Below are 115,343 nucleotides of genomic sequence, written 5' to 3'. Positions count from 1 at the left end.
AGCGAAAAGAGAAAGGAAATACAGAAATGTCAAGATTATTAAAAGAATTGATTGGGAGAACGCCAGTCATCGTTGGACAATTATTTGGAACAGATAACTGGGAAGTTGTGGATGTTGATGAGGAATGGGTCAAGCTACGACGTGTAGATAAAAAGGGAAAAGAAAAATTCAAACTACAACGCATTGAGGATATCCAAACGATTCAATTTGACGGAAAGTAGGTGTGTGACATGCAACTAAAAAATCGTCTAAAAGAGCTTCGGGCTCGCGATGGCCTTAATCAAACCGACCTGGCCAAGCTAGCTGGCGTGTCCAGGCAAACCATCAGTTTGCTAGAACGGGATGAGTACACGCCATCCATCGTCATTGCCCTGAAGATTGCTCAGATATTCCATGAGCCAGTCGAGTCAGTCTTTCGCTTGGAGGAGGATGAGTGATGAACAAGTATAAAGTGATTTATTATCTATGTATAGTTGTGTTTATCGTTAATCTTTTGGCCATGATTGGAACCCTATTTGGTTGGGTTACTATCGTTGAAAGTAAATATCTCTTCTGGATAAATTTAGTGCTACTATTAGTCTTTAGATGGGTAGAGAGAAAGATAAAATTCAAAGAGCTCGTAAAAGGAGAGAAATGATGTTGAGATATAAACTGTTCTATTATGTAGCACTTGTAGCTCTATTGGTCGGCGTGTTTCTAATTATTGGGACAGACTTAGGCTGGTTTAATCTGTATCAAAGTGAGCAATCCTTTTGGATTTACTTTGGCCTCATCCCAGTAGTTGAATGGATTGAAAAGAAATTAAAAAATGTAGAAGTTGTAAGAGGAGAAGAATCATGAAAGAATTTTTGGCAGGTTTTCAAGTAGATACTGAGAACAAAGTACTTGCAGGTGTCTGTGCAGGTTTAGGAAACTATTTTAACATCCAAACCAACATCGTTCGTTTGGTGACGCTCTTCTTGTTTCTCTCTTCGACGGAGATTGGGATTATAACAGTGGCTCTCTATGCTTATCTAGCAGGTTGGCTAGGTAAAGAACCATTAGGAGATGGAGCGAAAAAAGCAAGAAACCAAGCTATTCTCTTATTTGTTGTTTGTTTGCTTTTGGTGTCGCTTGGAGCAGAAGGTTTGACAGCTATTTTTGAATCAGGTAAAGCCTTTGGTCAGTGGTTGGCTGGATTGGTTTAGAAAGAGGTTAAAATATGGAAAAGAATCACATAATTTTTGCACTGAAACTTTTTATTACAGGGGCTTTATTAGGAATACTTGCCGGAGCTCTTGGAGTTAAACCTTTAGGTATTAGTCAAGAGCAAGTAATCCCTGTCTTGTTCTCAATCTTTTTTGGTCTAGGGCTGATTACGGCAATCCTAACCTTTTATTTTATTAGAAAAAGTCATAAGGCTTATCAGAGCTATCAACGAGAAGAAGAGGACGAAGAAAATGAGCAAGACTATATTGCTATGTATCGTTTCTTGGATTATGGTACGGTAGCTTGGAATGTTTCCCAAATTAGTATGCTATTCTGTATGCTTTTAGACTTAGGAAGATTTGGCATATCAGCAACATCCTTACTTTTGATAGTTGTAAGTATTTGGTCGGGTGTTTACTGCCTAAAAATCACTAGCAAGATTCGTAACTATAAACTTTCTGTTATGGCCACACCCAAGGAAGTTTTGGAATACCTCGATACTTATGATGAGGGAGAAAAACAGGCTGAGATGGAAGAAGCTTACTTGATCTTGTTCAAGGTCAATCAGCTCATCATACCAGGTATCTATATTGTTTTAGTAGTTCTATCTATGGTATTAGGACAAGTACAGTTGGTTGCTCTGCTGGTGGCAGTTGTCATCCATTTGTACACGAATGTTGCACAGTTGCGAAAAACAAAACGTTATTTCAAATAGGAGAATCTTATGAAAACACTTCAAAATATCGGTTGGTATAGTCTTACTTTCTTATCATTTATTATGGTCTATAGTTTTATTCAGGGCGTAGGCTTAGAAGCCATGAAAATGGGTGCGCCTGAATATGTTGCTGTCCCAATTTATGTCTTATTAGCAGGAATTTTCACCTTCGTTACCTACAAGTGGTATAAGACAGGAACCGTTACGATTGAAAAAACAGGCCTTAACAAATACATCTGGTTGCCTGCCTTGGTATGGGCCCTTGTCATTGTTGCCCAATTCTTTTTGCCAAATGATCCATCAGTCAATCAACAGACGGCAGAACAATTGACTCATAATCAACCTCTCTTCGCTTTCTTCGTGATAGTTGTCTTTGCGCCCCTGACAGAAGAGTTAACCTTTAGAGGTATGCTAGCTCGTTATGTCTTCCCTCAACAGGATAACATCAAGCAGACAGCTCTCTTTCTACTAGTAACAAGCATCATCTTTGCCCTCGTTCATTTCCCTGGAACTCCACAACAATTCCTAGTGTATGGTTCCCTCGGTTTGAGCTTGGGGTTGGCTTATATCAGCAAGGGTGGACTGGCTTACAGCATTGCTTTACATGCTTTAAATAATTTAATCGGATTTTTAATGATTCTCATGCTATAATAGACTCAGGAGGAAGTCATGAAACGAGTGATATTATTAGCAGTGATTCAGGCAGTTGTTCTCTTCTTTATCATTGGAGCGCTTGCCTATGCTTTTAAAGGGGATTTCTTTTATAACAATCTAGCAGTTATCTTTGCTCCTATCGCAGGAGTGATACGATTTGCGACAGCCTATGCAACGGAGATTGTTCTCCCTAAAAAGGCTGCAGAGATTGCTGAAAAGCGAAAAAAATAAAGAAATACCAAGTAAAATAAGATCCAGCGAATGATTTTGCTGGATTTTTTCATTTATAAGAGGAAACTCTCAACTTTTCTGCTGATTTTCATGAAGAGCCTGCGCTTTTATGGTAAAATAGTAACAGAATAATAGAGGAGAGAAAACATGAAACGTAGTATGTATGCTGGTCGTGTTCGTGAGGAGCACATCGGACAAGAAATTACCTTGAAAGGATGGGTTGCCCGTCGTCGTGACCTTGGTGGTTTGATCTTTATTGACCTTCGTGACCGTGAAGGAATCATGCAGTTGGTTATCAACCCAGAAAAAGTATCTGCAGAGGTGATGGCAACAGCTGAAAGCCTTCGTAGTGAATTTGTCATCGAGGTGACTGGTCAAGTTGCTGCACGTGAGCAGGCCAATGATAAGTTGGCGACTGGAGCAGTTGAATTGAATGTAACAGCTCTTTCTGTACTTAACACAGCCAAAACAACACCATTTGAAATCAAGGATGGCATTGAAGCGAACGATGATACGCGTCTACGTTACCGTTATCTTGACCTTCGTCGCCCAGAAATGTTGGAAAACCTTAAACTTCGTGCCAAGGTAACTCATTCTATCCGTAACTACTTGGATGAGTTGGAATTTATCGACGTAGAAACACCCTTCCTTTCTAAGTCAACACCAGAAGGGGCGCGTGACTACTTGGTGCCATCTCGTGTCAATAAAGGGCATTTTTACGCACTTCCTCAAAGTCCGCAGATTACAAAACAGTTGTTGATGAATGCGGGATTTGACCGTTACTACCAAATCGTCAAATGTTTCCGCGATGAAGACTTGCGTGGAGACCGTCAGCCCGAGTTCACTCAGGTCGACTTGGAAACTTCATTCCTTACTGAGCAAGAAATCCAAGACATCACAGAAGGCTTGATTGCGCGCGTGATGAAGGAAACAAAAGGCATCGAAGTAACACTGCCATTCCCTCGAATGAAGTATGATGATGCTATGGCTCTTTATGGTTCTGATAAGCCTGATACTCGTTTTGAAATGTTGCTTCAAGACTTGACAGATCTTGTCAAGGGTGTAGATTTCAAAGTCTTCTCAGAAGCTCCTACCGTTAAAGCCATTGTAGTTAAAGGGGCTGCAGACAACTACTCTCGTAAAGACATCGACAAGATGACAGAAGTAGCTAAACAGTATGGTGCTAAGGGTCTTGCTTGGGTTAAAGTTGTTGATGGGGAATTGAACGGACCAGTTGCTAAATTCTTGACTGGCATTCAAGCAGACTTGACAGCAGCACTTGGTCTTGAAGATAAAGACTTGGTTCTCTTTGTGGCTGATACGCTTGAAGTTGCAAATGCAACACTTGGGGCCCTTCGTGGACGTATTGCCAAAGAGCTTGGCTTGATTGATAACGACAAATTTAACTTCCTCTGGGTAGTTGACTGGCCGATGTTTGAATGGTCTGAAGAAGAAGGACGTTATATGAGCGCCCACCATCCATTTACTCTTCCTCAAGCAGAAACTGCTCATGAGCTCGAGGGTGAATTGGCTAAGGTTCGTGCTATTGCCTACGATATCGTCTTGAACGGTTATGAACTTGGTGGTGGTAGCCTTCGTATCAACCAAAAAGAACTTCAAGAACGTATGTTCAAAGCTCTTGGTTTCTCAGCCGAAGAAGCAAATGACCAGTTTGGTTTCCTTTTGGAAGCTATGGACTATGGCTTCCCACCACACGGTGGTTTGGCTATCGGTCTTGACCGTTTTGTCATGTTGCTCGCTGGAGAAGAAAATATTCGCGAAGTCATTGCCTTTCCTAAGAACAATAAGGCAACTGACCCAATGACGCAAGCACCATCAACAGTAGCTCTTAAACAACTAGAGGAACTTAATCTACAAGTAGAACAAGATGAAACAAACGAAACTAACTAAAAAGTGGAATCATTATCTTCGCCGCTTTGCTTATCGAGTAAAGATTTTGCGTGTTTTACAAAGTATTTCTCGAGAAAAATACGATGAAAAAATCTCAGCTTCTCTGGTATATGGTTTTCTATCAGCAGTAGCCGTCAATTTCTTTTTCCAACCAGGGCACGTTTATTCAAGTGGTGCGACAGGATTGGCCCAGATTATATCTGCTCTAAGTAACCACTGGTTTGGGTTTCATTTCCCAATCTCAGTAGCATTTTATGCCATCAATATTCCTCTCATGATTTTGGCTTGGTATCAAATTGGACATAAGTTCACGATTTTTACCTTTATCACAGTATCCATGAGCTCGCTCTTTATCCAGTTTGTGCCGGTGGTGGTCTTAACAGAGGATCCAATCATCAATGCCCTTTTTGGGGGTGTTGTCATGGGACTGGGAATCGGATTTGCGCTACGCCATAACATTTCCAGCGGTGGAACAGATATTGTCAGCCTAACCATTCGTAAGAAGACAGGTCGTAACGTTGGAAGCATCTCCTTCTTGGTGAACGGGACAATCATGCTGATTGCAGGTTTGACCTTTGGCTGGAAATATGCCCTTTATTCCATGATTACTATCTTTGTCTCAAGTCGTGTGACAGATGCAGTTTTCACCAAACAAAAACGCATGCAGGCCATGATTGTTACTAGCAATCCAGATGCCGTCATTGAGAAAATCCATCATAAATTGCACCGTGGAGCGACTATGATCCATGATGCTGAAGGAACTTATAACCACGAACGTAAGGCTGTTTTGATTACGGTTATCACTCGTGCAGAGTTCAATGATTTTAAACTGATCATGAAGCAAGTTGATCCAACAGCCTTTGTTTCTGTTTCAGAAAATGTTCATATCCTAGGACGATTTGTCGAAGTCGAAAACTAATCAATTATAAAAATAGATTACAAAAAACCAACTCTAAGCAAAAGATGTTAGAGTTGGTTTTTCTTATTTTTCAATGATTTCATGTGCAATCACTTGACGATAGCAGATTTGACGATTTTCTTTGGTATCGCTGATGATTTGCAGGATGGTTTCAAATGAAGTACGTCCCAGAGAGAGGCTATTGATATCCACGTAGGCCGCTAGGTTTAATCTTGGATTAACAGAATCAAAGCTGAGTACAGGGATATTGAGATTGTGCTCGTTGAGGTAGTTACAAACACCTTCAGCTAAGAGGCTATCTGTTGTAATGATGGCATCAGTTTGAGGATCATGTTTGAAGAGACGTTTACTAAATTTATATCCCCTTTCTTCAAGAAATTCATCTGCAAAGAAGGTACGTTGACTATCAAGAGGAAGTTCGTGTTCTTGAAGGGCTTGTTCGTAACCTGTTAGACGATCCTGCGTAACGTAGAGTTTCTTGGCTCCACCGATGAAAGCGATTCGATTACATCCTTTCTTAATGAAGTATTCGGTTGCATCAAAACCAGCTTGAATATTATCGTTGTCAACAAGCGGAATAAAAGGGGACAAGGATTTTCCAAGGATGAGGAAAGGAAATTGTTCTTCTGAAACTAATTTTACCAAGGGATCATTTTCTTGGGCATACAAGAAGATAAGACCGTCTACACGCTTTCCATAGACCATCTGTGAAATTGCATTTAAGCGTTCTTTTTCATCTTTTCCAGTTGCAATCTGGATGGCATAGTGATTTTCTGAAGCAACTTGTGCAATACCACGTAGGACAGAAGGAAAGAAAGGATTTTGATAGAAGGCATCGGAGTCGTCTGGAAGAACTAAACCAATGACCTGCGTATAACTACTAACCAAGCTTCGGGCATTGAGGTTAGGATGATAATTGAGCTCTTTCATTGTCTTTCGAACTCGTTTTTTAGTCTCATCGCTAATGGTTGATTTATTTTGAATAACACGGGTTACGGTTGAGGGTGAAACCCCTGCAGCCTTGGCCACGTCTTTAATCGTAACAGGCATAATAATCTCCTACTTATGGTAGTCTGGATCACGGAAATGCGTTTTGTAAAAGATAGTGACCAGGTATAGAACAAATAAAATGTTTTGAACAGTAATTAAAGTTGCCATATTTTGGCCTAGGAGACCGAGAATCATGGCAAGTAAGGTTGGTAATCCTAAACAGTTCAAAATGAAATGATAGCACTCTTTATAGGTTTTAAATGAAAAGAGACGTGATTTTTTCGTAAAGTAGAGCAAGAGGCTAGAGCCTAGAGCAACGATGAAAAAATTAAGTCCGAAGAGGAAACTAGAACCTAACACAAGAAAGAGACTAACATAGACACGATTCTGTTGATACCAGTCTTTAGAAATGTCTTGTGTTAAGCTTTCCTTACTTTGGAAACTCTCAGTCGTGATCGCATGATAGCGAATGCTAGTCAATTCTTTTCCTTGCTTACTGATGACGAGCTGCTCAGGTTCAAAGTTAAGAAGTAATTCCTCAGGAAAGTCTGAACTAGAAGCGTCTCCGATTTGAACAGAAGCTTGCTGAGGAGTTGAACCCGTATAGCTCAACTTACCATCTACAATCTTAGCATTGGTAGCCAAATCCTGAACCACACTATCCGTCAGAGGAGCGTAGACATCATCGATGAAGGTTTCTAAAGGATAGGTTTCCTGAGAGCTGTTCTGGATGGCAATAGGCACCATAGACAAGCTAATCAAGAAAATACTGGTAAAAATCAGTTGAAACCAGTTGAGACCAAAACGTTGAGAGAGGGGCTTACGAAATCCCCATATACTATTAAAATAAGAAAATGGATATGGTAACATAAATCTCTTTCTATAGGCATTTTTCTATACGAGTATTATATAGAGAAATGTGTTTTATTTCAAGCAGGGGATACGAATCCTTGTTGAAAGTAGACTATTAATAAAATTTGTCAACTAACAATGAGGGTATTCTCAATAATCTCTTGTTTCTCACCAGACTATATAAGCATTAGTTTATACTCAATGAAAATCAAAGAGCAAACTAGGAAACTAGCCAAAGGCTGTACTTGAGTACGGCAAGGCGACGTTGACGCGGTTTGAATTTGATTTTAGAAGAGTATTAAAAATGAAAAAGGGTGGCGGGGGTATATTACCCCTTGTCGCCACCGCTTGTAAGTCCTGAAACGAAGTTCTTTTGTAAGAAGAAGAAGAGTGTACAGATTGGAAGAGCGATGAGGATAGCACCTGCTGAGAAGTAGGCAATCTTCAAGTTCTTCGCATTGTTGACGAAGGTTTGGAGACCAACGGCAACTGTAAAGTATTCTTTCTCACGAAGTAAGAAACTAGAGAGGATATAATCTCCGAAAGGTCCCATGAAGGCCCAGAGTGCTTGTACCGCAACCATTGGGCGGACGAGAGGGAGAACGATTTGCCAGAAGCGGCGGAAGTGTCCTGCACCATCCAGTTTTGCAGATTCATCGAGAGACATTGGCACGGTGTCAAAGTAACCTTTCATCAACCAAGCGTTCATAGGGATACCACCACCGACATATAGGAAGATGAGGAACCAGCTATGGTTAAGGGCATTTAACATGAGGGCCATAACGAAGAAGGCAGTCAAAGCGGCCATTGTTGGCACCATTTGGATAATCAAGAAGAAGACCAAACTTTGTTTACGAGCTAAGAAATTGTAACGGCTGTAAGCATAACCAGCAAGCACGATAATACTTGTCTGAACGACCATAGTGATCAAAGCGATGATCAAAGTATTAAGGTACCATGTCCCGTACAAGGTTTCTGTAAAGAGCCCTTTGAAGTTATCAAGACTAAAGTTGACATTGCTGTCGAGTTTAAAGGCCACAACGTTACCAGCCTTGAAGGCAGACATAATCGTGATTAAAAGAGGATAGATAATGACGATTGAAAGTCCGATCAAGTAGAGGTAAGTGAGGGTTTGAGTCAGTCTACGTTTTAGTTTGATTGAGTTATTCATCTTAGACGTCCTCCATATCAAATGCGTGTAGTTTCTTGAAGGCAATCATAGAAATAGAGATGACAATGATTGAAATAATCAAGGTAACGGCAGCTGCCATAGAGTATTGTGGAGCTGTACCTGTTGTCAAACGGTAAATCCATGAGATCAAGATATCGGTTGAACCAGCTCCACCACCGACACTACCAGGACCACCACCATTGAAGAGGTACATGATAGAGAAGTTGTTGAAGTTGAAGGTGTATTGGCTAATCAAAGTAGGTGCCGCAACTGCCAAAATCATTGGGAAAGTGATGCTGCGGAATTTTTGCCAAGCGTTTGCACCGTCGATATAAGCTGCTTCATACAAGTCGTTTGGAATAGACTGTAGGATACCGAGAGTAAGGACATAGATATAAGGGAATCCAAGCCAACCTTGCATCATAATCAAGGCAATTTTAGTCCAAGTTGGATTTGTCTTCCAAGGGATAAGAACGCCATCTAAGAAAGGAAGAACCTTAGCAAAAAGTGGCAAAACTTGAGTGTTGATAGCTCCGACACTATCGTTGAACATGTTTGAGAATGTCAAGATAGTGATGAAGGCTGGAACAGCCCAAGGTAGAAGGAAGATAACACCAAAGATACGTTTTCCTTTGATGAATGGTTGGTTAGCAATAATAGCTGTAAAGATACCGAGTACAATTTGCAAAGTAGATGCAGACAAAGCCCAGATAATAGTCCAAGAAAGAACAGAACCGAAGGCTGAACGGAAGGTACTCAAGCTCCAAATATTGGTGAAGTTAGTCAATCCAACCCAGTCCAAGAGTTTATTTGGTGGTAGATGTTGGAAATCATAGTTAGTAAAGGCAATCATCAAGGTTACAATAACTGGGAAGATGATGGCAAATGTCATGGCAACGTAAGATGGGATAATGAGCAAGTATGGGAATCCATTTTCATAGATACCTTTAATCATATCCTTAAGTGTCAATGGGACAGGAATGCCATTATTGATACGTTTTGCAATGGTATGAGCATCTTTAATATTGAGAATATAAAATGCTAGATAAACAATTACAAAAATAGAGTGAAATGCACCACGAATCAACATAAAGAGAGAGTTGTCACGGCCAGGTTTTTCACCGAGTGTGATCAAGTTGCTCAATTCAGGTGCTGCAAGTACTATAAAATAGAGGACAAAAGCTAATGTTACAGCAAGGAAGATAAAACCTTTGGCTTTTTGTTTGTTATAGATTTGCCCCAACCCAGGAATCAATGAAAGCAAGGCTGCTTTTCTTGGTTGTTGTTCCATGAGTACTCCTTTCATAAGATGTGAACGTCAAGCTGAGTTCTGTTAATATCTAAAAATCAAGGGGGATAAATTTTAAATCCCCCTTGAATCAATCAATTAGTTACCAAATTTTTGTTGGATTGTTTCTTTGATCAATGTTACAGCATCATTTGCAGCTGTTTTAGCATCTTTCTTACCGCTTACAGCGTCAAAGAGCATTGTTTTAGCTGGGTCCCAAACTGTTGACATTTGAGAGATGTTTGGCATTGGTTGAGCGTTCTTGAACTGTTTGATAACAGCAGTAGTCAACTCATCGTTTTTACCTTCAGCGTAAGTACGAGCTTCAGTGTTAGCTGGGATTTCGTTTGTTGCATCGTAGAATGCTTTTTGTTGGTCAGTTGAAACAAGGAAGTCTACGAATTTTTGAGCTCCTTCAAGGTTCTTAGTGCTTGATGGGATGATCCAAGCTTTACCACCACCAAAGGCTGCGTAGTTTTTACCGTTTGGAAGAGTTGGGATAGTTGCAACACCGTAGTTTACTTTAGCATCTTTGAATGCTTGAGCTTTCCAAGGTCCATCAATGATAGCAGCTGTTTTACCTTCTTGGAATTGAGTTTGGATCAAGTTTCCAGCACCTTCAGTATCTTGCATACCTTTAGGCCATTTGTCATACCAAGTTTTAGCGTAGTTGATACCTGCAATAGCACCATCGTTAGCAAGACCAATATCTTTAGGGTCTTTACCGTTTTGTCCAAACACGTAGGCACCATTACCAGCAAGAAGTCCATATGCGTAGTAGAAGTTAGTCCAGTCAGCTAGGAAAGCAGTAGTTTTTCCGTCTTCACCAGCGAAGGTATATTTGCTATCTTTAGCAAGTTCTTCCAAGTCAGCAAATGTCTTAGGAGCTTCTTTCACTAAGTCTTTGTTATAGTACATAACAAGTGACTCGATAACGGCTGGAGCCCCATAAACTTTACCACCAACAGTTACAAGAGATTTAGTAGTATCGTCTGTTTTAGCACCGTCACTCAAAGTAACTTCTGAAAGTTGTCCGTCAGTACCAAGGCTACCTACACGGTCGTATGGTGCCATCATGACGTCAGCAGCTTTACCTGATTGGTTATCAAGTGAAAGATTGTCAAGTCCACCTAATTGGTCCCCTGTTTTAATAGTAACTTTTACACCAGCTTCTTTTTCGTAAGCTTTGGCAGCTGATTCTGCAAAAGCTTTATATTGATCTTCAACGTAGAAAGTGATTTCTTTCGCTTCTGATGAACCAGAGTCAGCAGTTTTATCAGCAGTTTTGCTTCCACAAGCTACTAAAAGTAAGCTAGCAAGAGTAGCAGTACCAAGTACAGCTGCGCTCTTCATGAATTTAGTTGACATAGTGTATTCCTCCTAAAGAATAACAAATTTTGATTTCAAGGAAACGCAAACGTTTTCTCTTATGAACTTAGTATAGCACAAACAGAAAACGGTTGCAAGCGTTTTTTTGAAAAAAATTTAAAAAGCTTGTAACTGGTTAATCTCTAAAATTGGTTATATAATAGGAAGGAAAGGATGAAATCATATAAATTTCAATTCAAGAATAATTTAAGGGAAACGTTTGCATAGTTTGTAGATGTTTTTGTAGAGGTGAAAAAATAAGAATATAGTTTTTTAAAAAAGCTATAAAGTAAATAAATTGAAAAGTTTTTTGTTGAAACGCTTGCATTTCTTTTTGAAATGGGTTATACTTTACTTGGCGCAAACGTTTGCGCTTGTAAAAATGAAATATTTAACTACAAACACTTGAGGTGCTATTATGAAAAAACGTCAAAGTGGTGTGTTGATGCACATCTCATCACTTCCAGGGGCTTACGGAATCGGATCATTTGGTCAAAGCGCCTATGATTTCGTTGACTTCTTGGTTCGTACTAAACAACGTTACTGGCAAATCCTTCCATTAGGAACAACAAGCTACGGAGATTCTCCTTATCAATCTTTCTCAGCCTTTGCTGGAAATACTCATTTTATCGATCTTGATGTTTTGGTAGAGCAAGGCTTGTTAGAAGCAAGTGATCTTGAGGGAGTAGACTTCGGTAGCAACCCAACTGAAGTTGATTATGCTAAGATTTATTACGCACGTCGTCCGCTTCTAGAAAAAGCAGTTAAACGTTTCCTTGAAGTTGGAGATGTCAAAGATTTTGAAAAATTTGCTCAAGAAAACCAATCATGGCTTGAACTCTTTGCTGAGTATATGGCGATCAAAGAGCATTTTGACAACCTTGCTTGGACTGAATGGCCAGATGCTGATGCTCGTGCTCGCAAAGTTTCAACTCTTGAAAGCTACCGTGAACAATTGGCAGACAAACTTGTTTTCCACCGAGTAACCCAATATCTCTTCTTCCAACAATGGTTGAAATTGAAAGCATACGCTAACGAAAACCACATCGAGATTGTAGGGGATATGCCAATCTATGTTGCTGAAGATTCAAGCGATATGTGGGCAAATCCACACCTCTTTAAAACTGATGAAAACGGGAAAGCAACTTGCATTGCAGGATGCCCACCAGATGAGTTTTCTGAGACAGGTCAGCTTTGGGGGAATCCAATCTATGACTGGGAAGCAATGGATCGCGATGGTTATAAATGGTGGATTGAACGCTTGCGTGAAAGCTTTAAGATTTACGACATCGTGCGTATCGACCACTTCCGTGGATTTGAGTCTTACTGGGAAATTCCTGCGGGTTCTGAAACAGCGGCACCTGGTAAATGGGTGAAAGGACCTGATTACAAACTCTTTGCAGCTGTTAAAGAAGAACTTGGTGACTTGAACATCATCGCAGAAGACCTTGGATTCATGACTGATGAAGTCATCGAGCTTCGTGAGCGCACTGGATTCCCAGGAATGAAAGTCCTTCAATTTGCTTTCAATCCAGAACACGAAAGTATCGACAGCCCACACTTGGCACCAGCAAACTCAGTTATGTATACAGGAACACACGATAACAACACTGTTCTTGGTTGGTACCGTGATGAGATTGATGATCCAACTCGTGAGTATATGGCTCGCTACACAAACCGTAAAGAGTACGAAACAGTGGTGCATGCTATGCTTCGTACAGCTTTCGCATCAGTAAGTTTCATGACGATTGCCACTATGCAAGATTTGCTAGAGTTGGATGGTTCAGCTCGTATGAACTTCCCATCTACTCTTGGTGGAAACTGGTCATGGCGTATGACAGAGGAACAATTGACTCCTGCTGTCGAAGAAACTTTGCTTGACTTGACTACAATTTATCGCCGTATCAATGAAAATTTGGTAGAATTAAAGAAATAAGACATTATCAGGAGACACAAAAATGTTACCATTAAAAGAATTTGTACAAAATCGTTACAATAAATCTATCGCAGAATGCAGCAACGAAGAGCTTTATCTTGCTCTTCTTAACTACAGCAAACTTGCTAGTAGCCAAAAACCAGTCAACACTGGTAAGAAAAAAGTTTACTACATCTCAGCTGAGTTCTTGATTGGTAAACTCTTGTCAAACAACTTGATTAACCTTGGTCTTTATGACGAAGTTAAAAAAGAACTTGCAGCTGCAGGTAAAGAGTTGATCGAAATCGAAGAAGTAGAATTGGAACCATCACTTGGTAATGGTGGTTTGGGACGTTTGGCAGCCTGCTTTATCGACTCAATCGCTACACTTGGTTTGAATGGTGACGGTGTTGGTTTGAACTACCACTTCGGTCTTTTCCAACAAGTGCTTAAAAACAACCAACAAGAAACGATTCCTAATGCTTGGTTGACTGACCAAAACTGGTTGGTTCGCTCAAGTCGTAGCTACCAAGTACCATTTGCAGACTTTACTTTGATATCAACTCTTTACGATATTGATGTTACTGGTTATGAAACAGCAACTAAAAACCGTTTGCGTTTGTTCGACTTGGATTCAGTTGATTCTTCAATCATTCAAGATGGTATCAACTTTGATAAGACAGATATCGCTCACAACTTGACTCTTTTCCTTTACCCAGACGATAGCGATAAACAAGGTGAATTGCTCCGTATCTTCCAACAATACTTCATGGTTTCAAACGGTGCGCAATTGATCATCGATGAAGCGATCGAAAAAGGCAGCAACTTGCACGACCTTGCTGACTACGCAGTTGTACAAATCAACGATACTCACCCATCAATGGTTATCCCTGAATTGATCCGTCTTTTGACTGAACGTGGTATCGAACTTGATGAAGCAATTTCAATCGTTCGTAGCATGACTGCTTACACAAACCACACAATCCTTGCTGAAGCCCTTGAAAAATGGCCTCTTGAATTCTTGGAAGAAGTGGTTCCTCACTTGGTACCAATCATCAAGGAATTGGACCGTCGTGTTAAAGCAGAATACAAAGACCCAGCTGTTCAAATCATCGATGAGAGCGGACGTGTTCACATGGCTCACATGGATATCCACTACGGATACAGCGTAAACGGGGTTGCGGCTCTTCACACTGAAATCTTGAAGAACTCAGAGTTGAAAGCCTTCTACGACATCTACCCAGAAAAATTCAACAACAAAACAAACGGTATTACTTTCCGTCGTTGGCTCATGCATGCTAACCCAAGATTGTCTCACTACTTAGATGAGATTCTTGGAGATGGTTGGCACCATGAAGCAGATGAGCTTGAAAAACTCTTGTCTTATGAAGATAAAGTAGCTGTAAAAGAAAAATTGGAAAGCATCAAGGCTCACAACAAACGTAAATTGGCTCGTCACTTGAAAGAGCACCAAGGTGTGGAAATCAATCCAAACTCTATCTTTGACATCCAAATCAAACGTCTTCACGAGTACAAACGTCAACAAATGAACGCTTTGTATGTGATCCACAAATACTTGGACATCAAGGCTGGTAACATCCCTGCTCGTCCAATCACAGTATTCTTTGGTGGTAAAGCAGCTCCTGCCTACACTATCGCCCAAGACATCATCCACTTGATCCTTTGCTTGTCAGAAGTGATTGCAAACGACCCAGCAGTAGCTCCACACTTGCAAGTGGTTATGGTTGAAAACTACAACGTTACTGCAGCAAGCTTCTTGATCCCAGCATGTGACATCTCTGAACAAATCTCACTTGCTTCTAAAGAAGCTTCGGGTACTGGTAATATGAAATTCATGTTGAACGGAGCCTTGACTCTTGGTACTATGGACGGTGCTAACGTGGAAATCGCTGAGTTGGTTGGCGACGAAAACATCTACATCTTCGGTGAAGATTCAGAAACTGTTATCGACCTTTACGCGAAATCAGCTTACAAATCAAGCGAGTTCTACGCTCGTGAAGCTATCAAACCATTGGTTGACTTTATCGTGAGCGACGCTGTTCTTGCAGTTGGTAAGATTGAACGCTTGGAACGTCTTTACAATGAATTGATCAACAAAGACTGGTTCATGACTCTTCTTGACTTGGAAGATTACATCAAAGTGAAAGAGCAAATGCTTGCTGACTACGAAGACCGTGACGCATGGTTGGACAAAGTCATCGTTAACATTTCTAAAGCAGGATTCTTCTCATCTGACCGTACAATCGCTCAGTACAACGAAGATATCTGGCACTTGAACTAATACTCTTCGAAAATCAAATTCAAACCACGTCAACGTCGCCTTGCCGTACTCAAGTACAGCCTGCGGCTAGTTTCCTAGTTTGCTCTTTGATTTTCATTGAGTATAAGATACGAAATTTTATAGTTATTACATATCTAGCAAAAAAGCGAGTTTCAATTGAAATTCGCTTTTTTTGAATGTTGTGGATTTGAGGTTGACTGGTCTCAAAAGAAAAAATAATCTGTCAATAATTTCTAGACTTAAAAATCAGACCTAGAGGACACTAAGAAGGCTGGTTTTACTACCTTTAAGCATAAGTTTCTTCTTAGCTGTTACCTCAAATTTCTTGTATTCGTTTACAAACAGTATTATAATAGTATTATAGTAAAGAAAGAAGGTATTCTTATGTGGAAAAAATATTTTTCAAAATATAAATGGACTGATTTATTTTGGATTCTTTTTGTAATTTGGTCATGCCTTTATACGGGTAATAGTTCTTCGTTTCCACTTACTCATCAAGAAATCTCTTTTCATGGATGTTGTTATGGGGCATCACTTGCCTTATATCACTTGCTATTTATTGATAAATTTGTCATTTCAAATCGAAAATAAATGGAGAGGTCAAAGTTTTTTATACTATTCGGAAAGACAGTGAAAAATCGTGTTTCAAACCCGCATCTCAAGAAGAGGTGCGGGTTTTGTCTTATCTAAAAAATTTATTTACAGTGCTTTTCCGACCAGAATCTCTGCTTCGATGGTAATCTCTGTCAGTTGACTCCAATCAATCTTGCTTTGGTCAACGTGAAAGAGGAGGGGTGTCATGCTGAGTAAAGCTTGTCTTTGCTCTGCTGTAATGGATTTGGTCAGGGAAGCAGTCTGGATAGATTGGATGCTGAAGTGTTCTTGGAAGTGTTTTTTGATATCTTGGTTTGAATAGTCCTTCTTTGTTAGCTGGTCCTGTACCATTTGACGGATTTCCTTGAGGTGGTTTTCAGTAGGAATGACCTTGATTAAGATGCCGTCCTTTGATAAGACTCGTCGGAATTCTCCGTAGTTGGCAGGTGAGAAGATATCAAGTAGGATATCCATGCTGGCGTCTTTTATAGGAAGGCGAGCCAGGTCACCAACAAACCAGTTGACTGCCCAGTTGGTTTCACTTTTAGCAGCGATTTGGACCGAATCTTTTGAAATATCAAAGGCGTAGAAGGTCTTGTCGGGGTGCAGTTCTTGGAGTTTGCGAGAGTAGAAACCTTCGCCACAGCCGATATCCAAGACTGTTTGACTCGTTTCTAAGCTAGAAATCATGGTTGATAAGGCATCTAGAATAGCCTGATAAAATCCAGCTTCTAGGATTTGCTGACGGTTTTGAAAGTTTTCCTTGTCGTAGTTGGCGGATTGCTTGATTTGAGGGGCTAGATTGACATATCCGAATTTTGCTAGGTCAAAAGAATGGCGGTTGCTACACTTGAGACTAGACTCTACCAAGATCAGGTTTTCATGGCAGACGGGACAGGCAAAAGCGCTAGCAGAAGCAAAACGCTGGAGTTTAGGTTTAAGGTTTGTATTCATAGTTTAAGTGTATCAAAAGAGGCAAATGAAAGCAACTTTAGGAATAAGTAGATGGGAGATTCAGTAGAAATAAAACTAATTCTCCAATTTATAGAATGAAATTGATTTTATATCTAAATTGCTATATAATAATGATAAGGAGGAAATAAGTATGCTAAAAGAAGTATTAAACGTCGCAAAAGTTGCGAAAAAATCATCACTCTTTTTGGGTGGTGTCGCATTTGGTACACTTGGTTTGAAAATCTTAGCAAGTAAGGAAGCTAAAAAAGGTTATTCTAAAGCTTTGGCTAAGGCTTACAAGTTGAAAGACGGGCTAGATGCATCTGTTTCTGTTGTGAAACAACATGGAGACGATGTCTTGCAAGATGCCAAATATTTGTACGAGCAAGAGAAAAAAGAAGAGCAATTAGATAGCCTTATAGGAGAATAATATGTCTTTTAAAGTGCTACATAGAGGATACCAACATATCCGACTATCATCTTCTTTTTCACTCACCTTGGATATTCAAGACTATCTTCGTTCCTTGGCGAGAGATGAAAAGGGGATTGAGTCTATCCAGTTTTACATGGATCAACAGCACTTTACTCTACGCATAAAAGAAGGCTTTTCTGTATTAGATAATGCAGAAGCCTTTTTAAAAAGAATTGATAGAGGGAAAGTTTCTGAGTTGATGACTCTTCCCATTCGTAGAGAAGAGAGTGCTTATTCTATTGTTTCAGGTGCAGCGATTAAGCGTATAATTTTTCGTAGTTTTGTGCCGTATCCTATTCGCTATATATGGACTTGTTATCAGGCTTTGGGTTATATCAGAGAAGCCTATCAAACACTAGCGCGTAAGGAACTAACGATGGAAGTCTTGGACTGTTCGGCGATTTTATTGTCCTTGTTTATGAACCAATCCAAGACAGCTAGCAACATCATGTTTATGCTTGATTTGGGAAATCATTTAGATCAGTGGTCCTTGAAAAAAACTGCAACAGATTTAGAACAAAGCCTTCTTGCAAAAGAGAGCGATGTATTCTTAGTACAGGGCGATACGGTTGTTAGTATCAAGAGTTCCGATGTTCAAATAGGAGATGTCTTGGTCTTATCTCAAGGAAATGAAATTCTATTTGATGGACAAGTAGTTTCAGGTTTAGGTATGGTCAACGAAAGTTCCTTGACGGGAGAGAGTTTTCCAGTTGAAAAAAGAGAGTCTGATTTGGTTTGTGCAAATACAGTATTAGAAACTGGAGAGTTACGCATTCGTGTAACCGATAATCAGATGAACAGCCGGATTTTACAACTGATTGAGTTGATGAAAAAATCTGAAGAAAACAAGAAAACGAAACAACGCTATTTCATCAAGATGGCGGACAAGGTCGTCAAATATAATTTCTTGGGGGCTGGGCTGACTTACCTATTGACAGGTTCTTTTTCTAAGGCTATTTCTTTTCTATTGGTCGATTTCTCCTGCGCTTTGAAAATCTCTACTCCTGTAGCTTATTTGACAGCTATCAAGGAGGGGTTGAATCGTGAAATGGTGATTAAGGATGGGGATGTTCTGGAGAAATATCTGGAAGTTGATACCTTCTTGTTTGATAAGACGGGAACAATCACAACTAGTTATCCGATAGTTGAAAAGGTGTTACCTTTTGGGGACTATAGTGAGGAAGATATTCTCAGAATCAGTGCCTGTCTTGAGGAACACATTTATCATCCTATTGCTAATGCCATCGTCAAGCAAGCTGAGATAGAGGGAATTGAACATGAGGAAATGCATGGGAAACTCCAATATATCGCAAGCAAGGGGATCAAATCTCATATAGATGGCCAACCAGTTCTTATTGGGAATTATGTCTTGATGCAGGATGAGCAAATTCATATCAGTTCAGAACAAAATGCTTTAATTGAAGAGTACAAGAGTCACTACAATCTCTTATTCTTGGCTTATCAGAATGAATTGATTGGAATGTTCTGCATTCATACTCCTTTGAGAAAAGAAGCAAAAGCAGCCTTGGAGAAACTTAAGGCACAAGGGAAAAAATTGATTCTGGCAACAGGGGACACCTTGGTTAGAACAGAGGAATTAGTCAAAGATTTGCCCTTTGATCAGGTCTATACAGACTTGAAACCTGATGGGAAATTTGAGTTAGTAGAGGAACTGCAGAAAGCAGGTCATACTATTTTGATGGTTGGGGATGGGTTGAATGACTCAGCTGCTCTAACCCTATCAGATATCGGTGTGGTAATGAATGAGAGTGCAGATATTTCTAAGCAGATGAGTGATATCTTATTGTTAGATAATCGCTTGGATTTCTTCCAAGAGTTGGATTGGCTATCATCATCTTTGCAAACACTCATCAAGAAGAATATTCAAGATACCGTTGTCGTAAATAGTAGTTTGATTGGCTTTGGCTTGTTTAATTGGCTCAGTCCTTCAAATCTCTCTATCTTACATAATCTAACAACCTTACGTATTGTACTGCGTAGCCTGTCTATTAAGGCTAGATAGATATGGTTATCAACAACAAAAAGGAGTTACCTTTCTCGAGGTTAACTCCTTTGTTTATAGGTAAATGTTGAACAGTTTAGTAAGTCAATACAAAATATTTTTTCTTCCCACGTCGGATAACAGTGAGTTCGTTTTCTAACTTATCTGCGTCGCTCAAGACATAGTCAAGGTCTTGGATACGGTCGCCGTTGACGTAGATAGCTCCATTTTGGACATCTTCACGGGCTTGACGTTTTGAGTTAACCACACCAGATGACACGAGGAGTTCTACGATGTTGTGGTTTTCGTCTGCTTGTACTTGGTAGTTTGGCACACCACGAAGTCCTTGTTTGAGTTCTTTGACAGAAAGGTTTTTGATATTTCCGGCAAAGAGTTGCTCAGTGATGTTAAGGGCTTCTTTGTAGGCTTCTTCTCCGTGGACAAGAGTCACGACTTCACGAGCCAAGACTTTTTGAGCCAAGCGTTCGTGTGGCGCAGCTTCAAACTGTTTGCGGATGTCTTCGATCTCGTCAAGTGACAAGAAAGTAAAGATTTTCAAGAAGCGAACAGCGTCAGCGTCCATGACGTTCATCCAGAATTGGTACATTTCGTATGGAGAAGTCTTTTCAGGGTTGAGCCAAACAGCGTTTCCTTCAGATTTACCAAATTTCTTGCCAGTTGCGTCTGTGATGAGTGGAACAGTGATTACATGACCAGTCTTGTCAGCCTTACGACGAAGTAACTCTGTACCAGCAGTCATATTTCCCCATTGGTCAGAACCACCGATTTGGAGGGTAACATTGTGCTCTTGGTTGAGGACGAAGAAGTCGTAACCTTGCATGATTTGGTAGGCAAACTCAGTGTAAGAAATCCCTGTTTCGATCCGTTTTTTAACAGACTCCTTGCTCATCATGTAGTTGACAGTGAAGTATTTTCCGATATCACGGAGGAAGTCAATGAAGCTGATGCTGCCAAACCAGTCGTAGTTATTGACCATGACAGCTTTATTTTCACCATTTTCAAAGTCAAGAAAACGAGAAAGTTGTCCTTGGATAGACTTGACCCAGCCATCTACTGTGTCTTTTGTTTGGAGACTACGCTCAGCATCTTTGAAGGACGGATCTCCGATGAGACCTGTAGCACCGCCAACGAGCGCATAAGGTTTGTGACCTGCTAGCTGCAAACGACGACTTGTCAAGATTGCGACAAGGTGGCCTAGGTGAAGGCTGTCAGCAGTTGGATCGTAGCCAGTATAATAAGAAACTTGACCTTCTTCTAGGGCTTTACGCAAAGCTTCTTCATCAGTCGTTTGAAAAATCAAACCACGCTCTTTTAGCTCATCAAAAATGTGCATGTGTCTTTTCTCCTTTATAAAATATTGTTTCTACCTATTTTACCACAAACTTGGCAAATAACCTAGTAAAATCGGGAAGAAAGTTGCTGCTTGGACTTTTTTGGAAACGAGTGAAATATGGTATAATAGCACTAGCTTATACTCAATGAAAATCAAAGAGCAAACTAGGAAGCTAGCCGAAGGCTGTACTCGAGTACGGCAAGGCGAGACTGACGTGGTTTGAATTTGATTTTTGAAGAGTATTATTTTCAGAGAAATAGATAAAAACAGTTAAGAAAGGGGCTGAAAGATGTCTCATATTATTGAATTGCCAGAAGTCTTGGCCAACCAGATCGCGGCAGGAGAAGTTATCGAACGTCCTGCCAGTGTAGTTAAAGAGTTGGTTGAAAATGCTATCGACGCTGGCTCAAGCCAGATTATCGTTGAGATTGAGGAAGCTGGTCTTAAGAAAATCCAAATCACCGATAATGGTCACGGGATTGCCCACGATGAGGTGGAGTTGGCCCTGCGTCGCCATGCAACCAGTAAGATTAAGAATCAAGCGGATCTCTTTCGGATTCGGACCCTCGGTTTTCGTGGTGAAGCTCTGCCTTCTATCGCTTCTGTTAGTGTACTGACTCTTTTGACAGCAGTGGATGGAGCAAGTCACGGGACCAAGCTAGTAGCTCGTGGGGGAGAAGTGGAAGAAATCATCCCTGCGACCAGTCCTGTTGGGACCAAGGTTTTTGTGGAGGATCTCTTTTTCAACACACCAGCTCGTCTCAAGTATATGAAGAGCCAGCAGGCGGAGTTGTCTCACATCATTGATATTGTCAACCGTTTGGGGCTAGCCCATCCTGAGATTTCCTTTAGCCTGATTAGCGATGGCAAGGAGATGACACGAACAGCTGGTACGGGTCAACTGCGTCAAGCCATTGCTGGGATTTATGGTTTAGCCAGTGCCAAAAAGATGGTTGAGATTGAGAATTCTGACCTAGACTTTGAAATTTCAGGCTTTGTGTCCTTGCCGGAATTGACACGGGCTAATCGTAACTATATCAGTCTCTTTATCAATGGTCGTTATATCAAAAACTTCCTGCTCAATCGTGCCATTTTAGATGGTTACGGCAGCAAGCTTATGGTGGGGCGTTTTCCGCTAGCTGTTATTCACATCCATATCGATCCTTATCTAGCAGATGTCAATGTGCACCCGACCAAGCAAGAGGTGCGTATTTCTAAGGAAAGAGAGCTGATGGCACTGGTTTCAGAAGCTATCGCAAAGAGTCTCAAGGAACAGACCTTGATTCCAGATGCCTTGGAAAATCTTGCTAAGTCTACGGTTCGTAATCGTGAAAAAGTAGAGCAAACGACTTTGCCACTGAGAGAAAATACGCTCTACTATGAAAAAAATGAATCGACAAGACAGACACAAGCTGAGGTGGCAGACCATCAGGTGAATCTGACTGAAGAAAGACAGGATTTGAACCTCTTCGCTAAGGAAACCTTGGATCAGCTGACCAAACCAGCAAAACTGCATTTTGCAGAGAGAAAGTCTATCAGTTACGACCAACTAGATCATCCAGAGTTAGATATGGCTAGTTTGGATAAGGCTTATGACAAGCTGGAACGAGAAGAGTCTTCTAGTTTCCCAGAGTTGGAATTTTTCGGTCAGATGCACGGGACATATCTCTTTGCCCAAGGTCGAGATGGGCTTTACATCATAGACCAACACGCAGCCCAGGAGCGGGTTAAGTATGAGGAGTATCGCGAAAGTATTGGCAATGTTGACCAGAGCCAGCAGCAGCTCCTAGTGCCCTACATCTTTGAATTTCCAGCAGATGATGCCCTTCGTCTCAAGGAAAGAATGCCTCTCTTAGAAGAAGTTGGCGTCTTTCTAGCAGAGTACGGGGAGAATCAATTCATCCTTCGGGAACACCCGATTTGGATGAAAGAAGAGGAAATCGAGTCAGGGATTTATGAGATGTGTGATATGCTCCTTTTGACCAAGGAAGTTTCGATCAAGAAATACCGAGCAGAGTTGGCCATCATGATGTCCTGCAAGCGGTCTATCAAGGCCAACCATCGTATCGATGACCACTCAGCTAGACAGCTCCTCTATCAGCTCTCTCAATGTGACAACCCATATAACTGTCCGCACGGACGCCCTGTTTTGGTCCACTTTACCAAGTCAGATATGGAAAAGATGTTCCGTCGCATTCAAGAAAATCACACGAGCTTACGAGAACTAGGCAAATACTAATACTCTTCGAAAATCTCTTTAAACTGCGTCAGCCTTACCTTGTCTAACTTAAGTTATGCCTACGGTTAGCTTCCTAGTTTACTCTTTGATTTTCATTGAGTATAAATTGAAGGAAAAATTATGTACGAATATCTAAAAGGTATTATTACCAAAATTACTGCTAAATACATCGTTCTAGAAGCAAACGGCATCGGCTACATCCTACACGTAGCCAACCCTTATGCCTACTCAGGACGAGTCAATCAAGAAGCACAAATCTATGTCCATCAAGTTATTCGCGAAGACGCTCATCTACTTTACGGTTTCCGTTCAGAAGACGAGAAAAAACTCTTTCTCAGCTTGATTTCGGTGTCGGGCATTGGCCCGGTTTCTGCTCTGGCTATTATTGCGGCGGATGACAATGCAGGCCTTGTCCAAGCTATCGAAAGCAAGAATATAACCTACCTGACCAAGTTCCCTAAAATCGGGAAGAAAACAGCCCAACAGATGGTCTTGGACCTAGAAGGTAAGGTGGTTGTGGCAGGCGATGACCTCCCTGCTAAGACTGAAGTTCCATCTAGCAGTGACAACAAAGAATTGGAAGAAGCTATGGAAGCCATGTTGGCATTGGGCTACAAGGCGACCGAGCTTAAGAAGATCAAGAAATTCTTTGAAGGAACTTCAGATACTGCTGAAAACTACATCAAATCTGCCCTTAAGATGTTGGTCAAATAGGAGAAGTCTATGTCAAAACGTTGTGGCTGGGTTAAAATGAACAACCCTCTATATGTAGCCTACCATGATGAAGAGTGGGGCCAACCCCTCCATGATGATCAAGCATTGTTTGAGTTGCTCTGTATGGAGACCTATCAGGCTGGTCTTTCTTGGGAAACGGTGCTCAATAAACGTCAAGCCTTCCGTCAAGCTTTTCAGGGTTACCATCTTCAACGCGTCGCAGAGATGACGGATGAAGAGCTAGAAGTTTTGATGAATAATCCAGCAATTATCCGCAATCGTGCCAAGATTTTTGCGACGCGAGCTAATGCCCAGGCCTTTCTACAAGTTCAGGAAGAATTCGGCTCTTTTGATGCTTATCTCTGGTCTTTTGTAGAGGGGAAAACCATCGTTAATGATATCCCGGACTACAGTCAAGCACCAGCCAAAACGCCTTTGTCTGAAAAAATATCCAAGGATCTCAAAAAACGTGGCTTCAAATTTACTGGACCAGTTGCAGTTTTATCTTTTCTACAGGCTGCAGGCTTGATTGATGATCACGAGAATGATTGTGCATGGAAGGGTCTTAAATAATGTCTAACAAATATAAGAGAGTTCTGATTTTTGGGCTCCTATATACCATTCTCTTTGTGTTTGATGGCGTTAGATGGTTGGCTTCCTTGATGCCGTCTACCATTGCAAATTATCTAGTCTATGTAGTATTAGCACTATACGGCTCTTTCTTGTTCAAGGATAGATTAATCCAACAATGGAATGAGATTAGAAAAACTAAAAGAAAATTCTTCTTTGGCGTCTTAACAGGATGGATCTTTCTCATTCTGATGACTGTTGCCTTTGGATTTATATCAGAGTTGTTGAGGCAGTTTTTCGGGCTGGTCGGACAAGGTCTAAACCAGTCGAATATTCAAATTACCTTTCAAGAGCAACCACTACTGATAGCAGTTTTCGCCTGCATCATTGGACCTTTGGTGGAAGAACTCTTTTTCCGTCAGCTCTTATTGCATCACTTGCAGAAAAGTCTGCCAAGTTGGCTAAGCATTCTTCTGGTAGGACTTGTCTTTGCTCTGACTCATATGCATAATGTAAGTTTATCAGAGTGGGTCGGTGCAGTCGGATACCTAGGTGGGGGCCTTGTCTTTTCTATTATTTATGTGAAAGAAAAGGAGAATGTCTACTATCCCCTACTTGTTCACATGTTAGGCAATAGCCTATCCTTTATTATTTTAGCTATCGGTAGTATGTGATGAAAATGCTAGTAACGATACTGAAAAAAGCTGAGAAATTTTCCCAGCTTTATTTGTTATAGTCAAAGTGGATGACTTGCTCCTCTGCATCTACGTAGGCGTGAACGCCAAAGGGGACAATTGCTCTTGGAGTTGCGTGGCCGACATTCAGATTATAGACAATAGGGATATTGCTGTCAATAATATCCAATAGTGCCTCTTTATAGTCGTCATAGAAAGTTTCATCCATAGGTTTTCCGACCAAGAGTCCACTGATAACCTCGAATATACCAGTTTCCTTTAAAGTCCGCAACATCTTTTTGAAGTCTTCAGGATTAGGCTTTTCTTCGCTGGTTTCTAGCAAGAGGATTTTTCCTTTCCAGTCGGATAAGTCAGGGAAAAGTTTGTATTTTTGGCAGAGGTCTGTGCTATCTGCGTGTAGAGAGTTGTCAAAAATATCATAGAGAGACTCGAGGCAACCACCGAGGATTTCTCCCTCAAACTGAGCATTGCCTTGTAACAAGTCAAAACCAGTATTTGCATGGCTGACACGAGGTGTTCCCAAGGCTTTGGGACTGAAGTCAGTTCGTTCCTCATACCAAACATCACTAGGGCGGATTTCTGAGATTCTTCCAGTCTCAATCAATTCTTTAAAGTAGTGAAAGCTATAGGGCAACATCTCCTTGTCCAATTCACAAATGTCTGCTAGAAATGATTGGCCGTAAAAAGTCTTGATTCCTAGTTTATGCAACATGAGATGGTTCATAGTTGTATCCGAGAAGCCAAGAAAAATTTTTTGTTTGATAACCTTTTGTAGTTGGTCATTTTCAAAAAGATAAGGTAGTAAGCGATAGGTATCGTTTCCACCAATGGCGCATAGGATCATGTCGATGCTATCATCAGAAAAGGCCTGAATCAAATCCTCTGCACGAGCTTCAGGATGTTCTTTGATAAAATCTAAGCCTTTTAGCGAATGGGGCAAAAAGATAGGATTGAGTCCGAGGCCCTTGAGACGTTGAATACCCAAGTCCACTTCGTGCTTGACAAAGTCTTCACCCATAGTCCCACTAGATAAACTTATAATACCAATAGTAGAAGTCATATATTATCCTCCTAGAAATAGATTGAGCCTATTGTATCACAAAAGATGAGGGGAAACAACAAGAATTAGAATCAGAAAAAGGCTTTTAGATCGAGAAAGTAGTAAAAAAGCAACCGTTCGATGTGGTTGCTTTTTATAGTAGTTAATTTCTTATAGAGCAGTAAGGAAGGTCAGTCCGCCAAGGACAACCCCGGCTGAGTTTGGAATGATTAGAATCCAATCTTTCTTAGGCTCTTTTGTCCATCCATAAATGACCCAGATTAAGCAAGAGATTGCTGCTGATAAAGGTTGAAATGGTTGAGCTTTGTTCCCTTGTAAATTGGCAAAAATTTGGGGGATGTAGGCTATAAATACAATAATCCCAATAAAGGCACCAATTGAACCAACAATTTGATTAATTCTCTGTTTAGTCATATATATTTCTCCTTATTATTTTATTAGTATAACAGAAAAACAACTTGGATTCAAGGATAAAACCTCGGGATTCCAAGGGAAGACTTTACATTGAAGTAAATTTAGACAAAATGTCTATTTATGATTTTGACGAATCAATAAATGATTTGGAACTACAAAAAAAGTAGTCTGTCTACAAAACACACTACTTTCATTGTTTATCTTAATATCTAGCAGGTCCTGCACTTGCGCTCTTGATGTTGAAACGTTTTTTGAGGTAGAAACGTAGGGCAAGGAGAGCTCCTCCAATCACCAACAAAACAAGTGGTGGGAGACTAATGTTGATGGCTTGTGGAAGGAAGTTACTCAAGAAGAGGATGAAGACCCAAGCAAACATAGTCGCTAACATAACCAAAAGTGATTTCCAGAATGGAGGACGTTGGCTACGGTCAGTATCTGGTCCGTAGTAGCGGTAGATGAAGTGATAGAGGAGGTAGAAGGCAACTCCACCAAAGGCCCCTACACTGATAAGTGTTACCAATCCGTAAGCTACGGGTTGGTTTGAGAAGAAGCTCATCAAGGCACTAACTACTGCAAACAGTCCTGTAATGAAAAGGGCTGAATCCAACATCATCAATTTTGGATCGTCATTTTCCTTTGGATGTTCTTTCTCGTATTGCTCTTTTTCGCTGAAGCTGTGAGCCCAGTGAGTTGGTGCTCCATAGATAGAACGAGCGGTCACACCTTTTGGTTGTTCTTCAAGGATATGAGGGATGACTTCTTCAAGGATGGCCTTGATTTCAGCGTCGGTTTTTCCGTCCTTGAGAAATTGTTGGGTTGCAATGTGGATAAATTCTTGGTTTTTCTTAGTTAATTCTTTTAAATCAATCTGTGACATAATAACTCCTGTTAGAACCATTTTTTATGGATGAGGTAAAGAGTGAGGGAAACACTCATAGCAAAGGCGATGAAGACGATGAGCCAGAAAGCGTGCGGTTCTCCGTTTAAAGGAATTTCATTATCCTTAAAGTTCATTCCGTAGGCTGAGAAAATCATGGTCGGCACAGACATAACGATGGTCACGAGGGCCAAGGTTTTCATGATATTGTTCTGGTTGTTTGAAATGATAGAGGCAAAGGTCTCTGTCATAGAGTGAAGGACGTTTCCATAGATATCCGCCATCTCGATGGCCTGTTGCGTTTCAATCAAGGTATCTTCCAGTAAGTCTTCATCTTCAAGGTATTTCTTGATATTGCTAGTCGCACTGGTTAATTTTTTAATCACGCGCTCATTTGTCTTCAGAGAAGCTTTGAAGTAGACGATGGTCTTTTCCAACTCCATGAGTTCGATCAATTCTTCGTTTCGAGTAGATTTGTGAAGTTGACTCTCAATCTGCTCACTCTTACGTTCGATTGAACGGAGGGCGGTTAGGTAAATCTCCGCGTTGCGGTAGAGAATCTGGAAGATAAAGCGCGAACGCATGAAGGTATAGAAATTTCGAAGCCTACGATTGATAAAGACATCAAGAAGTGGGAGAGGCTCCAAACAAGTGGTAATAATAGCCTCTTCTGTGATGATAATCCCTAAGGGAATAGTCACATAGTAGGTCTGGTTATTTCTTTCCTCTGTGATTGGGACGTCTACGATAATCAAGGTGTACTCATCTTCGATGGTGATACGAGACATCTCTTCCGCATCAAGCGGTGCACGGAGATCAGCGATATCAATATCAAAGGCTGTGGCGATTTCCATCGATTCGCTTTGTGTAGGATTGACGAGATTGATCCAAGTGCCCGGCTGGAGCGTATCAATCTCTTTAAATTCAGTTGTAGTTGAGAGAAAGACTTGCTTCATATCTCTTATCCTTTCCTAATCTAATCCGTGTTTCAGTGATTTTTGACACCGTACTATTATACTACAAAATCGGCTTTTTTGGTAATAGAATTTCACTTTTTTTGGTATAATGGAAAGCAACAATGGACTAGAAAGAAGTAACATGCAAGATAAGATTGTCATCCATGGGGCACGCGCCCATAATTTAAAAAATATTGACGTGGAAATTCCACGAGACAAGCTAGTTGTGGTGACGGGGTTGTCGGGTTCGGGCAAGTCCAGTCTTGCCTTTGATACTCTTTATGCAGAAGGGCAACGCCGCTATGTAGAGAGTCTATCAGCCTACGCTCGTCAGTTCTTAGGGAATATGGAAAAACCAGATGTGGACTCTATCGATGGTCTTAGTCCTGCTATTTCCATTGACCAGAAGACGACCAGTAAAAATCCTCGTTCGACGGTTGGGACAACGACGGAAATCAACGACTATCTGCGTCTCCTCTATGCTCGTGTAGGAACACCATACTGTATCAATGGACATGGGGCTATCAAGGCTTCGTCTGTCGAACAGATCGTAGACAAGGTTTTGGAATTGCCAGAACGCCAGCGTCTGCAGATTTTGGCTCCTGTTATTCGTAAGAAAAAGGGGCAGCATAAGACGCTGATTGAAAAGATTCAAAAGGATGGTTACGTCCGTGTCCGTGTCGATGGAGTTGTCTACGATGTGACCGAAGTTCCTGAACTTGAAAAAAATAAACAACACAACATTGACGTGGTGGTAGACCGTATTATCATCAAGGAAGGTATCCGTAGTCGTCTCTTCGATTCCATTGAAGCAGCCCTTCGTATCGCAGAAGGTTATGTGGTTATCGATACCATGGATGACTCTGAGTTGCTCTTCTCAGAACACTACGCTTGTCCAGTATGTGGCTTTACGGTTCCAGAACTAGAACCTCGTCTCTTCTCTTTCAATGCACCGTTTGGTTCATGTAGTGAGTGTGATGGTTTGGGGATCAAGCTAGAGGTTGATACGGATCTAGTAGTGCCAGATGCTAGTAAGACCCTTTGTGAGGGAGCATTGGCACCTTGGAACCCTATCTCTTCTAACTATTATCCAAATATGCTAGAACAAGCCATGACAGCCTTCGGAGTGGACATGGATACTCCTTTTGAAGCCTTGTCAGAGGAAGATAAGAATCTCATTTTCTATGGTTCAGATGGTAAGGAATTCCATTTCCACTATGAGAATGAATTCGGCGGAGTTCGCGACATCGACATCCCTTTTGAGGGAGTTGTCAATAATATCAAACGTCGCTATCATGAAACCAATAGCGACTACACTCGCACCCAGATGCGCCTCTACATGAATGAGCTGACTTGCGGAACCTGTCACGGCTATCGTCTCAATGACCAGGCCTTGTCTGTCCGTGTGGGTGGCGAGCAAGGGCCACATATCGGAGAAATTTCAGACCTGTCTATCGCAGACCACTTGGACTTGGTGAGCCAGCTGACCTTGTCTGAAAATGAAGCGATTATTGCTCGTCCCATTCTCAAGGAAATCAAGGACCGCTTGACCTTCCTCAATAACGTGGGCCTTAACTATTTAACGTTATCCCGCTCGGCAGGAACCCTATCAGGTGGGGAGAGCCAACGTATTCGCTTGGCAACCCAGATTGGTTCCAATCTCTCAGGAGTTCTCTATATTCTTGATGAGCCGTCTATCGGTCTTCACCAGAGGGACAATGACCGTTTGATTGCCAGTCTGAAAAAAATGCGCGATTTGGGTAACACTCTCATCGTGGTAGAACATGATGAAGACACCATGCGAGAAGCCGATTATCTGATTGACGTTGGTCCTGGAGCGGGTGTCTTTGGTGGAGAAATTGTCGCGGCAGGAACACCTAAGCAGGTAGCTCGCAACAGCAAATCCATTACAGGACAGTATCTATCAGGGAAACGCTCGATTCCTGTACCATCAGAACGTCGCGTTGGAAATGGTCGCTTTATCGAAGTGACAGGTGCGCGTGAGAACAACTTGCAAAATATCACCGCTCGCTTCCCACTCGGGAAATTCATTGCGGTGACAGGGGTGTCTGGTTCAGGGAAGTCGACACTCATTAACAGTATTCTCAAAAAAGCCATTGCTCAAAAGCTCAATCGCAATTCAGACAAGCCTGGTAAGTTTAAAACCATTACAGGAATCGAGCATATCGACCGTCTGATAGATATTGATCAGAGTCCAATTGGACGAACTCCGAGGTCCAACCCTGCGACCTATACAGGTGTCTTTGATGACATTCGAGACCTCTTTTCTCAGACAAATGAAGCCAAGATTCGTGGCTACAAAAAGGGTCGTTTCAGTTTCAATGTCAAGGGTGGGCGCTGTGAAGCCTGCTCGGGTGATGGGATTATCAAGATTGAGATGCATTTCTTGCCAGATGTTTACGTAGCCTGTGAAGTCTGCCATGGAACTCGTTACAATAGCGAAACCCTGGAAGTTCACTACAAGGAAAAGAATATCTCGCAAGTCTTGGATATGACCGTCAACGATGCGGTGGAATTTTTTAAACACATTCCGAAAATTCAACGCAAACTCCAGACTATCAAGGATGTAGGTCTAGGTTATGTGACCTTAGGACAACCAGCTACGACACTTTCTGGAGGGGAGGCCCAGCGTATGAAGTTGGCTAGCGAACTCCACAAGCGTTCGACAGGTAAGTCCTTCTACATTTTAGATGAACCGACAACTGGTCTTCATACCGAGGATATCGCTCGTCTGCTTACCGTTTTGTCTCGCTTTGTCGATGATGGAAATACAGTTCTCGTGATTGAGCACAATCTAGATGTTATCAAAACAGCAGACCATATTATCGACCTAGGCCCAGAAGGAGGTGTCGGTGGCGGAACTATTATCGCAACAGGAACACCAGAGGAAGTAGCTGCTAATGAAGCTAGCTATACAGGACAGTATTTGAAAGGAAAGTTACATCATGAATAAACGTGTACAAGCATTTTTAGATAAAATGCAAGAAAAAGAACTAGATGGAATCATTATCAATAACCTTAAAAATGTCTACTATTTGACAGGATTTTGGGGTTCAAATGGTACGGTCTTTATCAGCCGTGACCGTCAGGTCTTAGTGACAGATGCCCGCTATATCATCGCTGCCAAGCAAGAAGTTACTGGTTTTGAGATTTTTGCAGAACGTGATGAGTTGGCAACTATCGCAAAGATTGCAAAAGACATGGGCCTTTCTCGTATCGGGTTTGAAGATGAGATTTCAGTTTCTTATTACCATCGCATGCAAACAGCCTTTGAAGGTTTGGAATTGCTCCCTCAAACTCAGTTTGTTGAAGCCCTTCGCATGATTAAGGACGAGACAGAGATTGCGACTATTCGTAAGGCTTGTTCCATCTCAGACCAAGCTTTCCACGATGCTCTTGACTTTATCAAGCCAGGTAAGACAGAAATTGAAATTGCCAACTTCCTGGACTTCCGTATGCGTGAATTAGGCGCTGCTGGTTTGTCTTTTGACACGATTCTAGCTAGTGGGATTAACTCTTCTAAACCTCACGCCCACCCAATGCACAAGCCAGTAGAACTAGGTGAAGCTATTACTATGGACTTCGGTTGCCTTTACGACCACTATGTCAGTGATATGACTCGTACTATCTACCTAGATCATGTCAGTGATGAACAAGCAGAAATCTACAACACTGTTTTGAAGGCTAACCAAGCTCTGATTGACCAAGCTAAGGATGGCTTAGGTTTCCGTGATTTTGATAAAATCCCTCGTGATATCATTGTGGAAGCAGGCTATGGAGAGTACTTTACACACGGTATCGGGCATGGTATCGGACTTGATATTCACGAAGAACCTTACTTTAGCCAAACTTCCAAAGAAGTTATCAAAACTGGTATGGTCTTGACTGATGAACCTGGTATTTATATTGAAGGTAAATACGGAGTTCGTATCGAAGATGATATCCTGATTACAGATACAGGTTGTGAGTTATTAACCCTTGCTCCAAAAGAATTAATCGTAATCTAAGAAAAATGAGATAAATTGTTGACTTTTACTAGTTAAAGGTTTATACTGAAAGGCGAAAACGGTAGGTGAGGCTACCATAGGGATACGGATGACTACCGCAAAGCAGTGGAGACACTACTCGTTGGTCAACAGTCCTGGTCGCGAAGGTCAAGACTAAGCTCATTACATCGCCCTATGGAGTTAAAGCTTGAACGAAAACAGATAATAAGTTTTTTAGTCCTGCCATTTTATGGCAGGACTTTCTGCTGTTTTAGAACAAAGAAGGGAGACAAACGATGCAAATTGACGATCATCCAGAGCCGCACATACACAACCAATCGCTGATTTGTGTCGTTCTGTCCTTATAAAGTGATTGGTCCCTGTGTATGAAATTACCATTCATACAGATAGGAGAAACCAATGAAAACTACAAAAGAAAGATTAGCAGCAGCTATTCAAACTCCATTTAAAGATAGTCTAGCTTTTTACCATACAAGTCTAAAGGGCTTAGATTCTGAACAGGTTGAAGAAAACCGTGACCTATATGGTGAAAACACCATCACCAAGGGTCAAGAGGATTCCATCTTTAAGAAAATTTATGAGTCCATTATCAATCCTTTCACAATCATTTTGCTTGTGATTGCCTTTATCTCTCTCGTTACAAATGTCTGGCTTGCCAAACCTGGACAAGAGGATCCAACGACTTCTATCATTATCGTTGTCTTGGTTTTGATTTCAGGAGGCATCCGTTTTGTCCAAGAGTTGCGGAGCGACAAGGCAACAACCAATCTTTCAAAAATGATTGTCAACACTGCAACTGTTATTCGTGATGGTCTTGAACAAGAGTTGCCCATCGATGAGTTGGTTGTGGGAGATCTCGTGAAATTGAGTGCGGGAGACATGATTCCAGCAGATGTTATCTTATTTGAATCCCGCGACTTTTTCGTTCAACAGTCAGGTTTGACTGGAGAAAGCGATGCAGTCGAAAAGCTTGCTTTAAATAAAGCTACTAATCAAAATGTAGAGAGTCTTTTAGAAGCAGAATCCTTGGCATTCATGGGGACAAACGTTATCTCAGGAAGTGCTACAGCTATGGTTCTCGCTGTTGGTGATGACACCATGATGGGAGCTATTGAGCAAACTCTCAACACCTATGATGAGCCAACTTCTTTTGAACGTGAAATGAACAGCATTTCTTGGCTCTTGATCCGCTTGATGCTTGTCATGGTTCCGATCGTGTTTTTCGCAAATGGGTTGACTGATGGAGACTGGCTAGAGGCTGGAGTCTTTGCCTTGAGCGTTGGTGTCGGACTTACACCAGAAATGCTTCCAATGATTATCACAGCCAGCTTGGCCAAAGGTTCCATTATCATGGCCAAGGAAAAGGTGGTCATCAAAAAACTCAATGCTATCCAGGACTTAGGAGCAATCGATATCCTATGTACAGATAAAACAGGAACTCTAACGCAAGATGAGATTGTCTTAGAATACCCTTTGGATATCCATGGTGATTTGGATATGGCAGTCTTAAGAAGAGCTTATCTAAATTCACATTTCCAAACAGGTTTGAAAAACTTAATGGATCGTGCCATTATCAGTAGAACCGAAAAAGAAGCCAAAGAACACGCTATTCTACAAGATTTGGATAACATCTTCCAAAAGATTGATGAACTGCCTTTTGACTTTGAACGCAGACGCATGAGTGTCATCGTCAAAGACGATAGCAATGTCGTTAGTATGGTTACCAAAGGCGCTTTAGAAGAAATGTTGAACATTTCGACTCATGTGGAATATCGCGGAGAAATCATTCCCCTAACCGAAGACATTCGCCAAGAAGTATTAGCAGAAGTTGGTCAATTAAACCGTCAAGGTTTGCGTGTTTTAGGTGTTGGTTACAAGTCAGGTCTACATGAAGATTATGCCTATGCTGTGACTGATGAAAGTGACATGATCCTTACGGGTTACCTTGCCTTTTTGGATCCGCCAAAACCATCTGCAGCACCCGCTATTCAAGCTCTGCTTGAGCATGGTGTCAGAACAAAAATTTTAACTGGGGATAACGAAAAAGTAACCCAAGCCATTTGTGAAAAGGTTGGTTTGGACGTTGAGCATATGATCTTAGGGGCTGACATTGACCAAATGACAGATCAAGAATTGGCAGAAGCGGTTGAAAGTGTAACAGTATTTGCTAAATTGTCTCCGGATCAAAAAGCTCGTATCATTTTACAGTTAAAGAAAAATGGTCATGCCGTTGGTTATATGGGAGATGGGATCAACGACGCTCCATCCATGAAGGTGGCTGATGTTGGAATTTCTGTAGATACAGCAGTAGACATCGCCAAAGAAACAGCGGATGTTATTTTGCTAGACAAGGATCTCATGGTTCTGGAAACTGGTATCGTTGAGGGCCGTAAGGTCTACGCCAACATGACCAAGTACATCAAGATGACCGTTAGTTCAAACTTTGGGAATATCTTCTCACTATTGGTTGCGAGTATCTTCTTACCATTTTTACCAATGGCTCCTGTTCATCTCATTGTCCTAAACCTAGTCTATGATTTGTCTTGTGTGGCATTGCCATTTGATAATGTTGATCAAGACTTCCTTAAACAACCCCATACATGGGAAGCAAAATCCATTACGCGATTTATGGTTTGGATGGGTCCAATCTCATCTATCTTTGATATTTTGACATTTATCTTCCTCTACTTTATCATTGTTCCTTTGGTAACAGGTCATCACTATGTTCATGGGTCAGAATCTGCTCTTCAGTTTATTATCTTGTTCCAAACAGGCTGGTTCATCGAATCTATGTGGTCTCAAACCATGGTCATCCACATGCTTCGTACAGCAAAAGTTCCTTTTGTACAAAGCAGACCAGCTTGGCTTGTGATTTTGATGACTCTGGTTGCAGCCTTTTTCGTAACCAGTCTACCTTATGGACCACTGGTAAATATCCTTCGTCTAGCACCCTTAGGACTTCCTTACTTCTTGTTCTTAATCTGCATTATTTTCTTGTATATGTTTAGCGTTACAGTTATTAAGAAATTTTACATTAAGAAGTATAAAGAATGGTTATAGTTCGTATTTTGTCAAGAAAAAAGTTCAAAAATTGCCAAAAAAGTTAAAATTTTTTAAAAATAGGTCGCAAGTCCGATGTTTTTTATGGTATAATAGTCTAAACTGATAGTAACATGTAGCGAAAGGGGTAGGTACATGATCAAAATTTATACAGTCTCAAGTTGTACTAGCTGTAAAAAAGCGAAGACCTGGCTCAATGCCCACCAGTTAAGTTATAAAGAACAAAACCTCGGTAAGGAAGGAATCACGAGAGAAGAACTACTTGATATTTTGACAAAAACAGACAATGGAATTGCAAGTATCGTATCATCGAAAAATCGTTATGCAAAGGCCCTTGGTGTTGATATCGAAGATTTGAGTGTCAATGAAGTGCTCAACCTAATCATGGAAACACCACGTATCTTGAAAAGTCCGATTCTTGTAGATGAGAAACGCCTACAAGTTGGCTATAAAGAAGACGATATCCGTGCCTTTTTGCCACGCTCTGTCCGTAATGTGGAAAATGCAGAAGCGCGTTTACGTGCGGCTCTATAAAACATCAAGGCTGGGAGTGACTCCTGGCCTTCTCTAATATTTAAATTTTTAAATTGGATAACATGTGAGGATTTATGAAAAAGTTAGTCATTGGAACATTCGCAGCACTATTTTTGCTCGTTGGATGTGGTCAGAAAAAAGAAACAGCAGCTTCAACTACTGAGAGTTCTCAAGAAGCCCTACAGTCTACCTTGCCCGTATTAGAAAATGCAACCAAGAATACAGTTGTTACTAAGACCTTGGTTTTGCCAGCTGATGAGAGTGGTGCTCAGCAAACTCAAATCATTACCTACAAAGGCAATCAATTTTTAAGCTTGACCATTCAGCAAAAGCGTCCTGTATCAGAAGATTTAAAAAATTATATTTCTGAGCGAGGATTAGATGAAGCTAAAAAAGCTCTAAAAGAAGCTGAGGACAAGGATGAGTCTGTTCAAGCGGCTCGAAAAATTTCAGGATTTACCATTGAAACGACTCTTTTAAATGAGAAAGAAATGGAAACCAAGACTAGCTATGATTTCCAAACACTGGATCTCAAAAAAGCAAGTGAAAACGAATACTTAAAGAATGTTGGACTGGAAAATCTATTGAAAAACGAACCAGAGGACTATATTGCTAATCGTGTTGCAAATGGGGCAACAGTCCAGTAAAAAGTCAGAGAAAATCAGCAGAATCAGACTGTGTGATTTGTAGAACGACCGCGAATGTGCTATAATAGTACTATTCTAAGGAAAGAGGGTGTTAGAATGGGATTTACTGAAGAAACCGTACGTTTTAAATTGGACGATTCCAATAAAAAAGAAATCAGTGAAACATTGACAGATGTCTATGCTTCTTTGAATGAAAAGGGCTATAACCCTATTAACCAGATCGTGGGCTATGTTCTCAGTGGAGACCCAGCTTACGTTCCTCGTTATAACAATGCACGAAATCAAATCCGTAAGTATGAGCGAGATGAAATCGTTGAAGAACTGGTTCGCTACTACCTTAAAGGACAAGGAGTCGATCTATAATCTATGAGAATTATGGGATTGGACGTTGGTTCCAAAACGGTAGGAGTAGCGATTAGCGATCCGTTAGGTTTTACGGCACAAGGGCTTGAAATCATCCAAATCAATGAAGATCAAGGTCAGTTTGGTTTTGAACGCCTCAAGGAACTCGTTGAAACCTATAAGGTAGACCGTTTTGTTGTTGGTTTGCCTAAAAACATGAACAATACCAGCGGACCGCGCGTGGAAGCCAGTCAAGCCTATGGAGCCAAACTAGAAGAACTCTTTGGTCTACCGGTAGAGTATCAAGATGAACGCCTAACTACGGTCGCTGCAGAGCGTATGTTGATTGAGCAAGCGGATATTAGTCGCAATAAGCGTAAAAAAGTTATTGATAAATTAGCCGCTCAATTGATTTTGCAAAATTATTTAGATAGAAAATTTTAAGACAGAGGAGAAACTATGTCACACGATCACAACCACGATCACGAAGAACGTGAACTTATTACACTTGTAGATGAGCAAGGAAACGAAACTTTATTTGAAATCCTTTTGACTATTGACGGAAAAGAAGAATTTGGTAAAAACTATGTCCTTCTTGTACCAGTTAATGCAGAAGAAGATGAAAACGGTGAAGTTGAAATCCAAGCTTATTCATTCATCGAAAATGAAGATGGAACAGAAGGTGAATTGCAACCAATCCCTGAAGATTCAGAAGATGAATGGAACATGATTGAAGAAGTCTTCAACAGCTTTATGGAGGAGTAAAAACATCCGGGGGATGTTTTTAGCCCAACTCCTAGAAACTGGAGAGAGTTGGATCATCCGGGGAACGTTTTTACCCTTGCTTCTAGAAATAAGAAAAAGCAGGAACGTTCGGGGAACGTTTTTAGCTCTGCGCTAGAAATTGGAAACGCAGGCAGTCTGGGAGACTGTATCAGCCCAGTTCCTTGAAATAAGAGAGAACTGGTAATTCCGGGGGGCATTTTTCTCCCATACTAGAATTAAATACTAGCTAATGAAGTAAAAAGCGAAGAGAATCTTCGCTTTTTTATTAAGGATTAAGGAGATTAAGCGTGTTTGAAGTAGAAAAATGGCTTCATAGTCGAATCGGTTTGAATTTCAGATCAGGTTTGGGGCGGATGAAGAGAGCGGTAGACTTGCTGGGGAACCCTGAGCAAGCCTATCCTATTATCCATGTGACAGGGACAAATGGAAAGGGTTCAACCATCGCCTTTATGAGAGAGCTCTTTGTTTCGCACGGCAAGAAGGTGGGGACCTTTACTTCGCCCCACATTGTTAGCATTCATGATCGGATTTGTATCAATGGTCAACCTATATCGGACGCAGACTTTATCCGTTTGGCAAATCAAGTTAAGGAAATGGAGCAAAGACTTCTAGAGACACATGATCAATTGTCTTTTTTTGAATTGTTAACAGTGATTGCTTTGCTTTATTTTAAAGAACAAGAGGTGGATCTAGTTCTATTAGAAGTTGGGATTGGTGGACTTCTTGATACCACTAATGTGGTGACTGGAGAGATTGCAGTTATTACTTCAATCGGCCTAGATCATCAGGAGACCTTGGGCAATAGTCTGGAAGAAATCGCTGAACAGAAAGCAGGAATTTTTAAGCAAGGAAGAGCAGCAGTGATTGCAAACTTAGCTCCTGAATCCCAGCTCGTTTGTCAAAAGATAGCAGAAGATTTAGATGTCACTCTCTACCAAGCTGACCGAGATTTTTCTTTCAAATCAGGACATTTTTCTTCTTCTCTAGCGGATTTGACCCGACTAAAACTGGGTTTGGAAGGAGCTTATCAAGAGGAGAATGCTGCTTTGGCTTTGCAGGCATTTCTGTTGTTTATGACAGAGAGAGGTGAAAAAGTCAATGGGGAAGCTATCCGGTGTGCTTTGAAAACAACCAGCTGGGCTGGGCGTCTAGAAGCTGTTACGGAGCATATTTATCTAGATGGTGCCCATAATCTACCGGCTTTAGAACGATTGGTTGAATTTATCCAGGAAAAAATTCAGCAAGGTTATCAACCTCAAATCCTTTTTGGTGCTTTAAAGCGTAAAGATTACAGTGGCATGCTTGGTTATCTGACAGATCATTTACCTGATACAGCTCTCTATGTGACGAGTTTTGACTATCAGGGATCTTTGGAGGAGCAGGATTTGAGCGGCTATCATAGAGTTGCTTCCTATCGAGACTTTATGGATGATTTTGAAAAGTCTGCAGGGGAGAAAGACTTACTGTTTGTTACAGGTTCCCTCTATTTTATATCTGAAGTTCGTGCCTACCTTATAAAAACATAGTTGCTTGATTGACCTTGTTTCCTTTATTTGATATAGTATAAGTGGAATAGTTCTGCAGTTTTTCTGCCTTAGCTCCTGAAAGGAAGGAGACATTATGTCACTAAAAAAATTTACACTTTCTCTTGCTACTGTGGCAAGTCTTAGTGTTTTAGTTGCTTGTTCGTCAACAGCTAAATCGACACCTTCATCCCAAGCAAGCACTAGCTCTGAAGCGAGCACTAGTCAAGTATCAGAAACCAGTGCTTCTAGTTCTACTACTAGTACAAAGACTGACACAACTACTAATATAGATGGGACCTACAAGGGCCAAGACGAGGGTGATAGCATTACTCTTGTAGTTACTGGAAATACCGGAACGTGGACAGAAGTTGAAGCGGACGGAGATCAAGAGGTTAAGAAGGTGACCTTCGAACCAGAAAATCAGAAAGTCATCATCGGTGATGATGTCAAGATTTATGTGGCAGAAGAGAACCAGATTATTATCGATGACATGGGCCGCGGCGTTTCTGATCGTATTGTCTTAAAAAAATAGATATTCTGTAAGGATTTGGATCTGTAAAAGACGGATTCAAATCCTTTTTTCATTGACTTTGAACTCAAAAAAATTCCATACTTTTAAGATAGCTAATGTCTACCACAAAAGTATAGAATGAGTGAAATTAAAGAAATCGTTCTTGTAAAAACTGAGCGACGCCATCTTCTTCGTTGGTTAATGGTAATTGCTCGTCTGCGAAAGGTAACAGAGCAGGATTTGCGTTTTTCATAGCATAGCCTTTACCTGCAAAAGAAAGCATTTCTTGGTCATTGTGTTCGTCACCAAAGGCAATCAAATTCTGTTTGTCTATATTCATGACATTGAGAAGATATTCAAGGGCAAAGGCCTTGTGAACTCCTTTGGGAGTACATTCAAGGATATTTAAGGGACCACCCCAAGTATTAATATTGAGTTGGTGCTTGTAAAAGCTATTCATCTCTTCTGCCAGCGCATATTTATCGTCTGCCCTAGTTTGTAATAAAATACAGTTAGGCCCCTTGGTCACTAAATCAGACTGGAATTGATTTTCTGGGCGAAAGTTTTCAACACCAAATAATTTAGGATCAGCAATTTCTTTGTCCGGGGCTGTAATGTAAAACTTTTTACGGTATTCACCTGCGATAAAGTCTGCCTCAATCTCCTCTTTTCGTTTCACGATATCCAAGAGGTATTTTTTGTCCACAGTCAGACACTTTTCATGTTTCCAAGTCTTACCTGGCAGATGAGTGAGTGAGCCGTTGAAGTTGATCATAGGGGTTTCAAGTTCAAGTTGGTCATAAAAATCTTTGGCCATACGGTAAGGGCGACCAGTTGCGATAACAACTTGGTGGCCTTTTTTAGAGATTTTCTTAATCGTTTCAATAGTAAAATCAGAAAGTTTGCTTTCAGAGTTGAGCAAGGTTCCGTCCAAATCGACGGCAATCATTTTTTTAGTCATAAAATCCTCCCGAATCTAGTTTCAGATAAGATGTTTTCTATTATATCAGAAAGTGACTAGAAAAGCTGATAATAAGCGAAAATAAAGAGAATAATATCTCATAAGAATTTTTAAAATTAGAAAAAACATCTTGAAAAGATGAATGATTGGTGATATAATGGTAGTATTGTTCGTAAAATGACAAAGGAGATTAAAAATGGACAAACTATTTAAACTAAAAGAGCACGGGACAGATGTCCGTACAGAGGTTCTTGCTGGTTTAACAACTTTCTTTGCAATGAGTTATATTCTCTTTGTAAACCCTCAAATGCTTTCACAAACAGGAATGCCTGTTCAGGGTGTATTCTTGGCGACAATTATCGGTTCTGTTGTGGGAACTTTAATGATGGCCTTCTATGCTAACTTGCCATATGCGCAAGCTCCAGGTATGGGACTAAATGCCTTCTTCACATTTACCGTCGTATTTGGGATGGGTTATAAATGGCAAGAAGCTCTTGGAATGGTCTTCATCTGTGGGATTATTTCATTGATTATTACATTGACCAATGTTCGTAAAATGATCATCGAATCTATTCCTACAACTCTTCGTTCAGCGATTTCAGCTGGTATTGGGGTTTTCCTTGCTTATGTTGGGATTAAGAATGCTGGTCTCTTGAAATTCTCGATTGACCCAGGTACCTATACAGTAGCAGGTGAAGGAGCAGATAAGGCTCAAGCAGCACTTACTGCAAACTCAGCAGCTGTTCCAGGATTGGTAGACTTCAACTCTCCAGCTGTCTTGGTAGCTCTTGCAGGTCTTGCCATTACTATCTTCTTCGTTGTTAAGGGGATCAAAGGTGGTATCATCCTTTCTATTTTGACAACGACAGTTCTTGCGATTGCTGTTGGTCTTGTTGATTTGTCTAGCATTGACTTTGCAAGCAATAATCTTTCATCAGCCGTTAATGACCTAGGAACTTTGTTTGGTGCTGCTCTTGGTTCAGAAGGATTGGGATCTCTGATTTCAAACACTTCTCGTTTGCCAGAAACCTTGATGGCCATTCTTGCCTTCTCATTGACAGATATTTTTGATACTATCGGTACTCTTATCGGTACTGGTGAAAAAGTTGGTATCATTGCAACAAGTGGTGAAAACCATGAGTCAGCTAAATTGGATAAGGCTCTTTACTCTGACTTGGTGGCAACTTCAGTAGGTGCCATTGCAGGTACTTCAAACGTTACAACTTATGTTGAGTCTGCAGCGGGTATCGGTGCTGGTGGACGTACTGGTTTGACAGCTTTGGTTGTTGCCATCTGTTTTGCCCTATCAAGCTTCTTTAGCCCACTTCTAGCAATCGTTCCAACAGCTGCAACTGCACCAATTTTGATCATCGTCGGAATTATGATGCTTTCTAACTTGAAAAATATCCCTTGGGATGATATGGCTGAAGCTGTTCCAGCTTTCTTCACATCTATCTTTATGGGATTCAGCTACTCAATCACACAAGGGATTGCCGTTGGTTTCTTAACTTATACTTTGACGAAGGTTGTCAAAGGTCAAGTGAAAGATGTGCATGTCATGATTTGGATTTTGGATGCCTTGTTTATCTTGAACTACATCAGTATGGCTCTTAACTAATGACAAAAACTAAAAAAAGAGGGGAGTCTCCTCTTTTTTTGTTGATGGAAATATCACAAAATAAAACTTTTTGGTATAATAAATACATGTACACAAAAAATGAAGATGAGTTGATTGCACTTGGGGAAGACTTAGGGCATTTGTTAGAAAAAAATGATGTGTTGATTTTGACTGGTGAATTAGGTGCTGGGAAAACAACGCTAACAAAGGGTCTGGCTAAGGGATTAGGCATTCATCAAATGATTAAGAGTCCTACTTATACCATTGTTAGAGAATATGAAGGACGTCTACCCTTGTATCACTTAGATGTTTATCGCATCGAAGGGGATGCAGATTCTATCGACTTGGATGAATTCCTTTTTGGTTCAGGTGTAACGGTTATTGAGTGGGGACATCTATTGGGGGAAAATCTTCCATCAGATTATCTGGAGTTAGAAATCCTTAAAAAAGATGAGGGCCGAGAAATCGTCTTTCATGCTCATGGCCAAAGAGCGACAGAACTTTTGAAAGGATTGACGGATGGAGTATGATCTTTTAATCCGTGAAGCGGAAGCCCAGGATGCTTCAGCGGTCATTGCTCTCTTAGATCAAATTGGTCAAGAGACTAGTTTTACCAGTCTGGATGAAAATGGGATTGCAATGAGTGGGTCTGAGATGCAACATTTTTTGGATAAGCAGGCCCAGTCGGATAATCAAATTACCCTACTCGCTTTTTTGAATGATGAGTTAGTAGGAATCATCAATATAACAGCTGATCAACGTCCGCGAGTCCGTCATATTGGAGATGTCTTTTTAGGAATAAAAAAAGCTTACTGGGGAAATGGTCTCGGTAGTGTCCTGATGGAAGAAGCTATTGAATGGGCCAAATCAAGTGGTAGTATTCGACGTCTACAATTGACAGTTCAAAAAAGAAATCTTGCTGCGGTGCATCTGTATGAAAAAATGGGTTTTATCATAGAAGGATTACAGGAACGTGGTGCTTGTATAGAAGGAGGAGAGTTTCTAGATGTTTACCTAATGGGTCAACTGATAGACGAATAAGAGTATGGCAAAAAAGATAATCGGAATGTTTTTAGGCTTTGTTCTTGTGACAGTACTTGGTGTGGGAGCTTATGCCTATACGATCTACCAACAGAGTACGCAGACTTTGGCTAAAACCTATAAAAAAATCGGAGAAGAAACCAAGGTCATTGAAGCGACCGAACCTCTGACGATTTTGCTTATGGGCGTGGACACAGGGAATGTTGAACGTACAGATCCATGGGCTGGTAATAGTGATTCAATGATCTTGGTGACGGTGAATCCTAAAACCAAGAAGACAGTCATGATGAGTTTGGAGCGTGATATTCTCACACAAATCCAGCAGCCAGATGGTAGTGTAATAGAGGCTAAACTCAATGCCGCCTATGCCAATGGTGGAGCAGAGTTGTCTATTTCAACGATTCAAAAAATGATGAATATCCATATCGACCGCTATGTGATGGTCAATATGCATGGACTTCAAAGAATGGTTGATGCTGTGGGTGGTATTACAGTGAACAACACTCTAGGCTTCCCAATCTCTATCCAAGATCAGGAACCATTTAATACGATTTCTATCGGTGTTGGCGAACAGAAGCTAAATGGTGAAGAAGCCCTTGTTTATTCACGTATGCGTTATCAGGATCCAGAAGGAGACTATGGTCGTCAAAAACGTCAGCGTGAAGTGATTCAAAAAGTTGTCGAGAAGATTCTTAGTTTGAATAGTGTGAGTCACTATCAAGAGATTCTGAAGGCTCTTAGCGATAATATGCAGACAAATATCGAAATTACAACGACAACGATTCCTCAGTTGATGGGTTATCAAGATTCATTTAAAAATATTGAGTCTCAACAATTGCGTGGAGAGGACGCAATGCTTCAAGGGACATCTTACCAAATCGTGACATCTGAGCATATGTTAGAGATGCAAAATCTTTTACGCCGTTCGCTCGGGCAACCAGAGGTTACGAATTTGGAGACTAATGTAGTCTTGTATGAGAATCTTTATGGTCAGGGTCAGTTGCCTCAATCTACTAGTGTTGCAGTAGAAGAATTAGAATAATAGGAAACTATTCATCAAATCGTAGGAATTATCCTGCGATTTTTTCAAAGAAATCCGAATAGGTAAGTAGGAGGAAAAAATGAAAGCAGAAATTATAGCTGTTGGAACAGAGATTTTGACAGGTCAGATTGTCAATACCAATGCGCAATTCTTGTCTGAAAAGTTGGCTGAAATCGGTGTAGATGTCTATTTTCAGACGGCTGTAGGAGATAACGAGGCTCGTCTCTTATCCTTGTTAGAAATTGCTCAGAATCGCAGTAGTCTAGTTATTTTAACAGGTGGCTTGGGGCCAACGGAAGATGATTTGACCAAGCAAACTTTAGCCCAATTTTTAGGACGTGACTTGACTTTTGATCCTCAGGCTCAGGCTAAGCTGGATGACTTTTTTGCTCACCGACCAGACTATGCTCGAACTCCAAATAATGAACGCCAGGCTCAAATTGTTCAAGGTTCAACTCCATTACCAAACGAAACAGGGCTAGCAGTAGGTGGCATGATTGAAGTGGCTGGGGTAACCTACGTCGTTCTACCAGGACCTCCAAGTGAATTGAAACCTATGGTCTTAAATGAGCTGCTTCCGAGATTGACAACGGGCTCTAAACTCTATTCACGTGTGCTGCGTTTCTTTGGGATTGGCGAGAGCCAGTTAGTGACCATTCTATCAGATTTAATTGACCAGCAGACAGATCCAACCTTAGCACCTTATGCTAAAACTGGGGAAGTGACCCTTCGCATATCGACCAAGGCTAAGAGTCAAGAAGAAGCGGATCGTGTTCTAGATACTCTAGAACAAAAAATCCTTGAAAGAGAAACCTTTGAGGGTGTTTTACTTCGAGAAATTTGCTATGGCTATGGGGAAGAAACCAGCTTGGCTAGCCTGGTAGTAGAAGAGTTGAAAAAGCAAAAGAAAACCATTACCGCAGCAGAAAGCTTGACTGCAGGTCTTTTTCAAGCTACTTTGGCAGATTTTTCAGGTGTATCTGCTATTTTTAAAGGTGGTTTTGTGACTTATAGCCTTGAAGAAAAAGCAAAAATGCTTGATATTCCACAGGCTGAATTGGAAAAATATGGAGTCGTCTCAGCCTTTACTGCTGAAAAAATGGCTGAACAGGCGCGCATCAAAACCCAGTCAGATTTTGGAATTAGTTTGACAGGAGTGGCTGGACCAGACAGCCTAGAAGGACATCCAGCAGGTACAGTCTTTATCGCTTTGGCACAAGTTTCGGGTACAGAAGTTGTCCAGGCAAATATCGCAGGTAGAAGTCGTGGAGATGTGCGAGAAATTGCAGTCCTACATGCCTTTAACCTAGTTCGCAAAGCTTTATTAAGTGCTGGAGATTTGTTATAATAGAAGAAGGTCTTAGGACTATTAGAATATAGGAGAACAAAATGGCGAAAAAACCAACAAAAAAATTAGACGAAATTGGCAAAAAATTTGGTGCTGATCGTGAAAAAGCCCTAAACGATGCCCTTAAATTGATTGAAAAAGATTTCGGTAAGGGATCAATCATGCGCTTGGGTGAACGTGCAGAGCAAAAGGTCCAAGTGATGAGCTCAGGTTCTTTGGCTCTTGATATCGCACTCGGATCAGGTGGTTATCCAAAGGGACGTATCATCGAAATCTACGGGCCAGAATCATCAGGTAAGACAACGGTTGCCCTTCATGCGGTAGCGCAAGCGCAAAAAGAAGGCGGAATTGCTGCCTTTATCGATGCGGAGCACGCTCTTGATCCAGCCTATGCAGCAGCGCTTGGTGTTAATATCGATGAATTGCTCTTGTCACAACCAGATTCAGGTGAGCAAGGTCTTGAAATTGCTGGGAAATTGATTGACTCAGGTGCAGTTGATCTTGTTGTTATCGACTCAGTTGCTGCCCTTGTACCTCGTGCAGAAATCGATGGAGATATCGGAGATAGCCACGTTGGTCTTCAAGCTCGTATGATGAGCCAGGCTATGCGTAAACTCGGAGCTTCTATTAATAAGACTAAGACAATTGCTATCTTTATCAATCAATTGCGTGAAAAAGTAGGGGTTATGTTTGGTAATCCAGAGACAACTCCTGGTGGACGTGCCCTTAAATTCTACGCTTCTGTCCGTTTGGATGTTCGTGGAAGCACACAAATCAAGGGAACTGGTGACCAAAAAGATACGAGCGTAGGTAAGGAAACCAAGATTAAGGTTGTTAAAAACAAGGTAGCTCCACCATTCAAAGAAGCCTTTGTTGAAATCATGTATGGTGAAGGAATTTCAAGAACTGGTGAGCTTTTGAAGATTGCAAGTGATCTTGACATCATCAAGAAAGCAGGAGCATGGTATTCTTACAAAGACGAAAAGATTGGTCAAGGTTCTGAAAATGCTAAGAAATACTTGGCAGATCACCCAGAAGTCTTTGATGAGATTGACCACCAAGTTCGTGTCAAGTTTGGCTTGATTGAAGATGATGCGGTAGCTGATGAAAAAGTTGCACCTGCGGAATCAGAAGTAGCTAATCAAGAAGTGACTCTTGATCTTGGCGATGATCTTGAAATCGAAATTGAAGATTAAAAAGTAAAAGTGGCGGAGGAATCCCCACTTTTTCTGTTCTTTGGACTAAGGAACCGAAACAATGAGAGCTTAAGAATTGCTAATACTCTTCGAAAATCAAATTCAAACCACGTCAGCGTCGCCTTGCCGTACTCAAGTACAGCCTGTGGCTAGCTTCCTAGTTTGCTCTTTGATTTTCATTGAGTATAAAACTAGCATCTACAGATAAAAAGTAGAAAGACTATTGAAAAAGATTTGATTTGATGATAAAATAAAAAGAAAAATTAGTATTAGGAGATTATTATGGAAAAACGTCTAGTTCGTAATGTTCAAGATAAAAAGATTGCTGGTGTTTGTGCAGGTCTTGCTGACTACTTAGATATGGACCAAACATTGGTTCGTGCTATTTGGATTCTCTTCACATTGCTAGGTGGATCAGGAATTCTTGCTTACCTCATTCTTTGGCTCATCATGCCAGAAGCTGGAACAGAAGCGTAAACTTAGTGCATCTTTATAAGATAAATCATGATAAGGCTGGGACAAAATTGTTTTAGCCTTATTTATGATGTGCTGGGGAAAGTTTTGTCAAATTTTCTTCTTAATTTATTTTGAAATAACAAAAAATCACCTACGACAGGTGATTGTATATTGATTACAGAGAAAATTACAAATCTTTAATGGAGACTCAAGGTTGCTATCCAGACTAGTGTTCACTAAAGCGACGGTACTCGATGTGGAAGTCAAAATAATTTTCTTCTTGTAATTTTTGAAAGATATCACGGTAGGCTTCTTCATCAAAATGGTCACCACGATATAGAATCTCAAAACTAAGACCTTCGTACTCCAAAAAAGCATTGGCTGTTTTGAAGCTGTTTTGTTTATAGAATTCCATGCGAGCTTTTCGCTGTTCAAGGTTATCGCATTCCTCATCCAAACGCTCCACTTCAAGAATCATGGTGCGCTGGTAAAAATCAATGAGTTTTTTAATAATTTCTCTCCCGTAGCCATGACTGCGGAGATGGGGCATAATGGCAAAAAAGCTGATGTAGAATGCTTTTTGATTGGCAATAGCAAAAGCGAAGCCAACAAATTCTTCCTCGTTATAAAAAGCGAAAAAGTGAGCGTCATCCCTATCTTGGTAACGTAAAAATTCTTCCAAAGGTACCCTTTCTTCTTCAGGAAAGGCTTCCTTGTTTAATTGGTCAACTTTTTCAAGATCTGGGAATACATCTGTAATTAACTGGCTGGTTAAGGTCATACCTAACCTCCTTTTCTGTCATGATTATACCAGATTGTCTGTATATAGGCAACGCTTTCTTATCCAAACTCTCTTGTTCCCCTACTAGAAAGCTGATATAATAAGCCTTATGAATAAAAAATCAACGGTGGACCTGATTCATGGTCCCATTCTTCCTTCACTGATTAGTTTTGCATTACCGATTTTACTGTCCAATATCTTTCAGCAACTTTATAATACGGCTGATATTTTGATTGTTGGACGTTTTCTAGGGCCAGACTCCTTGGCGGCTGTTGGGGCAACAACGGCTATCTTTGACTTGATTATCGGTTTTGCTCTCGGAGTTGGCAATGGAATGGGAGTGGTGATTGCCCGCTATTATGGAGCCCGTAACTTTTCGAAGATTAAAGAAGCTGTCGCAGCCACTTGGATCTTAGGAGCCCTTTTAAGTGTGATTGTTATGACGATAGGCTTTGTCGGCCTCTATCCACTTCTCCAATATCTGGAAACTCCTACAGAGATTCTCCCCCAGTCTTATGAATACATCTCAATGATTGTCAGCTGTGTGGGAGTTAGCTTTGCTTATAATCTCTTTGCAGGATTACTACGCTCGATTGGTGACAGCCTTGCGGCGCTTGCCTTTCTTATCTTTTCAGCCATTGTTAACGTCATTCTAGATTTATATTTTATTACACAACTGCAGTTGGGAGTTCAGTCTGCAGGTCTTGCAACCATTATCTCCCAGGGTTTGTCAGCTATCCTTTGTTATCTCTATATCCGAAAGAGTGTTCCAGAGCTCCTTCCTAGGTGGAAGGATTTCAAATGGAATAAGGCTCTCTATGTCGATCTCTTGGAGCAGGGGCTAGCTATGGGCTTGATGGGTTCAATCGTCTCTGTAGGAAGTGTCATCTTACAATCCTCTGTCAATAGTTTTGGAGCAGTCATTATCAGCGCTCAGACGGCAGCACGCCGAATCATGGCCTTTGCCTTATTGCCAATGACGGCTATTTCAGCCTCTATGACCACATTTATCTCTCAAAACTTTGGGGCAAAACGACCAGAACGTATTGTTCACGGTCTTCGACTAGGGAGTTATATCAGTATGGCTTGGGCGAGCTTTGCCTGTATTTTCCTATTTTTTGCAAGTCCTACTCTGGTTTCTTTCCTGGCAAGTTCGACGGACGGCTACTTGATTGAAAATGGGACTTTATACCTACGCATCAGTTCTGTATTCTATCCATTTTTGAGTCTTTTATTGATCTATAGAAATAGCTTACAAGGGCTAGGTCAAAAGTTCCTACCTCTCGTATCTAGCTTTATCGAGTTATTTGGGAAAATCGTGTTTGTGGCTTGGATTATTCCTTGGACAGGCTATACAGGTGTTATTCTATGTGAGCCCCTTCTCTGGCTAGTTATGACTGCTCAACTTTACTTCTCACTTTCCAAGCATCCATGGATCAAAGAAGGTAAGAAAATCTTGGTTGCTGGTGGGAAATCCTAGCTTGATTTACAAAAGAAAAATCCATTTCCTCTAGTGAAAATCAGGTAGACTTGTGTTATAATAAGAAAGATTAAAATGTGAAAAAAGGAGATTCCTAATGGGACGTAAATGGGCCAATATCGTAGCTAAGAAGACAGCTAAAGATGGAGCTAACTCTAAAGTATATGCAAAATTTGGTGTAGAAATCTATGTAGCAGCTAAAAAAGGTGAACCAGATCCAGAATTAAACACTGCTTTGAAATTCGTTATCGATCGTGCCAAACAAGCGCAAGTGCCAAAACACGTTATTGATAAGGCTATCGATAAAGCAAAAGGAAACACAGACGAAACCTTTACAGAAGGTCGTTACGAAGGTTTCGGACCAAATGGTTCTATGTTGATCGTTGATACTTTGACTTCAAACGTTAACCGTACAGCTGCCAACGTGCGTGCTGCCTTTGGTAAAAACGGCGGAAATATGGGAGCTTCAGGTTCTGTATCTTATCTCTTTGACAACAAGGGTGTTATCGTATTTGCAGGTGACGATGCTGATGCTATCTTTGAACTCTTGCTTGAAGCAGATGTTGATGTAGATGATGTAGAAGCAGAAGAAGGAACAATCACTGTCTACACTGCACCAACTGACCTTCACAAGGCTATCGTTGCTTTGCGTGAGTCTGGTATTGAAGAATTCCAAGTAACTGAATTGGAAATGATTCCTCAATCAGAAGTTGAGTTGTCAGATGAAGATTTGGAAACATTTGAAAAACTCTACGGAGTCCTTGAAGACGACGAAGACGTACAAAAAATCTACACAAACGTAGATGGATTCTAAGAATAAAAATAACCCCTTTGAAAATTCAGTGTTTTCAAGGGGTTTGTTTATCCTGTGATGACAAAAGGGGCAGGAAAGAGACAAAAATTTCTTTTGCTCAAAACGTTATTAGTAATCTATAATTGTCCATAATCCAATGGATTGTGGAAATATCCTGGTGTTGGGATTTAGAAATCGAGACTTGGTCTACCGATTGCTATTCCCGGCACCTTTTTAGTTATGTTAAACTTTCACTCCAGAATCAGATTGTTCTTTTCGGTCCAGTCCGACAGCAAATTTACGGATTAGAAGAAACTGGCCATTTTCCTGCTTAACAAACGTGAGCACAACTGTCTTAGGATCTGAACTGATGGAGAGATAGGTGATTCTTTTTATTTCATAGTCTCCCATAACTGAATCTGTTTCTGAATCTGGGATTCCGTGTTTCCTGATAATATCTTTGTAGTTGCTGCCACCTTTCCCGCTATCAGAAGTATCACCTTCTACCAAGGCATCGAACTGTTCCTGACTCCAAGTGAAGAATTCAGTATCCTCCTCGTCATCTTCCTTGCCTATACTACTATCAGGAAGTTCACCATAATCCTCAGCATCAGTTGAAGAAGTGATGTTTCTATAGGGGTGACTAAAGGTTCTGGCGAAATCAGTAAAGATATTAGTAGATAGAACTTGAGTTATTAAAACAAGGACAATGGAAATAAGACCTAAGGTTGTTCCGATGATAGCCAATGTTTTACGGTTTCTGATATTGATGGCAATACCAAAAACTCCTAAAATCAAAGTGGCAATGGCAAGGAAAAATGATAGGATGTTGACGATAGGTATCCAAGAACCAAGAAGCGCCAGGGCTCCAAAGATGATGGCAAGGATTCCTAAGAGTTTCTGTTCTTTTTGTTTCATGTGTGAATTTCTCATTTCTAGTAAACTGGATTCGTATCTTTGTGAGATAGTGTTTATTATAGATAAAATAAGACCTAATGTCAATTTCTGCTTAGATAGTTCTCTAGGAAACTTTTTTCTTGACATTCTATTTGAAAATGATAAAATAGTTCTCATGAAAACCAATTGGTTCTCGTGAGAACTATTTATGTGTAAAAAGGAGCAATCATGGATAAGCCGATGTTAGCTTTTAAACGTTTTGGTCACCAGGTTCACCTTATGGTGCAAAAGGAAGCCAAGCGTTGTGGTATTGAATTTATGGGCGGACCGCAGGGGCAGGTCCTCCGTTTTTTAGATCGTCGTGAGCAGGATCAAGAATTGACACTTATAAAGGATATTGAACAAGAACTCAATATCACCAAGTCAGTTGCGAGTAACTTGGTTAAGCGAATGGTGCAAAATGGTTTGGTAGAGTTGGAGGCGAGTCCAAGTGATAAACGGGCAAAATTTGTTCATTTGACTGAAAAATCTCGCTCTCAAATGAAGCAGGTCAAGTCTTTCTTTGATCGAATTGACCGCAGTTTACTCGATGGAGTATCTGAGGAAAAACTAGCTATTTTTGAGGAAGTCATGGGTCGACTACAAGCCAATGTAGAAAAAATAGGAGGGGAAGATGAAGAAACTCGCTAAGCGTATCACAGGAAAAGAGTGGGGAATGATTCTCTTGACTGTTCTCTTTACCTGTTGCTCGGTCTATCTAGAGTTAGAAGTACCGACTTACGTTTCAAAAATAACAGAATTACTCGGAACGCCAGGTACGGAGCTAGGAGATCTTTGGTCACCAGCCATTAAGATGATAGGCTTGTCTCTACTTGCTTTCCTCTCATCCGTTACTGTTGGATTTTTTGCCGCTCGCGTTGCAGCGTCTTACACAACTCATTTACGAAGCGATATTTTTAATCGTGTTCTAGATTTCTCGCAGACAGAGATCAAACGTTTTTCAATCCCAAGTCTCTTGACTCGGACGACTAATGATATCACACAGGTTCAGATGCTTTTTACCATGGGACTCCAGGTGGTCACTCGTGGACCAATCATGGCTATCTGGGCCATTGGAAAAATCCTTGGGAAGTCTGAGTACTGGCTCTGGGCAGTAGTAATCGCTGTTATCGTCAATGTTTTGATGACAACTGTTCTCCTGACTCTGGCCTTTCCAAAACAATCTGTCATCCAAAAATTGACAGATAAACTCAATAGTATTACTCGTGAAAGTTTGACAGGGATTCGAGTGGTGCGTGCTTATAATGCCGAGGATTATCAAGACAAGAAATTCGAAGAAGCCAATGAGGAAGTCACTCGTCTTAATCTCTTTGTCAACCGTTTGATGGCGATTATGAATCCTATTATGATGGCGATTTCGAGTGGCTTGAGTCTAGCTATCTACTGGATTGGAGCCTATATCATCAACGATGCTAGCCTGACAGACCGTCTACCACTCTTTAGTGATATGGTGGTCTTCATGTCTTATGCCATGCAGGTCGTGATGGGCTTCTTGCTCATGAGTGCTCTCTTTTTCGTCCTTCCTCGTACCTTGGTTTCTGCAGGACGTATCAATCAGGTGCTAGACTTGCATTCTTCTATTGAAAATCCTAGTCAACCACAGACGGCAGATTCATCTGTAAAAGGTCAAGTGGAATTCCGTGATGTAACCTTCCGTTACTCTAAAAACTCAGAAGCGGTTGTGGAGCACGTCAGTTTCAAGGCAGAAGCTGGTCAAACCATTGCCTTTATCGGCTCAACTGGTTCTGGTAAATCTACACTTGTGAACCTCTTGCCTCGTTTTTATGATGTATCTGATGGGGAAATCCTAGTAGACGGTGTCAATGTGCAGGATTATGACTTGGAAGATTTGCGGAATAAAGTCGGCTATATCCCACAAAAAGCAGTCCTCTTTTCTGGAGATGTTAAGGGCAATCTCGACTTTGGTAAGAGTCAAGAAACGCCACTAAGTGAGACTGCCATGTGGCAAGCTTTGGAATTGGCTCAATCTAAGAATTTTATCGAGGATAAGGAAGCAGGTCTAGACTCCGAAGTGGCCCAAGGCGGTACCAACTTCTCAGGAGGACAAAGACAACGTTTGGCCATTGCACGCGCCTTGGCTCGTAAGCCAGAAATTCTCATTTTTGATGATTCATTCTCAGCCTTGGACTACAAGACAGACCGTATCTTACGCCAAGTATTAGCTGAAAAAACACAGTCTATGACCAAGTTGATCGTTGCCCAACGCATTTCAACTATCATGGACGCTGACTTGATCTTAGTCTTAGATCAGGGTAAAGTTGTGGGACAAGGCACCCACAAGGAACTTCTTGCAACCAACGAAGTTTATCAAGAAATTGCCTATTCACAACTATCGAAGGAGGAATTGGAACATGGAAAATAAGAAGATGTCCGTTTGGAAACAATACAAACCTTTTCTAGCAGGTCTCCAACTTCCTCTACTAGTTGCAGTTGTGGCTGCTGTATGTTCAAGTATTATCACTGTTTATGGACCAACTAAGATCAAAGAAATCACCAACTTGATTTCAGATGGTTTGGCTACAGAAATCGATTTGGTAGCTGTGTCTAGCATCGCCAGCTTTTTGGCTGTTTTGTATGTACTTGGTGCCATTCTCAACTATACGCAAGCCTATATTTTTTCAACGAGTATCCAACATTTTTCAAAACGAATGCGGACGGCCATTGCTGAAAAAATTAACCGTCTGCCACTTGCTTATTTTGACCGTCATTCTCAAGGAGACACCCTTTCTCGTGTGACCAATGACGTCGATACGGCGGCTCAGTCCCTCAACCAAAGTCTGGGAACGGTTCTCTCAGCTAGCTTTCTACTGATTGCTGTTTTGATTACCATGTTTGGCATGAACTGGATTTTGGCATTGGTAACAGTTGTTTCAACCCTTGTAGGTTTTGCTGCGGTTTCAGTGATTATGGCTAAGTCACAGGGTTACTTTAAAGCCCAGCAAAACAACCTAGCAGCTGTAAACGGTTATGTAGAAGAAATGTACTCTGGCCACAATGTGGTGACCAGCTATAATGCTGTGGATACCACTAAAGAAACATTCGCAGGCTTGAACCAGAATCTACATGATAGTATCTGGAAATCTCAGTTTATTTCAGGGATCATGATGCCCGCTATGTTCTTTGTCGGAAACTTTAGCTATGTTTTGGTTGTTATCGTCGGTGCTGCCTTGGCTCTTGAAGGCCATATCAGTATTGGGATTATCGTAGCCTTCATGGTTTATGTTCGTACCTTCTCACAACCCTTATCACAGATTGCACAAGGGATTACCAGCTTACAACAGGCTAGTGCAGCTATGACCCGTGTCTTTGAGTTTCTAGGAGAAGCTGAGATGGAAGACGAGTCTCATAAGGAAAGACAATTAACCGACATGAAGGGTCAAGTGGTCTTTGACAGAGTTGCCTTTGGCTATACTCCTGAAAAAACGATCATTCACGACTTTTCAGCGACAGCTCATGCAGGGCAAAAGGTTGCTATTGTTGGGCCGACTGGAGCTGGGAAAACTACCATAGTCAATCTCTTGATGAAATTTTATGAGATTGATAAGGGAAGCATTCGCATCGATGGTGTGGATACCAAGAATATGAAACGCTCGGAAGTGCATGATGCCTTTTCAATGGTCTTGCAGGATACCTGGCTCTTTGAAGGAACTATTCGAGACAATCTCATTTATAATCAAACTGGGATTAGTGAAGAGCGCGTGATTGAAGCAGCCAAAGCAGTAGGAATCCACCACTTTATCACAACCTTACCAGATGGCTACGATACTGTTTTGGATGATACAGTGACCTTGTCAGTCGGGCAGAAACAGCTCTTGACCATCGCTCGTGCCCTTTTCAAAGATTCTCCACTCTTGATTCTGGACGAAGCGACCTCTTCAGTCGATACACGTACAGAGGAGTTGATTCAGAAAGCCATGGACCGTTTGATGGAGGGACGCACATCCTTTGTTATTGCCCACCGCTTGTCAACGATCCGCAATGCTGACTTGATTCTGGTCATGAAGGACGGAAACATCATCGAGCAAGGCAATCATGAAGAGCTTATGGCTCAAGGTGGTTTCTATGCTGACCTCTACAATAGTCAATTTACAGAAGATGAAGTAGAAGAATAAAACCAAAGAAGGCTTGACGGCCTTCTTTTTCTGCACTATACTAGAATAGGAGGAGCTAGCAGGCTTCTTTTGTAAAAACTAGGAATAATGAGAAATACATGAAAAACTATCAAGAGTGGTATGATAAGAGGAAATCAAGTCTTCTTCGACATCCACAACTATTGCAATTGATGCGAGTTTTTAATCGCATAATGACAGTTCTGATGCCCCTAGCCTACATGGCCTTGTTGGGGACAAGCTTTATGAGCAAGGGATTGGGGAAAGAATTTGCCACCTATATCTTAGTGCCAGCTTCTGGCTTTGTCCTATTGACGCTAGTTCGTAAGTGGATCAATCAACCACGTCCTTATGAGACTTGGGAAATTGTACCGTTACTAGACAAGGATAGCCCTGGGAATTCAATGCCTAGTCGCCATGTCTTTTCGGCAACCATCATTTCCATGGCTTGCCTGCATGCAAATCTACCTGCAGGGTTGATGTTATTGGTCTTGTCAGCTTTTCTCGGTTTTGTGCGAGTCTTGGGTGGCGTTCATTATCCCAAGGATGTTTTAGTTGGCTACGCCTGTGGCCTTCTCTGGGGAATTCTCTTCTTTATTTTCTAAAAAGCAAAGCAAGTGGGTTTGGCCTCGTAACCACTTACGGGTCAAAAGTGACCACTTGCTTTTTTGCCCTTGTAAAGTTTTCTGGCCTTTGGTATAGTAGATGCAGAAAGGAGATAGGATGAAGTTACGAATCGAGATTGATAGTGAATTAACTGAGACAGAGATTGTCATCAAGGCTGCAGCCCTGACAGATGAAATAGCTGACTTGCAACGACTCTTGCAAGAAACCAAAGCTCCTAGGTTGATCTTTTACAAGGGGACGGGTGAGTACTACTTAGACTTGGCGGAAATTCTCTTTTTTGAGACAGAAGGTAGTAAAATCTATGCCCACACCCAGAAAGAAGCCTATGAGGTTCGACTCAAGCTTTATGAGTTAGAGTCCATCCTGCCCCGCTATTTCAGTCGGGTATCCAAGTCGACCATAGCCAATCTTCGGCAGGTCTACTCGGTGGACAAGTCCTTCTCAGGGACAGGCACTATTTCCTTTTATCAAACCCACAAGGAGGTTCACGTGTCACGGCACTACCAATCCCTCCTAAAAGAAAATCTAAGAAACATGAGGTAAGAATATGAAAAAGAAAGCATTTGGTATTGTGTTGCTAGTATTGGCAGCTTTAGTGTTATTGCAGGGGAATTTTGGTATTCCTTCACTTGAAGGGGAAATTTGGCCCTTGATCGGTATTGGATTTTTTGCCTATCAATCAGTTGAGGCAATCCTTCGTCGTCATTTCACTTCAGCCTCTTTTACAGCCCTAGTGGCCCTCATGATAGCCAATCATTTTTATGACATTTTACCGATTCCCAATCAGTCATTGTTCTGGGCAAGTATTTTAATCGTAATGGGTGTCAGCGCACTCACTCATTCTAACAGAACTTGGAATGGAAAAAAATGGTGGTATGACGGTGAAAAGACCATTCTGACAGACAAGGAAGTCGCTTTTGGGGCGGGTACATTTTACAAGCAAGACCAAGAATTGGTAGAAGATGAGTTTGAGGTCGGATTTGGGAATGCCAAGATTTATTATGACAATGCAGAGATGTTAGGTGATTTTGCTACTCTGAATATCGAAGTCGGTTTTGGGAATGCAGTTATCTACGTGCCCCAACACTGGAGAGTGGACCTGAAGGTGGAAACTTTTTGTGGTGCGGCCAAGGCAGATGCCCCTCTAGGACCAACCAGCAAAACTTTGATTATCCGTGGAGACGTAGCTTTTGGGAAATTAGAAGTTGTTTACGTTAAATAAAAAAATCTTCCAATCCCCTTGCCAAAAAAGAGAAAGTGTGATAACATAGTACAGTATGTGGTGCTAGCACATCCGCTATATTAGATCTAATAGGAGGAAAACACAAATGGCTAAAGTATGTTACTTTACAGGTCGTAAGACTGTATCAGGAAACAACCGTTCACACGCGATGAACCAAACAAAACGTGCCGTAAAACCAAACCTTCAAAAAGTTACTGTACTTATCGATGGTAAACCTAAAAAAGTTTGGGCTTCAGCTCGTGCTTTGAAATCAGGTAAAGTAGAACGCGTTTAATAAAGAGTAAAAGGCCATCAGGTCTTTTTCTTTTGCTCTTAGTTCAAAAAGCCTCGTCAAAGGAGCAAATATCCGCCGATACAGTATTCTGCTTTTACACTTGGCTTGAAATATGATAAAATAGAGTATCAACTAGTTGAGGTAGAAAAAATGACTGTAAAAATTAATACAAAAGATGGTCAAATCGAACTAACAGATGAAGTGATTGCTACCGTTGTAGGCGGTGCAGCAACTGAGATTTTTGGTGTGGTCGGTATGGCAAGTAAGAAAGCCCTCAAAGATAATTTCCAAGCCCTTCTTGGGAAGGAAAATTATTCTAAAGGTGTCGTTGTAAAAGCGGCCGAAGATGGTAGCATTGCAGTTGATGTATATACCGTGTTGAGCTACGGAACAAAAATCAGTGAAGTCTCAAAAAATATCCAAGAGCGTGTCCGTTTTAGTTTGGAAAACCAACTTGGTATTACTGCTCAAACTGTGAATGTCTACATTCAAAATATCAAAGTTGTAGGAGAATAATCGTGTCAAATATTACTACAAGCTTATTTCAAGAAATGGTACAGGCTGCATCTACTCGTTTGAACAAGCAAGCCGAATATGTCAACTCATTGAACGTCTTCCCAGTTCCAGATGGAGATACAGGAACAAACATGGGAATGACTATCGAAAATGGTGCCAAAGAAGTAGCAGACAAACCAGCTTCAACTGTTGGTGAGGCTGCAAGTATCTTGGCTAAAGGTCTTTTGATGGGTGCGCGTGGGAACTCAGGAGTTATCACTTCTCAGCTTTTCCGCGGATTCTCACAAGCTATCAAGACAAAAGAAGAGTTAACAGGGAAAGACCTAGCTCTTGCCTTCCAATCAGGTGTTGAAGTAGCCTACAAGGCTGTTATGAAGCCAGTTGAAGGAACTATCTTGACCGTATCACGTGGTGCTGCCATCGGTGCTAAGAAAAAAGCCGAGCAGACAGACGATGCCATTGAGGTTATGCGCGCTGCCTTGGAAGGAGCTAAAACAGCCCTTGCGAAGACTCCAGACATGCTTCCAGTATTGAAGGAAGTTGGAGTTGTAGACTCAGGTGGTCAAGGTTTGGTTTTCATCTATGAAGGTTTCCTTTCAGCTCTTACTGGTGAATATAGCGCTTCTGAGGACTTTGTTGCGACTCCAGCCAACATGAGTGAAATGATCAATGCTGAACACCACAAGTCTGTAGCTGGACATGTGGCAACAGAAGACATTACTTTTGGTTACTGTACTGAAATCATGGTTGCCCTCAAACAAGGCCCAACTTATGCTAAAGAGTTTGACTACGAAGAATTCCGTAACTACTTGAACGAACTTGGGGACTCATTGCTTGTTGTCAATGACGATGAAATCGTTAAAGTTCACGTCCATACAGAAGATCCAGGTCTTGTTATGCAAGAAGGTCTCAAATATGGTAGCTTGGTTAAGGTTAAAGTCGATAACATGCGTAACCAACACGAAGCACAAGTGGAAAAAGAAGCTAAAGTCAGCAAACCAGCTGAAGAAAAAGAATACGCCCTTATCGCAGTAGTAGCTGGACAAGGCTTGGCAGACATCTTCCGTGCTCAAGGTGTGGACTATGTCATCGAAGGTGGACAAACCATGAATCCTTCGACAGAAGACTTTATCAAGGCTGTAGAGCAAGTGAATGCTCGCAACATCATCTTTTTGCCAAACAACAAAAACATCTTTATGGCAGCTCAATCTGCAGCTGAAGTCTTAGAACAACCAGCAGTAGTGATAGAAGCTCGTACCCTTCCTCAAGGATTGACTAGTCTTCTTGCCTTCGATCCAAGCAAGTCTATCGAAGAAAATAAAGAACGCATGACTGCAGCTCTTGGTGATGTAGTCAGCGGTAGTGTAACAACAGCCGTTCGTGACACGACTATCGATGGTTTGGAAATTCATGAAAATGACAATCTGGGTATGGTAGATGGTAAAATCCTCGTATCAAACCCTGACATGCACCAAACTCTGACTGAAACTTTGAAACATATGTTGGATGAAGACAGTGAAATCGTAACCTTCTATATCGGTGAAGACGGAAGCGAAGAATTGGCTAACCAAATCGCCCAAGAAATCGCAGAAGAATTCGAAGATGTAGAAGTAGAAATCCACCAAGGTCAACAACCAGTTTACCCATATCTTTTCAGTGTGGAATAAGAATTAAATAGAAAACGAAAGAGATCGGGATTTTCCCGACCTTTTTTGATTTGGAAAGAATTCTATTTTCATAGCTGAGTAGACTTTTTGTGACATTTGTCATATCTCCTCATGACAGAAGCTTCTAGTGACACAACCTTCAAAGAATTATAATAGATGTATCAAATGGAGGAAGAAAAAATGAAACATAAAGTAATTATCGCAATGAGTTTAGTAGCAGCAGGAGTCATGACTTATCTCATGTTTTCAGGATTGGACGAAGGCTTCTATCATTTTCCTTGGGAGCTATTTGCAGGATTTGGCATGATGTCTTGGTTGATCCGAGAAGGTTTGAAATTGGTCTCAGATGTGAAAAAGGAGTTTGAAAAATGAAAAAAGCGATTCTCTATTTCTTTATTGGACTATCACTAGTGGTATGGTTGGTCGAAATGTTTACAGGTTGGTTTGACCAAGCCTTCCTTCACCAAGTCATTCGTGGTGCCTGGGGTCTAGGATTTATGATTTTTATCGCCTTTCCGATGGGGAAGGAGTGGTTGAAAGGAGAATATCATGAACATGATTAAGGTAGAAAGCCTAAATAAAAGCATTAAGAGCAAGGCTATATTGAAGGATATTTCCTTTGAGGTGGCTGAAGGCGAATGCGTCGCCTTGATTGGTCCAAATGGAGCCGGTAAGACAACACTCTTGGACTGTTTGCTTGGAGATAAACTGGTCACCAGCGGTCAAGTATCCATCCAAGGCTTGCCAGTGACGAGCTCTCAGTTAGACTACACAAGATCCTACCTCCCTCAAGAAAATGTCATCGTTCAGAAATTAAAGGTCAAAGAGTTGATTGCTTTCTTTCAAAGCATTTACCCAAATCCCTTGAGCAACCAGGAAATCGATCAACTACTGCAGTTTAACAAGCAACAAAAAGAACAATTCGCAGAAAAATTGTCAGGTGGGCAGAAGCGTCTCTTCTCTTTTGTCTTGGCCTTGATTGGCCGACCAAAGCTTGTCTTTTTAGATGAGCCAACTGCGGCCATGGATACCTCAACCCGTCAACGATTTTGGGAAATTGTCCAGGATCTAAAAGCGCAGGGAGTTACCATTCTCTATTCGTCCCATTATATCGAAGAGGTAGAGCATACTGCTGACCGGATTTTGGTCTTAAATAAGGGAGAGTTGATTCGTGATACAACACCTCTAGCCATGCGCAGTGAGGAGATTGAAAAACACTTTATCCTTCCTCTAGCCTACAAGGAAGTCGTTGAGCAGTCTAACTTGGTTGAAAATTGGTCACAAAAGCAAGATGCCCTGCAAGTAGTCACACGCGAAGCAGATGCTTTTTGGCAACTGTTAGTCCAGGCAGGCTGTAGGATACAAGAAATTGAAGTCAATAACCGTAGCTTGCTAGATACAATCTTTGAAGAAACACAAAAGGGAGATGACTAAGATGAAACGATTGATCGCACTAAACAAGATAGAATTTCTATTGACCAAACGACAATTAGTCTATTATCTATTATCCGTAGGAATGCCGACGGCCTTCTATTTATTCTTTTCAGGCATGTACCAGGATACACCAGATGGGCCAGCAAATTTTATGCGCGACTACCTTATCTCTATGACGGCCTTTTCCATGATGTCGACAGCTATGTTTTCATTCCCAGCTGTCTTACATACTGACAAGATCAACAACTGGCAGAAAACATTACGCCATACTCCAGTAAATATGGTAGAATATTATCTATCAAAGATAACAAGTATGATGGTTGATTATTTGGTTTCAATCTTGGTTGTTTTCTCAGTTGGGCACTTGGTCAGAGGTGTGGATATGACTTTAGGAAGCTGGATTGGGGCTGCGCTCTTGCTGATTGTAGGAAGTATAGCCTTTGTAGCGCTTGGCTTGACCTTGACACTCTTGCCGTCTAGTCAGCTGATGTCTGTCGTGGGCAATCTTCTCTATCTAGGCTTGGCTGTTTTAGGCGGGCTCTGGATGCCCATCTCTTTATTTCCAGACTGGATGCAAGCAATCGGTAAGTGCCTACCAACCTATCAGTTGATGGAGTTGCTCAAGGCCTTCTTAAACGAGGGTGGCATCAATTTATCAGCCACAGTTTATCTACTTGTTTTTTCAGCAGTTTTATTTGGTTTGACTATTTACCTTCAAGATCATAAGGAGAATGCTTAATGCTTGAAAGACTGAAAAGCATACACTATATGTTTTGGGCCAGTTTGATTTTTATGGTTTTTCCTATCCTCTCTGCAGTAGTTGGGGAGATTCCTAGCTGGCATTTACTAGTTGATATTCTATTTGTGGTGGCTTACTTAGGCGTTTTGACCACCAAGAGTCAGCGCTTATCCTGGCTCTTTTGGATTATCATGCTAGCCTATGTAGCTGGGAATACCGTCTTTATTTATGGCAACTATGTCTGGTTCTTCTTTTTCCTTGCCAATCTCTTGATTTATCATTTTAGAGTGCGTAGCCTACGTTCTCTTCATGTCTGGACTTTTCTCCTTGCTCAAGTTCTTGTTGTTGGACAACTCATGATGTTTCAGTCAGTCGAAACTGAGGTTGTAGCCTTTGAGCTTGGAATTCTTACTTTTGTCGATTTGATGACATTGGGCTTGGTTCGGATTCGCATTGTCGAGGATTTGAAAGAAGCTCAGGCCAAGCAAAATGCTCAGATAAATTTATTGCTTGCTGAAAATGAACGCAGTCGTATTGGTCAGGATTTGCATGATAGTCTGGGGCATACCTTTGCCATGCTGAGTGTCAAGACAGATTTAGCCTTGCAGTTATTTCAGATGCAGGCCTATCCACAGGTGGAGAAGGAATTAAAAGAAATTCACCAGATCAGCAAAGATTCCATGAATGAAGTGCGTACCATCGTGGAAAATCTGAAATCAAGGACCCTAGCTTCAGAGCTTGAGACTGTCAAAAAGATGCTGGAGATTGCTGGGATTGAAGTTGAGGTTGACAATCAATTGGACAAGGCTAGCCTGACCCAAGATATGGAGTCGACGGCTGCTATGATTTTATTAGAACTTGCGACCAATATCATCAAGCATGCCAGCGCTAATAAAGCCTATCTAAAACTGGAACGTACAGATCAGGAATTGGTCCTGACAGTCAGAGATGATGGGAAAGGTTTTGCAACTGTAAAAGGAAATGAACTCCATACAGTCCGTGACCGTGCAACAGCCTTCTCAGGTCAAGTAGAGCTGGTCAGCTTGAAACATCCAACAGAGGTGCGCGTGCATCTGCCTTATAAGGAGAGAAAGTAGATGAAAGTATTAGTCGCAGAAGATCAAAGTATGCTTAGAGACGCCATGTGCCAGCTCTTGAGCTTTCAGCCAGATGTGGAGACTGTCTTGCAGGCGAAAAATGGAGGCGAGGCTATTGAGGTTTTGGAGAAAGAAGCAGTAGATATTGCCATCCTTGACGTCGAAATGCCAGTCAAGACAGGACTCGAAGCACTTGAGTGGATCAAACAAGAAGTTCCTGAAACCAAGGTGGTTATCGTTACGACCTTTAAACGCCCAGGTTATTTTGAACGAGCGGTCAAAGCAGGAGTTGATGCCTATGTTTTGAAAGAACGGAGCATCGCTGAGCTCATGCAAACCCTACATACGGTGTTAGAGGGACGTAAGGAGTATTCTCCAGAGCTGATGGAAGTCATGATGACTCATCCCAATCCCTTGACCGAACAAGAAGTCGCTGTTTTACATGGAGTTGCCCAAGGCCTCTCCAACCAAGAAATTGCTGACAAGCTCTACCTCTCAAACGGTACCGTCCGTAATTACATGACCAATATCCTCTCCAAACTAGGCGCCAGCAACCGAACCGAAGCAGCCAAAACTGCCGAAGAAGAAGGCTGGTTGTGAGGAAGAGAAGTAAGAAAAAATCTCTTAGAAATGGATTCTAAGAGATTTTTGGTGTTATGTGATTATTAGTTCGTCTCACTCCGTGAGGTGCGAGACAAATAAACCACCCGCTATTGCGGGTGCGCATCGAAGGTTATACCCAAAAAACTCCAAACGCGATACAATAAGGGTGTTCAAGCCAATTGTAAAGCGAAAGGAGAAAACCATGGTACAAAAGTCTCACAGTTTATCACACACAAAGTGGATGTGTTCTATCACTTTGTGTTCACCCCTAAGTATAGACGAAAAGTCATTTATAATCAATATCGAAGTAGTTTAGGCGAAATATTTCATCGCTTGTGTAGTTATAAAGGAGTTGAAATTATCGAGGGTCACTTAATGCCAGACCATGTACATATGTTAGTAAGTATCCCACCAAGGATAAGTGTTCCTAGTTTCATGGGGTATTTAAAAGGTGAAAGTGCACTTATGATGATTGACAAACACGCCAACCTCAAGTACAAGTTTGGGAATCGGCATTTCTGGGCGGAAGGTTATTATGTTAGTGCAGTAGGGCTTAATGAAGCCACAATCAAGAAATATATTCAAGATTAAAGAAATTATCCAGTGGATGATTTCTTCACGAGTATAAAAATTTGAGAACGAGTAAAGCATGATATAGCACTAGATAAATTGAGTGTAAAAGAATATGAGGATCCCTTTAGGGATAGTGGTAAGTAATACTCACGCCTCTTTAAGAGGCAAGTGACGAGTCAAGAGCAATGAGGCTTGAACAAGGTGAAAGCCAGCGTCTTTAGGCGCTGGCTGGTAATTTGGGCTTATAGCCCTGGTGCAAACCACCCGTTAGACGGGGGGGTTGGATTGTTACCTTGAATGCTATACGTTAAAACGCCGTATGCCGAACGATACGTATGGTGGTGTGAGATGGGCGAGAAATCAACCCTTACTCGAAAGGTAGTATAGAAGTTTAAGCCTTATCTAATTGCAATAGTGCTTCAATCTCAGCCAGTGTGCTTGCTTGTGAGATAGCTCCACGAAGTTTAGCTGCACCTGATGTTCCACGGAGGTAGTGAGGAGCGAGTCCACGGAATTCACGGACCGCAACCTTTTCTCCCTTGAGGTTGATTAAGCGTTTCAAATGCTCGTAGGCGATGTTCATCTTATCTTCAAAGGTTAAATCAGGAAGGATTTCTCCAGTTTCAAAGTAGTGATTGATTTGATTGAAGAGGTAAGGATTTCCCATGGCTGCGCGTCCAATCATAACGGCATCAGCACCGACTTCTTCGATGCGTTGTTTAGCTTCTTGGACAGTGCGAATGTCACCGTTAGCGATAAATGGAATTTTTGTCAGAGCTTGTGCAACCTTGTGGAGAGTCTCCAAATCTGCATGCCCAGTGTACATTTGTTCACGAGTACGACCGTGCATAGCAAGAGCAGAGACACCTGCAGCTTCCGCAGCGAGGGCATTTTCCACAGCTAGAGATGGATCAGACCAGCCTGTACGCATTTTGACAGTGAGAGCGATATCAAGGACTGATTGAACTTTGTTAATAATAGAGTAGATCTTATCAGGGTCCTTGAGCCACATAGCGCCAGCTTCGTTTTTCACGATTTTGTTAACTGGACAGCCCATGTTGATATCCACAATATCGGTCTTGGTATTTTCTTGGATGAATTCTGCTGCGCGTGCTAGGCTATCTTCATCACTACCAAATAGTTGGATAGAGACTGGGTTTTCGCCTTCATCGATATGAAGCATGTGAAGAGTTTTTTCGTTGTTGTATTGGATACCTTTATCAGAGACCATTTCCATGACAACAAGGCCTGCCCCAAGTTCTTTAGCAATGGTGCGGAAGGCTGAGTTGGTTACACCAGCCATGGGTGCTAAAACGGTACGATTGGGAATCTCAACATTGCCAATCATAAAAGGTGTATTAAGATTTGTCACGAATGAGTTCCTCCAGATCATTTTCGTTAAAGTTGTAAGTTGTTTGACAGAATTGACAAGTGATTTCTGCCCCGTGATCTTGGTCCTTCATTTCCTGCAAGTCTGAGCTTGTGAGACTAGAAAGAGCCTTCATAAAGCGTTCTTTGCTGCAGTCACATTGGAAACGAATCTCTTCTTCAGACAAGCGTTTGTATGGATCGTCACCATAGATGGCTTTAAGAAGAGCTTCGATATGGTCGTCGCTTTCTAGAAGAGTTGAAATGGCAGGCATTTCTTGGATGCGTTTTTCAAAGCGAGCAATCTCTTCTTCCTTGGCTCCTGGCAAAACTTGAACAAGGAAACCGCCTGCTACTTTGACCTTGTCGTCTTCGTCCAAAAGGACATTGAGCCCAACTGCTGACGGAGTTTGCTGGCTTTCTGTCAAATAGAAGGCAAGATCTTCTCCGATTTCTCCAGAGATAAGCGGAGTCATAGAGTTATAAGGATTTCCAGTGCCGTAGTCTGTGATAACGAGAAATTGACCATTGCCGACAAAAGGTCCGACTAGAACTTCACCAGTTGCAGTCTTTTTGATGTCAACACCAGGATTTTGAACGTAACCTTTGACGATCCCCTTGGTATCAGCTACGGTGATGATGGCACCTAGAGAGCTAGTTCCAAGAACTTTAACCGTTAGCTTGGTATTTCCTTTTTCATTGGCTGCGAGAATCTGGCTGGCGATAAGGGTGCGACCAAGTGCTACAGTTGAGCTAGCTTGGGTTTGATGTTTTTCTTGAGCAGTGCGGACGGTTTCAGTGCTATCAAGAACATAAGCACGAAAAGCCCCGCTTTCTGATATAGTTTTAATAATTTTATCCATAGCTACTATTTTAGCATAAAAATGCCCAAAGGGGGAGTGGGGTGTCTACTATCGTTTTAAAGTGATCTATTTACATCAGTGAAATTATGAAGAAATAACAAAAATAGGCTAAAATGTGCTTTTTAAAAATGGTAAACAGTTGAAAATGAAGAGACTAAAGTGGTAAAATGGGAACAAGAAAAAATAGTAAGTGTATATTTGCATAAAATTATTGAAAATTTACAAAAAGAAGTTAATTATGGATAAAAAGAAACCAATTTATGTTTTTTTAGGGCAAACGGTCCTGTATTTTATTGTTCTACTTGGTTTGCTTTACTTTTTTAGTTACCTAGGACAAAGTCAGGGAAGCTTTATTTACAATGAATTTTAGTTTAAAGGAGAAAAATCATCGTGTCTAATAAGCCGATAAAAGATATGATTGAAGCGATTGAATATTTCGCCCAAACTCAACCTACCTTTCCAGTATACAATGTCTTAGGGCAAGAGCACACTTATGGTGATTTAAAGGCTGATTCAGATAGTTTGGCTGCAACCATTGATCAGCTAGGATTACCTGAAAAATCTCCAGTAGTCGTTTTTGGTGGTCAGGAGTATGAAATGTTGGCTACCTTTGTAGCTCTGACTAAGTCAGGACATGCCTATATCCCAATTGATAGCCATTCGGCCTTGGAGCGCGTGTCTGCCATTCTTGAAGTGGCTGAGCCAAGCTTGATCATTGCTATTTCAGAGTTTCCAATCGAAACCCCAGCTGCTCCAATCATGTCCTTGGAGCAGGTGCGTGAAGCTTATGCGGCTCAAAAAGCTTATGATTTGCAGCATCCGGTCAAGGGGGATGATAACTATTACATCATCTTTACATCAGGGACAACTGGAAAACCAAAAGGGGTGCAAATTTCGCATGATAATTTGCTCAGCTTTACCAACTGGATGATTACGGACAAGGAATTTGCGACGCCAGATCGTCCACAAATGTTGGCGCAACCACCCTATTCTTTTGACTTGTCTGTCATGTACTGGGCACCGACCTTGGCTCTTGGAGGAACGCTTTTTGCCCTCCCATCAGCCATTACTCAAGACTTTAAGCAGCTCTTTGCGACTATCTTTTCACTTCCAATTTCTATCTGGACTTCAACACCATCTTTTGCAGATATGGCCATGTTGTCTGAAGATTTCAATGCTGAAAAGATGCCAGGCATTACCCATTTTTACTTTGATGGGGAAGAGTTGACAGTTAAAACTGCTCAGAAATTGCGCGAGCGTTTTCCAAATGCGCGTATCATCAATGCTTACGGTCCAACGGAAGCAACAGTTGCTTTGTCAGCAGTTGCTGTTACAGATGAGATGTTGGTAACCTTGAAACGTCTTCCGATTGGTTACACGAAACCTGATTCACCAACCTTTATCATCGATGAAGAGGGCAATAAACTGCCAAATGGTGAGCAAGGTGAGATTATCGTGTCTGGACCGGCTGTTTCAAAAGGTTATATGAATAATCCTGAGAAAACAGCAGAAGCTTTCTTCGAATTTGAAGGTTTGCCAGCCTACCACACTGGAGATGTCGGAACTATGACAGATGAAGGTCTTCTTCTTTACGGTGGACGGATGGACTTTCAGATCAAGTTTAATGGCTATCGTATTGAACTAGAGGATGTCTCTCAAAACTTGAACAAATCCAAGTACGTTGAATCTGCTGTTGCGGTACCGCGCTATAATAAAGATCACAAGGTTCAAAATCTCTTGGCCTACGTTATCTTAAAAGATGGGGTCAAAGAACAATTTGAGCGCGAAATTGATATCACGAAAGCTATCAAGGAAGACTTGGAAGATATTATGATGTCTTACATGATGCCATCTAAGTTTCTTTACAGAGAGGAATTGCCACTGACTCCAAATGGCAAGATTGACATCAAAGGATTGATTAACGAGGTGAATAATAGATGATGGATTTCCTGAAACAGCTGCCTCATATTGAGCCGTATGGGAATCCGCAGTACTTTTTGTACGTGATTACTGCTACCTTGCCAATCTTTATCGGTCTTTTTTTCAAAAAACGCTTTGCTTGGTATGAAATACTGGTTAGTCTGTTCTTTATCGTTACCATGTTGACGGGTGGCAAGACCAATCAATTGGCTGCCTTAGGGATATATCTAATCTGGCAAATCTTGTTGGTTCTTTTTTACAAGCAGTATCGAAAAATTCGAGATGGCAAATGGATTTTCTATCTCGTTAGTCTGTTATCTTTACTTCCAATTATATTTGTAAAGGCGCAAACAGCCATTAATGGAACACAATCCTTGCTGGGTTTTATCGGAATTTCTTATTTGACCTTTCGTTCGGTGGGTACTATCATCGAACTCAGAGATGGAGTCATTAAGGATTTGAAGATGTGGGAGTATTTGCGTTTTCTTCTCTTTATGCCGACATTTTCAAGTGGTCCTATTGATCGTTTCAAACGTTTTAATGAAAATTATCAGACGATACCAGAGCGCGATGAGTTGATGGATATGCTAGCTGAATCCGTTCGGTATATCATGTGGGGATTTCTGTATAAATTTATCCTAGCTCATATTTTAGGCGAGATTTTATTACCACCGCTAAAGAATTTAGCTTTACAAACAGGTGGCGTCTTTAACTATTATGTAGTGGCCATCATGTACACATTTGGTTTAGAACTCTTCTTTGACTTTGCAGGTTACTCTATGTTTGCTATAGCTATTTCAAATCTGATGGGAATTCGTAGTCCGATTAACTTCAACAAACCTTTCTTGTCAAGAGATTTGAAAGAGTTTTGGAATCGCTGGCACATGAGTTTATCCTTCTGGTTTCGTGACTTTGTATTTATGCGCATGGTCATGGTGATGACGAGAAAGAAGCTTTTTAAGAATCGAAATGTGACTTCAAGTGTCGCCTATATCCTGAACATGCTCCTTATGGGGTTCTGGCATGGGATAACTTGGTTTTACATTGTCTATGGACTCTTTCATGGGCTAGGTTTAGTGATTAATGATGCTTGGGTTCGAAAGAAAAAAACGCTCAATAAAGAACGTAAGAAAGCAGGGCAAGCTCCCTTGCCTGAGAATCGCTGGGTTCAGTTGCTTGGCATGGTTATAACCTTCCATGTCGTGATGATTTCATTCTTAATCTTCTCTGGATTTTTGAATGATTTATGGTTTAAAAAATAAAAGGAGTTAAAAAATGGATATCAAATCAGAAGTTATTGAAATTATTGATGAATTGTTTATGGAAGATGTTTCTGACATGATGGATGAGGATCTTTTTGATGCAGGTGTCTTGGATAGTATGGGAACAGTTGAATTAATCGTGGAAATCGAAAATCGCTTTGACATTCGTGTCCCAGTTACAGAATTTGGTCGTGATGACTGGAATACAGCTAATAAAATCATAGCAGGAATTACGGAGTTAAAGAATGCTTAAACGTTTGTGGTTAATCTTTGGCCCTTTGCTTCTTGCTAGTTTTCTTGTCTTCTTACTGATCTTTTTTTATCCAAACAACCCTAGTCATAATTTGACTGAAGAAAAATATTCTGCAGCAGCGATTAGTTCGGAGAGCTTTAAAGAGAGAAGCCAAAAAGTGAGAGCCTTTACGGAACCCAATATGCGCTTTATTCCTTTTTTTGGCTCAAGTGAGTGGATTCGTTTTGATAGCATGCATCCTGCGGTCTTGGCGGAGAAGTATAGTCGCCCCTACCGGCCTTACTTTTTAGGACAAGCAGGAGCAGCCTCTCTTAATCAGTATTTCGGTCTGCAGCAAATCTTACCAGAAATCGAGGAAAAACAGGCGGTATTTGTCATTTCGCCTCAGTGGTTTACAGAGGAGGACTATGAACCAGCATTCTTCCAAAACTACTTTAACAACGATCAGTTGACAGCCTTTCTAGAAAATCAATCGGGAGATATAGCAGCTAAACATGCAGCTAAACGTCTCTTAAAGCAAAATCCTGGAGTCTCTATGAAGGGGATCGTCGAGAAGCTGTCAAAGGGTGAGGAATTGTCAGAGATCGACCATGCTATTATCAAGGCTTTTGCGCGTTTTAATGAGCGTCAGGCCTCTCTATTTGGGCAATTTTCCATTCGAGGAAAACTCAAGTACAAGGAACACGTGGAGAACTATTTAAAAGATCTTCCGGATCAATTTTCTTATGAAGAGTTAGAAAAAATTGCTCGAAAGGATGCAGAAGCCAATACCAGTAACAATGATATGGGAATTGAAAATCAATTTTATAAGACCCAGGTGAAAGACTACCTCGAGAAATATAAGGGCTATCAAAAGAATTATAATTTCCTCAAGTCCTCTGAGTACAATGATTTGCAGTTGGTCCTTAATCAATTTGCCAAATCAAAGGTCAATGTGCTCTTTGTTATTCAGCCTGTCAATAAAAAATGGATGGCCCATACAGAGCTCAGCGAGGAAATGTATCAACATGCTGTGGAAAAAATTCGTTACCAGATAGAAAGTCAAGGTTTCACCAACATTGCTGACTTTTCTAAAAAAGGCGGAGATCCCTACTTTGTCAAGGACACCATTCACATTGGTTGGTTAGGCTGGTTGGCGTTTGATAAGGTTGTAAATCCTTTTTTGAGCAATCCAACAACAGCACCTAATTACCAAATGAATGATCGCTTCTTTAGCCAAGATTGGGCGGATTACGATGGTAACATTAAAGATTTTCAATAATAATATAGAAAAGAGTTTGAGCTTTTTGTTCAGACTTTTTTTATGAAATGTCGGATAGGTTACCTTCAAAAAGGTTAAAAGTTTTAAAATGATGCTAAATAGCGTATAATGGTAAAAGAAAGAAGAGAAAGGGATTTCAATATGAATAAACGTTTTTTGTTGCCTGTCCTATCGACAGCCCTATTAGCTCCAGCCTTTTTAGCTGGACAGGTCTATGCTGAAGAAAATACTAGTACTTCAGAAGCTACAGAAGTTGTGAGCACTGCAGAAGCACCCGTAGTAGCAGCGACTCCTGAGGTTGTTACAAGTCCGGCAACGGTAGCTGAAGAGGTTGCACCTCAAAAAGCAGAAGCAGATACTGTTATCTTGCATACCAATGACGTGCATGGCCGTATCGTAGAAGAAAAAGGAGTAATCGGAGATGCCAAGCTCGCGACAGTTATTGAAAAAGAGCGCGAAAAGGGCAATCAAACGACTCTAGTGGTGGATGCAGGTGATGCCTTCCAAGGTCTGCCGATTTCAAACTCTACAAAGGGTGAAGCTCGTGCCAAAATCCTAAATGAGATGGGCTACGATGCTATGGCTGTAGGAAATCATGAGTTTGACTTTGGACTTGACGAAGCTAAAAAATACAAAGAAATCTTGAACTTCCCACTGCTTAGCTCAAATACTTATGTGAATGGGGCTCGTTTATTTGAAGCAGCAACAATTGTTGATAAGAACAAGGATGTTGAAGGTGATGAATTTGTCGTCATCGGTGTGACAACACCTGAAACAGCTACTAAGACCCATCCTAAAAATGTTAAAGGTGTAACCTTTACAGAACCTATTGCAGAGGTTAACAAGGTTATCGAAGAAATTCAAGCTAAAGCCTTGGCAGAAGGCAAAGACTACAAACATTATGTTGTTCTCGCTCACTTGGGAGTTGATACAACAACACCTGTAGAATGGCGTGGTTCAACACTTGCAGAAGCACTTTCAAAAAATCCTCTTTTGAAAGGTAAGCGTGTTACAGTGATTGACGGTCACTCTCATACAGTAGAATCAACTACTTATGGTGACAATGTGACCTACAACCAAACAGGAAGCTATCTCCATAACGTTGGTAAAATCACTTACAAATCTCGCCAATTATTGGGTAATCCTTCACTCATTGCAGCTGCTGATGCTAAGAAATTGGAAGCCAATCCAAAAATTGAAAAACTTGTCAAGGACATCAAACAAAAGTATGACGCTGAAAATGCTATAGAAGTTGTTTCAAATAGTCCAGTTGAGTTGAATGGTGACCGTGAAAATGTTCGTGTCCGTGAAACCAACCTTGGGAATGTCGTAGCAGATTCTCTCTACCAGTATGGTCAAACGGGATTTAGTCATCCAACAGATATCGCTGTGACAAATGGTGGTGGCTTGCGTGAAACGATTGCCAAGGGTAAACCAATTACAAAAGGAAATGTCATTGCGGTTTTACCATTTGGGAACACAATTTCACAAATTCAAGTAACTGGCCAGCAGATTTTTGAGATGTTTGAAAAATCACTCGGATCTATCTTGCAGGTGGATAAGGCAGGAAAAACTGTCTTGGATGAAAATGGTCAACCATTGCTAGAACCAAGTGGTGGATTCTTACAGATTTCAGGAGCCAAGGTCTATTATGATACAAACTTAACTGCAGGCAAACGTGTCTTGGCTATTCAAGTTAAGAATCGTGCGACTGGTCTTTATGAAAAACTAGATTTGGAAAAAGTCTACTACCTAGCAACCAATGACTTCCTTGCAGCAGGTGGTGATGGTTATACCATGCTTGGTGGAGCTCTAGAAGAAGGACCTTCAATGGATGCTGCCTTTGAAGATTACCTTAAAACAGCTGATTTGACTCAGTATGAAAATGTAAATCCAAATTCACGCACGATTTCTGTGGATTCAAAAACATTTAAACTGCCAGAAGATCAAGGTAAAGAGCAAGATCCAGCTAAACCAGGAAAAGATTCAGCAACAGATCCGGCTAAACCAGAAAAAGATCAAGCAATAATTCCTACTCAGCCAGGAAAAAATCAGGGAACAACTCCGGCTAAATCAGGAAATGATGCAACTAAGCCAGGAAAAACTCAAGAGACAACTCCAGCTAAAACTGAGAAGGACTCAGCAACAAAAACAACTCCATCAGGAAAAACTCAAGGAACAACTCCTGCCCAAACATCTACTGTAAAAGTTGATTATAAGGTTGCAGATAAATTTGTCAATAAGACAGTCGTATCAGAAAAAATACTTCCGAATACAGGTAGTGAACAATCTATTTTCATGATGCTATTGGGTATGATTCTTGGAGCGACAGCCCTCTGGACTAGCCGCAAACAAGAAAAATAATTCTAAAGGATGAAAACATCTCAGGTGTTTTCATCTTTTTTCTTGACTCCTTACTTGGATGTGATATACTTAACTAGTAAAGGAATGGTGTGATACTCAATAAAACTCAAAGAGCAAACTAGGAAGCGAGACGCGGGCTGTACTTGAGTACGCCAAGACGAAGCTGACGTGGTTTGAATTTGATTTTTGAAGAGTATGAAAACCTTGTATTTATAGAAATTCCGTTCTAAGAAAGGAGCAAATCATGAGACAGTTGGCAAAAGATATCGATCAATTTTTAAACGAGATTATTTTAAAAGCTGAAAATCAGCATGAAATTTTGATTGGCCATTGCACGAGTGATGTGGCCTTGACCAATACCCAGGAGCATATTCTCATGCTTTTATCAGAGGAGTCGCTAACCAACTCTGAGTTGGCGCGTCGTCTCAATGTCAGTCAAGCTGCCGTTACCAAGGCTATCAAATTCTTGGTCAAGGAGGGGATGTTGGAGACATCTAAGGATCCCAAGGATGCTCGCGTTATCTTCTATCAATTGACAGACTTGGCACGACCAATTGCTGAGGAACACCACCATCATCATGAGCATACCCTCTCGACTTATGAGCAGGTTGCCACTCAGTTCACACCAAACGAACAAAAAATTATCCAGCGGTTTTTAACTGCTTTAGTAGGAGAAATCAAGTAATGAGATACATCACAGTAGAGGATTTGTCCTTCTATTATGACAAGGAACCGGTTCTTGAGCATATCAATTACAGTGTTGATAGTGGGGAATTTGTCACCCTCACTGGAGAAAATGGAGCTGCCAAGACGACTCTTATCAAGGCCAGTCTAGGTATTTTACAACCGAGAATTGGGAAAGTAACCATCTCAAAGACAAATATTCATGGGAAAAAATTAAGAATTGCCTATCTTCCTCAGCAAATTGCTAGTTTCAATGCAGGTTTTCCAAGTACTGTTTATGAATTTGTCAAATCAGGTCGCTACCCAAGAAAGGGCTGGTTCCGTCGTTTGAATGCCCATGATGAAGAACACATCAAGGCTAGTTTAAACTCAGTTGGCATGTGGGAACATCGGGATAAACGCATTGGTTCTCTCTCTGGTGGGCAAAAGCAAAGAGCGGTCATTGCACGTATGTTTGCTTCAGATCCAGATATCTTTATATTGGATGAGCCGACAACAGGGATGGATGCAGGTACCAAGAATGAATTTTATGAGCTCATGCACCATAGTGCCCACCATCATGGCAAGGCTGTTTTGATGATTACTCACGATCCTGAAGAAGTTAAGGATTACGCAGATCGTAATATCCACCTTGTTCGTGACCAAGATTCGCCATGGCGTTGTTTCAATGTCCATGAAAATGATCAGGAGGTGGAACATGCTTAATCTATTTTCTTATGATTTTATGCAGCGAGCCTTTTTAGCGGTTATTGCCATGAGTCTCTTTTCACCAGTTCTGGGGACCTTCCTTATTTTGCGTCGCCAGAGTCTTATGAGTGATACACTGAGTCACGTCTCGCTTTCGGGTGTTGCCTTTGGCTTGGTTTTGGGGATTTCTCCGACCATCTCAACCATTGTGATTGTCTTGATTGCAGCGGTCTTCCTTGAATACCTACGCACGGTTTATAAGAGCTTTATGGAGATTGGGACAGCCATTCTCATGTCTACAGGACTTGCAGTTTCACTTATTGTTATGAGTAAAGGTAAGAGCTCTAGTTCTATGAGTCTGGATCAATATCTGTTTGGTTCTATTGTGACCATCAGTCAAGAGCAGGTAATTGGACTCTTTATCATTGCAGCAGTTGTATTGGTCTTAACCTTCCTCTTTTTAAGACCTATGTACATCTTAACTTTTGACGAGGATACAGCTTTTGTAGATGGCCTTCCAGTGCGTACTATGTCCATTCTCTTTAACATGGTAACGGGTGTGGCTATTGCGCTCATGATTCCAGCTGCAGGAGCACTCTTGGTGTCGACCATCATGGTCCTACCAGCTAGTATCGCTTTACGTCTAGGGAAGAACTTTAGTTCGGTGATGATTCTTGCCAGCGTTATTGGTTTTCTAGGTATGGTAGCAGGGCTTTATATCTCCTACTATGCAGAGACACCACCGAGTGCAAGTATTACCATTATCTTTGTAGTTGTCTTTTTGTTAGTCAGCTTACTCAAACGTTTTATCAAATAGGAGAAAAAAATGAAAAAACTAGGCCTACTTTTGGCAAGTCTTGTGACGGTATTCTTAGTGGCTTGTTCCAATCAAAAACAGGCAGACGGAAAATTAAATATCGTCACAACATTCTACCCTGTTTACGAATTTACCAAACAAGTAGCAGGCGATACAGCCAATGTCGAGCTCTTGATTGGGGCAGGGACAGAACCACATGATTATGAACCATCGCCTAAGGCAGTTGCTAAAATCCAAGACGCTGATGCCTTCGTTTATGAAAATGAGAACATGGAAACATGGGTTCCCAAGCTTTTAGATTCACTAGATGCGAAAAAAGTAAAAACAATCAAGGCTACTGGAGATATGTTGCTTCTTCCAGGTAGTGAGGAAGAGGAAGACCATGACCATGGTGAAGAAGGCCATCATCACGAGTATGACCCTCATGTATGGTTGTCTCCTGCGCGTGCCATTAAGCTTGTAGAGCACATTCGTGACAGTTTATCAGCTGACTATCCAGATAAGAAGGCGACTTTTGAACAAAATGCAGCAGCCTATATCGAAAAACTACAAGCCTTGGACAAGGCCTATAGTGAAGGACTTTCTAGTGCTAAACAAAAGAGTTTTGTGACTCAACACGCGGCCTTCCGTTATCTAGCTTTAGATTACGGACTCAATCAAGTTTCTATCTCAGGTCTTTCCCCAGATGCGGAGCCTTCAGCAAGTCGCTTGGCAGAATTGACCGAGTACATCAAGAAAAACAAGATTTCTTATATCTACTTTGAAGAAAATGCCTCTCAAGCTCTAGCTAATACTCTTTCAAAAGAAACAGGAGTTAAGTTAGACGTTCTGAATCCTCTAGAAAGCTTGACCGAAGAGGACATGAAGGCCGGTGAAAACTATATCTCTGTCATGGAGAAAAATCTCAAGGCCCTCAAGCAAACAACGGACCAAGCAGGAGCAGAAATTGAGCCAGAAAAAGCAGAGGAGACTAAAACCGTTCAAAATGGTTACTTTGAAGATGCCGATGTCAAGGATCGTACCTTGAGTGACTATGCTGGCAACTGGCAGTCAGTCTATCCTTTCCTTGAAAATGGAACTCTAGATCAAGTCTTTGACTACAAGGCTAAATTGACTGGCAAAATGACCAAGGATGAATACAAAGCCTACTATCAAAAAGGCTATCAAACTGATGTATCTAAGATTAATATCACGGATAATACTATGGAATTCATCCAAGGTGACCAAAGTAAGAAATATACATACAAGTATGTCGGCAAGAAAATTTTGACTTATAAGAAAGGGAATCGAGGAGTTCGTTATCTCTTTGAAGCGACAGACGCGGATGCTGGACAATTCAAGTATGTTCAATTTAGCGACCACAATATCGCACCAGTTAAGACTGGGCACTTCCATATCTTCTTTGGTGGTACTAGCCAAGAAGCCCTCTTTGAAGAAATGGATAACTGGCCAACCTACTATCCAGATGGCTTATCTGGTCAAGAAATCGCCCAAGAAATGCTGGCTCATTAAGATACGATTCACATGATAAAAGCGAACAGGAAAGTTTTCTGGTTATCAGAATCCTCTCTTGTCCGCTTTTTTGAGTTTTGTCAGTTAAAGAGCTTTTGCACTTCTTCTTGTACTTATGGCCTTATTGAATACCAAGTTTTCATTACTTGTCAAAGCCTTGTAAAGCCTTTTCGCGTTCTTCTACTTGTCCCTTGGCATCTAGTTTATTACCACCGTAAACTGCTGTTTCCCATGATCCATACATTGGATTTGGGAAGATGATGAATTTTTCACCAAATTCTTTTTGCAATTCTTCAAGTTGTTTGTCACGATCAGCTTCAGAAGTCTTAGAAAATTCTGCAAAGTCTACAAGGTTATCACCAAATAGTAACACAAGATTTGTCTTTTCTTGAACCGCTTGTCGACGACCTTCTTTGGATTTCACACCACTTTCTAGGAACATGAGGTGATCACGTCCTTGTACAGGAATACCTTCGCTTTCTAGATTTTTAATGGTAGCATCTACTTGGTCGACTGAACGGTCAGAAATATAGTAGATTTGGACACCGTTTTGATCGGCAAACTGAAGAAAATCTTTAGCACCTGGGACGGCTTTTGCTGCAGCTTTTTGGACCCAAACATCCCAATTTTCAGGTGTGAATGCTGTTCCATCTTTGACATTTTGAACTTGATAAGGACTGTTATCTAGGACCGTTTCGTCCAAGTCCAAAACAATCGAATAAGGCTTGTCTGATTCTGTTTTCAGTAATTCCTTTAGACGATCTGTAGCAACATTATAACCTTGTAGATACAAGGCTTTTGTTTCGGCCGCTTTTTGATACCAGAGAGTTGACATGGTATTTTCTCTAGACCGTAGTTGGTCGTAAGTCATTGTAATCTGATTGTCAGATGAGTTATTAGCGGATGTTTGTGTTTCTGTGGATTTTGTGGCGCAGCTGGTCAATAAGATGACAGATGCAAGTGCAGAAACGATTGTAACAGTGGTTTTAGCTGTTTTCATAAAATGTCTCCTGTCTATTAATTTCAATAACAGTATAGCATGAGGGAATAGTTAAGGCAAGCGTTTTCCTAAATATGGACTTGATTTTCCAAAGAAAGATGTAGATAATTAACGGATTAGAGGAAGAGAAAAATATTTTAAAACCTTGAAAAATCTAGCTAAATAGGGTATAATATAAATAATCATTTGTCGTAGGTTTTGTCTGAAATATTGTCCGGACAAGGCTCACAGCAGTTAAATCTCCTGAAAAAGTCGGATTTAGCTGCTCTTTTTGTGCTTTTTTTCAGGTTTTTCGACCTTTGTAACAAAGATTTAAAGATTCTGAAAATTAGTCGAGGGGGATAAGTTGATAGGGTTTTTAGAACCATCTAACGATAATTACTAGCTTAGATCACTAAGCTTGGAACTTTATTTAAAAAGGAGAATCATCTTGGCAGGACATGACGTTCAATACGGGAAACATCGTACCCGTCGTAGTTTTTCAAGAATCAAAGAAGTTCTTGACTTACCAAATTTGATTGAAATTCAAACTGATTCATTCAAAGATTTCCTAGACCATGGTCTGAAGGAAGTGTTTGAAGATGTATTGCCAATTTCAAACTTCACAGACACAATGGAGTTGGAATTTGTTGGCTACGAAATCAAAGAACCTAAATATACGCTAGAAGAGGCTCGTATCCACGATGCCAGCTATTCAGCACCTATCTTTGTAACCTTCCGCTTGATTAACAAAGAAACTGGCGAAATCAAAACACAGGAAGTTTTCTTTGGTGACTTCCCAATCATGACTGAGATGGGTACTTTCATCATCAACGGTGGTGAACGAATCATCGTATCACAGTTGGTGCGTTCTCCAGGTGTTTACTTTAATGACAAGGTAGACAAAAATGGTAAAGTGGGTTACGGTTCAACTGTTATCCCTAACCGTGGAGCTTGGTTGGAACTTGAAAGCGACTCAAAAGACATCGCCTACACTCGTATCGACCGTACTCGTAAGATTCCATTTACGACCTTGGTTCGTGCGCTTGGTTTCTCAGGCGATGATGAAATCTTTGATATCTTTGGTGACAGCGATCTTGTTCGTAACACTGTTGAAAAAGATATTCACAAGAACCCAATGGACTCTCGTACAGACGAAGCTTTGAAGGAAATCTACGAACGCCTTCGTCCAGGTGAGCCTAAGACTGCTGAAAGCTCACGTAGCTTGCTTGTAGCTCGTTTCTTTGACCCACGTCGTTATGACTTGGCTGCAGTTGGTCGTTACAAGATCAATAAAAAACTCAATGTTAAAACACGTTTGCTTAACCAAACCATTGCTGAACCATTGGTAGACCCTGAAACAGGTGAAATCTTGGTGGAAGCTGGGACAGTTATGACTCGTAGCGTGATTGAAAGCATTGAAAGTCATTTGGATGGCGATTTGAACAAGATTGTCTACATTCCAAATGATGCTGCTGTAGTAACAGAGCCAGTTGTTCTTCAAAAATTCAAGGTTGTTGCACCAACTGATCCAGATCGTGTTGTAACAATCATCGGTAATGCAAATCCAGATGACAAGGTTCGTATCGTAACGCCTGCAGATATCTTGGCTGAGATGAGCTACTTCCTCAACTTAGCAGAAGGTATTGGTCGTGTGGACGATATTGACCACCTCGGAAATCGTCGTATCCGTGCTGTTGGTGAATTGCTTGCCAACCAAGTGCGTCTTGGACTTTCACGTATGGAACGTAACGTTCGTGAACGTATGTCTGTTCAAGATAACGAAGTACTAACACCACAACAAATTATCAATATCCGTCCAGTAACTGCAGCTATCAAAGAATTCTTTGGTTCTTCTCAATTGTCACAGTTCATGGACCAACACAACCCACTTTCTGAGTTGTCACACAAGCGTCGTTTGTCTGCCTTAGGACCTGGTGGTTTGACACGTGACCGCGCTGGATATGAAGTGCGTGACGTGCACTACACTCACTATGGTCGTATGTGTCCAATTGAAACACCTGAAGGGCCAAACATCGGTTTGATCAACAACTTGTCTTCATACGGGCACCTCAACAAGTATGGTTTCATTCAAACACCATATCGTAAGGTTGACCGTGCAACTGGAAAAGTAACCAACGAAATCGTTTGGTTGACAGCCGATGAAGAAGATGAGTTCACAGTAGCGCAGGCTAACTCTAAATTGAACGCAGATGGCACTTTTGCTGAAAAAGTTGTCATGGGACGTCACCAAGGGGTTAACCAAGAATATCCAGCATCAAGTGTTGATTATATGGACGTTTCGCCTAAGCAGGTAGTTGCCGTTGCGACAGCATGTATTCCTTTCTTGGAAAACGATGACTCCAACCGTGCCCTCATGGGAGCCAACATGCAACGTCAGGCTGTGCCATTGATTGATCCCAAAGCACCTTACGTGGGTACTGGTATGGAATACCAAGCAGCTCATGATTCAGGAGCTGCAGTTATTGCACAACATGGTGGTAAGGTTACCTATGCAGATGCTGACAAGGTAGAAGTTCGTCGTGAAGATGGCTCATTGGATGTTTACCACATTCAAAAATTCCGTCGTTCAAACTCAGGTACTGCCTACAACCAACGTACTCTCGTAAAAGTTGGCGATATCGTTGAAAAAGGTGATTTCATTGCTGACGGACCTTCTATGGAAAATGGAGAAATGGCGCTTGGACAAAACCCAATCGTTGCCTACATGACATGGGAAGGTTACAACTTCGAGGATGCCGTTATCATGAGCGAACGCTTGGTTAAAGATGATGTCTATACATCTGTCCACCTTGAAGAATACGAATCAGAAACACGCGATACAAAGCTTGGGCCTGAAGAAATCACTCGTGAAATTCCAAACGTTGGTGAAGATGCCCTTAAAGACCTTGACGAAATGGGTATTATCCGTATCGGTGCTGAGGTTAAAGAAGGGGATATCCTTGTAGGTAAAGTAACACCTAAGGGTGAAAAAGACCTTTCAGCTGAAGAACGTCTCTTGCACGCTATTTTCGGAGACAAATCTCGTGAAGTTCGCGATACTTCACTTCGCGTACCCCACGGTGCCGATGGTGTTGTTCGTGATGTTAAGATCTTTACACGTGCAAATGGTGATGAATTGCAATCAGGTGTTAACATGCTGGTTCGAGTTTACATCGCTCAAAAACGTAAGATCAAGGTCGGAGATAAGATGGCCGGACGTCACGGGAACAAAGGGGTTGTCTCTCGTATCGTTCCTGTAGAAGATATGCCTTACCTTCCAGATGGAACTCCAGTCGATATCATGTTGAACCCACTTGGGGTGCCATCGCGTATGAATATCGGTCAGGTTATGGAGCTTCACCTTGGTATGGCAGCTCGTACTCTTGGTATCCACATCGCAACACCAGTCTTTGACGGAGCAAGTTCAGAAGATCTTTGGTCAACTGTTAAGGAAGCAGGTATGGATAGCGATGCTAAGACTATCCTTTACGATGGACGTACTGGTGAACCATTTGATAACCGTGTGTCAGTTGGTGTCATGTACATGATCAAACTCCACCACATGGTTGATGATAAATTGCACGCTCGTTCTGTCGGACCATACTCAACAGTTACGCAACAACCACTCGGAGGTAAGGCTCAGTTTGGTGGACAACGTTTCGGTGAGATGGAGGTTTGGGCGCTTGAAGCCTATGGTGCCTCAAATGTCCTTCAAGAAATCTTGACTTACAAGTCTGACGACATCAACGGACGTTTGAAAGCCTATGAAGCTATTACAAAAGGAAAACCAATTCCAAAACCAGGTGTTCCAGAATCCTTCCGAGTTCTTGTTAAAGAATTACAATCACTTGGTCTTGACATGCGTGTTCTTGACGAAGATGATCAAGAAGTTGAACTTCGTGATCTTGACGAGGGCATGGACGAAGATGTCATCCACGTAGATGACCTTGAAAAAGCACGTAAAAAAGCTGCTGAAGAAGCAAAAGCTGCTTTTGAAGCTGAAGAAGGTGCAAAAGCGGAAGCAACAGAAGAAGCTACTGAACAAGAATAAGTAGCTCACTTAGAATAGAAAGGGAAGAAATAGTGGTTGACGTAAATCGTTTTAAAAGTATGCAAATCACACTAGCTTCTCCAAGCAAAGTCCGTTCATGGTCTTATGGAGAAGTCAAAAAACCTGAAACAATCAATTACCGTACGTTGAAACCAGAACGTGAAGGACTATTTGACGAAGTCATCTTTGGTCCTACAAAAGACTGGGAATGTGCTTGTGGTAAGTACAAACGCATTCGTTACAGAGGGATTGTTTGTGACCGTTGTGGTGTTGAAGTAACGCGTACAAAAGTTCGTCGCGAACGTATGGGACACATCGAGTTGAAAGCTCCTGTATCTCATATCTGGTATTTCAAGGGGATTCCAAGCCGTATGGGCTTGACCCTTGATATGAGTCCTCGTGCACTTGAGGAAGTTATCTACTTTGCAGCTTATGTGGTGATCGATCCGAAGGATACACCACTTGAGCACAAATCAATCATGACAGAGCGTGAATACCGTGAGCGCTTGCGTGAATATGGCTACGGATCATTCGTTGCTAAAATGGGTGCCGAAGCTATCCAAGACCTCTTGAAACAAGTAGATCTTGAAAAAGAAATTGCTGAGCTTAAAGAAGAATTGAAGACAGCAACTGGACAAAAACGTATCAAAGCTATCCGTCGTTTGGATGTTTTGGATGCCTTTTACAAGTCTGGAAACAAACCTGAATGGATGATTCTTAACATCCTTCCGGTTATTCCACCAGATCTTCGTCCAATGTTGCAGTTGGATGGTGGCCGTTTTGCCTCATCTGACTTGAACGACCTTTACCGTCGTGTTATCAACCGTAACAACCGTTTGGCTCGTTTGCTTGAGTTGAACGCACCAGGTATCATCGTTCAAAATGAGAAGCGTATGCTTCAAGAAGCGGTTGACGCTTTGATTGACAATGGTCGTCGTGGTCGTCCGATTACAGGACCAGGTAGCCGTCCACTTAAATCATTGAGCCACATGCTCAAAGGTAAACAAGGACGCTTCCGTCAAAACTTGCTCGGTAAACGTGTTGACTTCTCAGGACGTTCCGTTATCGCCGTTGGTCCAACTCTTAAGATGTACCAATGTGGTGTGCCACGTGAAATGGCTATCGAGCTCTTTAAACCATTCGTGATGCGTGAAATTGTTGCCCGTGATATCGTGCAAAACGTCAAAGCTGCTAAACGCTTGGTGGAACGCGGAGATGAGCGTATCTGGGATATCCTTGAAGAAGTGATCAAAGAACACCCAGTGCTTTTGAACCGCGCACCGACCCTTCACCGTTTGGGTATCCAAGCCTTCGAGCCAGTCTTGATTGATGGTAAGGCCCTTCGCTTGCACCCGCTTGTCTGTGAAGCCTACAATGCCGACTTTGACGGGGACCAAATGGCCATCCACGTACCGCTTTCAGAAGAAGCCCAAGCAGAAGCTCGTATCTTGATGCTGGCTGCTGAGCACATCTTGAACCCGAAAGATGGTAAACCAGTTGTTACTCCATCTCAGGACATGGTTTTGGGTAACTACTACTTGACCATGGAAGAAGCTGGTCGTGAAGGTGAAGGAATGGTCTTCAAAGACCGTGACGAAGCTGTTATGGCTTACCGCAATGGCTATGTTCACCTCCACTCACGTGTTGGTATCGCAACAGACAGTCTTAACAAACCATGGACAGAAGAGCAAAAACACAAAATCTTGCTTACAACTGTTGGTAAGATCCTCTTCAACGATATCATGCCAGAAGGTCTACCCTACTTGCAAGAACCAAATAATGCCAACTTGACAGAAGGCGTTCCAGCTAAATACTTCTTGCCACTAGGTGGAGATATCAAGGAAGCTATCAGCAAACTTGAGCTTAACCCTCCATTCAAGAAGAAAAACCTTGGAAATATCATCGCTGAAATCTTCAAACGTTTCCGTACGACAGAAACATCTGCCCTACTTGACCGTATGAAGAACCTCGGTTACCACCATTCAACTCTTGCAGGTTTGACAGTGGGTATTGCTGATATTCCAGTCGTTGAAGACAAGGCTGAAATCATCGAAGAATCACACAAACGTGTAGAACAAATTACTAAACAATTCCGTCGTGGTATGATCACAGATGACGAACGCTACAATGCTGTTACAGCTGAATGGCGTGCTGCCCGTGAAAAATTGGAGAAACGTTTGGTTGCCAACCAAGATCCTAAGAACCCTATCGTTATGATGATGGACTCTGGAGCCCGTGGTAACATCTCAAACTTCTCACAGCTTGCCGGTATGCGTGGTCTGATGGCTGCTCCGAACGGACGTATCATGGAATTGCCAATCCTTTCAAACTTCCGCGAAGGTTTGTCAGTACTCGAAATGTTCTTCTCAACACACGGTGCTCGTAAAGGTATGACCGATACGGCTCTTAAGACAGCCGACTCAGGTTACTTGACTCGTCGTTTGGTTGACGTTGCCCAAGACGTTATCATCCGTGAGGATGACTGTGGAACTGACCGTGGACTCTTGATCCGTTCTATTACTGAAGGTAAAGAGATGATTGAGTCTCTTGAAGAACGTCTCAATGGTCGTTACACTAAGAAAACTGTTAAACACCCAGAAACTGGTGCAGTTATCATCGGTCCAAATGAATTGATCACAGAAGACAAGGCGCGTGAAATCGTCAATGCTGGTGTTGAAGAAGTGACTATCCGCTCTGTATTTACATGTAACACTCGTCATGGTGTCTGCCGTCACTGTTATGGTATCAACTTGGCGACTGGTGATGCGGTTGAAGTTGGTGAAGCAGTTGGTACAATCGCTGCCCAATCTATCGGGGAACCTGGTACACAGCTTACAATGCGTACCTTCCACACGGGTGGGGTTGCCTCAAATACCGATATCACTCAGGGTCTTCCTCGTGTCCAAGAAATCTTTGAAGCCCGCAATCCTAAAGGGGAAGCGGTTATCACAGAAGTCAAAGGACAAGTTACTGCTATCGAAGAAGATGCTTCAACTCGTACTAAGAAAGTCTTCGTTAAAGGTGAAACTGGAGAAGGCGAATACGTGGTACCATTTACAGCTCGTATGCGTGTCGAAGTTGGAGACCAAGTTTCTCGTGGTGCAGCATTGACAGAAGGTTCTATCCAACCAAAACGTCTCCTTGCTGTACGTGATGTCTTGTCAGTTGAAACCTACCTTCTCGGTGAAGTACAAAAAGTTTACCGTAGCCAAGGGGTAGAAATCGGAGACAAACACATTGAGGTAATGGTTCGTCAAATGATCCGTAAAGTTCGTGTTATGGATCCAGGGGATACAGATCTTCTCATGGGAACTCTTATGGACATCAACGACTTTACAGATGCTAACAAGGATGTTCTCATCGCAGGTGGAGTACCAGCGACAGGTCGTCCAGTCCTTATGGGAATCACCAAAGCCTCACTTGAAACAAATAGTTTCTTGTCAGCGGCTTCCTTCCAGGAAACAACTCGTGTCCTTACAGATGCGGCTATCCGCGGTAAGAAAGACCATCTCCTTGGACTTAAGGAAAATGTTATCATCGGTAAGATTATCCCAGCTGGTACAGGTATGGCACGTTACCGTAACCTTGAACCACAAGCTATCAATGAAGAGTCTTACCTAGCATCTTCTCAAGAAGAAACTTCAGTAGATACGACTGTAGAAGAAGTCGTTGAAACTGTTGAAGTAAGCGAATAAGTAGGTGTTACTTAAGATCTGAGATGAAAAGATTAATCATTCACTATAGATTCTTAAGAAGGATCCACTAGATAAAAAAGCGAACAAGGCAGAATTCTGATTGTCAGAAAACTAGCTTTGCTCGCTTTTTGTATTTAATGTTAGGTTTGCGTTCTACTCACATTTTCAATTCATAAAGAGCGACTTATTTTAACTTGCTCGAGATACAATACTATGCTACAATCATCTAAAAAAGCAAGGACATCAAGATATGAAAACTGAATACCAAAAAATGATTGTGGGGGAACCCTATCACCCATTCGACCCAGAACTCCGTTCTCTAGCACAAACAGCGCGACAAAAGCAAGCTGCTTTTAATGAAGAAGTTGATCCAGTAAAAGGTATGGAAATCATCAAAGGATGGTTTGGCTCTACGGGTCAAAACCTCTATGTCAATCCTCGATTGGTGGTAGATTACGGGGTCAATATTCATCTGGGAGAAAATTTTTATTCCAATTGGAATTTAACTATGCTAGATGTTTGTCCTATAACCATCGGTGACAATGCTATGATTGGTCCCAACTGTCAATTTTTAACACCCCTTCACCCACTGGACCCCGATGAACGAAACTCGGGACTAGAATTTGGCAAACCCATCACGATTGGTAAGAATTTTTGGGCAGGTGGTGGTGTCATTGTCCTACCGGGTGTTACTTTAGGTGATAATGTCGTTGCAGGAGCAGGAGCGGTCATTACAAAATCCTTTGGTGACAACGTAGTTCTAGCAGGAAATCCAGCACGAGTTATCAAAGAGATTCCAGTTAAAGGAAACTAAAGGTTGTAGAAAGAGAAAGTGAAGTCTTTTTCACAAGAGCTCTTTGGAATTGGAAAGCCTAATCAGTCTCAGTTTCAAAAACCTATTGCTAGCAAAAAACGAGGTCGGAATTTTTATCCCAGCCTCGTTTTTCGTTTTTAGAGATTCTTTCTCTTTTTAGCTTTTTTAGTCAATACCACATCGCATTGATCAATATTTTGTGTAAGATAGCTAGTCACTTGGAAATCATCGACCTCTGTTTTTAGCTCGACTTCATAGACAATACTAAGGTTGTCCCCTGCATTTGTGCTATTGATCGTAATCATGTCAATTTCTGAGCAGAATTGGTCAAGAGCTGATTGGAGAGCTTCTTGTACCTTATATTGATTAGCTACCGTGATTGTCAAAAGTCTACGACGTTGATTGTCAGTTTTGACTTGTTGATTTTCCAAAAGGAACCAAACGCCCAAGATAAAGAGCGTGAAGAGAATTGCTAGGAAGAGATAGCCTGTTCCACAAGCCAGACCGATAATCATGGCTAGGAAAATTGCAATCAGTTCTCTTGAACCACTAGTTGCAGAACGGAAACGAATCAAACTAAAAGTTCCTGCTACAGCAATTGAAGTTCCCAAGCTTCCATTGACCAGAAAAATAACTAAGGTCATAAGGCAGGGAAGCAGAGTCAAGCTGATAGCAAATTCTCTGGTGTAGAGGGTCCGATATTTGTAGGTCCAAGTAAGTGCCAAACCGAGGACTAGACTGACTAGAAGTGCCAGCAGTAGTTGGAAGGGATCAGCACTTGCAGTGGCATTGTTGAAAATTGAATTAAATAGATTAAGCATAAGCAGTACCTGCGCTTTCTATACTGGGACGTGGTGTATAAGGAAGCCCTTGAGATTTGTGGTAAGCACAACTGTATTTTGAAAATTTGTGCTCCATCAAACCATACTTGTCTAGGATGTTTTGTAACCACTGGGGTTTGTTTCCAGGAGCCTTAATCTCCATAATTACAGTATTGTCATCTAGTAAAGCATCTCCATGGTTTCCAGCGAAAAGACTGACATTTTCATCTCTATAGACTAGATTTTGGTCAATTGTGATACGAATTTTATTATAGTCGTAGCCCTCGATGTATTTTTTTTCTTTTAATGAATAACGATCGTAGTAGATGTACATACGAGGCTGGATAGCCTGCTTGTAATCCTGATGAAGTTTTTTCACTTTTTCAATGACGACTGTATCAGTAATGCTAGCATCCAGGTGCCCTTTTGTCATAAAATTAAGAATAGAAATAGGAGTTGAGAGTAGTCTAAATTTGCGACCAACTCCTTCTTGATCCTTGGTTTTGATTTCTAAAAATACTTGACTATCTGCTTTGGGTTGACTGAGATAGGTCCGCATCCGAACCTTTTCTTTTCGATTATTTCCAAAATCATCATCTTGGAGCACATCAAAATCTTCCGTATCAAAGTAGATATTTGAAATAGTTGAAATTGGATAGTCGTCTTCTACTAAATATTCTTTTAAATCTTGGATGAGTTTGTCTATTTTATCTTTGGAGACAATATATTTGGTTTCAATCCGTTTGAAAGTTGTTTCTAATGGTTTCATAAGTCTTTCTCCTCTTGCTTTCAGTTATACTATTTTTAAACAAGGTGAACTTGCTTGTCTACAATTCTAGAGGGGGTTTCTAAAACTTTTGTTAAATTTAACTTAATTGAAACTAAACTTAAGAAAACTTTCAGAAAAAGTTTAGGCTTCTTTTAGGAAAGACCCGTAGACTAAGAGCATGTAAAATGAAAGACGAGGAAACGAGCATGAAAGCAAAAAAATGGACATTCCTATTAACAAGTATAACAACTCTAGCACTGGTAACAGCATGTACCCAGTCAACCTCAAATACAACAGCTAGCAATAGTACTGCAACGACAACAGTAACTACCAATAAGAAAACATCTAGTTACTTTACAGATAAGGACTATGATACTTCTTATGATGAAAAAACAGCTGCAACTGTAACTTTGTCAGGATCAACGGCGACGGTATCAGGTGACGGAGTGGCCGTATCAGGATCTACCGTTACAATCTCTAAGTCAGGTACCTATGTGATTTCTGGTCAATCTGATGGAGTTCAAATCAAGATCGAAGCTGGAAGTTCAGATGACGTACACATCGTTCTAAATGGTGTCACCATGACCAATACCAATGCAGCTATTTCTGCTACATCAGCTGGCCATGTTTACTTAACTCTAGCAGATGGCACAACCAATAGCCTCTCAGATTCAGCTTCAAATAGTGATGACAAGGCTGACGCGGCCCTCTTCTCTAAAGTGGACTTGACCATCAATGGTAAAGGAACTCTCAATGTAGATGGTAAGAAAAACAATGGTATTAAGGCCAACGATACACTTCACATCACTGGCGGAACCTACAATATCACAGCAGTTGGAGACGCCTTTAATGTTAATGATGAACTCAACATTACTGGAACGACAATGACTATCGATGCTAAGGAAGATGGTGTCAAGGTCGACAATGATGAGGATACATCTGTTGGAACCATGTATCTCTCTGATAACACTATAACCGTTACTGCAGGTGATGATGGTATCCATGCCTCAGGTGATTTGGTTATCGATAGTGGAACCTATACAGTCAAGAACTCTACAGAAGGGCTTGAAGGTAAGTCTATCACCATCAACGGTGGAGACATCAGCATTTACTCAACAGATGATGGTGTCAATGCAGCCAACAAAAATGCCCAACAAAGTGAAATTTTCTTCACCATGAATGGAGGGAACTTAACAGTTGAAGTTGGCCAAGGAGACACGGATCCAATTGATTCAAACGGTAATATTACAGTTAATGGAGGAACCATCAAAATGACAGGTCAATCTGGTTTTGACTTTGACGGAACAGCGACCTACACAGGTGGAGACATCTACCTCAATGGTGAAAAACAAACTGAAATCGTCAATTCCATGCCTGGAGGCGGAGGAGCACCTGGCGGTGGCCCTCAAGGAAATGATGGCCCTGGTGGTGGTGCACCTGGTGGTCACCCATAAAAGAAAATCTCCTTTCTCGAAAGAGAAGGGAGATTTTTTTCAATTTTTGGGAAAAGCTGCAGGAGCAGCTTGGGTTGTTGCAGGTGTGACGTCATCAGCAGAAGCAATAGTAGTTCCTGTGAAGACAGTTCCTAAAACAACGGAAGCTAAGGTTAGAGTTTGTTTACGTAAAATAGTATATTTTTTCAAAATACGTCCCCTTTTTAATAAACTATTTTCTCTGATACCGGTTTTTAAAAACTTATCAACGATATATTAATCAAGGCTTTTGGACTTTTCATATCTCTAGTTATTAATAAAAAACCGAACAAGAAAAATATACCTGAAATAATTTAAATACACAAAACTCACGAAAAAAATAGGATTCCTACAAATTTGCAGGAATCCTTATTTTATCGGTGTTTCTACTTTATTTTTATACGTAAAAAATACTAGCTAGTTACTTTATTTATGCTTCTACATTAGCACTAAGAACAAAGATGGCGACTAGTTTAGTAATTTTTCAAAGAATTGGATGACCTCCGGTTTGAGATTACTTTCCTTCGGTTCAACTAATGAAACGTAAAAACTAATCCGTTCATTTTCTGCCATCGGAATCGCGATCAGTTCTTCTTCACCATCTGTTAGTGCAAGATCTGCTAGTAAGCTAATTCCAACTTGTTTCCGAAGGAGTTGTTTTAGAAGCTGAATATCATCCGTCTGAAAGAAGGGAGTAGCCTTATGGTGATAACGCTCATTCAACTGTTCAAAGGCTTTTAAATGAACAAAGTGCTCATCTGGAATGATAAAATCTTCATTGATGACGTCTGAAAATTGTAATATCTTTTTTGAGGCTAGTGGATGGTTGTGATGAAGGATATAGAAGAGATCTCGTTTGGCCATTTCTCTTACCTGGAAGCGATGGTCTTTAATCGGTTCCAAACTCCCCAAAAAACTAGCATCTAGCTCTCCTTTGGAAAGTAATTCCAACAGTTCGACAGATCCTTCTTGAACAGGATGGATACTTTGAAGAGCTGCAACATTACTGATAAAGGCGGGTTGTTTTCGGACAAGATAGTCAATGATGATTGGTGGGAAACCAATCGTATTGAATTGAGAGAGACTCCGTAGAATCTCTTTTTTTGCCCCTTGAATCTCAGGTAAGACCTTTTGAATATGTCGTAGCAAGATTTCTCCTTGGGGCGTCAATTTGAAAGTACGGTGAGAAGGATCGTGCACAATTAATTGGCAGTGAAATTCCTTTTCTAGTCGTTTAATCGCATAGGAAACGGATGGTTGACTGATCCCGTGTTTTTGCGCAACCCCAGTAAAGGATTGCTGTTGACTAAGATCAAAAAAATAATAAAAGTCCTTAAGATTCATTGGGCTCCCTCTTCTAAATAGACAGAAATGGATAAGTAAAAATTATCCGTGATAGCTAATTTGACTATATGATTTTTTATTTGTTACAATCTAAGGTGAGTCAGAGGACAATTAAAGGCTATCTAAAAGATCTTCGAAAATCTTTAGGAACTTCTCCCTTTTTCCAACTGGAAGTTGTTTGATTTTCATATTTACTCTCTTAAGTGAAAGGCTATCGGTAGGATCTGAAGATGCTTCGAGTGAATCAAAATTGAAGAATTCTTCAGGAGTTAACTCAAGAGCAGAAATGACTTTTTCAAGACTGTGAATGGTCAGATTCACATTTTGATTTTCCAATTGATTGATGTATTTTAATCCAAGGTCTGCCCGTTCCGACAGCTCCTCTTGACTCATGTTCTGTTTATTTCGCAAATATTTGACTTTTTGCGCTATATACCGTTGTAAATAATGTTTTGTTTTCATGTAACCAGAATACAAGTTTTAAATAACAAAATTAACACCTTAAACAAAACAAAGTATGCTATAAGAAACATATTTTTAATTTTTGATGGGAATAACCTTCTAAAAACGTGGAAAGGATCTCGCTTTTTAAAAAGATGATCAGGACGATTTAGTAAGGAATGGATAAATCTATTATCTTGTTATTGCTTGAAGTTCCGTCATTTTAGGGTGCGTCGTCTAAATTTTCATTTAGTGACTCATTCATATTGTATCATATATAGAACAAAGTGTCATATAAAGCAAAAAAGTGTTATAATAGAATAAACTAATAAGGAGGTCACATGATGACTGCACATGATATTTTAAACAACCCCTTCCTTAACAAAGGAACTGCCTTTACCTTGGAGGAACGTCAGAAACTAGGTCTCATTGGCCTTCTGCCACCTTACGTTCAAACCATTGAAGAACAAGCAGCACAAACTTATGCGCAAATGCAAACAAAGGTTAACGATTTGGAAAAACGTTTATTCTTGATGGAAATTTTTAATACCAACCGTACCCTTTTCTATTACCTGTTTGCTCAACATTTGGAAGAATTTAATCCCATTGTCTATGACCCAACCATTGCTGATACCATTGAGGGTTATAGCGACCTCTTTGTAGATCCACAATATGCGGCCTATCTTGACATCAATCACCCTGAAAATATCGAAACAACTTTGAAAAATGCAGCGGGTGATCGTGAAATTCGTCTTATTGTTGTGACAGATGCAGAAGGTATTCTCGGTATTGGTGACTGGGGTACAAATGGTGTCGATATTTCTGTTGGGAAATTGATGGTCTATACTGGAGCTGCAGGAATTGATCCTTCCATGGTGCTTCCTTTAGTCATTGATGCAGGTACCAACCGTGAAGAATTGCGTAACAATCCTAATTACTTAGGAAATCGTCACGAACGTGTACGTGGTGATCGTTACTATGATTTTATCGATCAATTTGTCCAAACTGCAGAACGTCTTTTCCCTAAACTCTACCTTCACTGGGAAGATTTCGGTCGCTTAAATGCTGCCAACATTCTTGAAAAATACCGGAAGCAAATTCCAACCTTTAACGATGATATCCAAGGAACTGGTATCGTGACCTTGGGTGGTATCTTTGGTTCACTGGATATTACAGATGAAAAATTAACGGATCAAGTTTACCTCTGCTATGGTGGTGGAACTGCTGGTGCAGGGATTGCCTCTCGTGTGCTTCGCGAAATGGTTAGTGAAGGTCTGTCTGAAGAAGAAGCCTATAAACGCTTCTTTATGGTAGATAAACAAGGTCTCCTCTTTGATGACATGGACGACCTAACTCCAGAACAAAAACCATTTGCTAAGAAACGCTCTGATTTTGCCAATGCGGATAAGTTAACGGACCTTCTTGAAGTAGTGAAGACGGTTAAGCCAACCATTCTTGTGGGAACTTCAACTCAGCCAAATACCTTCACTAAAGAAATCGTAGAGGCTATGTGTGAAAATACTGAACGTCCAATGATCTTCCCATTGTCTAATCCTACGAAGCTCGCAGAAGCAAGTGCCAAAGATTTGATTGAATGGTCAGATGGAAAAGCGTTTGTTGCAACAGGAATTCCAGCTGGTACAGTTTCCTATAAAGGAGTAGACTACGTGATTGGTCAAGCGAACAATGCGTTGATCTATCCAGGTCTTGGACTTGGTATGTTGGCCTCTGAAGCGAGTCTCTTGACAGATGAAATGATTGGTGCCGCTGCACATTCATTGAGTGGGATTGTCAATCCAGGTCAACCTGGAGCACCAGTCTTACCTCCGTTTAAGTATGTAGCCGATGTTTCCATCAAAGTAGCGGAAGCAGTTGCTAAAAAAGCACAAGAACAAGGTCTTGCACGTGCTCAAGAAACAGATATGGCTAAAGCGGTCCGTGATTTGAAATGGTATCCAGAATATAAATAAGTAAATGGAAATGGGGTGTACGAGTGCGACTGGATGCCTCGTACCCCTTTTGCTATATGTCCTATTATAAAGAAAGGGAGACTATGGAAATCTTTATAACGTCAATTCAGAGTATTGTACCCATTATCGTCATCATCATTCTTGGTTATTTCTTGCAAGTCCGTGGTTGGTTCCAAGAGAGTTTTGGAAATGACTTATCTAAACTCATTATGAATGTGGCTATGCCTGTGGCAATTTTTACCTCTGTTCTTAAATATTTAACCTTAGATAAGCTGATTAGCTTGTCTGGTGGTTTGCTCTATACGTTTATCGCCTTCATTCTTGGTTATCTAGCGGCCTTTATTGCGGTGAAAGTTTTTAAAGTGCGCTCAGGACGCCGAGGAACCATGATTAATACCTTTGTCAATGCCAATACTATTTTCATTGGTTTGCCTTTAAATATCGCTCTGTTTGGGGATCAAGCCCTTCCTTACTTCTTGGTATATTATATTACAAATACTATCTCTACTTGGACCTTAGGTGTCTATCTGATGACTTCTGATAGCAAAGAAGGGGCTTCAAAACAGACTCAAAAATTTAATTGGAAGAAGCTCTTCCCTGCTCCTTTATTAGGTTTTCTCGTAGCCCTCGCCTTTTTAGTGCTCCGTCTGCCTGTTCCAAGTTTTGCGGAAAGTACCTTGACCTATATTGGTAGTTTAACAACGCCATTATCACTTGTCTATATTGGTATCGTTCTAGCGAAGGCGGGACTTAAGACCATTCGCTTTGATAAGGATACCATTATCACACTGGTTGGTCGTTTTATCCTTGCGCCGGTCATCATGCTCCTAGTTTTGAAGTTCTTCTCTCCAAATATGGTAGCATCAGAATTTAGAACCTTTATGATTCAATCAGCAACACCTGCTTTAGCGGTTCTTCCTATCCTTGCCAATCAAGGAAAAGGCGATGTTGAGTTTTCAACGAATGTGGTCACTCTCAGTACGGTTTTATTTGTAATTGTGGTTCCGATTCTACAGACATTATTAGGATAAAAGGAGTAGAGTTTGCAAATGCTTTTGAATTGGCTTAAAAAATGGCAAACACTTATCAAACTCGTTTTATTTCTGTCTATTACTAGTCTAGTTATTGTAGAGATAACTAGACTTTTTAAAACAATTTCGTTTGATAAGATTAAAGAAATACTGGGAGGACTGTCTCCACTAAATGTCATCTGTTTAGCATTGTTTGGTTTTATGGCCGTTGCGCCAATGATCATCTATGATAGAATCTTAAATCAAGAGCTTCATCAAAAACAAAAAATTTCTTACTTACTCGAAACTAGCTGGACTATTAATAGCTTGAATAATATGATTGGTTTTGCCGGTTTGGTGGATGTTGGTTTACGATATTCTTTCTATGGAGATGAAGAACGACCTGAAAAAAGTATGCCGGGGATTTCTCGTGTCATTCCTTATTTCATGAGTGGATTCTCACTGTTTGCTCTAATCAGCTTAGTTTTAACAGGGTTATTCCCTGTATCAATTGGGATTAAACAGTATTGGCCAGCTCTTTTAGGAGCTAGTCTCTATCTTCCAATTGTACTATTTGTTTCAAATAGAAAAAATTGGGCTTATTTTGGTCAGCTGAGTGGAAGAACAATTTTATCATTAGTATTGGCTTCAGCTCTTGATTGGGCTAGCATCATTGGTTTTTTCCTTTTAGTTGGATCTGTTTTAGGGTTTCATTTACCGATTTATGACATCATCCCCCTTTTTATGATTGCGATTACAATCGGGATTATGTCAATGATTCCTGGTAGTCTAGGTAGTTTTGATTTAATTATGGTATCTGGTTTAGTTGGCCTTGGGATTGATAAGACTCAGGCACTAAGTTGGTTACTTTTATTTAGGTTATTCTATTATATTCTTCCTTTTGGTTTAGGAGTTGTTCTATTCTTGAAAAATATGGGTGGACGACTTAATGAGAAGTATTTAGGAATTCCACACAAGGTCATTGAGACTTTATCCACTATTGTATTAGTTTGGGGGTTACGACTTTTTGGCTTCTTTTTTATCGTTTCAGCTATAGTTCCTCAAGAATTAGAGCATCTTCCTTTGCTTAAAGATCTTGCAACTAGTACTGGTCAGTTTGTTTTTCAACTTCCTAGTATCCTTCTCGGTGTTCTATTCTTTCTGCTAGCAAGAATAGTCAAACGACGATTGAAATTTACCTTAGCACTTACGACTGGACTAGGTTTGGTTAGCCTTGTTTATTTGAATATTGGTTCTTTTTCTTTAATAAGTAGTATTTTCTTAATCAAACTTTTATCTCTCATTTGGTGGAAGAAAGATACATTTGTTCGCAGGCATTATATCTATGTTTGGGAAGATTGTTGCAAAGATATTATTTATATTGGTGGAACGCTCTTTTTGACACTAGTTTTGCTAGGGCATTTGAATCCTCATCATGTGTTTCAGTTAAACCATTTCTCTCACGTAATGACACATTGGCTTTATCTTCTTAGTGTGTCCCTTGTTTTGGTGTCTCTATATGTGTTGCTTCTTCGTAAAAGTAATCAATTCAAAGGGGAAATTGGAGAAAGCTTTGATAAGCAACGTTATCAAGATTTTGTTAGTACAATACCAAATCTCAATTTAGATGCGGCCTTAGCTTTTTTAGGTGATAAATACTTATATTGGTACCAAGAGTATGGCCAAGACAAAGTGGTGTTCCAATTTGCAATTGAAAACAACAAGTATGTTGTCATGTCGGATCCACTAGCGCAGTCGGGCTATTTAGAAAAAGGCTTATCACAGTTTTTAGAAGATGCAGAGGCTGCAAATGTAGCTGTTATTTTCTATGAAGTTAATCAAGAAACGACGCTCTTGCTTCATGAATATGGGTATGACTTTATGAAGTTTGGCGAGACTGCTCAGGTGCCATTAGAGAGATTTACAATCGAAGGGAAACATGGGAAGAAATTTAGAACGATTGTTAATAAGTTGGAGAATAAGGGATATCAATTTCAAGTTTTAGAACCTCCCTTTGATGAGGATTTGCTAAGCGTCCTTAAAGAAATATCGGATAGCTGGTTAGATGGCCGCCAAGAAAAAGGTTTTTCACTTGGTTACTTTGATGAAAAGTATATTCAACTAGCACCGATCGCACTTGTAAGGGATAAGGATGATAACGTTCAGGCTTTTGTTACTTTTTTAGCAAGTAACGGACCTGAAGAAGCCAGTATTGATTTGATGCGCTACCACTTAAGGACAGCCCCTGATGGTATCATGGATTATCTTTTTGTAAACTTATTACTTTATTTTAAAGAAGAAGGAGTTATCTTCTTTGATTTAGGTATGGCACCCTTGTCAAATGTAGGAACTGAGAAACATAGTTTCTTACAGGAAAAAGTGGCTTATCTCATCTATGCTTTTACCAATCGCTTTTATTCCTTTAGTGGTCTTAGACAATATAAACAAAAGTTTAATCCAATCTGGGAATCGCGCTATGTTGCATACCCCCGTGATACATGGTTGATACTAGATATGCTAGCCATTTATAGAGTTGATAATCGAAAAGTAAAGAGATTATCGTAATAACTATTAGTTTTAAACAGTATATGATGACTTTCGATTTTTTGCATGACTAGGCACTTAGTTTAAGTCTTTATAATCTTATTGAAACAGTAATAGCAGATTTTCGGTCAAATATGATTTGAACCTTTGCAAAAATAAACTGCACCTCACAGTTAGAATTTTTAGCTTAACTGTAGGGTGCAGTTTTCCTTTATGTGTCTATTTTAAATAGTTTCTAAATCCGGACATAGGTTTCAACAGCTTGTCTAGCCCCGTTTTCATTGTTGGTCTTTGTCACAAAGGCTACTCCATCTTTCAATTCTTGAGGAGCGTTGCCCATGGCAACACCAATTCCAGTTTTTTTGAGCATAGGGGGTCATTGCCTTAAGATAAGTTTTTTATTTAGACTTCACTTTGACTTTCTTTCTGCTTTTGATATAATAGTAAAAATTTAGAGGAGGTATTCTATGATTCAGAAACACGCTATTCCTATTTTAGAGTTTGATGACAATCCTCAGGCAGTCATTATGCCCAACCATGAAGGTTTAGATTTACAGTTGCCAAAGAAGTGTATTTATGCGTTTTTGGAGGAGGAAATTGACCGCTATGCTCAGGAAGTGGGAGCAGAGTGCGTTGGGGAGTTCATTTCTGCCACTAAAACCTATCCTGTTTATGTTATGGACTACAAAGGTGAAAAAGTGTGTTTGGCCCAGGCTCCTGTTGGTTCTGCACCAGCAGCCCAGTTTATGGATTGGTTGATTGGCTACGGTGTGGAGAAAATCATTTCCACCGGTACTTGTGGGGTGCTTACTAATATAGAAGAAAATGCCTTTCTAGTTCCAGTCAGAGCATTGCGTGATGAAGGAGCCAGCTACCATTATGCGCCACCATCTCGTTATATGGATGTTCATGTAGAAGCTGTTTCTGCCATCGAGCAAGTCTTGGAACAACTAGGTGTCCCTTACGAAGAAGTCATGACCTGGTCGACAGACGGATTTTACCGAGAAACCACTGAAAAAGTTGCCTATCGCAAGGAAGAAGGCTGTGCAGTTGTAGAGATGGAGTGTGCAGCTCTAGCGGCAGTGGCTCAACTTCGTGGAGTTATCTGGGGTGAGTTGCTGTTTACGGCTGATTCATTGGCAGATCTTGATAACTATGACCAGCGCGATTGGGGTGCGGAAGCTTTTGAAAAGGCGCTAGAACTCTGTCTTGAGATCGTTAGTCATATGTGAGTATTCTCAGCTTTTTGTGGTACAATGTAGCTATGTTATTAAAATTAATTGTTGAAAAAATAAATACCACTTTGGGGCGTTTATCACCTGCTCGGCGAATCTTTTTAAGCTTTGCTTTGGTTATTTTTCTAGGTTCCCTCCTGTTGAGTCTACCACTCGTACAAGCTCCAACATCTCATGCCGGTTATTTTGATCATTTGTTTACAGCTGTATCCATGGTCTGTGTGACAGGACTGTTTACCTTACCTGTCGCTTCTACCTACAATGTTTGGGGGCAGCTGATTTGTATGGTCTTGATTCAGATTGGTGGTTTGGGGCTCATGACCTTTATAGGAGTCTTCTATATTCAAAGCAAGCAAAAGCTAAGTCTTCGAGGTCGTGAAACGATTCTGGAGAGTTTTAGTTTTGAAGAAACTCAGTCTTTGAAGGATTTCCTACGTTCCATCTTTTTGACGACTTTTTTAGTAGAAGGTTTAGGAGCCTTTCTACTGAGTTTTCGTTTTGTCCCCGAGTTTGGTTGGGGCCGAGGAATTTTTACTTCCATTTTCGTAGCAATTTCAGCTTTCTGTAATGCTGGATTTGATAATTTTGGAAGTACAAGTTTAGTAGCTTTTCAAACTGATCCTTTGATTAATTTAGTGATAGCAGGCTTGATTATTACGGGTGGTCTAGGTTTCATGGTTTGGTTCGACTTGGCTACCCAATTAGGAAAGAAGAAAAAGCGTCGTCTACGTTTCCATACTAAGCTAGTCCTCTTCTTAACAGCGGGGATTTTATTTGCTGGAACAGTTTCAACCCTCTTGATAGAGTGGAACAATTCGGGAACGATTGGCAATCTCAGCTTCCCAGATAAATTGCTGGTTAGTTTCTTCCAAACTGTCAGCATGCGGACGGCAGGATTTGCGTCTATTGATTTTACTCAGGCTAGTCCTGTTACCTTGATGATCTATATTTTGCAGATGTTTCTGGGTGGGGCACCTGGCGGTACAGCAGGGGGACTAAAAATCACAACCTTCTTTGTCTTGTTGGTATTCGCACGCAGTGAACTTTTAGGGTTACCTCATGCCAATGTAGCACAGAGAACGATTGAACCTCGGACAGTCCAAAAATCATTCAGTGTCTTCATTATTTTTTTATTGACTTTTCTGGTTGGCTTGATTTTACTAGGAATAACAGCAGAAGGGAATCCGAAATTTATCTATCTGATGTTTGAAACAATTTCAGCGCTTGCCACGGTTGGAGTAACTGCTAATTTGACACCAGAATTAGGCAAATTAGCTCTCAGCATTGTCATGCTACTGATGTTTATCGGACGAATTGGGCCACTGACGCTATTAGTCAGTTTGGCTGAGTATCGACCAGATAAGAAAGATATGATTCACTATATGAAAGCAGATATAACCATAGGATAAGAAAGGATAAACTATGTCAGATCGGACAATCGGAATTTTAGGTTTGGGTATTTTTGGGAGTAGTGTTCTGGCTGCTCTCGCTAAGCATGATGTAAATATCATAGCCATTGACGACCATGAGGAACGAATCAATCAATTTGAACCGGTCTTAGCGCGTGGCGTTGTTGGTGACATCACAGATGAGGACCTCTTGCTATCAGCGGGGATTGATACTTGTGATACAGTAGTCGTCGCAACTGGTGAAAATCTAGAGTCTAGTGTTCTAGCAGTCATGCATTGCAAGAGTCTGGGTGTATCGACTGTTATTGCTAAGGTTAAAAGCCATACAGCAAAAAAAGTCCTTGAAAAAATAGGTGCAGACTCAGTCATTTCACCAGAGTTTGAGATGGGACGCTCTTTGGCACAGACGATTCTCTTCCATAATAGTGTAGATGTCTTTCAGTTAGACAAGAATGTCTCAATTGTAGAAATGAAAGTTCCTGTATCGTGGGTAGGAAAGAGCCTTAGCCAATTAAATCTTAGAGGACGGTACAATCTCAATATCCTCGGTTTTCGTGACTACGAAAATGCTCCTTTGGATGTACAGTTTGGACCAAATGATCTATTGAAAGCTGACTCCTATATCATGGCAGTGATCAATAACCAATATTTGGATACCCTAGCAAGCCTCAGTGAGTAGAAGAGGAATGACTATTCTTTTTTTCAATGACTATTGAGTCAATATAAGTATTTTATAAGAGGGATTTAAGAAAAATTTTAACTTTTTCTTAATCCTTTTTAATTTTAGGAGATTATACTAGAGTCATCAAATAAAGAAAAACTCTAAGGAGAATCCTATGAAATTCAATCCAAATCAAAGATATACTCGTTGGTCTATTCGCCGTCTTAGTGTCGGTGTTGCCTCAGTTGTTGTGGCCAGTGGCTTCTTTGTCCTAGTCGGGCAACCAAGTTCTGCACGTGCCGATGTGGTCAATCCGACCCCTGCTCAAGTCGTGCCAGATACAGATTCGGTGAGTGCAAAGAGCGACTTACCAGCAGAACTTCTCAAAGAAGCAGTCGATACAGCTCTTCCTTCAGAGCAGGCAGACTCAGCACCTAAAGCAAGCTTGGATACTACAAGCTCACCAGAAAAAGCGGATGTAGCTGCTAAAGACCAAGTGGTAGCGCCAAAAGAAGAAGTGCAAGCAAAACCTGAATCTAAGAAAGAAACAGAAGATGTGGTTAAACCTGCGACAAATCCTGCGCCTGCAGTTACTGGACAAGACCGTGAAGCAAGTGAAGATCAACCAGCAACCACTCCAGCCGAAGTGCAAAAAGGTGTAGCCGACAACACTAAAGACACGGTAGACGTCCCAGCTACATACTTGGATAAAGCCAATTTCCCTGGTCCATTCACAGCCGGTGTTAACCAAGTCATTCCATACGAATTCTTCGCTGGCGACGGCATGTTGACTCGCCTTATCTTGAAAGCCTCAGACAAGGCTCCATGGTCAGACAACGGTTCAGCTAAAAATCCTGCTCTTCCACCAGTAGAGAAATTGGGCAAAGGCCTTTACTTCTATGAAGTAGACTTGGCAGGTACCCAAGGCAAATCTGACAAAGAGTTGCTTGACTTGTTAAAACAAAACGGCACACAAAGCTATAAAGCAACTATTAAAGTGTATGGTGCGAAAGATGGCAAAGCTGACTTAACTAATCTTGTAGCCACTAAAAATTTGGATGTCAACTTGAACGGCTTAACCACCCCGGCTGAAGTTCAAAAAGGCGTGACTGATAATACCAAAGACACAGTTGATGTTCCAGCTACTTACTTGGACAAGGCTAATTTCCCTGGCCCATTCACAGCCGGAGTCAACCAAGTGATTCCATACGAATTCTTCGCTGGCGACGGCATGTTGACCCGCCTCATCTTAAAAGCATCCGATAAGGCCCCATGGTCAGACAACGGCTCAGCCAAAAATCCGGCCCTTCCACCAGTAGAGAAATTGGGCAAAGGCCTTTACTTCTATGAAGTAGACTTGGCAGGTACTCAAGGTAAATCAGATAAAGAGTTGCTTGATTTGTTAAAACAAAACGGCACTCAAAGCTATAAAGCTACTATTAAAGTGTACGGTGCGAAAGATGGCAAAGCAGATTTGAGCAACCTCGTAGCGACTAAGGATTTGGATGTCAACTTGAACGGCTTGACCACCCCTACTGAAGTTCAAAAAGGTGTGGCCGACAACACCAAAGACACAGTAGATGTCCCATCTTCTTACTTGGACAAGGCTAACTTCCCAGGCCCATTCACAGCCGGAGTTAACCAAGTCATTCCATACGAATTCTTCGCCGGCGACGGCATGTTGACTCGCCTTATCTTGAAAGCCTCAGACAAAGCCCCATGGTCCGACAACGGCTCAGCCAAAAATTCTGCTATCCCACCAGTAGAGAAATTGGGCAAAGGCCTTTACTTCTACGAAGTAGACTTGGCAGGTACCCAAGGCAAATCTGACAAAGAGTTGCTTGACTTGTTAAAACAAAACGGCACTCAAATCTATAAAGCTACTATTAAAGTGTATGGTGCAAAAGATGGCAAGGCCGATTTGACAAATCTGGTAGCGACTAAGGATTTGACAGTGAACTTGAATGGACATCAGTCTCTTATTCCGATGCAGTCAGGTTTCGTTCCATCTTCTAATGGTTCAGCTATGCCGACTCCAATGATGAATAGTCATCAAGGTGCTTCTAATATGAAAGCTCAAATGCCAGCTGCTAGCCTGGATAAGATGATGCCTAACAAAGAGCAAGATAAAACCATGAATGCTAGCCAGCCTATGGTAACACCAAGTATGAAACAAGATCAAGTTTCAGCAGCCTCAAGCAAAATGTCTGATGAAGGCAAGATGGCATCTAATAACAAGGTATCAAGTCCAATGATGACTGATCAAATGAAAGACAAAAAAGACATGCTTCCATATACTGGTGAAGCCCAAACATCAATGGCTACTCTTGGATTCTTTGGACTCGCCTTGGCAGGACTATTAGGTGGCCTCGGTTTGAAAGCTAAAAAAGAGGAAAATGACTAGTCTAGTTACAGACTTTCTATCTAGGATTTGAAAAATCCAGATATCGTTTAGAATGTTCGTAAAGAGATAAAAATAGTGTTATACTATTGTGGTATAGCACTGTTTTTTTCAAAGGAGATACAGATGGGAAAGACAATTTTACTCGTTGACGACGAGATAGAAATCACAGATATTCATCAACGTTATCTGGTTCAGGCAGGATATCAGGTTTTGGTAGCTCATGATGGGGTAGAGGCCTTAGAAATCTTCAAGCGAAAACCGATTGATTTGATCATTACAGATATCATGATGCCTCGGATGGATGGTTATGATTTGATTAGCGAAGTTCAGTATCAATCTCCAGATCAGCCTTTTCTCTTTATAACGGCTAAGACCAGTGAGCAGGACAAGATTTATGGCCTGAGCTTGGGGGCTGACGACTTTATTGCCAAGCCCTTTAGCCCACGTGAGCTGGTTTTGCGTGTCCACAATATCTTGCGTCGCCTTCATCGTGGAGGTGAGACAGAGGTTGTCAGTCTCGGGGATTTACGGATGAATCACGGTAGCCATGAGGTCCAAGTCGGAGATGTGGCGCTTGATTTGACAGTCAAATCCTTCGAACTTCTATGGCTTTTAGCCAGCAATCCAGAGCGGGTTTTCTCTAAGACAGATCTCTATGAAAAGGTCTGGCAAGAAGACTATGTGGATGATACTAATACCTTGAATGTTCATATTCATGCATTGAGGCAGGAGTTGGCTAAATATGCCAGTCCAGAAACGCCCACCATCAAAACCGTCTGGGGTTTGGGCTACAAAATTGAGAAAGCACGAGGTAGTCAATGAAATTAAAAAGTTATATTCTAGTAGGTTATATCATTTCAACACTCCTAACAATTATCGTAGTTTTTTGGGCAGTCCAGCGAATGTTAATTGACGAAAGAGAGATTTATTTCCTAGTGGGAATGACTCTCATGGCAAGTTTTGTTGGTGCTGGGATTAGTCTCTATCTCCTATCACCAGTCTTTACTTCATTGGGTAAACTGAAGGAACATGCCAAGCGAGTAGCGGACAAGGATTTTCCTTCAAATCTTGATGTTCAAGGGCCTGTGGAATTTCAGCAATTAGGCCAGGCTTTTAATGAAATGTCCCATGATTTGCAAGCAACCTTTGATTCCTTGGAAGAAAGCGAACGAGAAAAGGGCTTGATGATTGCCCAGTTGTCGCATGATATCAAGACCCCCATCACTTCGATCCAAGCGACGGTAGAAGGGATTTTGGACGGGGTTATCAAGGAAGGAGAACAAGCCCATTATTTAGCAACCATTGGACGCCAGACAGAAAGGCTCAATAAACTGGTTGAGGAGTTGAATTTTTTGACCCTAAATACAACTAGAAATCAGGAGAAGACGACTGGAAAAGACAGCATTTTTCTGGATCAGCTCTTGATTGAGTGCATGAGTGAATTTCAATTTTTGATTGAGCAGGAGGAGAGAGATGTCCACTTGCAAGTGATTCCTGAGTCTGCACGGATTGAAGGAGATTATGCCAAACTTTCTCGTATCTTGGTTAATCTGGTTAATAACGCTTTTAAATACTCTGCACCAGGAACCAAGCTGGAGGTGGTAGCTAAACTGGAGAAGAGCCAGCTTTCAATCAGTGTGAAGGATGAGGGACAGGGGATTGCCCCAGAGGACTTGGAGAATATTTTCAAACGCCTTTATCGTGTCGAAACTTCGCGTAATATGAAAACAGGTGGTCATGGCTTAGGCCTTGCGATTGCGCGTGAATTGGCCCATCAATTAGGTGGAGAAATCACAGTTACCAGCCAGTACGGCCTAGGAAGCACCTTTACCCTCCTTCTCAACCTTTCTGGTAGTGAAAATAAAGCTTAACCCCCCTTTACAAATCCAGCGATTCATGGTAAAATGGATTTTGTGTGAAATATCAGCAGGAAAGCATGAAGCTCGTCAACAGGTGTCTTATAATAAGTAACCTTGGCTGTTTAGGCGAAGGGCATCTGCACGAATCAGGGCTTTCTAAGTGACTATTTCCACCGAAATATTATTTATATCAGGAGGACATTCACATGTCACGTTATACAGGACCATCTTGGAAACAAGCTCGTCGCCTTGGCCTTTCACTTACAGGTACAGGTAAAGAATTGGCACGTCGTAACTACGTACCAGGACAACACGGACCAAACAACCGTTCTAAATTGTCAGAATACGGTTTGCAATTGGCTGAAAAACAAAAACTTCGTTTCACTTACGGTGTAGGTGAAAAACAATTCCGTAACTTGTTCGTACAAGCTACAAAAATCAAAGGCGGAATCCTAGGTTTCAACTTCATGCTTCTTTTGGAACGTCGTTTGGATAACGTTGTTTACCGTCTTGGTCTTGCGACTACTCGTCGTCAAGCTCGTCAATTCGTAAACCACGGCCACATCCTTGTTGACGGAAAACGCGTTGATATCCCATCATACCGTGTAACCCCAGGTCAAGTGATCTCAGTTCGTGAAAAATCATTGAAAGTTCCAGCTATCCTTGAAGCAGTAGAAGCAACTCTTGGACGTCCAGCATTCGTATCATTCGACGCTGAAAAATTGGAAGGTTCATTGACTCGCTTGCCAGAACGCGATGAAATCAACCCAGAAATCAACGAAGCACTTGTCGTTGAATTCTACAACAAAATGCTTTAATTTTAAGATTTGTTTTACAAAAAGCCTACAACAGTGGGCTTTTTGCTTTGTCTTAAAACGTTGATTTCTGGGTTTGTCATCATTTTTGTCATCACTCATAATGAACTAACAGCTTTCTCATAAAATGAGACGGCTGTTTTTGCTTTTTCTTTGGAGAGATGACTGTAAGTGTCCATGGTCATAGCCAATGTGGAATGACCTAAACGGTGCTGAAGTTCCTTGTAGGGTATTCCAGAGTTAAGCAATAAACTAGCGTGTGTGTGCCTAAAACTGTGGAATCCAATATTAGGTACACCAGCATGTTTGAAACGTGTGTTTAAACGAGTTGCTAGTGTTTTATTGATTCGACTATCAGTTTTTACTGTACAACTGTATCAATTTATCTTTTTATGTTTGTGATTAGTAATGCGCGTGATAATGGGAATTCTAAAGGTCGATTAAAAAATAGAATAGTAATGGCTGTATGTGAATTTTGTTATTCAGCAATTACTCTCTATATCAAAAATATGTTAGTAATGTGGAATTGTCTGAAAGAGATTCATGTGATATAAAGGATATACAAAATCCCTGCAATGAGTAATTGTAGGGATTTTCAGATGTTAAGGTATATTTTATAAGTAGAGTCAATTGTAATTTAGTCTGTTTTATAAAAAACTTGTTCTGAGCTAGTTAGAGCATTTTGTCCAGCTATAATTCTAATTTTTGTTTTATCAGATTTATCTTCAGCCGATATTAAACGATTATTTTCAAAACGTTTAAAGGGGATACTTATACCAGGAGGATAAATTTCTATTCCGTATCCTGTAGGTCCTGTTCTGACATCAAGTCCTATAACTCCTTCGTTTGAAATCCCTGCTTTACTTATCTGTCCTCCTTTTACTAAACCATTCTTATTAAATACTAATTCGTATCCTGTTTCATTCCTCCAAGTACCAGCTATACTTGAGTAGTCTCCATGTAGAATAGCCTGTGAGTCAATTTCTTGTGTTGTACTTTCTGTGTGCTTTTCTTCTGTTGGAATCGTGATAAGTGTAGCATCAGTAGCAACCCAGAATTGAAATTTTTCAGAGTCTTCCATGATTTTGACTGTGAAAGTAACGGTTGCTCCTTCTTGCCATCCCTCAATCATAGATTTCTTAATTTGTACTTGTACACCAGTAATAGGTGCATTGCTAGCTTCTACCCAAATAGTATGATATGTATTTAGAGCTTTAAAATGTCCTGAATATTCTTCCCAATATTCCTGACGTATCAGTTTGGTTGTGAAGCGGTAGAGTTGTCCTGTTTTAAGTGTGCCGTCATTTTCCATATCCCTAAGTTCTTCTGCTGTAGTATCAATAATACTAGTTTCCGTAGCTCTTGTGGTAGATGAAGTGGATGAGGAAGAGGTGGATGATGAGGAGGAACTAGAAGAAGTAGAGGAAATTTGTGGAGAAGAATGATTTTCTATTATTTCTGTGCTACCATTTGAGTTATTGAAGAGGAAGAAAGTTGTTCCAATAATGATAAGGGACAGAAGTGAAATTAGAGCTATGACAATCCATTTTTTATTGTTCTGTAGTAAAGGATAAATAACTATCTGATTCTGATTTCGGTAAACTTCAACAGTATCATTTACTTTTGGAACAAAAGATAGTTCATGAATAGGAATAGTTATTGTCTCATTTGTATTAAGTAGTATAATTACATGTTTATCTGAGACGTGAATGATTTTGTTCTGTGTTTTGTTTCTCATGTAGTATTAGTTTTCGTACATATAGGCAATCAGGTATGGTAAAGTCTTTGTAGCTTTAAAGACAGTTTCGTAACTCTGTCTTCCTGTAGCCAATCCGTACAGTGTAATATGGTCATCTTCTGCTATGACTCTATTATTGTATTCAGCTGGAATAGAAACTAAGATAATTTTATCATAGTCATCATTAATAGCTACTCGTAGTGTGTAGGATTTACCGTCCTCCATAGCTTGTAAAACTTTACCATAGACTTTTACTTTAGTATTTAATTCTATCTCATCATGATTCCACTTGTTATAATCTACTTCACTATAATTTGATTTATCGCTATCTATAGTAATCTTAGTTTTTGATGGTACTGAGGATGAGGAACTGGAACTACTTTCCTTTAAGGAAGATGAAGAGGTGGAGCTACTTTTTTTGGATGATGAAATTTGTTTTGATGTTGAACTTGAAGTTGTTTGATTGTTTGAAATTTGTTCTTTAGTACTTATAAAACTTATAACAATAATTACAAACAGTAGTAGTAGAGTGACTATAATTCCTATTTTTTTAGATTGGCCTTTTTTCCCCATTTTTCTTTTGTTGGCGTCAACTTTTATGACAATGCCTTCATAAACTTCTACATAATCGCCAATTACAGGTTCAAAGTCACAATTCTCGATATTGATTTCCTTTAAACTTCCATCTTCGTATCCTACATAAATAGTGTCTTCGGTTATTCTAATAATTTTTCCTATGTTCATTGGTGCTCTCCTATTTTAATATTCCAGAAAATTTAACTTCATCAGGTGCCATTACGTATCGATTTACAGCGACTTCTTCATCGCTGAGAGTGTAATAGAATCTAGGACTGTTTACTCCGTGGGATTTGGCAATCTTATACAAAGATTTATTTAGTGCACTAATAATTGCTCTGAGTTCTTTGTTTGAATACGAAGCATTATTTTCTGTCAAAATAATTTTGATACCTGGTGTTACTGAAGTTTTTTCCATTTCGAGCATATTGACTCCTAATTGTGTATTCACTTTATCTACACCAGTTTGAATTGCGTTATAATAAGCATCTAAGTCAATCTTTTTAGTTTCTTCTTTAGATTTGTTTTCAGATTCTTTAGATTTTTTCTCAGCTTCCTCTTGTAATTTTTTCTGTTTTTCCCGCTCTTGTCGCTCTTCCTCTTCTTTTTGTTCCTCAAGCTTCTGTTTAATATTTTCAATTTGCTTATTAAGTTTTAATTCTACTTCGTTTACACGATTAGATAAACTGCTAAATTTGTATTCATAATCGTTTTTGTATGTTTCCTCTAGTTTATTAATCTCCTTTCTAACAGATGCTAATTCACTATCGTCAGAAACGAGTTTTAAAGCCTCTTCTAGTGTTATGTTTGATTTATTATTTTTTGTATTGCTTTCCAGTGTTTCGACTAGTTTAGTAACGCGCTCAGTATCTTCAGCATATTGTTGCTTATTATTATTTGTATCTACACAAGAATAAAAGGCGCATAAAGAATAGAATATCAACGCAAATCCTATAAAGTATTTAAAAATTTTTCCCATATTTGTCCTCCTAACATATAGTTGTATAATATTTTTCGGTTTTTTCTCTTTATGAAATAGCAACATCAAGATTATCTAGTTTACAACTTATTCTTAATCTATTTAGTATGATAAAAATATTATCGCAGTTTATTTATTATCTATTCCTTCCTTATAAATGATTCAATTACTTCAACACTAGCTTGACTTGCTTTCGGTAATATGTCATATGCTGTACCATTTGTGAAGTAAGTGAGATTGGGGATTGTTTTGAAACCTACATTTGTTTTGAAGCTATTCCAACTAGTCTTGTCTATATGCTCACTATCCAAGTAATACACGGTTATCTTAGTTTTATCTACTGCTTTTGCTAGCTTTGGAACAAATTCTTGGCAATATGGGCAACTCTCTCTCCCTGTGTATAGGTAAAAGCTTTCTTGATGTTGTATTTTTTGTTCCACAGCCTCTAAACTTATCTTTTGGAGTCTGTTCACAGCTATCTGGTAGTCTGTTTGTGCCAGAGTGGTTAAGTATGCTGTAAATGTGCCAATGATAATAAGTAGTAGTGACAGTAGAATAAGAACTTTTTTCCTATTCATCACATCCGTATCCGTCTTTATCTCTATCTAACCATGGACCGTATTGTGGGTCACTAGCAGGTATGTTTACACGTCCTGCTTTGCGTGCTTCCTTACAGTTTTTGAACGGTCTTAAATTTGATTGTGGAGCAGGTGTAGACGATTGTGTAGGAGTGGTTGTGGTGTGAGATGAAGCTTGTTCTTGCTCTTTTTCTCGTGAAGATGCTTTGCTTTCTTCCACTTTTGATTTAGAGGCTTCGATACTTGCTTTTTCTTCTTCTTGTGCTTTCTCTGTTTTTCTCACTTCACTGATTACTAACGATCCTTTACCGTTTGAATCATATTTTTCTATAGATACTGTATTTCCTGTATAGACCATAAGTTCATTCATTTTCACAGCTAGTGATTCAGGTGTACGAATAAGAAGTTTCTTACCTGTTATGTTGTACTCACGGTATTCATCTTTTTCTTCAATCCCAATTACCTCAGCTTCAACTTCGTAGAGTTTATCTGTGTTAGAGAGTTTGTATGCTATCTCTCTAACTGCTTTGGCTCGTAGTATGATTTTAATTTGTGGGGTATTTAGATAAGCGTCTACAGCTACATGTCCAGTTGGAGACCATTTCTCTATTTTAGAGCTAGTTTCACTACTAGAAGATGAAGTAGAGGAAGATGAACTAGACTGTTTAACTTGTGAAGTCTGATTGACAGAATCATTAGCCTTAGTTTGAGCTTGTGAGTGTTCGGTACTACCGCTAGTTAATAGTGTGAAGAACATAATGAGTATAAGTAATAGTACAAAGCTACCTATAATTTTTTGTTCTTTGCTCATTTCCTTGAGTTTTTTAATCATTTATATGACCTCCTGTGCTTTAACTTTAATTAAATAAATTAATGCATTATTTCCCTATAGTTATAATTATATCACAGAAATTTAAACCATAGAATAAGTTTCTTGTAAAAATTTAACTATAGATAGTGTAAACCAGATTATTTAATCTATAAGATAGATAGTAGATATAACACAGAGGTTAAGAGGATGAATGACATACTAGAAAATATAAGTAATCAAATCCGAGATTTACGAGTTTCAAAGAAAATTACACAACAAGAATTAGCAGAAAGAACAAATTTAAGCGTTCCTTATATTAGTCAAATAGAGAACGGACATAGAAATATATCTTTAGAAACCTTTATCAAGATTGTAGATGCTTTAGATATTCCATTAAGCGATTTTTTCTTACCTTATTCGGTAGTACAAGATACAGAGATGACAGAGCTTCTATTAAAAATTCAGAATTATCCACAGCATAGGGAAATTGTTCAAAAGGTGATAGAAATATTGGAATTAAGTCAGGAAAACTAAAAAGCACCTTAACGGTACTTTCTGCTTGCCTGCTGAACTCATCAATCTTGAAATTTGTACTCTAATTTGTCTACCATTGAGTGAAGTTTAATTTACTCTATTTAATGAAGGAATTATAAAAACTTGATGGAATCAACTTTTATAAAGTATGATGAAGTATAACTTATATAAAATCTATTCTACAACAAAATGCTTTAATTTTAAGATTTGTTTTACAAAAAGCCTACAACAGTGGGCTTTTTGCTTTGTCTGAAAATTAGACCATGAAAAACTAGCAAGCTTTATGTGAATTACAAACTCATAATCAATAACATTACAGACTTGAAAAAACACAAGACAGAAACCAAAGCCCCTCTTTCCCCCTTTCTCTGCTATACTACAAGCAGAGAAAGGGGGAAAGCAAATGCTTGAAAAGTATTATGCGAAGGTAAAAGGAATTGTTCATAAATGTAGAAAAGACTACTATCTCCACCTGTGGGAGAAAGAGGATTGGGACCAAGAAGGCATGATCTGTCTCCATGAACTTCTAGAATATCATCCAGAACTAGTGGAAGAAGAAAAGAAACTCTACGTCTACTTCAAAACAAAATTTCGCAATCGAATCCTTGATAGCGTTAGAAAACAAGAGAGTCAAAAACGTCGCCTAGACCGGATGGCCTACGAAGAAGTAGGAGAAATTAGCCATCGTCTACCAGAAGGAGGATTGTGGTTGGATGATTACTACGCCCTTCATGAATTGTTGAATACTTATAGAAGAAAATTACCAGAAGATAAACAAGAAGCCTACGAACGCCTCTGGGCAGACGAACGATTTAAAGGCCGCAAAGCCCTTCTCAGAGAGCTGAAGGAAACATTACAAGACTTCTAAAAAAAATTAAAAAAAGGTGTTGACAAAGTAAGAAAAGTCGGTATAATAGTAAGAGTTGAAAATAACAACTCCGGTCCGTTGGTCAAGGGGTTAAGACACCGCCTTTTCACGGCGGTAACACGGGTTCGAATCCCGTACGGACTATAGTATGAAGCAGTTGGAACACTGAATGAAAAAAATTAAAAAAAGTTTCAAAAAAGTGTTGACAAGCGAAAGCGACTGTGATATACTAATATAGTTGTCACTTGAGAGAAACGAGTGACAAAGACCTTTGAAAACTGAACAAGACGAACCAATGTGCAGGGCACTACAACTAAGGTTGTAGTACTGAACAATGAAAAAAACAATAAATCTGTCAGTGACAGAAATGAGTGAGAACTCAAACTTTTAATGAGAGTTTGATCCTGGCTCAGGACGAACGCTGGCGGCGTGCCTAATACATGCAAGTAGAACGCTGAAGGAGGAGCTTGCTTCTCCGGATGAGTTGCGAACGGGTGAGTAACGCGTAGGTAACCTGCCTGGTAGCGGGGGATAACTATTGGAAACGATAGCTAATACCGCATAACAGTAGATATTGCATGATATCTGCTTGAAAGGTGCAATTGCATCACTACCAGATGGACCTGCGTTGTATTAGCTAGTTGGTGGGGTAACGGCTCACCAAGGCGACGATACATAGCCGACCTGAGAGGGTGATCGGCCACACTGGGACTGAGACACGGCCCAGACTCCTACGGGAGGCAGCAGTAGGGAATCTTCGGCAATGGACGGAAGTCTGACCGAGCAACGCCGCGTGAGTGAAGAAGGTTTTCGGATCGTAAAGCTCTGTTGTAAGAGAAGAACGAGTGTGAGAGTGGAAAGTTCACACTGTGACGGTATCTTACCAGAAAGGGACGGCTAACTACGTGCCAGCAGCCGCGGTAATACGTAGGTCCCGAGCGTTGTCCGGATTTATTGGGCGTAAAGCGAGCGCAGGCGGTTAGATAAGTCTGAAGTTAAAGGCTGTGGCTTAACCATAGTACGCTTTGGAAACTGTTTAACTTGAGTGCAAGAGGGGAGAGTGGAATTCCATGTGTAGCGGTGAAATGCGTAGATATATGGAGGAACACCGGTGGCGAAAGCGGCTCTCTGGCTTGTAACTGACGCTGAGGCTCGAAAGCGTGGGGAGCAAACAGGATTAGATACCCTGGTAGTCCACGCCGTAAACGATGAGTGCTAGGTGTTAGACCCTTTCCGGGGTTTAGTGCCGCAGCTAACGCATTAAGCACTCCGCCTGGGGAGTACGACCGCAAGGTTGAAACTCAAAGGAATTGACGGGGGCCCGCACAAGCGGTGGAGCATGTGGTTTAATTCGAAGCAACGCGAAGAACCTTACCAGGTCTTGACATCCCTCTGACCACTCTAGAGATAGAGTTTTCCTTCGGGACAGAGGTGACAGGTGGTGCATGGTTGTCGTCAGCTCGTGTCGTGAGATGTTGGGTTAAGTCCCGCAACGAGCGCAACCCCTATTGTTAGTTGCCATCATTCAGTTGGGCACTCTAGCGAGACTGCCGGTAATAAACCGGAGGAAGGTGGGGATGACGTCAAATCATCATGCCCCTTATGACCTGGGCTACACACGTGCTACAATGGCTGGTACAACGAGTCGCAAGTCGGTGACGGCAAGCTAATCTCTTAAAGCCAGTCTCAGTTCGGATTGTAGGCTGCAACTCGCCTACATGAAGTCGGAATCGCTAGTAATCGCGGATCAGCACGCCGCGGTGAATACGTTCCCGGGCCTTGTACACACCGCCCGTCACACCACGAGAGTTTGTAACACCCGAAGTCGGTGAGGTAACCTTTTAGAGCCAGCCGCCTAAGGTGGGATAGATGATTGGGGTGAAGTCGTAACAAGGTAGCCGTATCGGAAGGTGCGGCTGGATCACCTCCTTTCTAAGGATAAGGAAAGCACATTGGTCTTGTTTAGTCTTGAGAGGTCTTGTGGGGCCTTAGCTCAGCTGGGAGAGCGCCTGCTTTGCACGCAGGAGGTCAGCGGTTCGATCCCGCTAGGCTCCATTGGTGAGAGATCACCAAGTAATGCACATTGAAAATTGAATATCTATATCAAATAGTAACAAGAAAATAAACCGAAAACGCTGTAGTATTAATAAAGAGTTTATGACTGAAAGGTCAGAAAAATAAGGTTAAGTTAATAAGGGCGCACGGTGGATGCCTTGGCACTAGGAGCCGAAGAAGGACGTGACAAACGACGATATGCCTTGGGTAGCTGTAAGTAAGCGATGATCCAGGGATTTCCGAATGGGGGAACCCAACAGGTACTACCTGTTACCCATATCTGTTAAGGATATGAGGAGGAAGACGCAGTGAACTGAAACATCTAAGTAGCTGCAGGAAGAGAAAGCAAAAGCGATTGCCTTAGTAGCGGCGAGCGAAACGGCAGAAGGGCAAACCGAAGAGTTTACTCTTCGGGGTTGTAGGACTGCAATGTGGACTCAAAGATTATAGAAGAATGGTTTGGGAAAATCAGCCAAAGAGAGTGATAGCCTCGTATTCAAAATAGTCTTTGTACCTAGCAGTATCCTGAGTACGGCGGGACACGTGAAATCCGTCGGAATCTGGGAGGACCATCTCCCAACCCTAAATACTCCCTAGTGACCGATAGTGAACCAGTACCGTGAGGGAAAGGTGAAAAGCACCCCGGGAGGGGAGTGAAATAGAACCTGAAACCGTGTGCCTACAACAAGTTCGAGCCCGTTAATGGGTGAGAGCGTGCCTTTTGTAGAATGAACCGGCGAGTTACGATATGATGCGAGGTTAAGTTGAAGAGACGGAGCCGTAGGGAAACCGAGTCTGAATAGGGCGTCTTAGTATCATGTCGTAGACCCGAAACCATGTGACCTACCCATGAGCAGGTTGAAGGTGCGGTAAGACGCACTGGAGGACCGAACCAGGGCACGTTGAAAAGTGCTTGGATGACTTGTGGGTAGCGGAGAAATTCCAAACGAACTTGGAGATAGCTGGTTCTCTCCGAAATAGCTTTAGGGCTAGCGTCGACATTAGAGATTCTTGGAGGTAGAGCACTGTTTGGGTGAGGGGTCCATCCCGGATTACCAATCTCAGATAAACTCCGAATGCCAATGAATTATGGTCGGCAGTCAGACTGCGAGTGCTAAGATCCGTAGTCGAAAGGGAAACAGCCCAGACCACCAGCTAAGGTCCCAAAATAATTGTTAAGTGGAAAAGGATGTGGGGTTGCACAGACAACTAGGATGTTAGCTTAGAAGCAGCTATTCATTCAAAGAGTGCGTAATAGCTCACTAGTCGAGTGACCCTGCGCCGAAAATGTACCGGGGCTAAAACAATTTACCGAAGCTGTGGATACCTTTATAGGTATGGTAGGAGAGCGTTCTATGTGTGAAGAAGGTGTACCGTGAGGAGTGCTGGAACGCATAGAAGTGAGAATGCCGGTATGAGTAGCGAAAGACAGGTGAGAATCCTGTCCACCGTAAGACTAAGGTTTCCAGGGGAAGGCTCGTCCGCCCTGGGTTAGTCGGGAC

106 protein-coding genes, 2 tRNA genes, 2 rRNA genes, 3 pseudogenes and 1 riboswitch (2 of these 114 only partly in view) are annotated in these 115,343 nt (G+C 41.0%); of the genes and pseudogenes, 84 read left to right on the top strand and 29 right to left on the bottom strand.

What is annotated here, in order from left to right:
- The 10 genes and pseudogenes from AAFQ93_RS01415 to AAFQ93_RS01370 all read left to right on the top strand — a co-directional run.
- Positions 1-221, top strand: a pseudogene (locus tag AAFQ93_RS01415) (hypothetical protein) (it extends 247 nt beyond the left edge of the window).
- A gap of 9 nt (positions 222-230) precedes the next feature.
- Positions 231-437 (top strand): helix-turn-helix transcriptional regulator, encoded by a 207-nt coding sequence (locus AAFQ93_RS01410; protein WP_375555420.1) that lies wholly within the window; start codon positions 231-233, stop codon positions 435-437.
- Positions 437-637: a hypothetical protein gene (locus AAFQ93_RS01405; RefSeq protein ID WP_375555419.1), complete on the top strand. Its 201-nt coding sequence runs from the start codon at positions 437-439 to the stop codon at positions 635-637. The genes AAFQ93_RS01410 and AAFQ93_RS01405 overlap by 1 nt, the downstream gene beginning before the upstream one ends.
- Positions 637-840 (top strand): hypothetical protein, encoded by a 204-nt coding sequence (locus AAFQ93_RS01400; RefSeq protein ID WP_375555762.1) that lies wholly within the window; start codon positions 637-639, stop codon positions 838-840. The genes AAFQ93_RS01405 and AAFQ93_RS01400 overlap by 1 nt, the downstream gene beginning before the upstream one ends.
- Positions 837-1,187, top strand: coding sequence for a PspC domain-containing protein (locus AAFQ93_RS01395; RefSeq protein ID WP_223140307.1), 351 nt, complete (start codon positions 837-839; stop codon positions 1,185-1,187). The genes AAFQ93_RS01400 and AAFQ93_RS01395 overlap by 4 nt, the downstream gene beginning before the upstream one ends.
- 14 nt (positions 1,188-1,201) lie before the next feature.
- Entirely contained in the window at positions 1,202-1,903 is a 702-nt protein-coding gene (locus tag AAFQ93_RS01390) for a DUF3169 family protein (RefSeq protein WP_375555418.1), read from the top strand.
- Between the two features lie 9 nt (positions 1,904-1,912).
- Positions 1,913-2,554, top strand: a complete 642-nt coding sequence (locus AAFQ93_RS01385) for a lysostaphin resistance A-like protein (protein WP_375555417.1) — start codon at positions 1,913-1,915, stop codon at positions 2,552-2,554.
- A gap of 18 nt (positions 2,555-2,572) precedes the next feature.
- Positions 2,573-2,788, top strand: coding sequence for a hypothetical protein (locus AAFQ93_RS01380; RefSeq protein ID WP_375555416.1), 216 nt, complete (start codon positions 2,573-2,575; stop codon positions 2,786-2,788).
- A 147-nt stretch (positions 2,789-2,935) separates the two neighbouring features.
- A complete protein-coding gene (gene aspS / locus AAFQ93_RS01375; protein WP_045762552.1) occupies positions 2,936-4,699 on the top strand; it encodes an aspartate--tRNA ligase in 1,764 nt (587 codons plus the stop codon).
- Positions 4,677-5,618: a YitT family protein gene (locus AAFQ93_RS01370; RefSeq protein WP_045762553.1), complete on the top strand. Its 942-nt coding sequence runs from the start codon at positions 4,677-4,679 to the stop codon at positions 5,616-5,618. The genes aspS and AAFQ93_RS01370 overlap by 23 nt, the downstream gene beginning before the upstream one ends.
- A gap of 63 nt (positions 5,619-5,681) precedes the next feature.
- Here AAFQ93_RS01370 and AAFQ93_RS01365 read toward each other — a convergent pair whose 3' ends face one another.
- The 5 genes from AAFQ93_RS01365 to AAFQ93_RS01345 all read right to left on the bottom strand — a co-directional run bounded on the left by AAFQ93_RS01365 (position 5,682) and on the right by AAFQ93_RS01345 (position 11,287).
- Entirely contained in the window at positions 5,682-6,668 is a 987-nt protein-coding gene (locus AAFQ93_RS01365; RefSeq protein ID WP_375555415.1) for a LacI family DNA-binding transcriptional regulator, read from the bottom strand.
- A gap of 9 nt (positions 6,669-6,677) precedes the next feature.
- Positions 6,678-7,478, bottom strand: a complete 801-nt coding sequence (locus AAFQ93_RS01360; protein ID WP_375555414.1) for a DUF1189 domain-containing protein — start codon at positions 7,476-7,478, stop codon at positions 6,678-6,680.
- A gap of 310 nt (positions 7,479-7,788) precedes the next feature.
- The gene (locus tag AAFQ93_RS01355) at positions 7,789-8,631 is read right to left on the bottom strand and encodes a sugar ABC transporter permease (protein WP_045613887.1); all 843 of its coding nucleotides are present in this window, start codon (positions 8,629-8,631) and stop codon (positions 7,789-7,791) included.
- Between the two features lies 1 nt (position 8,632).
- A complete protein-coding gene (locus tag AAFQ93_RS01350; protein ID WP_375555413.1) occupies positions 8,633-9,922 on the bottom strand; it encodes an ABC transporter permease subunit in 1,290 nt (429 codons plus the stop codon).
- Positions 9,923-10,018: 96 nt separating this feature from the next.
- Positions 10,019-11,287, bottom strand: coding sequence for an extracellular solute-binding protein (locus AAFQ93_RS01345; RefSeq protein WP_375555412.1), 1,269 nt, complete (start codon positions 11,285-11,287; stop codon positions 10,019-10,021).
- Between the two features lie 418 nt (positions 11,288-11,705).
- Between AAFQ93_RS01345 and malQ the strand changes: the two genes are divergently transcribed.
- From malQ to AAFQ93_RS01330, 3 genes are all read left to right on the top strand, one after another.
- Complete coding sequence (gene malQ / locus AAFQ93_RS01340) at positions 11,706-13,223, top strand: 4-alpha-glucanotransferase (protein ID WP_248034473.1); 1,518 nt, start codon at positions 11,706-11,708, stop codon at positions 13,221-13,223.
- A 22-nt stretch (positions 13,224-13,245) separates the two neighbouring features.
- Positions 13,246-15,504, top strand: coding sequence for a glycogen/starch/alpha-glucan family phosphorylase (glgP, locus tag AAFQ93_RS01335; RefSeq protein ID WP_375555411.1), 2,259 nt, complete (start codon positions 13,246-13,248; stop codon positions 15,502-15,504).
- 384 nt (positions 15,505-15,888) lie between these two features.
- The gene (locus tag AAFQ93_RS01330) at positions 15,889-16,095 is read left to right on the top strand and encodes a hypothetical protein (RefSeq protein WP_083312347.1); all 207 of its coding nucleotides are present in this window, start codon (positions 15,889-15,891) and stop codon (positions 16,093-16,095) included.
- Positions 16,096-16,203: 108 nt separating this feature from the next.
- Here the strand turns inward: AAFQ93_RS01330 and AAFQ93_RS01325 are convergent, their stop codons facing one another.
- Positions 16,204-17,052, bottom strand: a complete 849-nt coding sequence (locus AAFQ93_RS01325; protein ID WP_375555410.1) for a putative RNA methyltransferase — start codon at positions 17,050-17,052, stop codon at positions 16,204-16,206.
- Positions 17,053-17,203: 151 nt separating this feature from the next.
- Between AAFQ93_RS01325 and AAFQ93_RS01320 the strand changes: the two genes are divergently transcribed.
- Positions 17,204-17,482: a DUF6110 family protein gene (locus AAFQ93_RS01320; RefSeq protein WP_049531184.1), complete on the top strand. Its 279-nt coding sequence runs from the start codon at positions 17,204-17,206 to the stop codon at positions 17,480-17,482.
- A 1-nt stretch (position 17,483) separates the two neighbouring features.
- Positions 17,484-19,547 (top strand): heavy metal translocating P-type ATPase, encoded by a 2,064-nt coding sequence (locus tag AAFQ93_RS01315; RefSeq protein ID WP_375555409.1) that lies wholly within the window; start codon positions 17,484-17,486, stop codon positions 19,545-19,547.
- A 76-nt stretch (positions 19,548-19,623) separates the two neighbouring features.
- On the opposite strand, the gene tyrS is transcribed toward AAFQ93_RS01315, so the two are convergent.
- A complete protein-coding gene (gene tyrS / locus AAFQ93_RS01310) occupies positions 19,624-20,880 on the bottom strand; it encodes a tyrosine--tRNA ligase (RefSeq protein ID WP_036758166.1) in 1,257 nt (418 codons plus the stop codon).
- 289 nt (positions 20,881-21,169) lie between these two features.
- Between tyrS and mutL the strand changes: the two genes are divergently transcribed.
- From mutL to AAFQ93_RS01290, 4 genes are all read left to right on the top strand, one after another.
- On the top strand, positions 21,170-23,119 hold the full coding sequence (gene mutL / locus AAFQ93_RS01305; RefSeq protein ID WP_375555408.1) for a DNA mismatch repair endonuclease MutL: 1,950 nt from the start codon (positions 21,170-21,172) through the stop codon (positions 23,117-23,119).
- A 120-nt stretch (positions 23,120-23,239) separates the two neighbouring features.
- The gene (gene ruvA / locus AAFQ93_RS01300; RefSeq protein WP_375555407.1) at positions 23,240-23,833 is read left to right on the top strand and encodes a Holliday junction branch migration protein RuvA; all 594 of its coding nucleotides are present in this window, start codon (positions 23,240-23,242) and stop codon (positions 23,831-23,833) included.
- Between the two features lie 9 nt (positions 23,834-23,842).
- Complete coding sequence (locus AAFQ93_RS01295; RefSeq protein WP_375555406.1) at positions 23,843-24,406, top strand: DNA-3-methyladenine glycosylase I; 564 nt, start codon at positions 23,843-23,845, stop codon at positions 24,404-24,406.
- Complete coding sequence (locus AAFQ93_RS01290) at positions 24,403-25,077, top strand: lysostaphin resistance A-like protein (RefSeq protein WP_375555761.1); 675 nt, start codon at positions 24,403-24,405, stop codon at positions 25,075-25,077. Before AAFQ93_RS01295 ends, AAFQ93_RS01290 begins: the two co-directional genes overlap by 4 nt.
- A 49-nt stretch (positions 25,078-25,126) precedes the next feature.
- On the opposite strand, the gene AAFQ93_RS01285 is transcribed toward AAFQ93_RS01290, so the two are convergent.
- The 4 genes from AAFQ93_RS01285 to AAFQ93_RS01270 all read right to left on the bottom strand — a co-directional run bounded on the left by AAFQ93_RS01285 (position 25,127) and on the right by AAFQ93_RS01270 (position 28,405).
- Complete coding sequence (locus tag AAFQ93_RS01285) at positions 25,127-26,158, bottom strand: S66 peptidase family protein (RefSeq protein WP_375555405.1); 1,032 nt, start codon at positions 26,156-26,158, stop codon at positions 25,127-25,129.
- A 150-nt stretch (positions 26,159-26,308) separates the two neighbouring features.
- A complete protein-coding gene (locus AAFQ93_RS01280; protein WP_000166358.1) occupies positions 26,309-26,572 on the bottom strand; it encodes a SemiSWEET family transporter in 264 nt (87 codons plus the stop codon).
- Between the two features lie 202 nt (positions 26,573-26,774).
- Positions 26,775-27,449, bottom strand: a complete 675-nt coding sequence (locus AAFQ93_RS01275; protein WP_006146142.1) for a DUF1129 domain-containing protein — start codon at positions 27,447-27,449, stop codon at positions 26,775-26,777.
- Positions 27,450-27,460: 11 nt separating this feature from the next.
- Positions 27,461-28,405 (bottom strand): magnesium transporter CorA family protein, encoded by a 945-nt coding sequence (locus AAFQ93_RS01270; protein WP_375555404.1) that lies wholly within the window; start codon positions 28,403-28,405, stop codon positions 27,461-27,463.
- A 142-nt stretch (positions 28,406-28,547) separates the two neighbouring features.
- Between AAFQ93_RS01270 and uvrA the strand changes: the two genes are divergently transcribed.
- The 10 genes from uvrA (at position 28,548) to AAFQ93_RS01220 (ending at position 39,860) form a co-directional block, all read left to right on the top strand.
- On the top strand, positions 28,548-31,379 hold the full coding sequence (gene uvrA / locus AAFQ93_RS01265) for an excinuclease ABC subunit UvrA (protein ID WP_375555403.1): 2,832 nt from the start codon (positions 28,548-28,550) through the stop codon (positions 31,377-31,379).
- On the top strand, positions 31,372-32,433 hold the full coding sequence (locus tag AAFQ93_RS01260) for a Xaa-Pro peptidase family protein (protein ID WP_045762579.1): 1,062 nt from the start codon (positions 31,372-31,374) through the stop codon (positions 32,431-32,433). Before uvrA ends, AAFQ93_RS01260 begins: the two co-directional genes overlap by 8 nt.
- Before the next feature lie 53 nt (positions 32,434-32,486).
- Positions 32,487-32,640, top strand: a riboswitch (M-box (ykoK) riboswitch).
- 192 nt (positions 32,641-32,832) lie between these two features.
- A complete protein-coding gene (gene mgtA, locus AAFQ93_RS01255) occupies positions 32,833-35,493 on the top strand; it encodes a magnesium-translocating P-type ATPase (RefSeq protein ID WP_375555402.1) in 2,661 nt (886 codons plus the stop codon).
- A 135-nt stretch (positions 35,494-35,628) separates the two neighbouring features.
- Entirely contained in the window at positions 35,629-36,027 is a 399-nt protein-coding gene (gene spx / locus AAFQ93_RS01250; RefSeq protein ID WP_000591165.1) for a transcriptional regulator Spx, read from the top strand.
- A 74-nt stretch (positions 36,028-36,101) separates the two neighbouring features.
- Positions 36,102-36,674 (top strand): SP0191 family lipoprotein, encoded by a 573-nt coding sequence (locus tag AAFQ93_RS01245; protein WP_000737513.1) that lies wholly within the window; start codon positions 36,102-36,104, stop codon positions 36,672-36,674.
- Positions 36,675-36,770: 96 nt separating this feature from the next.
- On the top strand, positions 36,771-37,037 hold the full coding sequence (locus AAFQ93_RS01240; protein WP_000507060.1) for an IreB family regulatory phosphoprotein: 267 nt from the start codon (positions 36,771-36,773) through the stop codon (positions 37,035-37,037).
- A gap of 3 nt (positions 37,038-37,040) precedes the next feature.
- Positions 37,041-37,460 carry a Holliday junction resolvase RuvX gene (gene ruvX / locus AAFQ93_RS01235; RefSeq protein WP_049502846.1) on the top strand — a complete coding sequence of 140 codons (420 nt, stop codon included), beginning with the start codon at positions 37,041-37,043 and terminating at the stop codon, positions 37,458-37,460.
- A gap of 15 nt (positions 37,461-37,475) precedes the next feature.
- The gene (locus AAFQ93_RS01230) at positions 37,476-37,781 is read left to right on the top strand and encodes a DUF1292 domain-containing protein (RefSeq protein ID WP_000017624.1); all 306 of its coding nucleotides are present in this window, start codon (positions 37,476-37,478) and stop codon (positions 37,779-37,781) included.
- Between the two features lie 308 nt (positions 37,782-38,089).
- A complete protein-coding gene (locus AAFQ93_RS01225; RefSeq protein ID WP_375555401.1) occupies positions 38,090-39,328 on the top strand; it encodes a bifunctional folylpolyglutamate synthase/dihydrofolate synthase in 1,239 nt (412 codons plus the stop codon).
- Between the two features lie 94 nt (positions 39,329-39,422).
- Positions 39,423-39,860: an SP_0198 family lipoprotein gene (locus AAFQ93_RS01220; protein WP_375555400.1), complete on the top strand. Its 438-nt coding sequence runs from the start codon at positions 39,423-39,425 to the stop codon at positions 39,858-39,860.
- 127 nt (positions 39,861-39,987) lie between these two features.
- Here AAFQ93_RS01220 and AAFQ93_RS01215 read toward each other — a convergent pair whose 3' ends face one another.
- Positions 39,988-40,800 carry a Cof-type HAD-IIB family hydrolase gene (locus AAFQ93_RS01215; protein ID WP_375555399.1) on the bottom strand — a complete coding sequence of 271 codons (813 nt, stop codon included), beginning with the start codon at positions 40,798-40,800 and terminating at the stop codon, positions 39,988-39,990.
- 196 nt (positions 40,801-40,996) lie between these two features.
- On the opposite strand from AAFQ93_RS01215, the gene AAFQ93_RS01210 reads away from it, so the two are divergent.
- The 7 genes from AAFQ93_RS01210 to AAFQ93_RS01180 all read left to right on the top strand — a co-directional run bounded on the left by AAFQ93_RS01210 (position 40,997) and on the right by AAFQ93_RS01180 (position 47,522).
- Positions 40,997-42,418, top strand: a complete 1,422-nt coding sequence (locus AAFQ93_RS01210; protein WP_375555398.1) for an NCS2 family permease — start codon at positions 40,997-40,999, stop codon at positions 42,416-42,418.
- A gap of 86 nt (positions 42,419-42,504) precedes the next feature.
- Positions 42,505-42,948 (top strand): tRNA (adenosine(37)-N6)-threonylcarbamoyltransferase complex ATPase subunit type 1 TsaE, encoded by a 444-nt coding sequence (gene tsaE / locus AAFQ93_RS01205; RefSeq protein ID WP_045762634.1) that lies wholly within the window; start codon positions 42,505-42,507, stop codon positions 42,946-42,948.
- On the top strand, positions 42,938-43,459 hold the full coding sequence (locus AAFQ93_RS01200) for a GNAT family N-acetyltransferase (RefSeq protein ID WP_375555397.1): 522 nt from the start codon (positions 42,938-42,940) through the stop codon (positions 43,457-43,459). The genes tsaE and AAFQ93_RS01200 overlap by 11 nt, the downstream gene beginning before the upstream one ends.
- 4 nt (positions 43,460-43,463) lie before the next feature.
- Complete coding sequence (gene brpA / locus AAFQ93_RS01195) at positions 43,464-44,501, top strand: biofilm formation/cell division transcriptional regulator BrpA (protein ID WP_049502894.1); 1,038 nt, start codon at positions 43,464-43,466, stop codon at positions 44,499-44,501.
- A 79-nt stretch (positions 44,502-44,580) separates the two neighbouring features.
- A complete protein-coding gene (locus AAFQ93_RS01190) occupies positions 44,581-45,849 on the top strand; it encodes a competence/damage-inducible protein A (RefSeq protein ID WP_375555396.1) in 1,269 nt (422 codons plus the stop codon).
- 41 nt (positions 45,850-45,890) lie between these two features.
- Entirely contained in the window at positions 45,891-47,045 is a 1,155-nt protein-coding gene (gene recA / locus AAFQ93_RS01185; RefSeq protein WP_045762591.1) for a recombinase RecA, read from the top strand.
- A gap of 282 nt (positions 47,046-47,327) precedes the next feature.
- Positions 47,328-47,522, top strand: coding sequence for a PspC domain-containing protein (locus AAFQ93_RS01180; protein WP_049502854.1), 195 nt, complete (start codon positions 47,328-47,330; stop codon positions 47,520-47,522).
- A gap of 205 nt (positions 47,523-47,727) precedes the next feature.
- Here AAFQ93_RS01180 and AAFQ93_RS01175 read toward each other — a convergent pair whose 3' ends face one another.
- Positions 47,728-48,282: a GNAT family N-acetyltransferase gene (locus AAFQ93_RS01175; protein WP_223140280.1), complete on the bottom strand. Its 555-nt coding sequence runs from the start codon at positions 48,280-48,282 to the stop codon at positions 47,728-47,730.
- 109 nt (positions 48,283-48,391) lie between these two features.
- Here AAFQ93_RS01175 and AAFQ93_RS01170 point away from each other — a divergent pair, with 109 nt between their 5' ends.
- Both AAFQ93_RS01170 and AAFQ93_RS01165 read left to right on the top strand, forming a co-directional pair.
- Positions 48,392-49,762 (top strand): MATE family efflux transporter, encoded by a 1,371-nt coding sequence (locus AAFQ93_RS01170; protein WP_223140279.1) that lies wholly within the window; start codon positions 48,392-48,394, stop codon positions 49,760-49,762.
- A gap of 97 nt (positions 49,763-49,859) precedes the next feature.
- Positions 49,860-50,576 carry a YebC/PmpR family DNA-binding transcriptional regulator gene (locus AAFQ93_RS01165; protein WP_223140278.1) on the top strand — a complete coding sequence of 239 codons (717 nt, stop codon included), beginning with the start codon at positions 49,860-49,862 and terminating at the stop codon, positions 50,574-50,576.
- Between the two features lie 222 nt (positions 50,577-50,798).
- Here the strand turns inward: AAFQ93_RS01165 and AAFQ93_RS01160 are convergent, their stop codons facing one another.
- Positions 50,799-51,473, bottom strand: a complete 675-nt coding sequence (locus AAFQ93_RS01160; RefSeq protein ID WP_375555395.1) for a CD20-like domain-containing protein — start codon at positions 51,471-51,473, stop codon at positions 50,799-50,801.
- 207 nt (positions 51,474-51,680) lie between these two features.
- Between AAFQ93_RS01160 and AAFQ93_RS01155 the strand changes: the two genes are divergently transcribed.
- The 16 genes and pseudogenes from AAFQ93_RS01155 to tnpA all read left to right on the top strand — a co-directional run bounded on the left by AAFQ93_RS01155 (position 51,681) and on the right by tnpA (position 64,559).
- The gene (locus tag AAFQ93_RS01155; RefSeq protein WP_223140276.1) at positions 51,681-52,142 is read left to right on the top strand and encodes a MarR family winged helix-turn-helix transcriptional regulator; all 462 of its coding nucleotides are present in this window, start codon (positions 51,681-51,683) and stop codon (positions 52,140-52,142) included.
- A complete protein-coding gene (locus tag AAFQ93_RS01150; protein ID WP_375555394.1) occupies positions 52,126-53,895 on the top strand; it encodes an ABC transporter ATP-binding protein in 1,770 nt (589 codons plus the stop codon). The genes AAFQ93_RS01155 and AAFQ93_RS01150 overlap by 17 nt, the downstream gene beginning before the upstream one ends.
- Positions 53,885-55,645 (top strand): ABC transporter ATP-binding protein, encoded by a 1,761-nt coding sequence (locus AAFQ93_RS01145; protein WP_223140274.1) that lies wholly within the window; start codon positions 53,885-53,887, stop codon positions 55,643-55,645. The genes AAFQ93_RS01150 and AAFQ93_RS01145 overlap by 11 nt, the downstream gene beginning before the upstream one ends.
- 98 nt (positions 55,646-55,743) lie before the next feature.
- Complete coding sequence (locus AAFQ93_RS01140; protein ID WP_223140273.1) at positions 55,744-56,247, top strand: phosphatase PAP2 family protein; 504 nt, start codon at positions 55,744-55,746, stop codon at positions 56,245-56,247.
- Between the two features lie 118 nt (positions 56,248-56,365).
- The gene (locus tag AAFQ93_RS01135) at positions 56,366-56,812 is read left to right on the top strand and encodes a LytTR family DNA-binding domain-containing protein (protein WP_006155797.1); all 447 of its coding nucleotides are present in this window, start codon (positions 56,366-56,368) and stop codon (positions 56,810-56,812) included.
- A 4-nt stretch (positions 56,813-56,816) separates the two neighbouring features.
- Positions 56,817-57,491, top strand: coding sequence for a LiaF transmembrane domain-containing protein (locus AAFQ93_RS01130; RefSeq protein ID WP_223140272.1), 675 nt, complete (start codon positions 56,817-56,819; stop codon positions 57,489-57,491).
- A 106-nt stretch (positions 57,492-57,597) separates the two neighbouring features.
- The gene (rpmB, locus tag AAFQ93_RS01125; RefSeq protein ID WP_001140948.1) at positions 57,598-57,786 is read left to right on the top strand and encodes a 50S ribosomal protein L28; all 189 of its coding nucleotides are present in this window, start codon (positions 57,598-57,600) and stop codon (positions 57,784-57,786) included.
- 150 nt (positions 57,787-57,936) lie between these two features.
- Complete coding sequence (locus AAFQ93_RS01120; RefSeq protein WP_000216431.1) at positions 57,937-58,302, top strand: Asp23/Gls24 family envelope stress response protein; 366 nt, start codon at positions 57,937-57,939, stop codon at positions 58,300-58,302.
- Positions 58,303-58,304: 2 nt separating this feature from the next.
- Positions 58,305-59,969: a DAK2 domain-containing protein gene (locus AAFQ93_RS01115; protein WP_223140271.1), complete on the top strand. Its 1,665-nt coding sequence runs from the start codon at positions 58,305-58,307 to the stop codon at positions 59,967-59,969.
- 165 nt (positions 59,970-60,134) lie between these two features.
- On the top strand, positions 60,135-60,341 hold the full coding sequence (locus AAFQ93_RS01110; protein WP_025171227.1) for a hypothetical protein: 207 nt from the start codon (positions 60,135-60,137) through the stop codon (positions 60,339-60,341).
- Positions 60,338-60,532, top strand: coding sequence for a hypothetical protein (locus AAFQ93_RS01105; RefSeq protein ID WP_223140270.1), 195 nt, complete (start codon positions 60,338-60,340; stop codon positions 60,530-60,532). Before AAFQ93_RS01110 ends, AAFQ93_RS01105 begins: the two co-directional genes overlap by 4 nt.
- Complete coding sequence (locus tag AAFQ93_RS01100) at positions 60,519-61,403, top strand: ABC transporter ATP-binding protein (RefSeq protein ID WP_045762603.1); 885 nt, start codon at positions 60,519-60,521, stop codon at positions 61,401-61,403. Before AAFQ93_RS01105 ends, AAFQ93_RS01100 begins: the two co-directional genes overlap by 14 nt.
- A 1-nt stretch (position 61,404) precedes the next feature.
- The gene (locus AAFQ93_RS01095) at positions 61,405-62,142 is read left to right on the top strand and encodes an ABC transporter permease (RefSeq protein ID WP_223140269.1); all 738 of its coding nucleotides are present in this window, start codon (positions 61,405-61,407) and stop codon (positions 62,140-62,142) included.
- Positions 62,142-63,239, top strand: coding sequence for a sensor histidine kinase (locus AAFQ93_RS01090; RefSeq protein ID WP_223140268.1), 1,098 nt, complete (start codon positions 62,142-62,144; stop codon positions 63,237-63,239). Before AAFQ93_RS01095 ends, AAFQ93_RS01090 begins: the two co-directional genes overlap by 1 nt.
- Positions 63,240-63,839, top strand: coding sequence for a response regulator transcription factor (locus tag AAFQ93_RS01085; protein WP_223140267.1), 600 nt, complete (start codon positions 63,240-63,242; stop codon positions 63,837-63,839). It begins immediately after the preceding gene.
- 205 nt (positions 63,840-64,044) lie between these two features.
- Positions 64,045-64,559, top strand: a pseudogene (gene tnpA / locus AAFQ93_RS01080) (IS200/IS605 family transposase).
- A gap of 247 nt (positions 64,560-64,806) precedes the next feature.
- Here tnpA and dusB read toward each other — a convergent pair.
- Both dusB and hslO read right to left on the bottom strand, forming a co-directional pair.
- Complete coding sequence (gene dusB / locus AAFQ93_RS01075; RefSeq protein ID WP_375555393.1) at positions 64,807-65,787, bottom strand: tRNA dihydrouridine synthase DusB; 981 nt, start codon at positions 65,785-65,787, stop codon at positions 64,807-64,809.
- On the bottom strand, positions 65,774-66,646 hold the full coding sequence (gene hslO / locus AAFQ93_RS01070) for an Hsp33 family molecular chaperone HslO (RefSeq protein WP_375555392.1): 873 nt from the start codon (positions 66,644-66,646) through the stop codon (positions 65,774-65,776). The genes dusB and hslO overlap by 14 nt, the downstream gene beginning before the upstream one ends.
- 238 nt (positions 66,647-66,884) lie before the next feature.
- Between hslO and AAFQ93_RS01065 the strand changes: the two genes are divergently transcribed.
- From AAFQ93_RS01065 to AAFQ93_RS01020, 10 genes are all read left to right on the top strand, one after another.
- Complete coding sequence (locus AAFQ93_RS01065; RefSeq protein ID WP_000358457.1) at positions 66,885-67,016, top strand: teichoic acid D-Ala incorporation-associated protein DltX; 132 nt, start codon at positions 66,885-66,887, stop codon at positions 67,014-67,016.
- A gap of 20 nt (positions 67,017-67,036) precedes the next feature.
- On the top strand, positions 67,037-68,587 hold the full coding sequence (dltA, locus tag AAFQ93_RS01060; RefSeq protein ID WP_375555391.1) for a D-alanine--poly(phosphoribitol) ligase subunit DltA: 1,551 nt from the start codon (positions 67,037-67,039) through the stop codon (positions 68,585-68,587).
- Positions 68,584-69,828 carry a D-alanyl-lipoteichoic acid biosynthesis protein DltB gene (gene dltB, locus AAFQ93_RS01055; RefSeq protein WP_375555390.1) on the top strand — a complete coding sequence of 415 codons (1,245 nt, stop codon included), beginning with the start codon at positions 68,584-68,586 and terminating at the stop codon, positions 69,826-69,828. The genes dltA and dltB overlap by 4 nt, the downstream gene beginning before the upstream one ends.
- 13 nt (positions 69,829-69,841) lie before the next feature.
- On the top strand, positions 69,842-70,081 hold the full coding sequence (gene dltC / locus AAFQ93_RS01050; protein WP_075227755.1) for a D-alanine--poly(phosphoribitol) ligase subunit DltC: 240 nt from the start codon (positions 69,842-69,844) through the stop codon (positions 70,079-70,081).
- On the top strand, positions 70,074-71,342 hold the full coding sequence (gene dltD, locus AAFQ93_RS01045; protein WP_375555389.1) for a D-alanyl-lipoteichoic acid biosynthesis protein DltD: 1,269 nt from the start codon (positions 70,074-70,076) through the stop codon (positions 71,340-71,342). The genes dltC and dltD overlap by 8 nt, the downstream gene beginning before the upstream one ends.
- A 141-nt stretch (positions 71,343-71,483) precedes the next feature.
- Positions 71,484-73,706 carry a cell surface ecto-5'-nucleotidase Nt5e gene (gene nt5e / locus AAFQ93_RS01040; RefSeq protein WP_375555388.1) on the top strand — a complete coding sequence of 741 codons (2,223 nt, stop codon included), beginning with the start codon at positions 71,484-71,486 and terminating at the stop codon, positions 73,704-73,706.
- Positions 73,707-73,950: 244 nt separating this feature from the next.
- Complete coding sequence (adcR, locus tag AAFQ93_RS01035; protein WP_375555387.1) at positions 73,951-74,391, top strand: zinc-dependent transcriptional regulator AdcR; 441 nt, start codon at positions 73,951-73,953, stop codon at positions 74,389-74,391.
- Positions 74,391-75,095 carry a metal ABC transporter ATP-binding protein gene (locus tag AAFQ93_RS01030; protein WP_001269493.1) on the top strand — a complete coding sequence of 235 codons (705 nt, stop codon included), beginning with the start codon at positions 74,391-74,393 and terminating at the stop codon, positions 75,093-75,095. The genes adcR and AAFQ93_RS01030 overlap by 1 nt, the downstream gene beginning before the upstream one ends.
- Complete coding sequence (locus AAFQ93_RS01025) at positions 75,088-75,894, top strand: metal ABC transporter permease (RefSeq protein ID WP_375555386.1); 807 nt, start codon at positions 75,088-75,090, stop codon at positions 75,892-75,894. The genes AAFQ93_RS01030 and AAFQ93_RS01025 overlap by 8 nt, the downstream gene beginning before the upstream one ends.
- Positions 75,895-75,903: 9 nt before the next feature.
- Positions 75,904-77,406 (top strand): zinc ABC transporter substrate-binding protein AdcA, encoded by a 1,503-nt coding sequence (locus AAFQ93_RS01020; RefSeq protein WP_223140260.1) that lies wholly within the window; start codon positions 75,904-75,906, stop codon positions 77,404-77,406.
- Between the two features lie 142 nt (positions 77,407-77,548).
- Here the strand turns inward: AAFQ93_RS01020 and AAFQ93_RS01015 are convergent, their stop codons facing one another.
- Positions 77,549-78,406 carry a 5'-nucleotidase, lipoprotein e(P4) family gene (locus AAFQ93_RS01015; RefSeq protein ID WP_045762615.1) on the bottom strand — a complete coding sequence of 286 codons (858 nt, stop codon included), beginning with the start codon at positions 78,404-78,406 and terminating at the stop codon, positions 77,549-77,551.
- A 430-nt stretch (positions 78,407-78,836) separates the two neighbouring features.
- Between AAFQ93_RS01015 and AAFQ93_RS01010 the strand changes: the two genes are divergently transcribed.
- The 3 genes from AAFQ93_RS01010 (at position 78,837) to AAFQ93_RS01000 (ending at position 86,948) form a co-directional block, all read left to right on the top strand.
- Positions 78,837-82,439 (top strand): DNA-directed RNA polymerase subunit beta, encoded by a 3,603-nt coding sequence (locus tag AAFQ93_RS01010; protein ID WP_375555385.1) that lies wholly within the window; start codon positions 78,837-78,839, stop codon positions 82,437-82,439.
- Between the two features lie 32 nt (positions 82,440-82,471).
- Positions 82,472-86,134: a DNA-directed RNA polymerase subunit beta' gene (rpoC, locus tag AAFQ93_RS01005; protein WP_375555384.1), complete on the top strand. Its 3,663-nt coding sequence runs from the start codon at positions 82,472-82,474 to the stop codon at positions 86,132-86,134.
- Between the two features lie 250 nt (positions 86,135-86,384).
- The gene (locus AAFQ93_RS01000) at positions 86,385-86,948 is read left to right on the top strand and encodes a sugar O-acetyltransferase (RefSeq protein ID WP_223140257.1); all 564 of its coding nucleotides are present in this window, start codon (positions 86,385-86,387) and stop codon (positions 86,946-86,948) included.
- Between the two features lie 137 nt (positions 86,949-87,085).
- Here the strand turns inward: AAFQ93_RS01000 and AAFQ93_RS00995 are convergent, their stop codons facing one another.
- Positions 87,086-87,769 carry a DUF4956 domain-containing protein gene (locus tag AAFQ93_RS00995; protein WP_223140256.1) on the bottom strand — a complete coding sequence of 228 codons (684 nt, stop codon included), beginning with the start codon at positions 87,767-87,769 and terminating at the stop codon, positions 87,086-87,088.
- Positions 87,762-88,538 (bottom strand): polyphosphate polymerase domain-containing protein, encoded by a 777-nt coding sequence (locus AAFQ93_RS00990; RefSeq protein ID WP_045762620.1) that lies wholly within the window; start codon positions 88,536-88,538, stop codon positions 87,762-87,764. Before AAFQ93_RS00990 ends, AAFQ93_RS00995 begins: the two co-directional genes overlap by 8 nt.
- A gap of 206 nt (positions 88,539-88,744) precedes the next feature.
- Between AAFQ93_RS00990 and AAFQ93_RS00985 the strand changes: the two genes are divergently transcribed.
- Positions 88,745-89,992, top strand: a complete 1,248-nt coding sequence (locus tag AAFQ93_RS00985; RefSeq protein WP_045762635.1) for a carbohydrate-binding domain-containing protein — start codon at positions 88,745-88,747, stop codon at positions 89,990-89,992.
- Between the two features lie 39 nt (positions 89,993-90,031).
- Here AAFQ93_RS00985 and AAFQ93_RS00980 read toward each other — a convergent pair whose 3' ends face one another.
- The 3 genes from AAFQ93_RS00980 to AAFQ93_RS00970 all read right to left on the bottom strand — a co-directional run bounded on the left by AAFQ93_RS00980 (position 90,032) and on the right by AAFQ93_RS00970 (position 91,816).
- Complete coding sequence (locus AAFQ93_RS00980; RefSeq protein WP_241768464.1) at positions 90,032-90,181, bottom strand: hypothetical protein; 150 nt, start codon at positions 90,179-90,181, stop codon at positions 90,032-90,034.
- Between the two features lie 297 nt (positions 90,182-90,478).
- Complete coding sequence (locus tag AAFQ93_RS00975) at positions 90,479-91,354, bottom strand: LysR family transcriptional regulator (RefSeq protein WP_045762621.1); 876 nt, start codon at positions 91,352-91,354, stop codon at positions 90,479-90,481.
- Positions 91,355-91,465: 111 nt separating this feature from the next.
- Positions 91,466-91,816, bottom strand: a complete 351-nt coding sequence (locus AAFQ93_RS00970; protein ID WP_045762636.1) for a helix-turn-helix domain-containing protein — start codon at positions 91,814-91,816, stop codon at positions 91,466-91,468.
- A gap of 323 nt (positions 91,817-92,139) precedes the next feature.
- On the opposite strand from AAFQ93_RS00970, the gene AAFQ93_RS00965 reads away from it, so the two are divergent.
- The 3 genes from AAFQ93_RS00965 to mprF all read left to right on the top strand — a co-directional run bounded on the left by AAFQ93_RS00965 (position 92,140) and on the right by mprF (position 97,340).
- Entirely contained in the window at positions 92,140-93,765 is a 1,626-nt protein-coding gene (locus AAFQ93_RS00965) for a malolactic enzyme (protein WP_223141130.1), read from the top strand.
- An 83-nt stretch (positions 93,766-93,848) separates the two neighbouring features.
- Positions 93,849-94,796, top strand: a complete 948-nt coding sequence (locus AAFQ93_RS00960; RefSeq protein ID WP_045762622.1) for an AEC family transporter — start codon at positions 93,849-93,851, stop codon at positions 94,794-94,796.
- An 18-nt stretch (positions 94,797-94,814) separates the two neighbouring features.
- Positions 94,815-97,340 (top strand): bifunctional lysylphosphatidylglycerol flippase/synthetase MprF, encoded by a 2,526-nt coding sequence (gene mprF / locus AAFQ93_RS00955; protein WP_223140255.1) that lies wholly within the window; start codon positions 94,815-94,817, stop codon positions 97,338-97,340.
- A gap of 214 nt (positions 97,341-97,554) precedes the next feature.
- Here the strand turns inward: mprF and AAFQ93_RS00950 are convergent, their stop codons facing one another.
- On the bottom strand, positions 97,555-97,689 hold the full coding sequence (locus AAFQ93_RS00950; RefSeq protein WP_241768466.1) for an HAD family hydrolase: 135 nt from the start codon (positions 97,687-97,689) through the stop codon (positions 97,555-97,557).
- A gap of 97 nt (positions 97,690-97,786) precedes the next feature.
- Between AAFQ93_RS00950 and AAFQ93_RS00945 the strand changes: the two genes are divergently transcribed.
- From AAFQ93_RS00945 to rpsD, 7 genes are all read left to right on the top strand, one after another.
- A complete protein-coding gene (locus AAFQ93_RS00945; RefSeq protein ID WP_301559178.1) occupies positions 97,787-98,551 on the top strand; it encodes a nucleoside phosphorylase in 765 nt (254 codons plus the stop codon).
- 32 nt (positions 98,552-98,583) lie between these two features.
- Positions 98,584-99,963: a TrkH family potassium uptake protein gene (locus tag AAFQ93_RS00940; protein ID WP_045762638.1), complete on the top strand. Its 1,380-nt coding sequence runs from the start codon at positions 98,584-98,586 to the stop codon at positions 99,961-99,963.
- A gap of 13 nt (positions 99,964-99,976) precedes the next feature.
- On the top strand, positions 99,977-100,642 hold the full coding sequence (locus AAFQ93_RS00935; protein ID WP_301559177.1) for a TrkA family potassium uptake protein: 666 nt from the start codon (positions 99,977-99,979) through the stop codon (positions 100,640-100,642).
- Positions 100,643-100,799: 157 nt separating this feature from the next.
- Positions 100,800-103,028, top strand: coding sequence for an SSURE domain-containing protein (locus AAFQ93_RS00930; protein ID WP_375555383.1), 2,229 nt, complete (start codon positions 100,800-100,802; stop codon positions 103,026-103,028).
- 123 nt (positions 103,029-103,151) lie between these two features.
- Positions 103,152-103,850, top strand: a complete 699-nt coding sequence (locus tag AAFQ93_RS00925; RefSeq protein WP_375555382.1) for a response regulator transcription factor — start codon at positions 103,152-103,154, stop codon at positions 103,848-103,850.
- Entirely contained in the window at positions 103,847-104,899 is a 1,053-nt protein-coding gene (locus AAFQ93_RS00920) for a sensor histidine kinase (RefSeq protein WP_375555381.1), read from the top strand. The genes AAFQ93_RS00925 and AAFQ93_RS00920 overlap by 4 nt, the downstream gene beginning before the upstream one ends.
- Positions 104,900-105,093: 194 nt before the next feature.
- Entirely contained in the window at positions 105,094-105,705 is a 612-nt protein-coding gene (gene rpsD, locus AAFQ93_RS00915; RefSeq protein WP_000092756.1) for a 30S ribosomal protein S4, read from the top strand.
- Between the two features lie 95 nt (positions 105,706-105,800).
- On the opposite strand, the pseudogene AAFQ93_RS00910 reads toward rpsD, so the two are convergent.
- From AAFQ93_RS00910 to AAFQ93_RS00885, 6 genes and pseudogenes are all read right to left on the bottom strand, one after another.
- A pseudogene (locus tag AAFQ93_RS00910) lies at positions 105,801-106,046 on the bottom strand (tyrosine-type recombinase/integrase); the annotation flags it as partial.
- Between the two features lie 293 nt (positions 106,047-106,339).
- The gene (locus AAFQ93_RS00905) at positions 106,340-107,440 is read right to left on the bottom strand and encodes a DUF6287 domain-containing protein (RefSeq protein ID WP_375555380.1); all 1,101 of its coding nucleotides are present in this window, start codon (positions 107,438-107,440) and stop codon (positions 106,340-106,342) included.
- 6 nt (positions 107,441-107,446) lie between these two features.
- Positions 107,447-108,184 carry a hypothetical protein gene (locus tag AAFQ93_RS00900; RefSeq protein WP_375555379.1) on the bottom strand — a complete coding sequence of 246 codons (738 nt, stop codon included), beginning with the start codon at positions 108,182-108,184 and terminating at the stop codon, positions 107,447-107,449.
- 10 nt (positions 108,185-108,194) lie between these two features.
- Positions 108,195-108,995 (bottom strand): hypothetical protein, encoded by an 801-nt coding sequence (locus tag AAFQ93_RS00895; RefSeq protein WP_375555378.1) that lies wholly within the window; start codon positions 108,993-108,995, stop codon positions 108,195-108,197.
- Between the two features lie 140 nt (positions 108,996-109,135).
- Positions 109,136-109,573 carry a thiol-disulfide isomerase gene (locus AAFQ93_RS00890; protein WP_375555377.1) on the bottom strand — a complete coding sequence of 146 codons (438 nt, stop codon included), beginning with the start codon at positions 109,571-109,573 and terminating at the stop codon, positions 109,136-109,138.
- Positions 109,566-110,405: an excalibur calcium-binding domain-containing protein gene (locus AAFQ93_RS00885; protein ID WP_375555376.1), complete on the bottom strand. Its 840-nt coding sequence runs from the start codon at positions 110,403-110,405 to the stop codon at positions 109,566-109,568. Before AAFQ93_RS00885 ends, AAFQ93_RS00890 begins: the two co-directional genes overlap by 8 nt.
- A gap of 186 nt (positions 110,406-110,591) precedes the next feature.
- On the opposite strand from AAFQ93_RS00885, the gene AAFQ93_RS00880 reads away from it, so the two are divergent.
- The 6 genes from AAFQ93_RS00880 to AAFQ93_RS00855 form a co-directional block, all read left to right on the top strand.
- Positions 110,592-110,918: a helix-turn-helix domain-containing protein gene (locus AAFQ93_RS00880; RefSeq protein ID WP_375555375.1), complete on the top strand. Its 327-nt coding sequence runs from the start codon at positions 110,592-110,594 to the stop codon at positions 110,916-110,918.
- A gap of 403 nt (positions 110,919-111,321) precedes the next feature.
- Positions 111,322-111,786, top strand: a complete 465-nt coding sequence (locus AAFQ93_RS00875; RefSeq protein ID WP_223140124.1) for a sigma-70 family RNA polymerase sigma factor — start codon at positions 111,322-111,324, stop codon at positions 111,784-111,786.
- 72 nt (positions 111,787-111,858) lie between these two features.
- Positions 111,859-111,930, top strand: a tRNA-Glu gene (locus AAFQ93_RS00870).
- 242 nt (positions 111,931-112,172) lie between these two features.
- A 16S ribosomal RNA gene (locus AAFQ93_RS00865) occupies positions 112,173-113,718 on the top strand.
- Between the two features lie 50 nt (positions 113,719-113,768).
- Positions 113,769-113,841: transfer RNA gene (locus AAFQ93_RS00860), tRNA-Ala, on the top strand.
- Positions 113,842-113,967: 126 nt separating this feature from the next.
- Positions 113,968-115,343: ribosomal RNA gene (locus AAFQ93_RS00855) — 23S ribosomal RNA — on the top strand; it runs 1,524 nt beyond the window's last position.
- Together the 16S and 23S rRNA genes with 2 tRNA genes alongside form the textbook arrangement of a ribosomal RNA operon.

Source organism: Streptococcus nidrosiense, from assembly GCF_042140045.1.
In the GTDB taxonomy this organism is placed as follows: Bacteria; Bacillota; Bacilli; order Lactobacillales; family Streptococcaceae; genus Streptococcus; species Streptococcus nidrosiense.
Note: the sequence above shows the minus strand (reverse complement) of the source record. Positions and strands in the feature narration are given on the sequence as shown.

Coding starts and splice junctions, on each gene's coding strand:
- AAFQ93_RS01410 (WP_375555420.1), top strand. CDS start 231: ATGCAACTAAAAAATCGTCTAAAAGAGCTTCGGGCTCGCGATGGCCTT.
- AAFQ93_RS01405 (WP_375555419.1), top strand. CDS start 437: ATGAACAAGTATAAAGTGATTTATTATCTATGTATAGTTGTGTTTATC.
- AAFQ93_RS01400 (WP_375555762.1), top strand. CDS start 637: ATGTTGAGATATAAACTGTTCTATTATGTAGCACTTGTAGCTCTATTG.
- AAFQ93_RS01395 (WP_223140307.1), top strand. CDS start 837: ATGAAAGAATTTTTGGCAGGTTTTCAAGTAGATACTGAGAACAAAGTA.
- AAFQ93_RS01390 (WP_375555418.1), top strand. CDS start 1,202: ATGGAAAAGAATCACATAATTTTTGCACTGAAACTTTTTATTACAGGG.
- AAFQ93_RS01385 (WP_375555417.1), top strand. CDS start 1,913: ATGAAAACACTTCAAAATATCGGTTGGTATAGTCTTACTTTCTTATCA.
- AAFQ93_RS01380 (WP_375555416.1), top strand. CDS start 2,573: ATGAAACGAGTGATATTATTAGCAGTGATTCAGGCAGTTGTTCTCTTC.
- aspS (WP_045762552.1), top strand. CDS start 2,936: ATGAAACGTAGTATGTATGCTGGTCGTGTTCGTGAGGAGCACATCGGA.
- AAFQ93_RS01370 (WP_045762553.1), top strand. CDS start 4,677: ATGAAACAAACGAAACTAACTAAAAAGTGGAATCATTATCTTCGCCGC.
- AAFQ93_RS01365 (WP_375555415.1), bottom strand. CDS start 6,668: ATGCCTGTTACGATTAAAGACGTGGCCAAGGCTGCAGGGGTTTCACCC.
- AAFQ93_RS01360 (WP_375555414.1), bottom strand. CDS start 7,478: ATGTTACCATATCCATTTTCTTATTTTAATAGTATATGGGGATTTCGT.
- AAFQ93_RS01355 (WP_045613887.1), bottom strand. CDS start 8,631: ATGAATAACTCAATCAAACTAAAACGTAGACTGACTCAAACCCTCACT.
- AAFQ93_RS01350 (WP_375555413.1), bottom strand. CDS start 9,922: ATGGAACAACAACCAAGAAAAGCAGCCTTGCTTTCATTGATTCCTGGG.
- AAFQ93_RS01345 (WP_375555412.1), bottom strand. CDS start 11,287: ATGTCAACTAAATTCATGAAGAGCGCAGCTGTACTTGGTACTGCTACT.
- malQ (WP_248034473.1), top strand. CDS start 11,706: ATGAAAAAACGTCAAAGTGGTGTGTTGATGCACATCTCATCACTTCCA.
- glgP (WP_375555411.1), top strand. CDS start 13,246: ATGTTACCATTAAAAGAATTTGTACAAAATCGTTACAATAAATCTATC.
- AAFQ93_RS01330 (WP_083312347.1), top strand. CDS start 15,889: ATGTGGAAAAAATATTTTTCAAAATATAAATGGACTGATTTATTTTGG.
- AAFQ93_RS01325 (WP_375555410.1), bottom strand. CDS start 17,052: ATGAATACAAACCTTAAACCTAAACTCCAGCGTTTTGCTTCTGCTAGC.
- AAFQ93_RS01320 (WP_049531184.1), top strand. CDS start 17,204: ATGCTAAAAGAAGTATTAAACGTCGCAAAAGTTGCGAAAAAATCATCA.
- AAFQ93_RS01315 (WP_375555409.1), top strand. CDS start 17,484: ATGTCTTTTAAAGTGCTACATAGAGGATACCAACATATCCGACTATCA.
- tyrS (WP_036758166.1), bottom strand. CDS start 20,880: ATGCACATTTTTGATGAGCTAAAAGAGCGTGGTTTGATTTTTCAAACG.
- mutL (WP_375555408.1), top strand. CDS start 21,170: ATGTCTCATATTATTGAATTGCCAGAAGTCTTGGCCAACCAGATCGCG.
- ruvA (WP_375555407.1), top strand. CDS start 23,240: ATGTACGAATATCTAAAAGGTATTATTACCAAAATTACTGCTAAATAC.
- AAFQ93_RS01295 (WP_375555406.1), top strand. CDS start 23,843: ATGTCAAAACGTTGTGGCTGGGTTAAAATGAACAACCCTCTATATGTA.
- AAFQ93_RS01285 (WP_375555405.1), bottom strand. CDS start 26,158: ATGACTTCTACTATTGGTATTATAAGTTTATCTAGTGGGACTATGGGT.
- AAFQ93_RS01280 (WP_000166358.1), bottom strand. CDS start 26,572: ATGACTAAACAGAGAATTAATCAAATTGTTGGTTCAATTGGTGCCTTT.
- AAFQ93_RS01275 (WP_006146142.1), bottom strand. CDS start 27,449: ATGTCACAGATTGATTTAAAAGAATTAACTAAGAAAAACCAAGAATTT.
- AAFQ93_RS01270 (WP_375555404.1), bottom strand. CDS start 28,405: ATGAAGCAAGTCTTTCTCTCAACTACAACTGAATTTAAAGAGATTGAT.
- uvrA (WP_375555403.1), top strand. CDS start 28,548: ATGCAAGATAAGATTGTCATCCATGGGGCACGCGCCCATAATTTAAAA.
- AAFQ93_RS01260 (WP_045762579.1), top strand. CDS start 31,372: ATGAATAAACGTGTACAAGCATTTTTAGATAAAATGCAAGAAAAAGAA.
- mgtA (WP_375555402.1), top strand. CDS start 32,833: ATGAAAACTACAAAAGAAAGATTAGCAGCAGCTATTCAAACTCCATTT.
- spx (WP_000591165.1), top strand. CDS start 35,629: ATGATCAAAATTTATACAGTCTCAAGTTGTACTAGCTGTAAAAAAGCG.
- AAFQ93_RS01245 (WP_000737513.1), top strand. CDS start 36,102: ATGAAAAAGTTAGTCATTGGAACATTCGCAGCACTATTTTTGCTCGTT.
- AAFQ93_RS01240 (WP_000507060.1), top strand. CDS start 36,771: ATGGGATTTACTGAAGAAACCGTACGTTTTAAATTGGACGATTCCAAT.
- ruvX (WP_049502846.1), top strand. CDS start 37,041: ATGAGAATTATGGGATTGGACGTTGGTTCCAAAACGGTAGGAGTAGCG.
- AAFQ93_RS01230 (WP_000017624.1), top strand. CDS start 37,476: ATGTCACACGATCACAACCACGATCACGAAGAACGTGAACTTATTACA.
- AAFQ93_RS01220 (WP_375555400.1), top strand. CDS start 39,423: ATGTCACTAAAAAAATTTACACTTTCTCTTGCTACTGTGGCAAGTCTT.
- AAFQ93_RS01215 (WP_375555399.1), bottom strand. CDS start 40,800: ATGACTAAAAAAATGATTGCCGTCGATTTGGACGGAACCTTGCTCAAC.
- AAFQ93_RS01210 (WP_375555398.1), top strand. CDS start 40,997: ATGGACAAACTATTTAAACTAAAAGAGCACGGGACAGATGTCCGTACA.
- tsaE (WP_045762634.1), top strand. CDS start 42,505: ATGTACACAAAAAATGAAGATGAGTTGATTGCACTTGGGGAAGACTTA.
- AAFQ93_RS01200 (WP_375555397.1), top strand. CDS start 42,938: ATGGAGTATGATCTTTTAATCCGTGAAGCGGAAGCCCAGGATGCTTCA.
- brpA (WP_049502894.1), top strand. CDS start 43,464: ATGGCAAAAAAGATAATCGGAATGTTTTTAGGCTTTGTTCTTGTGACA.
- AAFQ93_RS01190 (WP_375555396.1), top strand. CDS start 44,581: ATGAAAGCAGAAATTATAGCTGTTGGAACAGAGATTTTGACAGGTCAG.
- recA (WP_045762591.1), top strand. CDS start 45,891: ATGGCGAAAAAACCAACAAAAAAATTAGACGAAATTGGCAAAAAATTT.
- AAFQ93_RS01180 (WP_049502854.1), top strand. CDS start 47,328: ATGGAAAAACGTCTAGTTCGTAATGTTCAAGATAAAAAGATTGCTGGT.
- AAFQ93_RS01175 (WP_223140280.1), bottom strand. CDS start 48,282: ATGACCTTAACCAGCCAGTTAATTACAGATGTATTCCCAGATCTTGAA.
- AAFQ93_RS01170 (WP_223140279.1), top strand. CDS start 48,392: ATGAATAAAAAATCAACGGTGGACCTGATTCATGGTCCCATTCTTCCT.
- AAFQ93_RS01165 (WP_223140278.1), top strand. CDS start 49,860: ATGGGACGTAAATGGGCCAATATCGTAGCTAAGAAGACAGCTAAAGAT.
- AAFQ93_RS01160 (WP_375555395.1), bottom strand. CDS start 51,473: ATGAAACAAAAAGAACAGAAACTCTTAGGAATCCTTGCCATCATCTTT.
- AAFQ93_RS01155 (WP_223140276.1), top strand. CDS start 51,681: ATGGATAAGCCGATGTTAGCTTTTAAACGTTTTGGTCACCAGGTTCAC.
- AAFQ93_RS01150 (WP_375555394.1), top strand. CDS start 52,126: ATGAAGAAACTCGCTAAGCGTATCACAGGAAAAGAGTGGGGAATGATT.
- AAFQ93_RS01145 (WP_223140274.1), top strand. CDS start 53,885: ATGGAAAATAAGAAGATGTCCGTTTGGAAACAATACAAACCTTTTCTA.
- AAFQ93_RS01140 (WP_223140273.1), top strand. CDS start 55,744: ATGAAAAACTATCAAGAGTGGTATGATAAGAGGAAATCAAGTCTTCTT.
- AAFQ93_RS01135 (WP_006155797.1), top strand. CDS start 56,366: ATGAAGTTACGAATCGAGATTGATAGTGAATTAACTGAGACAGAGATT.
- AAFQ93_RS01130 (WP_223140272.1), top strand. CDS start 56,817: ATGAAAAAGAAAGCATTTGGTATTGTGTTGCTAGTATTGGCAGCTTTA.
- rpmB (WP_001140948.1), top strand. CDS start 57,598: ATGGCTAAAGTATGTTACTTTACAGGTCGTAAGACTGTATCAGGAAAC.
- AAFQ93_RS01120 (WP_000216431.1), top strand. CDS start 57,937: ATGACTGTAAAAATTAATACAAAAGATGGTCAAATCGAACTAACAGAT.
- AAFQ93_RS01110 (WP_025171227.1), top strand. CDS start 60,135: ATGGAGGAAGAAAAAATGAAACATAAAGTAATTATCGCAATGAGTTTA.
- AAFQ93_RS01105 (WP_223140270.1), top strand. CDS start 60,338: ATGAAAAAAGCGATTCTCTATTTCTTTATTGGACTATCACTAGTGGTA.
- AAFQ93_RS01100 (WP_045762603.1), top strand. CDS start 60,519: ATGAACATGATTAAGGTAGAAAGCCTAAATAAAAGCATTAAGAGCAAG.
- AAFQ93_RS01095 (WP_223140269.1), top strand. CDS start 61,405: ATGAAACGATTGATCGCACTAAACAAGATAGAATTTCTATTGACCAAA.
- AAFQ93_RS01090 (WP_223140268.1), top strand. CDS start 62,142: ATGCTTGAAAGACTGAAAAGCATACACTATATGTTTTGGGCCAGTTTG.
- AAFQ93_RS01085 (WP_223140267.1), top strand. CDS start 63,240: ATGAAAGTATTAGTCGCAGAAGATCAAAGTATGCTTAGAGACGCCATG.
- hslO (WP_375555392.1), bottom strand. CDS start 66,646: ATGGATAAAATTATTAAAACTATATCAGAAAGCGGGGCTTTTCGTGCT.
- AAFQ93_RS01065 (WP_000358457.1), top strand. CDS start 66,885: ATGGATAAAAAGAAACCAATTTATGTTTTTTTAGGGCAAACGGTCCTG.
- dltB (WP_375555390.1), top strand. CDS start 68,584: ATGATGGATTTCCTGAAACAGCTGCCTCATATTGAGCCGTATGGGAAT.
- dltC (WP_075227755.1), top strand. CDS start 69,842: ATGGATATCAAATCAGAAGTTATTGAAATTATTGATGAATTGTTTATG.
- dltD (WP_375555389.1), top strand. CDS start 70,074: ATGCTTAAACGTTTGTGGTTAATCTTTGGCCCTTTGCTTCTTGCTAGT.
- nt5e (WP_375555388.1), top strand. CDS start 71,484: ATGAATAAACGTTTTTTGTTGCCTGTCCTATCGACAGCCCTATTAGCT.
- adcR (WP_375555387.1), top strand. CDS start 73,951: ATGAGACAGTTGGCAAAAGATATCGATCAATTTTTAAACGAGATTATT.
- AAFQ93_RS01030 (WP_001269493.1), top strand. CDS start 74,391: ATGAGATACATCACAGTAGAGGATTTGTCCTTCTATTATGACAAGGAA.
- AAFQ93_RS01025 (WP_375555386.1), top strand. CDS start 75,088: ATGCTTAATCTATTTTCTTATGATTTTATGCAGCGAGCCTTTTTAGCG.
- AAFQ93_RS01020 (WP_223140260.1), top strand. CDS start 75,904: ATGAAAAAACTAGGCCTACTTTTGGCAAGTCTTGTGACGGTATTCTTA.
- AAFQ93_RS01015 (WP_045762615.1), bottom strand. CDS start 78,406: ATGAAAACAGCTAAAACCACTGTTACAATCGTTTCTGCACTTGCATCT.
- AAFQ93_RS01000 (WP_223140257.1), top strand. CDS start 86,385: ATGAAAACTGAATACCAAAAAATGATTGTGGGGGAACCCTATCACCCA.
- AAFQ93_RS00995 (WP_223140256.1), bottom strand. CDS start 87,769: ATGCTTAATCTATTTAATTCAATTTTCAACAATGCCACTGCAAGTGCT.
- AAFQ93_RS00990 (WP_045762620.1), bottom strand. CDS start 88,538: ATGAAACCATTAGAAACAACTTTCAAACGGATTGAAACCAAATATATT.
- AAFQ93_RS00985 (WP_045762635.1), top strand. CDS start 88,745: ATGAAAGCAAAAAAATGGACATTCCTATTAACAAGTATAACAACTCTA.
- AAFQ93_RS00975 (WP_045762621.1), bottom strand. CDS start 91,354: ATGAATCTTAAGGACTTTTATTATTTTTTTGATCTTAGTCAACAGCAA.
- AAFQ93_RS00970 (WP_045762636.1), bottom strand. CDS start 91,816: ATGAAAACAAAACATTATTTACAACGGTATATAGCGCAAAAAGTCAAA.
- AAFQ93_RS00965 (WP_223141130.1), top strand. CDS start 92,140: ATGACTGCACATGATATTTTAAACAACCCCTTCCTTAACAAAGGAACT.
- AAFQ93_RS00960 (WP_045762622.1), top strand. CDS start 93,849: ATGGAAATCTTTATAACGTCAATTCAGAGTATTGTACCCATTATCGTC.
- mprF (WP_223140255.1), top strand. CDS start 94,815: ATGCTTTTGAATTGGCTTAAAAAATGGCAAACACTTATCAAACTCGTT.
- AAFQ93_RS00950 (WP_241768466.1), bottom strand. CDS start 97,689: ATGCTCAAAAAAACTGGAATTGGTGTTGCCATGGGCAACGCTCCTCAA.
- AAFQ93_RS00945 (WP_301559178.1), top strand. CDS start 97,787: ATGATTCAGAAACACGCTATTCCTATTTTAGAGTTTGATGACAATCCT.
- AAFQ93_RS00940 (WP_045762638.1), top strand. CDS start 98,584: ATGTTATTAAAATTAATTGTTGAAAAAATAAATACCACTTTGGGGCGT.
- AAFQ93_RS00935 (WP_301559177.1), top strand. CDS start 99,977: ATGTCAGATCGGACAATCGGAATTTTAGGTTTGGGTATTTTTGGGAGT.
- AAFQ93_RS00930 (WP_375555383.1), top strand. CDS start 100,800: ATGAAATTCAATCCAAATCAAAGATATACTCGTTGGTCTATTCGCCGT.
- AAFQ93_RS00925 (WP_375555382.1), top strand. CDS start 103,152: ATGGGAAAGACAATTTTACTCGTTGACGACGAGATAGAAATCACAGAT.
- AAFQ93_RS00920 (WP_375555381.1), top strand. CDS start 103,847: ATGAAATTAAAAAGTTATATTCTAGTAGGTTATATCATTTCAACACTC.
- rpsD (WP_000092756.1), top strand. CDS start 105,094: ATGTCACGTTATACAGGACCATCTTGGAAACAAGCTCGTCGCCTTGGC.
- AAFQ93_RS00905 (WP_375555380.1), bottom strand. CDS start 107,440: ATGAGAAACAAAACACAGAACAAAATCATTCACGTCTCAGATAAACAT.
- AAFQ93_RS00900 (WP_375555379.1), bottom strand. CDS start 108,184: ATGAACATAGGAAAAATTATTAGAATAACCGAAGACACTATTTATGTA.
- AAFQ93_RS00895 (WP_375555378.1), bottom strand. CDS start 108,995: ATGGGAAAAATTTTTAAATACTTTATAGGATTTGCGTTGATATTCTAT.
- AAFQ93_RS00890 (WP_375555377.1), bottom strand. CDS start 109,573: ATGAATAGGAAAAAAGTTCTTATTCTACTGTCACTACTACTTATTATC.
- AAFQ93_RS00885 (WP_375555376.1), bottom strand. CDS start 110,405: ATGATTAAAAAACTCAAGGAAATGAGCAAAGAACAAAAAATTATAGGT.
- AAFQ93_RS00880 (WP_375555375.1), top strand. CDS start 110,592: ATGAATGACATACTAGAAAATATAAGTAATCAAATCCGAGATTTACGA.
- AAFQ93_RS00875 (WP_223140124.1), top strand. CDS start 111,322: ATGCTTGAAAAGTATTATGCGAAGGTAAAAGGAATTGTTCATAAATGT.